The sequence below is a fragment of the Amycolatopsis lurida genome (genome assembly GCF_900105055.1).
GTDB lineage: Bacteria > Actinomycetota > Actinomycetes > Mycobacteriales > Pseudonocardiaceae > Amycolatopsis > Amycolatopsis lurida.
On sequence record NZ_FNTA01000004.1, the window covers coordinates 2,654,217 to 2,768,370 of the forward strand.

At 67.6% G+C, this 114,154-nt stretch carries 105 protein-coding genes, 2 tRNA genes, 3 rRNA genes, 1 other RNA gene and 2 pseudogenes (2 of these 113 only partly in view); 40 read left to right on the top strand and 73 right to left on the bottom strand.

Translation table 11 applies throughout. The annotated features are described in order from the left end of the window. A protein-coding gene (locus BLW75_RS17250) for an inositol monophosphatase family protein (protein WP_034317786.1) crosses the window boundary here: on the bottom strand, positions 1-422 show its 5' portion. Its footprint begins 367 nt before the window's first position; 422 of the gene's 789 nt are visible here — the first part of the coding sequence; its start codon is at positions 420-422; its stop codon lies off the left edge, out of view. 18 nt (positions 423-440) lie between these two features. On the opposite strand from BLW75_RS17250, the gene BLW75_RS17255 reads away from it, so the two are divergent. After that, entirely contained in the window at positions 441-1,136 is a 696-nt protein-coding gene (locus tag BLW75_RS17255) for a creatininase family protein (RefSeq protein ID WP_034317783.1), read from the top strand. On the opposite strand, the pseudogene ribA reads toward BLW75_RS17255, so the two are convergent. The 6 genes and pseudogenes from ribA to BLW75_RS17285 form a co-directional block, all read right to left on the bottom strand. After that, a pseudogene (ribA, locus tag BLW75_RS17260) lies at positions 1,092-1,676 on the bottom strand (GTP cyclohydrolase II); the annotation flags it as partial. The gene BLW75_RS17255 and the pseudogene ribA overlap by 45 nt on opposite strands. Continuing rightward, positions 1,570-2,682 carry a lysylphosphatidylglycerol synthase transmembrane domain-containing protein gene (locus BLW75_RS17265; RefSeq protein WP_241783879.1) on the bottom strand — a complete coding sequence of 371 codons (1,113 nt, stop codon included), beginning with the start codon at positions 2,680-2,682 and terminating at the stop codon, positions 1,570-1,572. The pseudogene ribA and the gene BLW75_RS17265, both read right to left, overlap by 107 nt. Beyond that, positions 2,679-3,497, bottom strand: a complete 819-nt coding sequence (locus BLW75_RS17270; RefSeq protein ID WP_034317777.1) for a class I SAM-dependent methyltransferase — start codon at positions 3,495-3,497, stop codon at positions 2,679-2,681. The genes BLW75_RS17265 and BLW75_RS17270 overlap by 4 nt, the downstream gene beginning before the upstream one ends. Next, positions 3,494-4,561: a glycosyltransferase family 4 protein gene (locus BLW75_RS17275; RefSeq protein WP_034317773.1), complete on the bottom strand. Its 1,068-nt coding sequence runs from the start codon at positions 4,559-4,561 to the stop codon at positions 3,494-3,496. Before BLW75_RS17275 ends, BLW75_RS17270 begins: the two co-directional genes overlap by 4 nt. Beyond that, on the bottom strand, positions 4,558-4,956 hold the full coding sequence (locus BLW75_RS17280; protein WP_034317770.1) for a 6-pyruvoyl trahydropterin synthase family protein: 399 nt from the start codon (positions 4,954-4,956) through the stop codon (positions 4,558-4,560). Before BLW75_RS17280 ends, BLW75_RS17275 begins: the two co-directional genes overlap by 4 nt. 21 nt (positions 4,957-4,977) lie before the next feature. Further along, positions 4,978-5,958, bottom strand: a complete 981-nt coding sequence (locus BLW75_RS17285; protein WP_034317767.1) for a zinc-dependent alcohol dehydrogenase — start codon at positions 5,956-5,958, stop codon at positions 4,978-4,980. A 60-nt stretch (positions 5,959-6,018) separates the two neighbouring features. Between BLW75_RS17285 and BLW75_RS17290 the strand changes: the two genes are divergently transcribed. Continuing rightward, positions 6,019-6,714 (top strand): CDP-alcohol phosphatidyltransferase family protein, encoded by a 696-nt coding sequence (locus BLW75_RS17290; protein ID WP_034317764.1) that lies wholly within the window; start codon positions 6,019-6,021, stop codon positions 6,712-6,714. Here the strand turns inward: BLW75_RS17290 and BLW75_RS17295 are convergent, their stop codons facing one another. The 4 genes from BLW75_RS17295 to BLW75_RS17310 form a co-directional block, all read right to left on the bottom strand. Further along, complete coding sequence (locus BLW75_RS17295; RefSeq protein WP_034317761.1) at positions 6,715-7,077, bottom strand: tautomerase family protein; 363 nt, start codon at positions 7,075-7,077, stop codon at positions 6,715-6,717. Between the two features lies 1 nt (position 7,078). After that, positions 7,079-7,642, bottom strand: a complete 564-nt coding sequence (locus BLW75_RS17300; protein ID WP_034317758.1) for a TetR/AcrR family transcriptional regulator — start codon at positions 7,640-7,642, stop codon at positions 7,079-7,081. A 613-nt stretch (positions 7,643-8,255) separates the two neighbouring features. After that, positions 8,256-8,837 carry an Rv1733c family protein gene (locus BLW75_RS17305; RefSeq protein WP_034317754.1) on the bottom strand — a complete coding sequence of 194 codons (582 nt, stop codon included), beginning with the start codon at positions 8,835-8,837 and terminating at the stop codon, positions 8,256-8,258. Positions 8,838-8,946: 109 nt separating this feature from the next. Then, positions 8,947-11,523 carry a sensor domain-containing protein gene (locus tag BLW75_RS17310; RefSeq protein ID WP_034317751.1) on the bottom strand — a complete coding sequence of 859 codons (2,577 nt, stop codon included), beginning with the start codon at positions 11,521-11,523 and terminating at the stop codon, positions 8,947-8,949. A gap of 134 nt (positions 11,524-11,657) precedes the next feature. Between BLW75_RS17310 and BLW75_RS17315 the strand changes: the two genes are divergently transcribed. From BLW75_RS17315 to BLW75_RS17325, 3 genes are all read left to right on the top strand, one after another. After that, the gene (locus tag BLW75_RS17315) at positions 11,658-12,809 is read left to right on the top strand and encodes a beta-ketoacyl synthase N-terminal-like domain-containing protein (RefSeq protein ID WP_034317748.1); all 1,152 of its coding nucleotides are present in this window, start codon (positions 11,658-11,660) and stop codon (positions 12,807-12,809) included. An 81-nt stretch (positions 12,810-12,890) separates the two neighbouring features. Next, positions 12,891-13,556: a DUF998 domain-containing protein gene (locus tag BLW75_RS17320; RefSeq protein WP_034317745.1), complete on the top strand. Its 666-nt coding sequence runs from the start codon at positions 12,891-12,893 to the stop codon at positions 13,554-13,556. A 55-nt stretch (positions 13,557-13,611) separates the two neighbouring features. Then, a complete protein-coding gene (locus tag BLW75_RS17325; protein ID WP_034317741.1) occupies positions 13,612-14,238 on the top strand; it encodes an AAA family ATPase in 627 nt (208 codons plus the stop codon). 134 nt (positions 14,239-14,372) lie between these two features. Here the strand turns inward: BLW75_RS17325 and BLW75_RS17330 are convergent, their stop codons facing one another. The 5 genes from BLW75_RS17330 to BLW75_RS42845 form a co-directional block, all read right to left on the bottom strand. After that, positions 14,373-15,527 (bottom strand): 4-hydroxybenzoate 3-monooxygenase, encoded by a 1,155-nt coding sequence (locus BLW75_RS17330; RefSeq protein WP_034317738.1) that lies wholly within the window; start codon positions 15,525-15,527, stop codon positions 14,373-14,375. Between the two features lie 70 nt (positions 15,528-15,597). Then, on the bottom strand, positions 15,598-16,545 hold the full coding sequence (gene ligD, locus BLW75_RS17335; protein ID WP_034317735.1) for a non-homologous end-joining DNA ligase: 948 nt from the start codon (positions 16,543-16,545) through the stop codon (positions 15,598-15,600). Between the two features lie 71 nt (positions 16,546-16,616). Further along, positions 16,617-17,132 carry a lytic polysaccharide monooxygenase auxiliary activity family 9 protein gene (locus tag BLW75_RS17340; protein ID WP_034317732.1) on the bottom strand — a complete coding sequence of 172 codons (516 nt, stop codon included), beginning with the start codon at positions 17,130-17,132 and terminating at the stop codon, positions 16,617-16,619. 211 nt (positions 17,133-17,343) lie between these two features. Then, positions 17,344-19,950 carry a CHAT domain-containing protein gene (locus BLW75_RS17345; RefSeq protein WP_395766753.1) on the bottom strand — a complete coding sequence of 869 codons (2,607 nt, stop codon included), beginning with the start codon at positions 19,948-19,950 and terminating at the stop codon, positions 17,344-17,346. Positions 19,951-20,037: 87 nt separating this feature from the next. Then, positions 20,038-20,211 (bottom strand): hypothetical protein, encoded by a 174-nt coding sequence (locus BLW75_RS42845; RefSeq protein WP_158005403.1) that lies wholly within the window; start codon positions 20,209-20,211, stop codon positions 20,038-20,040. Positions 20,212-20,579: 368 nt separating this feature from the next. Between BLW75_RS42845 and BLW75_RS17350 the strand changes: the two genes are divergently transcribed. Further along, positions 20,580-21,212 (top strand): hypothetical protein, encoded by a 633-nt coding sequence (locus BLW75_RS17350; RefSeq protein ID WP_034317729.1) that lies wholly within the window; start codon positions 20,580-20,582, stop codon positions 21,210-21,212. Between the two features lie 37 nt (positions 21,213-21,249). Continuing rightward, positions 21,250-21,552: a hypothetical protein gene (locus tag BLW75_RS17355; protein ID WP_244175785.1), complete on the top strand. Its 303-nt coding sequence runs from the start codon at positions 21,250-21,252 to the stop codon at positions 21,550-21,552. Positions 21,553-21,610: 58 nt separating this feature from the next. Here BLW75_RS17355 and BLW75_RS17360 read toward each other — a convergent pair whose 3' ends face one another. After that, the gene (locus BLW75_RS17360; RefSeq protein ID WP_034317723.1) at positions 21,611-22,069 is read right to left on the bottom strand and encodes a membrane protein; all 459 of its coding nucleotides are present in this window, start codon (positions 22,067-22,069) and stop codon (positions 21,611-21,613) included. A gap of 156 nt (positions 22,070-22,225) precedes the next feature. Here BLW75_RS17360 and BLW75_RS17365 point away from each other — a divergent pair, with 156 nt between their 5' ends. Together BLW75_RS17365 and BLW75_RS17370 are read left to right on the top strand one after the other, a co-directional pair. Further along, positions 22,226-23,122 (top strand): ABC transporter ATP-binding protein, encoded by an 897-nt coding sequence (locus tag BLW75_RS17365; protein WP_034317720.1) that lies wholly within the window; start codon positions 22,226-22,228, stop codon positions 23,120-23,122. Beyond that, a complete protein-coding gene (locus BLW75_RS17370) occupies positions 23,112-23,936 on the top strand; it encodes an ABC transporter permease (protein WP_034317717.1) in 825 nt (274 codons plus the stop codon). Before BLW75_RS17365 ends, BLW75_RS17370 begins: the two co-directional genes overlap by 11 nt. Positions 23,937-23,996: 60 nt before the next feature. Here the strand turns inward: BLW75_RS17370 and BLW75_RS17375 are convergent, their stop codons facing one another. From BLW75_RS17375 to BLW75_RS17385, 3 genes are all read right to left on the bottom strand, one after another. After that, entirely contained in the window at positions 23,997-24,854 is an 858-nt protein-coding gene (locus BLW75_RS17375) for an oxidoreductase (protein WP_034317715.1), read from the bottom strand. An 86-nt stretch (positions 24,855-24,940) separates the two neighbouring features. Continuing rightward, complete coding sequence (locus BLW75_RS17380; RefSeq protein ID WP_091597783.1) at positions 24,941-25,624, bottom strand: TetR/AcrR family transcriptional regulator; 684 nt, start codon at positions 25,622-25,624, stop codon at positions 24,941-24,943. A 20-nt stretch (positions 25,625-25,644) separates the two neighbouring features. After that, positions 25,645-26,058 (bottom strand): PGPGW domain-containing protein, encoded by a 414-nt coding sequence (locus tag BLW75_RS17385; RefSeq protein WP_034317710.1) that lies wholly within the window; start codon positions 26,056-26,058, stop codon positions 25,645-25,647. Positions 26,059-26,202: 144 nt separating this feature from the next. On the opposite strand from BLW75_RS17385, the gene BLW75_RS17390 reads away from it, so the two are divergent. Beyond that, on the top strand, positions 26,203-26,544 hold the full coding sequence (locus tag BLW75_RS17390; protein WP_034317708.1) for a YciI family protein: 342 nt from the start codon (positions 26,203-26,205) through the stop codon (positions 26,542-26,544). A gap of 101 nt (positions 26,545-26,645) precedes the next feature. Here BLW75_RS17390 and BLW75_RS17395 read toward each other — a convergent pair whose 3' ends face one another. Both BLW75_RS17395 and BLW75_RS17400 read right to left on the bottom strand, forming a co-directional pair. Further along, complete coding sequence (locus tag BLW75_RS17395) at positions 26,646-27,230, bottom strand: FMN reductase (protein ID WP_034317706.1); 585 nt, start codon at positions 27,228-27,230, stop codon at positions 26,646-26,648. After that, on the bottom strand, positions 27,227-28,300 hold the full coding sequence (locus tag BLW75_RS17400; protein WP_034317703.1) for an LLM class flavin-dependent oxidoreductase: 1,074 nt from the start codon (positions 28,298-28,300) through the stop codon (positions 27,227-27,229). Before BLW75_RS17400 ends, BLW75_RS17395 begins: the two co-directional genes overlap by 4 nt. 135 nt (positions 28,301-28,435) lie before the next feature. On the opposite strand from BLW75_RS17400, the gene BLW75_RS17405 reads away from it, so the two are divergent. Beyond that, the gene (locus BLW75_RS17405; protein ID WP_034317700.1) at positions 28,436-29,860 is read left to right on the top strand and encodes a glycoside hydrolase family 76 protein; all 1,425 of its coding nucleotides are present in this window, start codon (positions 28,436-28,438) and stop codon (positions 29,858-29,860) included. Here BLW75_RS17405 and BLW75_RS17410 read toward each other — a convergent pair. Then, positions 29,844-30,785 carry a hypothetical protein gene (locus tag BLW75_RS17410; RefSeq protein ID WP_091597786.1) on the bottom strand — a complete coding sequence of 314 codons (942 nt, stop codon included), beginning with the start codon at positions 30,783-30,785 and terminating at the stop codon, positions 29,844-29,846. The two genes, BLW75_RS17405 and BLW75_RS17410, sit on opposite strands and share 17 nt — an antisense overlap. Before the next feature lie 230 nt (positions 30,786-31,015). On the opposite strand from BLW75_RS17410, the gene BLW75_RS17415 reads away from it, so the two are divergent. Further along, positions 31,016-33,067, top strand: a complete 2,052-nt coding sequence (locus tag BLW75_RS17415; RefSeq protein ID WP_034317695.1) for a DNA gyrase/topoisomerase IV subunit B — start codon at positions 31,016-31,018, stop codon at positions 33,065-33,067. A gap of 29 nt (positions 33,068-33,096) precedes the next feature. After that, a complete protein-coding gene (locus BLW75_RS17420) occupies positions 33,097-35,583 on the top strand; it encodes a DNA gyrase/topoisomerase IV subunit A (protein ID WP_034317691.1) in 2,487 nt (828 codons plus the stop codon). A gap of 325 nt (positions 35,584-35,908) precedes the next feature. On the opposite strand, the gene BLW75_RS17425 is transcribed toward BLW75_RS17420, so the two are convergent. From BLW75_RS17425 to BLW75_RS17445, 5 genes are read right to left on the bottom strand one after another with little or no spacing between them, the layout of a single operon-like run. Continuing rightward, positions 35,909-37,129, bottom strand: coding sequence for an acyl-CoA dehydrogenase family protein (locus BLW75_RS17425; protein WP_034322062.1), 1,221 nt, complete (start codon positions 37,127-37,129; stop codon positions 35,909-35,911). After that, on the bottom strand, positions 37,126-37,995 hold the full coding sequence (locus BLW75_RS17430) for an SDR family oxidoreductase (RefSeq protein ID WP_034322065.1): 870 nt from the start codon (positions 37,993-37,995) through the stop codon (positions 37,126-37,128). The genes BLW75_RS17425 and BLW75_RS17430 overlap by 4 nt, the downstream gene beginning before the upstream one ends. 11 nt (positions 37,996-38,006) lie before the next feature. Further along, positions 38,007-38,849 carry a MaoC/PaaZ C-terminal domain-containing protein gene (locus tag BLW75_RS17435; protein ID WP_034322067.1) on the bottom strand — a complete coding sequence of 281 codons (843 nt, stop codon included), beginning with the start codon at positions 38,847-38,849 and terminating at the stop codon, positions 38,007-38,009. Then, the gene (locus BLW75_RS17440) at positions 38,846-39,277 is read right to left on the bottom strand and encodes a type II toxin-antitoxin system Rv0910 family toxin (protein ID WP_034322070.1); all 432 of its coding nucleotides are present in this window, start codon (positions 39,275-39,277) and stop codon (positions 38,846-38,848) included. The genes BLW75_RS17435 and BLW75_RS17440 overlap by 4 nt, the downstream gene beginning before the upstream one ends. 17 nt (positions 39,278-39,294) lie before the next feature. Beyond that, positions 39,295-40,488, bottom strand: coding sequence for a thiolase C-terminal domain-containing protein (locus BLW75_RS17445; protein ID WP_198935836.1), 1,194 nt, complete (start codon positions 40,486-40,488; stop codon positions 39,295-39,297). A 116-nt stretch (positions 40,489-40,604) separates the two neighbouring features. Between BLW75_RS17445 and BLW75_RS17450 the strand changes: the two genes are divergently transcribed. After that, a complete protein-coding gene (locus tag BLW75_RS17450) occupies positions 40,605-41,312 on the top strand; it encodes an RraA family protein (protein ID WP_034322073.1) in 708 nt (235 codons plus the stop codon). Positions 41,313-41,384: 72 nt separating this feature from the next. Here BLW75_RS17450 and BLW75_RS17455 read toward each other — a convergent pair whose 3' ends face one another. Beyond that, positions 41,385-42,200: a ThuA domain-containing protein gene (locus tag BLW75_RS17455; RefSeq protein ID WP_034322076.1), complete on the bottom strand. Its 816-nt coding sequence runs from the start codon at positions 42,198-42,200 to the stop codon at positions 41,385-41,387. 124 nt (positions 42,201-42,324) lie between these two features. On the opposite strand from BLW75_RS17455, the gene BLW75_RS17460 reads away from it, so the two are divergent. After that, entirely contained in the window at positions 42,325-43,209 is an 885-nt protein-coding gene (locus BLW75_RS17460; protein ID WP_034322079.1) for a LysR family transcriptional regulator, read from the top strand. 117 nt (positions 43,210-43,326) lie between these two features. Here the strand turns inward: BLW75_RS17460 and BLW75_RS17465 are convergent, their stop codons facing one another. Then, positions 43,327-44,121 carry a DsbA family protein gene (locus tag BLW75_RS17465; RefSeq protein ID WP_034322083.1) on the bottom strand — a complete coding sequence of 265 codons (795 nt, stop codon included), beginning with the start codon at positions 44,119-44,121 and terminating at the stop codon, positions 43,327-43,329. A 2-nt stretch (positions 44,122-44,123) separates the two neighbouring features. Beyond that, on the bottom strand, positions 44,124-44,612 hold the full coding sequence (locus BLW75_RS17470; protein ID WP_034322086.1) for a MauE/DoxX family redox-associated membrane protein: 489 nt from the start codon (positions 44,610-44,612) through the stop codon (positions 44,124-44,126). Positions 44,613-44,703: 91 nt separating this feature from the next. Between BLW75_RS17470 and BLW75_RS17475 the strand changes: the two genes are divergently transcribed. Continuing rightward, positions 44,704-45,531, top strand: a complete 828-nt coding sequence (locus BLW75_RS17475) for a glutamate ABC transporter substrate-binding protein (RefSeq protein WP_034322089.1) — start codon at positions 44,704-44,706, stop codon at positions 45,529-45,531. Beyond that, entirely contained in the window at positions 45,528-47,921 is a 2,394-nt protein-coding gene (hrpB, locus tag BLW75_RS17480; protein ID WP_034322092.1) for an ATP-dependent helicase HrpB, read from the top strand. Before BLW75_RS17475 ends, hrpB begins: the two co-directional genes overlap by 4 nt. Here the strand turns inward: hrpB and BLW75_RS17485 are convergent. Next, positions 47,906-48,694: an ion transporter gene (locus BLW75_RS17485; protein WP_034322094.1), complete on the bottom strand. Its 789-nt coding sequence runs from the start codon at positions 48,692-48,694 to the stop codon at positions 47,906-47,908. The two genes, hrpB and BLW75_RS17485, sit on opposite strands and share 16 nt — an antisense overlap. Positions 48,695-48,829: 135 nt before the next feature. Between BLW75_RS17485 and BLW75_RS17490 the strand changes: the two genes are divergently transcribed. From BLW75_RS17490 to BLW75_RS17500, 3 genes are read left to right on the top strand one after another with little or no spacing between them, the layout of a single operon-like run. Continuing rightward, positions 48,830-49,747 carry an ATP-binding cassette domain-containing protein gene (locus BLW75_RS17490; RefSeq protein WP_034322096.1) on the top strand — a complete coding sequence of 306 codons (918 nt, stop codon included), beginning with the start codon at positions 48,830-48,832 and terminating at the stop codon, positions 49,745-49,747. Next, complete coding sequence (locus BLW75_RS17495) at positions 49,744-50,778, top strand: alpha/beta hydrolase family protein (protein ID WP_034322098.1); 1,035 nt, start codon at positions 49,744-49,746, stop codon at positions 50,776-50,778. Before BLW75_RS17490 ends, BLW75_RS17495 begins: the two co-directional genes overlap by 4 nt. Then, a complete protein-coding gene (locus tag BLW75_RS17500) occupies positions 50,775-51,521 on the top strand; it encodes an ABC transporter integral membrane protein (protein WP_034322234.1) in 747 nt (248 codons plus the stop codon). Before BLW75_RS17495 ends, BLW75_RS17500 begins: the two co-directional genes overlap by 4 nt. 68 nt (positions 51,522-51,589) lie before the next feature. Here the strand turns inward: BLW75_RS17500 and BLW75_RS17505 are convergent, their stop codons facing one another. After that, entirely contained in the window at positions 51,590-52,135 is a 546-nt protein-coding gene (locus BLW75_RS17505) for a TetR/AcrR family transcriptional regulator (RefSeq protein WP_034322101.1), read from the bottom strand. 43 nt (positions 52,136-52,178) lie between these two features. Between BLW75_RS17505 and BLW75_RS17510 the strand changes: the two genes are divergently transcribed. Further along, complete coding sequence (locus BLW75_RS17510; RefSeq protein ID WP_034322102.1) at positions 52,179-53,300, top strand: FAD-dependent monooxygenase; 1,122 nt, start codon at positions 52,179-52,181, stop codon at positions 53,298-53,300. Here the strand turns inward: BLW75_RS17510 and BLW75_RS17515 are convergent. Together BLW75_RS17515 and BLW75_RS17520 are read right to left on the bottom strand one after the other, a co-directional pair. Next, entirely contained in the window at positions 53,245-53,919 is a 675-nt protein-coding gene (locus tag BLW75_RS17515) for a response regulator transcription factor (RefSeq protein WP_034322103.1), read from the bottom strand. The two genes, BLW75_RS17510 and BLW75_RS17515, sit on opposite strands and share 56 nt — an antisense overlap. Then, a complete protein-coding gene (locus BLW75_RS17520; protein ID WP_034322106.1) occupies positions 53,894-55,498 on the bottom strand; it encodes a histidine kinase in 1,605 nt (534 codons plus the stop codon). The genes BLW75_RS17515 and BLW75_RS17520 overlap by 26 nt, the downstream gene beginning before the upstream one ends. 115 nt (positions 55,499-55,613) lie before the next feature. Between BLW75_RS17520 and BLW75_RS17525 the strand changes: the two genes are divergently transcribed. Continuing rightward, positions 55,614-55,823, top strand: coding sequence for a hypothetical protein (locus BLW75_RS17525; protein WP_034322109.1), 210 nt, complete (start codon positions 55,614-55,616; stop codon positions 55,821-55,823). Further along, positions 55,820-56,578: a hypothetical protein gene (locus BLW75_RS17530; protein ID WP_034322111.1), complete on the top strand. Its 759-nt coding sequence runs from the start codon at positions 55,820-55,822 to the stop codon at positions 56,576-56,578. Before BLW75_RS17525 ends, BLW75_RS17530 begins: the two co-directional genes overlap by 4 nt. A gap of 27 nt (positions 56,579-56,605) precedes the next feature. Here the strand turns inward: BLW75_RS17530 and hutI are convergent, their stop codons facing one another. Genes hutI through hutH form a run of 5 tightly spaced genes read right to left on the bottom strand, consistent with a single transcriptional unit; the run spans position 56,606 to position 63,437 of the window. Continuing rightward, a complete protein-coding gene (gene hutI / locus BLW75_RS17535; RefSeq protein WP_034322113.1) occupies positions 56,606-57,772 on the bottom strand; it encodes an imidazolonepropionase in 1,167 nt (388 codons plus the stop codon). Further along, positions 57,760-59,064 carry a formimidoylglutamate deiminase gene (locus BLW75_RS17540; protein ID WP_034322116.1) on the bottom strand — a complete coding sequence of 435 codons (1,305 nt, stop codon included), beginning with the start codon at positions 59,062-59,064 and terminating at the stop codon, positions 57,760-57,762. Before BLW75_RS17540 ends, hutI begins: the two co-directional genes overlap by 13 nt. Next, positions 59,061-60,257, bottom strand: a complete 1,197-nt coding sequence (locus tag BLW75_RS17545; RefSeq protein WP_034322118.1) for an allantoate amidohydrolase — start codon at positions 60,255-60,257, stop codon at positions 59,061-59,063. The genes BLW75_RS17540 and BLW75_RS17545 overlap by 4 nt, the downstream gene beginning before the upstream one ends. Then, positions 60,254-61,906 (bottom strand): urocanate hydratase, encoded by a 1,653-nt coding sequence (hutU, locus tag BLW75_RS17550; RefSeq protein WP_034322121.1) that lies wholly within the window; start codon positions 61,904-61,906, stop codon positions 60,254-60,256. The genes BLW75_RS17545 and hutU overlap by 4 nt, the downstream gene beginning before the upstream one ends. 4 nt (positions 61,907-61,910) lie before the next feature. Continuing rightward, complete coding sequence (gene hutH, locus BLW75_RS17555) at positions 61,911-63,437, bottom strand: histidine ammonia-lyase (RefSeq protein ID WP_034322124.1); 1,527 nt, start codon at positions 63,435-63,437, stop codon at positions 61,911-61,913. 171 nt (positions 63,438-63,608) lie between these two features. Between hutH and BLW75_RS17560 the strand changes: the two genes are divergently transcribed. Then, positions 63,609-64,394 carry an IclR family transcriptional regulator gene (locus tag BLW75_RS17560; protein WP_034322128.1) on the top strand — a complete coding sequence of 262 codons (786 nt, stop codon included), beginning with the start codon at positions 63,609-63,611 and terminating at the stop codon, positions 64,392-64,394. On the opposite strand, the gene BLW75_RS42325 is transcribed toward BLW75_RS17560, so the two are convergent. The 3 genes and pseudogenes from BLW75_RS42325 to ssrA form a co-directional block, all read right to left on the bottom strand. Then, on the bottom strand, positions 64,382-64,597 hold the full coding sequence (locus BLW75_RS42325; protein ID WP_143055333.1) for a hypothetical protein: 216 nt from the start codon (positions 64,595-64,597) through the stop codon (positions 64,382-64,384). The two genes, BLW75_RS17560 and BLW75_RS42325, sit on opposite strands and share 13 nt — an antisense overlap. Before the next feature lie 135 nt (positions 64,598-64,732). After that, positions 64,733-65,425 (bottom strand): annotated as a pseudogene (locus BLW75_RS17565) (alpha/beta fold hydrolase); the annotation flags it as partial. A 111-nt stretch (positions 65,426-65,536) separates the two neighbouring features. After that, positions 65,537-65,909, bottom strand: a transfer-messenger RNA (tmRNA) gene (ssrA, locus tag BLW75_RS17570). Between the two features lie 155 nt (positions 65,910-66,064). On the opposite strand from ssrA, the gene BLW75_RS17575 reads away from it, so the two are divergent. From BLW75_RS17575 to BLW75_RS17595, 5 genes are all read left to right on the top strand, one after another. Beyond that, entirely contained in the window at positions 66,065-66,742 is a 678-nt protein-coding gene (locus BLW75_RS17575) for a sensor domain-containing protein (RefSeq protein WP_034322131.1), read from the top strand. Further along, entirely contained in the window at positions 66,739-67,878 is a 1,140-nt protein-coding gene (locus BLW75_RS17580) for a sensor histidine kinase (RefSeq protein ID WP_034322133.1), read from the top strand. Before BLW75_RS17575 ends, BLW75_RS17580 begins: the two co-directional genes overlap by 4 nt. A gap of 52 nt (positions 67,879-67,930) precedes the next feature. Continuing rightward, positions 67,931-68,572, top strand: a complete 642-nt coding sequence (locus BLW75_RS17585) for a response regulator transcription factor (protein WP_034322135.1) — start codon at positions 67,931-67,933, stop codon at positions 68,570-68,572. An 82-nt stretch (positions 68,573-68,654) separates the two neighbouring features. After that, positions 68,655-68,888: a hypothetical protein gene (locus BLW75_RS17590; protein ID WP_034322139.1), complete on the top strand. Its 234-nt coding sequence runs from the start codon at positions 68,655-68,657 to the stop codon at positions 68,886-68,888. A 93-nt stretch (positions 68,889-68,981) separates the two neighbouring features. Next, on the top strand, positions 68,982-70,307 hold the full coding sequence (locus BLW75_RS17595) for an acyltransferase family protein (RefSeq protein ID WP_034322142.1): 1,326 nt from the start codon (positions 68,982-68,984) through the stop codon (positions 70,305-70,307). On the opposite strand, the gene BLW75_RS17600 is transcribed toward BLW75_RS17595, so the two are convergent. The 8 genes from BLW75_RS17600 to BLW75_RS17635 form a co-directional block, all read right to left on the bottom strand. Then, a complete protein-coding gene (locus BLW75_RS17600) occupies positions 70,297-71,193 on the bottom strand; it encodes an amidohydrolase family protein (protein WP_034322145.1) in 897 nt (298 codons plus the stop codon). The two genes, BLW75_RS17595 and BLW75_RS17600, sit on opposite strands and share 11 nt — an antisense overlap. Next, on the bottom strand, positions 71,190-71,672 hold the full coding sequence (gene smpB, locus BLW75_RS17605) for an SsrA-binding protein SmpB (protein ID WP_034322147.1): 483 nt from the start codon (positions 71,670-71,672) through the stop codon (positions 71,190-71,192). Before smpB ends, BLW75_RS17600 begins: the two co-directional genes overlap by 4 nt. A gap of 51 nt (positions 71,673-71,723) precedes the next feature. Beyond that, positions 71,724-72,617, bottom strand: a complete 894-nt coding sequence (gene ftsX / locus BLW75_RS17610) for a permease-like cell division protein FtsX (RefSeq protein WP_034322150.1) — start codon at positions 72,615-72,617, stop codon at positions 71,724-71,726. Between the two features lie 51 nt (positions 72,618-72,668). Then, on the bottom strand, positions 72,669-73,358 hold the full coding sequence (ftsE, locus tag BLW75_RS17615) for a cell division ATP-binding protein FtsE (RefSeq protein WP_005168409.1): 690 nt from the start codon (positions 73,356-73,358) through the stop codon (positions 72,669-72,671). A 135-nt stretch (positions 73,359-73,493) separates the two neighbouring features. Then, positions 73,494-74,597 (bottom strand): peptide chain release factor 2, encoded by a 1,104-nt coding sequence (gene prfB / locus BLW75_RS17620; RefSeq protein ID WP_034322242.1) that lies wholly within the window; start codon positions 74,595-74,597, stop codon positions 73,494-73,496. A 66-nt stretch (positions 74,598-74,663) separates the two neighbouring features. Next, a complete protein-coding gene (locus BLW75_RS17625) occupies positions 74,664-75,164 on the bottom strand; it encodes a PadR family transcriptional regulator (protein WP_034322153.1) in 501 nt (166 codons plus the stop codon). A gap of 272 nt (positions 75,165-75,436) precedes the next feature. Continuing rightward, positions 75,437-75,510: transfer RNA gene (locus tag BLW75_RS17630), tRNA-Met, on the bottom strand. Positions 75,511-75,593: 83 nt separating this feature from the next. Further along, positions 75,594-76,187 carry a TetR/AcrR family transcriptional regulator C-terminal domain-containing protein gene (locus tag BLW75_RS17635; RefSeq protein ID WP_034322157.1) on the bottom strand — a complete coding sequence of 198 codons (594 nt, stop codon included), beginning with the start codon at positions 76,185-76,187 and terminating at the stop codon, positions 75,594-75,596. A 93-nt stretch (positions 76,188-76,280) separates the two neighbouring features. Between BLW75_RS17635 and BLW75_RS17640 the strand changes: the two genes are divergently transcribed. After that, positions 76,281-77,738 (top strand): FAD-dependent monooxygenase, encoded by a 1,458-nt coding sequence (locus BLW75_RS17640; RefSeq protein ID WP_034322159.1) that lies wholly within the window; start codon positions 76,281-76,283, stop codon positions 77,736-77,738. A gap of 164 nt (positions 77,739-77,902) precedes the next feature. Here the strand turns inward: BLW75_RS17640 and BLW75_RS17645 are convergent. Continuing rightward, positions 77,903-77,976, bottom strand: a tRNA-Met gene (locus BLW75_RS17645). Positions 77,977-78,043: 67 nt separating this feature from the next. Then, a complete protein-coding gene (locus BLW75_RS17650; protein WP_034322163.1) occupies positions 78,044-81,040 on the bottom strand; it encodes a UPF0182 family protein in 2,997 nt (998 codons plus the stop codon). Positions 81,041-81,196: 156 nt separating this feature from the next. Here BLW75_RS17650 and BLW75_RS17655 point away from each other — a divergent pair, with 156 nt between their 5' ends. Next, a complete protein-coding gene (locus BLW75_RS17655) occupies positions 81,197-81,745 on the top strand; it encodes a PPA1309 family protein (RefSeq protein WP_034322165.1) in 549 nt (182 codons plus the stop codon). Positions 81,746-81,874: 129 nt separating this feature from the next. Here the strand turns inward: BLW75_RS17655 and BLW75_RS17660 are convergent, their stop codons facing one another. Continuing rightward, a complete protein-coding gene (locus BLW75_RS17660; protein ID WP_198935839.1) occupies positions 81,875-82,879 on the bottom strand; it encodes a YlbL family protein in 1,005 nt (334 codons plus the stop codon). A 203-nt stretch (positions 82,880-83,082) separates the two neighbouring features. Between BLW75_RS17660 and BLW75_RS17665 the strand changes: the two genes are divergently transcribed. Continuing rightward, positions 83,083-84,432: a zinc-dependent metalloprotease gene (locus BLW75_RS17665; RefSeq protein ID WP_034322171.1), complete on the top strand. Its 1,350-nt coding sequence runs from the start codon at positions 83,083-83,085 to the stop codon at positions 84,430-84,432. A 6-nt stretch (positions 84,433-84,438) separates the two neighbouring features. Here the strand turns inward: BLW75_RS17665 and BLW75_RS17670 are convergent, their stop codons facing one another. Further along, on the bottom strand, positions 84,439-85,002 hold the full coding sequence (locus tag BLW75_RS17670) for a M48 metallopeptidase family protein (RefSeq protein WP_034322173.1): 564 nt from the start codon (positions 85,000-85,002) through the stop codon (positions 84,439-84,441). Positions 85,003-85,165: 163 nt separating this feature from the next. Between BLW75_RS17670 and BLW75_RS17675 the strand changes: the two genes are divergently transcribed. The 3 genes from BLW75_RS17675 to BLW75_RS17685 all read left to right on the top strand — a co-directional run bounded on the left by BLW75_RS17675 (position 85,166) and on the right by BLW75_RS17685 (position 88,672). Then, positions 85,166-86,200, top strand: a complete 1,035-nt coding sequence (locus BLW75_RS17675; RefSeq protein ID WP_034322176.1) for a hypothetical protein — start codon at positions 85,166-85,168, stop codon at positions 86,198-86,200. Between the two features lie 77 nt (positions 86,201-86,277). Then, positions 86,278-87,618 (top strand): ABC1 kinase family protein, encoded by a 1,341-nt coding sequence (locus BLW75_RS17680; RefSeq protein ID WP_034322180.1) that lies wholly within the window; start codon positions 86,278-86,280, stop codon positions 87,616-87,618. 142 nt (positions 87,619-87,760) lie between these two features. Beyond that, positions 87,761-88,672, top strand: coding sequence for a hypothetical protein (locus tag BLW75_RS17685; protein WP_034322183.1), 912 nt, complete (start codon positions 87,761-87,763; stop codon positions 88,670-88,672). 2 nt (positions 88,673-88,674) lie between these two features. Here BLW75_RS17685 and BLW75_RS17690 read toward each other — a convergent pair whose 3' ends face one another. From BLW75_RS17690 to BLW75_RS17715, 6 genes are all read right to left on the bottom strand, one after another. Continuing rightward, entirely contained in the window at positions 88,675-88,854 is a 180-nt protein-coding gene (locus BLW75_RS17690) for a hypothetical protein (RefSeq protein ID WP_034322186.1), read from the bottom strand. Then, positions 88,851-89,720, bottom strand: coding sequence for a class I SAM-dependent methyltransferase (locus BLW75_RS17695; RefSeq protein WP_034322189.1), 870 nt, complete (start codon positions 89,718-89,720; stop codon positions 88,851-88,853). The genes BLW75_RS17690 and BLW75_RS17695 overlap by 4 nt, the downstream gene beginning before the upstream one ends. Positions 89,721-89,824: 104 nt before the next feature. Continuing rightward, positions 89,825-90,076, bottom strand: coding sequence for a hypothetical protein (locus tag BLW75_RS17700; RefSeq protein WP_034322193.1), 252 nt, complete (start codon positions 90,074-90,076; stop codon positions 89,825-89,827). Continuing rightward, positions 90,073-90,456, bottom strand: coding sequence for a WhiB family transcriptional regulator (locus BLW75_RS17705; protein WP_034322195.1), 384 nt, complete (start codon positions 90,454-90,456; stop codon positions 90,073-90,075). Before BLW75_RS17705 ends, BLW75_RS17700 begins: the two co-directional genes overlap by 4 nt. Before the next feature lie 167 nt (positions 90,457-90,623). Continuing rightward, a complete protein-coding gene (locus BLW75_RS17710) occupies positions 90,624-90,890 on the bottom strand; it encodes a hypothetical protein (RefSeq protein ID WP_034322197.1) in 267 nt (88 codons plus the stop codon). Between the two features lie 216 nt (positions 90,891-91,106). Beyond that, the gene (locus BLW75_RS17715) at positions 91,107-93,194 is read right to left on the bottom strand and encodes an ATP-dependent DNA helicase UvrD2 (RefSeq protein WP_034322200.1); all 2,088 of its coding nucleotides are present in this window, start codon (positions 93,192-93,194) and stop codon (positions 91,107-91,109) included. Positions 93,195-93,257: 63 nt separating this feature from the next. On the opposite strand from BLW75_RS17715, the gene BLW75_RS17720 reads away from it, so the two are divergent. Both BLW75_RS17720 and BLW75_RS43605 read left to right on the top strand, forming a co-directional pair. Beyond that, positions 93,258-93,986, top strand: a complete 729-nt coding sequence (locus BLW75_RS17720) for a DUF4191 domain-containing protein (protein WP_034322204.1) — start codon at positions 93,258-93,260, stop codon at positions 93,984-93,986. Positions 93,987-94,535: 549 nt separating this feature from the next. Continuing rightward, positions 94,536-95,045, top strand: a complete 510-nt coding sequence (locus BLW75_RS43605; protein ID WP_241784053.1) for a hypothetical protein — start codon at positions 94,536-94,538, stop codon at positions 95,043-95,045. A gap of 63 nt (positions 95,046-95,108) precedes the next feature. Here BLW75_RS43605 and BLW75_RS17730 read toward each other — a convergent pair whose 3' ends face one another. Then, on the bottom strand, positions 95,109-95,594 hold the full coding sequence (locus tag BLW75_RS17730) for an RDD family protein (protein ID WP_198935837.1): 486 nt from the start codon (positions 95,592-95,594) through the stop codon (positions 95,109-95,111). A gap of 172 nt (positions 95,595-95,766) precedes the next feature. Between BLW75_RS17730 and glnA (BLW75_RS17735) the strand changes: the two genes are divergently transcribed. After that, positions 95,767-97,191, top strand: coding sequence for a type I glutamate--ammonia ligase (gene glnA / locus BLW75_RS17735; RefSeq protein WP_007033879.1), 1,425 nt, complete (start codon positions 95,767-95,769; stop codon positions 97,189-97,191). A gap of 90 nt (positions 97,192-97,281) precedes the next feature. Here the strand turns inward: glnA (BLW75_RS17735) and BLW75_RS17740 are convergent, their stop codons facing one another. The 5 genes from BLW75_RS17740 to BLW75_RS17760 form a co-directional block, all read right to left on the bottom strand. Continuing rightward, complete coding sequence (locus BLW75_RS17740; protein WP_020633826.1) at positions 97,282-97,716, bottom strand: acyl-CoA thioesterase; 435 nt, start codon at positions 97,714-97,716, stop codon at positions 97,282-97,284. Positions 97,717-97,843: 127 nt separating this feature from the next. After that, positions 97,844-100,816 (bottom strand): bifunctional [glutamine synthetase] adenylyltransferase/[glutamine synthetase]-adenylyl-L-tyrosine phosphorylase, encoded by a 2,973-nt coding sequence (locus tag BLW75_RS17745; RefSeq protein ID WP_034322216.1) that lies wholly within the window; start codon positions 100,814-100,816, stop codon positions 97,844-97,846. Positions 100,817-100,922: 106 nt separating this feature from the next. Beyond that, complete coding sequence (locus tag BLW75_RS17750; protein WP_034322219.1) at positions 100,923-102,053, bottom strand: inorganic phosphate transporter; 1,131 nt, start codon at positions 102,051-102,053, stop codon at positions 100,923-100,925. A 93-nt stretch (positions 102,054-102,146) separates the two neighbouring features. Further along, positions 102,147-102,902 (bottom strand): type 1 glutamine amidotransferase, encoded by a 756-nt coding sequence (locus BLW75_RS17755; RefSeq protein ID WP_034322222.1) that lies wholly within the window; start codon positions 102,900-102,902, stop codon positions 102,147-102,149. A gap of 83 nt (positions 102,903-102,985) precedes the next feature. Further along, entirely contained in the window at positions 102,986-103,438 is a 453-nt protein-coding gene (locus BLW75_RS17760; RefSeq protein WP_034322225.1) for a rhodanese-like domain-containing protein, read from the bottom strand. A gap of 107 nt (positions 103,439-103,545) precedes the next feature. On the opposite strand from BLW75_RS17760, the gene BLW75_RS17765 reads away from it, so the two are divergent. Next, positions 103,546-103,992, top strand: a complete 447-nt coding sequence (locus tag BLW75_RS17765; RefSeq protein ID WP_034322228.1) for an Lrp/AsnC family transcriptional regulator — start codon at positions 103,546-103,548, stop codon at positions 103,990-103,992. A 120-nt stretch (positions 103,993-104,112) separates the two neighbouring features. Here the strand turns inward: BLW75_RS17765 and rrf are convergent. The 6 genes from rrf to BLW75_RS17795 form a co-directional block, all read right to left on the bottom strand. Then, positions 104,113-104,229 (bottom strand): 5S ribosomal RNA (gene rrf / locus BLW75_RS17770). Positions 104,230-104,313: 84 nt separating this feature from the next. After that, positions 104,314-107,450, bottom strand: a 23S ribosomal RNA gene (locus BLW75_RS17775). A 317-nt stretch (positions 107,451-107,767) separates the two neighbouring features. Continuing rightward, positions 107,768-109,284, bottom strand: a 16S ribosomal RNA gene (locus BLW75_RS17780). The 16S, 23S and 5S rRNA genes sit together here, the layout of an rRNA operon. A gap of 398 nt (positions 109,285-109,682) precedes the next feature. After that, entirely contained in the window at positions 109,683-111,245 is a 1,563-nt protein-coding gene (locus BLW75_RS17785) for an amidase (protein ID WP_034324813.1), read from the bottom strand. A gap of 14 nt (positions 111,246-111,259) precedes the next feature. Next, a complete protein-coding gene (gene glnA / locus BLW75_RS17790; protein WP_034324811.1) occupies positions 111,260-112,603 on the bottom strand; it encodes a type I glutamate--ammonia ligase in 1,344 nt (447 codons plus the stop codon). A 68-nt stretch (positions 112,604-112,671) separates the two neighbouring features. Beyond that, complete coding sequence (locus BLW75_RS17795) at positions 112,672-113,937, bottom strand: MFS transporter (RefSeq protein WP_034324808.1); 1,266 nt, start codon at positions 113,935-113,937, stop codon at positions 112,672-112,674. A gap of 90 nt (positions 113,938-114,027) precedes the next feature. Between BLW75_RS17795 and BLW75_RS17800 the strand changes: the two genes are divergently transcribed. Further along, positions 114,028-114,154: the beginning of an LppX_LprAFG lipoprotein gene (locus BLW75_RS17800; protein ID WP_034324806.1), read on the top strand. Its footprint extends 542 nt past the window's final position; 127 of the gene's 669 nt are visible here — the first part of the coding sequence; it begins with the start codon at positions 114,028-114,030; its stop codon lies beyond the right edge, outside the window.

The following is a 114,154-nucleotide window of genomic DNA, read 5'->3' on the forward strand; positions in this document are numbered from 1 at the left end:
TTCGACGCCTCAAGACGCTCTTCACCCGCGTACGCGCCTTGCCCTTCGGCAGCGGTGTAAGTGACGTCGAGGAACGGCAGGGAGATCGCCGCGACCGTGCTCTTGAGACCGTCGACGAGCCCGAGCGAAACACCGCACAGCGGGATGCCGCGCGCGAAATTCGCCGTGCCGTCGACCGGGTCGAGCGCCCACCAGAGGTCCTTGTCACCCTCGTGCCCGCGTTCCTCGCCGAGGATGCCGATTTCCGGCGTCTCACGGGCGAGGAATGCGCGGAGGGCGTCCTCGACGGCGAGGTCGACGTCGGTCACCATGTCGCGATCACCTTTGGCGGCAACGGAAAACGACGTCATCGAGCGGATGATCCCGGTCGCCTTGGCGACGGCCTCGCGGGCCACGGACAACAATGCGGCGTGGTCGGTCATATGGGTACCGTAGCCGGAATGGACCTGTTCCCGACGGCCACGACGGCCGACGAAAGCGCCCGCGGCGCCGAGGTCGCGGTGCTGCCCGTCGGCAGTTTCGAGCAGCACGGAGCGCACCTCCCGCTCGCCACCGACGCCCTGATCGCGACGACGATCGCCGGCGCCCTCGCCGCGGCGTACCCGGTGCTGCGACTCCCGCCGATCACGATCGGCTGTTCGCACGAACACGCGGACTGGGCGGGCACCGTCAGTATTTCGGCCGCGACCCTGTACGCCGTCGTGAACGACGTCGCGGCCTCCCTGCGCCGTTCCGGTGTATCGAAACTGGTGCTGGTCAACGCGCACGGCGGCAACTACGTCCTGTCCAACGTGGTCCAGGAGTCGACGTCGCCGATGGCGCTCTTCCCCGGTGTCGAAGGCTGGCAGGCGGCGCACGACGCGGCCGGGCTGGAGACTTCGCTGGACAGCGACATGCACGCCGGGGAGCTGGAGACCTCTCTTCTGCTGCACGCACACCCCACGCTGGTCCGGCCCGGTTTCCCCGAGGCGGATCACCTCGCCGACGACAGGCGGCACCTGCTCACGGTGGGCCTGCGCCCGTATTCGGAATCCGGCGTGGTCGGGCGCCCTTCGCTGGCGACGGCGGAGAAGGGACGGCTGGTGCTGGAGTCACTGGTGGAGAGCTTCGGGGACACTCTGGCCGCTCTCGGCTGACTCGATCAGGTCCAGATGGGGCAGGAAATGGTGCATCCGCTCCTGTTTCGTCCGCAGGTACCGCAGGTTCTCGTCGTTCGGCGTGACCAGCAGCGGCACCCGCTCGCTGATCCGCACCCCGTGTTGTTTCAGCTGGTCGACCTTCGCCGGGTTGTTGGACAGCAACCGCACCGACCGCACCCCGAGATCGGTCAGGATCTCCGCCGCGGCGCGGTAGTCGCGCGCGTCCACCGGCAGGCCCAGCGCGATGTTCGCCTCGACGGTGTCGAGCCCTTCGTCCTGTAGCCGCATCGCCTTCAGCTTCGCGAGCAGGCCGATCCCGCGTCCTTCGTGGCCTTGGGCGTACACAAGGACTCCGGCCCCCTCTTCGACGATCGCTTGCAGCGCGGCGGCCAGCTGGTCGCCGCATTCGCAGTGCATCGAGCTGAAGACGTCACCGGTGAGGCACTCCGAATGGACCCGCGCCAGCGTGCCGGAGGTCGCGACGTCGCCGTGCACCAGCGCCATCTGTTCGGTGCCGTCGGCGTCCAGATACCCATACGCGCGGAAGACGCCGTACCGGGTGGGCAGTCTGGTCTCCACGACCCTCTCGACGGTCATCGGGTTTCTCCTCTGTTCGGTGACTCCTGACGGAACGCACGAGCAGGACGCCCGCACCGGGAAGGCTGGAGAAGAGCGCGAGCACACCGTAGACGACGGCAACGGTGACGCCCTGCGCCGAACCGAGCCCCGCCGCGCCGAACAGCAGCGCGCAAACCCCTTCGCGCGGACCCCAGCCGCCGATGTTCAGCGGCAGGCCCATCGCGAGCAGGGCGAGGATCATCAACGGCAGCAGATCGCCGACCGGCTCGGTGACCCCGGCCGCGCGCGCGGCGACGACGAACAGCGCGAGATGCCCGGCCAGGGTGGCGGCCGAAAGCAGGCTCACGCCGGGCCAGGTCTCCTTGGTCAGCAGACCGAGCCGGACGTCGGCGAGGGTGACGGCGAAGCCGCGGCGCCATTTCGATCCACTGTGGATCCACCGCTTCCCTGCCGTCATCCCGGTGACGATCAGCGTGAGGGCGAGTGCGACGACCCCGATCCCGGCGCCCGTGACGACTCCGCCGATCGGCGGCGGCACCACGGAAGGCACGCTCAGCACGACGGCGACCGAAGCGCCGATGACGGCGATCTGCCCGGCCGTGCGCTCCAGCACCACCGCGCGGACGCCACGCGGGACGTCACCGGTTTCGCGGCCATGGTGCACGGCCCGGTTGACGTCGCCGAGGACTCCCGCGGGCAGGACACCGTTGAGGAACAAAGCGCGGTAGTACTCGCCGACGGCGCTCGGCAGCGACAACCGCAGGCTGAGCCGCCGCGCGACCAGGCACCAGCGCCAGGCGCTGAAAACCGTGGTGGCGAAACCGATCCCGAGCGCGGCGGCGATCCCGCCCGCGTCGACCTCGCGCAGCCCGGCCAGGAACGCGCCCGTGCCCAGTTGCCACACGAGTACCCCGAGGATGCCGAGCGCGCCGAGGATCCGAAGCCACGGCCAGAACCGTTTCACGCAGGCACCACCAGGAGGTCTTCGTGCTGGATCACCGCGTCCAGCTCGCCCGCCGCGCACTGCGCGAGCCGCCACCGCAGGTAGGCGTCCCCGTCCGGCGCCAGCTCCGGCCGCTGCTCGCAGGCGGCGCCGACCCAGCCGGTGAGCCATTCCGCGGTCAGCGCGGCCTGATCGGTCCCGAGCCGCCATGGGCTGGGAGCACGCCGCACGGTGGCGCCGAGCCGTTCGAAGACGCCGAAGGCGACGTCCACCGCGTCCGGTCCGAGCAGCCACCGGCCGTCGGTCACGCGGCGCTGGTGCGCGTTGAAGGCGTCGGAGATCTCGATGTCGAATTCGTCCTTCGGCGACAACACGACGCGGCCCGAAACGCTCAGCGTGAACAGGACCGCGCAGCCCGCTTCGACACAGGCCTCCGCCAGCCGGGACATCTCCTCGGCGGTGAGCAGGTCGAGCAGCGCCGATGCCGCCACGAGCGAGGTTCCGGCGAGGTCCTCCGCACGCAACTCGGTGACGTCACGCTGTTCGGTGACGACGGTGACCTCGCTTCCGTCCAAGGCGTGTTTCGGACGGCTGGTACGCGCCAGTGCGTGAGTGAGCAGGTCGGTGTCGCGGTCGTGCAGGATCCAGCGCTGGCGGCCGGGCAGCCGCAGCGCCAGCCAGCGGCCGAGCGAACCGGTGCCACAACCGAGATCCCGGATGACGACCTCGTCCCGCCCGCGCAGGAACGCGCGCACCGGTTCGATCAGCTCGGTCGCGCGAGCGGCCGCGTCGGCGTCCTCACGCAACTGAAGCCAGCTGGGGGCGTACTTGGTCATGCCGCCGTCCTTTCGCTCAGCAGTACGGCGGCGACACCGCGGGCCGTCTCGTCCCAGCCGGTCAGCGTCTCGCGGCGAAGACGGGCGGAGGCGCGAAGCCGGTCACGCAGTTCAGGTTCGGTGAGCCAGCGGCGAAGGGCCGCGGCCAGCGCGTGGACGTCCTCACCGGGAACGAGCATCCCGGGCACACTGCCGTCGGAGGCCTGGCCGAGAGTGTCCGGCAGTGCGTCGACGGCGGTCGTCAGCACGGGAATGCCGTGTGCCAGCGCCTCGGTGACGACCATCCCGTAGGTCTCCGCGCGCGACGGCAGCACGAGAAGGTCTGCGGCCGCGTACGTCGCTTCGAGCGCTTCGCCGGACCGCGGGCCGGCGAGCGTGAAGCGATCGCCGAGCGTGTGTCGCCGCAGGCGTTCGACGTAGCGCGTCTCGCGGGGGATGGCGCCGACGCACTCACAGGTCCACGGGAGTTCCTTGAGCGACTTCAACGCGTCCGCGAGCAGGCCCTGTCCCTTGCGCGGCGTCACGTTGGCGACGCAGACCAGCCGCGTCCCGTCCAGGCTCCCGGAGGCGACTTCGGCCCGGTCCACCCCGGGCGGCACCACATGCACACGGTCCGGGGCGAGATCGTGGTGCTCGATCAGCCGCCGGGCCGCCCAGTCACTGGTCACGACCACGGCCTCGACCGCGCTGAGCGTCTCCCGCTCCAGGCGGTCCAGCTCGGCGGCGAGCGATGGCGACAGCCCCGTCTCGTCGGCGAGCGGCAGATGCACCAGCACCGCGATCGACAGCCGGCGCGCGGACGGCCCGATCACGTCCGGCACTCCGCAGGCGACCAGCCCGTCGAGCAGAACGGCCGAACCGTCGGGCAGTTCGGCGAGTTTGCGCGCCAGCACGGTGCGCGCCTCGGTGTCGGGCCGCGGCCAGTTCCCGCGCACGGCGATCTCGTGGACCTCCACCCCCGCCGCGATGAGGCCGTCGCACAGCCGCCGGTCGTAGACGTTGCCGCCGCTGGGCGCGCCCACGTCGTCGATGTCGTTGGGCAGGACGACGTGGAGGCCGGTCACAGGGCACGCTCGTAACTCGCCCACGCGATGTGGGATTCGTGGAGCGAGACGGTGAGGCTTTCGAGCCCGCGCGCCCCCTCCCCGAGCGCTCCCGTGTGGACGCGGTCGGCGAGCCTGTCCGCGATGACCTTCGCGAGGAACTCGGTCGAGGTGTTGATCCCGGCGAACTCGGGCACGTCGTCCAGGTTGCGATAGTTCAGGTCGGCGAGCACCGCTTTGAGCTCTTCGGTCGCCTTGCCGATGTCGACGACGATGTTGTCGGCGTCCAGTTCGGACCGGCGGAACGTCGCGTCCACCAGGAAGGTCGCGCCGTGCAGCCGCTGCGCGGGGCCGAAGACCTCGCCTCGGAAGCTGTGGGCGACCATGACGTGGTCGCGGACGGTGATACTGAACAACGGACCTCCCGGCTCGAGCCCTTAACGCGTGTCCTCCATCTGATACCTCACACGGAGGCAGAGCGTTCCTGGTTCATTCGCGGCCAGACGCGGCAAGACGTCCGGTAGTTCGTGGAACTGACATTCCCCGCTGACCAGCACTTCGAATCCTGGATCGGCGAGAAGACGCAAAGCGAGCGCCAAGCGGTCGGCGTAGTCCCGGTTCAGGCGGCGGGACGGCGAGACCATGCCGACCTGGCTGCTGCGGATCGTCAGCCGCCGCGAATGGAAGTTCTCGCCGAGCGGGACACTGACGCGGCGGTCGCCGTACCAGCTCAGCTCGATGACCTCGCCCTCCGGCGCGAGCAGCTCCAGCGAGCGCGCGAGCCCCGCCTCGCTCGCGCTGGCGTGCACGACGAGGTCGCAGTCGCCCAGAGCGTCCTCCGGTGTCGAGAAGTCGACACCGAGTGCTTCGGCGATCTTCGCGCGCTCCGGGTCGACGTCGATCAGCTGGATCCTGGTCGCCGGGAAGCCGGCCAGCAGTTTCGCGACGCTGCTTCCCACCATCCCGGCGCCGACCACGGCGATCCGGTCGCCGAGTTTCGGCGACGCGTCCCAGACGGCGTTGACCGCGGTCTCGATCGTCCCCGCGAGGATCGCGCGCTCGGGCGGGACCTCGGGCGGCACCGGCGTCACGGCCGACACCGGGACGACGTAACGCGTCTGGTGCGGGTAGAGGCAGAAGACGACCTGCCCGACCAGGTCCTCCGGACCACGTTCGACCACGCCGACATTGAGGTATCCGTACTTCACGGGCCCCGGGAAATCGCCCTCCTGGAACGGCGCGCGCATGGCCGAACGTTGACTCGGCGGAACCTCGCCGCGGAACACGAGCGTCTCGGTGCCCCGGCTCACGCCCGTGTACAGGGTGCGGACCAGTACGTCCCCGTCGCCGACCGGAGGGAGCGAGACCGGCCTGATCTCACCGTCGCCGGAGCCACTGAACCAGAAGGCGCGTTCCATCGTGTCCTCTCATGTCGGACCCTGGAAGCGGGGTCACCGCCACCATAACGAGGAGGCCTCGTGATCAACCCCGGAGTTTTCCTGGGGGTCCTCGTCCAACTGGCGCTGCTGGGGACGCTGGACGCCGTCGCCGGGCTGGGCCCGCTGGGCTGGCTCGCCGGAGCGGCCTACGGCCTCGCCGTGGGCGGATTCCTGACCTACGGCCTGAACCGGAGCACCGCGCGCTCCCTCGGCCCGGCCGACGCCGTCACGCTCGCCCGGTCCGGACTGGTCGGCTGCGTGACCGCGCTCGTCGTCGACACCGCGGGCCGGGAGGTCGTCGCGATGGTCGTCCTCGCGTCGATCGCGCTCGCCCTGGACGCCGTCGACGGCCAGGTGGCGCGCCGCACCGGGACGGCGTCGCCGCTGGGCGCGCGGTTCGACATGGAGGTCGACGCGTATCTGATCCTGATCCTGAGCGTGGTCGTCGCGCAGTCGCTGGGCCCGTGGGTGCTCACGATCGGCGCGATGCGCTACGTCTTCGTCGTGGCGGGCAAGCTGTGGCCGTGGCTGAACTCGCCGCTCCCGCCGAGCATGGCGCGCAAGACGGTCGCGGCGGTCCAGGGCATCGTGCTGGTCGTGGCGGCGTCGACGATCCTGCCGCTCTGGGCGGGCTTCGTGGTCACGCTGGGCGCGCTGGCGCTGCTGACCTGGTCGTTCGGGCGCGACACGTGGTGGCTGCTGGAGCAGCACGCCTTCACCGCCGCGCCCGCCTGATCACGCGTACTGCGCTTCGCCGTTCCCGATCGACCAGTCGACTGGATTGTTCTCGGTGATCGTGACGAGCACGTTCCGCGGTTCGGTCCCCGCGTACTCCTCGGCGAGCTCCGCGATCCGCCGGTAGAGGGCCTTCTTCTGCGCGTCGGTCCGCCCCTGTCGCATGGTGATCGCGACGAAGACGACCCCTTCGTCGCGGTGGATCCCCAGGTAGTCGTCGTATTTCAGGGTGCTCTGGCCATTGAGGACTTGGAAGCGGTCGTCGGCGGGGATGCCGAGCGTCTCGACCATCGCGTCGTGGACCGCGTTGCCGAGGGCTTCGAGCTTGCCGGTCCCGATGGCGTCGATGCGGACGAAGGGCATGTCAGTTCTCCTTGGTGGCGAGCAGGCCGAGGGCGCCGTCGACGGCTTTCGCGAACACGTCCGGGGAGCCGGCGGCGCGAGCGAGGATGTAACCGCCCTGCAGCGTCGCGACCAGCGCGGTCGCCGTGGCGAGCGGGTCGAGCGCCTGGTCGAGTTCACCGGCCGCGCGACCCTCCTCGAGCAGCTCGGCGAGGCGGCCGGTGAGCCAGCCGAAGAACTCCTCGACCGGCTTTCGCAGCTCCGCGTCGGCCATCACGTCGGGATCCTGGGCGAGCCTGCCGACCGGGCAGCCCTTGAGCACGGCGCGCTCGCGGCGCAGGTAGACGGTGAGGCGCTCGACGGCCGAGCCGGGGCCGCTGAACTCGGCCTCCGCCCTGGCGCGCAGATCGTCGGCGCTGCGGCCGATCGCGGCGAGCGCGAGTTCGGATTTGCCCTGGAAATGGTGGTACATGCTGCCCTGGCCGGCGCCGGACCGTTCCTGGATCGCCTTCGGGCTGGTGCCGACGTAGCCGCGCTCCCACAGGAGCTCGCGCGTGCTCTCGATGAGCCTTTCCCTCTTGTCCACGCCCTGGACCGTACCTACTAGTAGGTACAGACAGCAAGCTGAGCTCCCAGGGAAGCAAGGGACCTTTGCTACCACTTTCGCCCTTATCCGCAGGTCAGCGCCCATGCCGCCGCAATTCGTCACCTAATTGCGTCCCGTCCCGCCCCCATGAACCCCAGTGACCCCCAAACCTCACACCCCACGTCCGTGAAGGCCTCCCTCCCCACCCTCGAAGGGCCTGGTTCCGAACGCCGACGGGGACAGGCGCAGGCATCGAGTGTCCGCAAGGGACACTGCCTGGCGACTGAAGACCCATTGATGCACATACGTTCGATTCCGCGGGGGGTCGTGAGTGGCAAGTGTCGTTAGAACGACCCAAAACACTCACGACCCGCTCGCGGAGACGTGCAAAACGCCCTGATCGGGCACTTTAGTCTTGATTCGGGTCTCTTATGGACAGTCAAGATCCAGGCCTCTTGACCGAGTCTGCACCTGCGAACGCCTCAGTGCCTCATGGCGGCGGCACGAAAGGAGGCCGTCGCGGGCTGCCAGATACAGGCGTCTCAATGACAACAACCTTCACGCGGACTCAGCCGAGGCGACCTACCCAAGCCATCCCAAGCGACCCAAAGCCTCAAGAACGCGAGTCCTGCCCGAACCTTTCCCACTCCCGGCCCCAGGCCGCCCGACGCGCCCGGTTCAGCAGGTGACGCGCGAGCAGATACCCCGCCGCCAGCAGCGTCACCGCCGCCAGCCACACCCCCACCCCGACGCCGATCCCCGTACTGGTCGCGTCCATCGGCAGCACCGGCGGCTCGACCACGGCGCCGGACTCGTCGAGCCACACGGTCACCGCGTCCCCGGCCGACGCACCGAGATCAGCGCTCACCACCGCTTCGTCGAAAGTCCCATCCGGCAGCGTCCACCGCGCCGCCACCGAAGCCGTCTCCGCGGAAGGCGTGCCGTCGACGCCGATACGCGCGGGCGGCGTGTCCTCGAGCAGGAACGCGGTCGTCGAGTGACGCTCGGCCGTCTCGACAGCCGAGCGTCCCATCATGGTCGCGTAGGCCTCCGAGCCCGCCGCCGCGGCCAGCGGTACACCGAGCAGCGCCGCCACGACGCCGCCGACGAGGATCGCCGCCTCGATCCGGTCCGGGATCCGCGCCAGCGGATTCCGGCCGAGATGGATCCGGCGCCACAGGAACACGAGCCACATGACGGCCTCCTTCACCGACAAGACTGCGCCGGAAAGAACCGAGGCAACAGGAGGCTTTGGTCCCGTCAGCGGCGCTCACCCGGGACCACGTCCGCGGCGGCCGCGCGGTTCATCGCACGACGTGTTCGTACGCGCACTTCAGGTCCTCGACCCGGCCCGGCGGCGCGACCAGCGGCCCTTTCGCCCAATCGCAGCCGAGTTCGTGCAGGACCTCCAGCTGCCGCGCGGTTTCCACCCCTTCGGCGACCACCACGAGGTCGACGGCGTGCGCCATCGCCATGATCCCGGCGACGATCGGCTCGGCGTCGCTCGACCTGCCGAGATCGGCCACGAACGACCGGTCGATCTCGATCACGTTCAAATCCAGGCGGCACAGCTGGGCGAGCGAGGAATACCCGGCGCCGAACCGTTCCGCGGTCACCCGCACCCCGGTCTTCCGCAGCGCGTCGACCGCGTCGGCCGCGTCTTTCAGCGCCGTCTCGTCGACGTCGAGGCTCAGGTCCTGGGGCCCCAGCCCCGCCGCTTCCAGGGTTGTCTGAACCACTTGCAGCAGCGTGGGATCGCCCAGTTGGCGGACCGAAAGACTCACATTCACATTACAGTGCACACCATGATCGGCACGCCATCGAGAGATCTCGCGGGCGGCCTTGGCGAGGACCTCCGCCCCGATGACCGTCAAAAGATCGCCGTCGTCGGAGATCTCGGCCAATTCCGCCGGATCGATCGGTCCGCGCACCGGGTGATCCCAACAGGACTTCGCCTTCACCGCGACCATGTCCCCGGTCCGCAAATCGACGACGGGTTGATAAACGGTCTCGACCAGGCCTTCGGCGACGGCGTTGCGCAGATCCTGCTCCAACGCGAAACGGTCTTGCACTCGTTTCCGCATGATCGGCGCATAGAACGCATAACGTCCCGGCCCGAATGTCTTGGCCTGATACATCGCCAAATCGGCGTCTTCCAGCAATTCGTCGGCGCTGCGCCGATCGCCCGGTTCGGCGATCACTATTCCAATACTCGTATTTATATGCAGTACGCGGCCGTGCACGGTGAGCGATTCGGCGAGCCGCCGCTGCAGGTGGTCGGCCAGTGCCCGCACCTCGGCGGCTTCGGTATAACCGGTGGTGATGACCAGGAACTCGTCCCCGCCGAGCCGTCCGACCAGGTCCGAGGGCCCGGCGGCGGTCCGCAGCCGGTCGCCGATGATGCGCAGCACCTGGTCTCCGACGGTATGACCGAGCGAATCGTTGATGATCTTGAACTTGTCGAGGTCGATGAACATCACGGTGGTCGTATGCGCCGGGTCGGCGTTCGTCCGGCGCAGGTGGTTCAGCGCCAGCGTGCGGTTCGCGAGCCTGGTCAGCGGGTCGTGGGTGGCCTCGTAGGCCAGCCGTTCGCTGATCGCCCGCCGCTCGGTGATGTCGGCGAAGGACGTCAGCACGGAGGGCACGCTCTGCCCCGGCGCCATCAGCGGACCGGAGGTCAGCGAAAGCCATCGGTGCGCGCCGTCGCGCCGCCGCACCTGCACGACCCGCCCGGTCTCGACCTTCCCGGACCGGCGCACCCGCGCGGACGGCAGATCGTCGACGGGCACCGGAACGCCCTGCTCGTCGTGCAGCCGCATCGTCCGGCTCTCCAGCCCGACCAGGGAACCCGGCGGCACCCCGGCGATGCGGTGCGCCGCGGAGTTCGCCAGCTCGATCCGCCCGCCGGGGCCGACCAGCAGCACTCCTTCGTCGAGCGTCTCGACGACGGTGGCGAATTCGGCCTCGGCCCGGCGCTGCGCGGTCTCGTCGGCGCACAGCAGCACGTAACCGTCGAACATCTCGGCCGCGGAGACCCGCACCGCCAGCGCCGTGCCGTCGGCGCTGTAATGCGTGGCCTGCACGACACCGCCCGCGGCGACGACCTGCCGCGGGCTCATCGGCGCGCCGACGACCTCGGCCACCGGAACTCCGATGACCTGGTCGAGCTCATGTCCGTAGACGGCCTCGGCCGCCGGGTTCCAGCTCGTCACCAGCCCTTCGGGGGAGGTCGCGATGATCGCGTCGCTCGCGTGCCCGACCAGTGCGGCCTGGAACCGCAGACCGGCCTCGGCCGCCTTCTGCGTGGTCAGGTCGCGCATGATCACCTGGTACGCGGGTTTGCCCTCCCACGTCGTGAGCACCGCCTGCGATTCGACGGTGACCCGTCGGCCTTGCAGGGTCCGCAGCGTCATCTCGGTCGGCTCGCTGAACGAGCCGGGCGAAACCAGCGAGCCGATCCGTGCCAGCAGCGCGTCCTGCGAGCCGGCGTCGACCAGATCCGTGATGTGCATCCCGATGATCTCGGTCGACACGTTCGCGCCCACGAAGCGCATCGTGGCCGAGTTCACGAAGACGACTTTGCCCCGCTGATGGACACAGATCCCGTAAGGGCTCGCCTCCACCATCGTGAGATATTGCGTTCCCAATGCGCCGCCGTCGGAATTTTGCTCCAAAAGGCGGTACCCCTGACCGAGAAAGGCGAGCGCGGGTTCGCCACGCTGATCCCTCTCAGTGGACAACTCGGTCAGCAGACGGACGAGCGACGCGTGCCGGTCGGGTTTTCCCACCGTGCGGGTCGCGGTGCCGTTCGCTGGCGAGGAATCCTGATCCGAGGGCCGGTGGGTGTCGGGAGTCCCACCGTCGAGATCGTCAGGATCCATCTGATCCAAACCCCCTACTCGACTGATGTAGCTTCCGATTAGATCACTAAATCGACGTAGCCGTCCTCCCCGGACAGCTGATCGGTGCGGCTATTCCACCCCAGCGTTGACTGAATGTAGTTGAAGGGAAACACGTGCGGAGCAAAACAGACATCTGCGGCATCGGCGCCGTAACCGCCTACGGCTGGGGGCGCGAATCACTCTGGGAGGGCCTGGCAGGCGGCGTCCCCTGTGCCCAATTCACCGAAGGCTTCGGGGAGACCCCGGATCAACCGGGATGGGTGGCGCACGTCCCCGAGGGCGGGCGGGCCAGGGACGGCAGCCTGCACGCGCGCGCCTTGCTCGCCGCGGCACGGGAAGCGATCGAAGACGCCGGCGCGCGGGGCTGGACGCCAGGCCGCCGGGTCGGCGTCATCTCCGGCGGCGTCCGCGAGGACCTGCGCACCTGGGACCGGCTCACCGAGATGGGCGAGCAACTCATGTACCGGCGCGAATTCATCGGCATGATGCCCTCGACGCCGATCGCCACGCTCATGTCGGAGTTCGGTTTCCACGGCCCTTCCATGGCCACATCGGCGATGTGCGCGACCGGCAGCGCCGCGGTGCTCACCGCGAAGATGTGGCTGGACGCCGACATGGCCGACGACGTGGTCGTGGTCACCACGGATCTGTCCGCGACCAGGCCGATGGTGCGCAACTTCGTGCACTGCGGGGTGGCGATCACCGATGTGCCGCCGCTCGAAGCGTGCCGTCCTTTCCAAGAGGGCACAAAGGGTTTCACCTTCTCCGAGGCCGCGGTCGCGGTGGTGCTGACCCAGCGGAAGACCGACTCGTACGCGACGTTGCGAGGCGGCGCCATGACCCACGAGGCGCACAACGCGATGGCGCTCGACCCCGATCCGTCGAACGCCATCGCGGCGGTGACCGGTGCGCTGGAGAACGCGAACGCCGCGCCGTCCGACGTCCGCTACCTGAACGCGCACGGGACCGGCACGAAACTCTGTCACCGCACGGAATCCCGGATCCTCGAAGCGGTCTTCCCCCAGGAGACCGAGATCTACTCGATCAAACCGCTGACCGGGCACAGCCAGTCGGGCAGCGCGCTGACCGAGATCGCGGCGATCTGCCTCGCGGCGGAGCGCGACCTGGTCCCGGCGCCGAAACCGGTGGCGGAAGGGCATGCGCAGCTGATGGAGGGACCGTCCCGGCCGGAAAGCGGGCTCACCGTCAAGACGTCGATCGGGATGGGCGGCTACGTCGCGGCTGTCGTGCTGGAGACCGCCTAGCGAGCAATTCGATAACACACGGTCTCATCGTCGTCACGAGCTGTCATCATGGAGCGACAAGCACTGAGCACGGAGGCGACCATGGGCCCGCGAACGGCGACCGACAACCTCGTCCACAACTACCTGTTCTTGCGGCGTGCCATAGGTTTCCTCGGGATCGGGCTGCCCTTCGTGCTGGTCTTCGGGAAGCTGCTCGTCGACGGCGGCGGCCTGCTCAACTCCATCAGCGGGTACTACTACTCGGGAATGCGGGACGTCTGGGTCGGCGTCATGTGTGCCATCGGCGTCTTCCTCTTGTCCTATCGGGGTTACGGCCGGGTCGACGACATCGCCGGGAACATCGCGGCCGTGGCCGCCGTCGGGGTGGCGCTCTTCCCCACGACTCCGGCGAACGGCGACCGTACGGACGAGATCGCCGGCCTGCTGCACCTCGGCTTCGCCGCGGTCTTCTTCCTCACCTTGGCGTTCTTCTGCATCGTGCTGTTCACCAAGTCGGACAAGGAGATCCCCGGTGCCCGCAAACCCGTCCGGAACCAGCTGTACGTCGCGTCCGGCGTGATCATGCTGGTGTGCCTGGCGTTGATCGTGCTGTGCGGGCTGGTCTTCGACGAGCTGACGAAGGATCTCTATCCGGCGCTGTGGCTGGAGTCGATCGCGATCCTCGCGTTCGGTGTCGCGTGGCTCACCAAGGGCGGGACGCTGTTGCCCGACAAGCCGGTGACGGCGGGGACCCGGGTGACCGCCTGACCTGCGCCGGTCAAGGTAAAGGAACCTTTGCCCTCGGCCGGGTCGTTGACGCCTTATGACCGATCGCATCGCATTCCGCCTCGGCCGCCGCGACCTGCTGGTGGTCGCGGGGATCCCCGGGGCCGGCAAGACCACCCTGCTGTCCCGGGCGGCGACCGGCGCCCTCCCGGTGCTCGACTCCGATCAGGTCCGCGGACGGCTGCGCGAACGGCTGCCGTCCGCGCTGCCGTACCGGTTCTACCGGCCGGTGGTCCACCTGTGGCATCGCGCGCGGGTCGTCCGGTTGGCCCTGGCCGACGGCGGTCCGGTCATCGTGCACGAGCCCTCGACCCGGGCGACGACCCGCGGGCTGCTGGCCCTGCTCGGCCGGGTGAGCCGTCGCCCGGTCCGGCTGCTGTGGCTCGACGTCACCCCGGAGGACGCCCGCGCGGGCCAAGTCGCGCGCGGGCGCGTCATCCGGCGGCACTCGTTCGCCCGCCACGTCAAGAGGGCCGAGAAGGTGCGCGGTGCCCTGCGCGACGGCTGGGTGCCGGCAGGCTGGTACAGCGCGCGGATGGTGACCCGCGAGGTCACCGGGGCGCTGCGATTCGTCTCCGAGGAGGAGCCGGGAAGAGGCCACTCAGGCGACGTCCGGCTCCTTCGCGTCGAGCGGCCCGCAACACCCGCCGTCCGCGCCGGCTAGCGGTTCCGGCTCGGGTTCGTCGGCGGGCACGGGACGGTTCGGGTGCGGATTCAGCGGCGTCCAACGGAGGCGTACCGGCATCGTCGTTCGTCCTTTCCCTCTTCACCGGAATACGGATACGACGAGCGATCGGTTCAGATACCCACGTAGTTCTCGGCGAAGAAGTCTTGATGCGCGCGGGAAGTCCGCAGGCTCTCCAGCCGCGCGTCCCGCAGGGCCCGCTGGAAGACGGCCTCGTCGTCGTATCCGGCGGGGCCGTGCAGCAGATTGATCATCCAGAGGGAGAATTCCTGCGCGCGCCAGATCCGCGGCAGGCATTCGGCGGAGTAGCGGTCGAGTGCCGTGGTGTCGCTCTCGGTGTGGGCTTCGATCAACGCGTGCGCGAGGATCTCGGCCTCCATCAAGGCGAGATTCGCGCCCTTCGCCGCTGCGGGGCTGATCAGGCTCGCCGCGTCCCCCGCGAGGAACAGGTTCCCCCGCTGGATCGTGTCCATCACCCGCGAGGCCATGTCCACGATCCGGCGCTCGACGATGGCGCCGCGTTTGAGCTCGCCGTAGCGGTCGGCCCGCATCCGCAGGTGCAGTTCGTCCCAGATCCGGTCGTCTCCCCAGTTCTCCGGATCCTCTCCCCGCGGCACTTCGAGGTAATAGCGCGTCACCGTCGGCGTCCTGGCCATATGCCCGGCGAATCCGCGTTCGTGGATCGCGTAACCGATCGCGGACATACTCGGCGGCGCCTCGGCGAGGATCGCGAGCCACGAGATGTCGTGGTCCCGCCGGAACACCCGGGCGGGCACGGATCTCAGCGAGATCCCGCGTCTGCCGTCGCAACCGGCGATGTACTTGGCACGCAAGAGAAGATCGTCGGCGATGACCGTCGCGTCCATCCCCGACACCGAGGTCACCTCGGCCCCGAACCTGATCTCCCCGCCACGGGCGAGGAATTCCGCGATCAGGTCGGCGACCAGGAACTGCTGCGGATAAACGGTGTGCACCTCACCGTTTCCGAGTTCGCCGTACTTGAGCTCGAATTCGGCCTGATCATTGCGAAAAGCACAGGTGTCGTGCCTCAGGCCTTTCTCGAGCAGCCCCGCGTCGAGCCCGTTCTCGCTGAGCACACGGACACTGTTCGCGGCGAGAAATCCCGCTCTGGCGCGGTTTTCGACATGCTCACGGCTTCGGCGCTCCAGGATCATGCAGTCGATTCCGGCGGCCCGTACCAGATTTCCCAGCACGAGCCCAGCCGGACCGGCCCCCACGATCAGTACGTCGGCATCGATCTTTCCCACGAAAGCCCCCAGTACCTTCGCCCGCCCAGTGCGGTCCAAGGTACACAAAACGCCGTGGCGTCGTGGGCGTTCAGTCCTTCTGAGCGCGCGCCCTCGCCCTGCGTTTCCCCTCGTGCATCGCCACGACGCGGGCGATCGGGATCGTGTGCCCCTGCTCGACGAGATCGGCGGGCAGGGTCTGTGGTTCCGGCATCGACTCGGCCCACGGATCCTTGTCCCCCAGGAGCCCCGGCGCCGTTTGAACGGTGAAATCGGCGGGGACGACGTTTTCGAGTTCCCCCCAGGCCACCGGGAACGACACCGTCAGCCCCGGCCGCAAGCGGGGGCTGTACGCCGCCGCGACCGTGTTCCCGCCCGCCCGGGTCGAATCGAGGAAGACCTTCCCCTCTCGGTCTTCCACGATGTACGCGGTCGTCGCGACCGCCGGGTCGACCTGTTCCGCGCGGGCGGCGAGGGCGCGGGTCGCGGCCGCGACGTCTTCGGAGCCGTGTCCCGGCGTCAGCGGGACGAAGATGTGCACCCCCTTGGAACCGCTGGTCTTCACCGCTCCGGCGAGCCCGGAGTCGGCGAGGGCCTGCCGCACCAGCATCGCGGCCTTCACGACGTGGGCGAAATCGTCCCCGGCGGGCGGGTCGAGGTCCAGCACCAGATGGGTCGGACCCGCGTCGGCGTCCACGGTCATCAAGGTCGGGTGGTATTCGACGGCGCGCTGGTTCGCGAACCACAGCAGCGTCCGGCGGTCGTCGCAGAGCGCGTACGACACCTGCCGTTTCGACGTCTCCGCCCACATCCCGTACCGCTTCACCCAGTCGGGCGTGTATTTGGGCAGGTTCTTCTGCATGAACGGGTCTTGGCCACGAAGGATGCGGATGACCGAAAGCGGCCTGTTCTCCAGAACCGGGAGAATACGGCCCGCGACGGCGTCCAGATAGTCCACCAGGTCGCGTTTGGTCGCACCCTCGAACAACGGCCGGTCGAGGTTGGTCAGCTTGACGCCGTCGCGCTCCTCATCGCTCATGAGGTGAGCGTGGCACAAAAAATCTCGTGAGTGGTAGTGACGGCCTCACTACCACTCACGAGAGTCGGTACCTAGCTGATGTTGGCGTCGATGCAGGCGTAGAACGCGTTCGCCGTGTCGTAGACGTTCCAGCGGGCGAGGATCTTGTGGCGCCCGCTCTGCTGCAGGTTCACGCTGTGGGTGACCGTGGCACCCGGCTGCGCGCCGCCGTCGTTGAAGCTGGCGACCTTGGCGCCGTCGACGAAGTACTCCCAAGTGCTCGTGCGGTGGCGAGCCGTCAGCGTCCACCGGAACGTGGTGGTACGGCCGAGGGAATGCACCTTCCAGCCCTTGCTGTCGTCGTTGAGGTCGGCGAAACGGCCGACGCCGCCGTTACAGCTCATGAGCCCCTTGGGGCCCTCGACGCTTTGCGGCTCCCATTTGATCGAGCCACAGGAAACGGTGTTCTGCGCGCACTGCGCCTGCCTGCTCGCAGGCGAGGAAACGTAACCGTGCGCGTTGGCGGTGCCTGCCGGGATCGCGACCAGGGCCGCCGGCACCATCGCCGCACCGGCCGCCAGGGTCAAAAGCCGTCGTTTGAAGCTCATGCCTACCCCTTTCCCATCTCTACACCCACCGCGGACTCGAGATTCCTGGGTCACAGCGAGCGAAATACCAATGAAGGTCGGGACACATCCGCCGAAACGCCGAGCGAGCGAATGTGGTCTAGACCATAATTGGTTCAGACGACTCGGTCAAGAGTAACCAACCGGGCACTTGGAGTCGTGAAGATCGAACAGAGGTTGTCAAGCCGGACGTTCAGCCCGCACCCAAACAGACGAACGGTCGCCGGAACGGATCAACGGCGATGGTGTCCGCCAAGGCCGTCGCCGGTCCGGCCCCTTCGGCGAGTCCGCGGTGGTAATCGTCCATCGCGGCCGCCGCGGCCTCGTCACCGACTCGGCTCAACGGCGCGATCACCGTCCGCGAACCGCTCGCGAGCAACGCGCTGGCGAAACCGAGGACCTCGTCGCCGGGCCGGATCCGGTTCAGTGCCAGTTCACAGGCCGCGAAGACGACTTGCGCCGGAGGCTGCGCGAGCCCGGCCATCTCGTGCGCGAAGAGCGCGCCGTCGGCGAGCTCCAGCCGGGAGAACAAGGCGTTCTCGGGTTCGTGCGCGCCGTGCGCGGCGATGTGCGCGAGTTTCGCGCCGTCCAGCGCGCGCAAGACGGCGGACACGGTCGCGTCGGCCCCGGCCAGCGTGTGCGCGGCCAGGTAATGCGTGGCGAGTTTGTCCAGCTCCCCTCTGGTCCCGACGAGACCGGGCCCGCGGACGAGGACGACCTTCCGCGCCCGGGGCATCGCCGCACGCTCAGCCCCCAGCCACGCCGTCGCCGACGGAGCCACGACGATCGGCCGTGCCCGCAGCGCGGGCAGTACTCCCCAAGGAACGGCGAACAACGGGCCGGTCGGCACGACGACCAGACCGCGGTCCCCGAGCAGTGCTTCGAGCGGCCGGACCAGCTGGCCGTCCAGCCGTTCCGCCTGTTTGCGCGCCGAACCGAGCACCGCCTGCACCAGCGGCGCCGGCAACCGATCCGGAGCGAGGGCGTCGAGATCGACGTTCAGCATCCGCGCGGCCTCCGCCGCCCGCTCCGCCGAACCGAGCCGCACCAGTTCGCACCGTCCGCCGACGACGACCACCGCCACCAGGTCGTCCCCCGACGACGCGAAACTCACCAGCGCGCGTTCGCCCAGCTCCTCGGCCACCTCGGCGAGCCGTGCGACCGGCCGCGGCCTGCCCCAGCGGCCCGTATGCCACCCGAGCCGATGCGCCTCGCGCAACCGCTCGGCGTGCTTGGACCGCAACGCCGCCGTCGGATGCCCGTCGTGCTGCGCCTGGTGGATCGCCTGATCGAGCCCCCGGACCTCACCGACCCGCTCGGCGAGTTCCGGATCGGCCGCCACAACAGGTTCGTACCGGTAACTTTGGGCGCGGGTCCGCTCCGTCCAGCCGAACAACCGGGCCGCGTCGGCGCGCTCCAGCACGATCTTGACGGCCAGATCCGCCAGCTCCCTGCCGTGCAACGCCGTCCCGGACACCAGCTCGATGCCGCCCATCCGATCGCGCACACGGTCGAGTTCGGTCAGCCCGGCCCGGATCTCGGTCAGCGCCCTGGTCTTGTCACCCTCGGCCACCGCGAGTTCCGCGCGGCAAAGCCTCCGCAACATCCGATGATCGACGGAGGTCAGCCGCCCCGGCCGCGGAATCCGTTCGAGCAACTCGGCGGCGCGCTGGTGTTTTCCTTTGCGCAGCTCGACCCGGACAGCCAGCATCCGCGCCAGCGCCGCCTGGTCGGCGAGGCGCGGCATCGGCATCCCGTTCGCCGCGCGCAGCGCGCGTGACGTCAAGCTCGGCGGGATCACGTTGGTGCGCAAGGCTTCCTGTACGTCGGCGCGGAGACCGACGATGGTCGCGTTGGCGACGCAGGTCTGGCAGCCCCACCGAAGCATCCTGCGGCGCGCGGACGCGGCATACGAGCGGGCGAGTTCGAGATCGTCGCTCATCAGCGCGGCGGAAGCCCGATACAGCTCCACATCGGCGAGATCACGGCTGATGCTCCGTTGCGTGCGCATCGTCGGCAGCACCTCGTCGAGGTGTCCTCCGGCTTCTTCGGCGAGCCCCGCCGTCAGCAGTGCCTGGGCTTGTGCGAGCCGCAGGAGCGGAGGCACCTTCATGTCGAGCGTGCGATAGATGTGTTCGCCCTTGGTCAAGACGCGCAGTGCCGCGGGCACGTTCCCCACCCTGAGCTCCAGCGAGCCGAGCGGCCTCATCACGTCGGCAGCCTGCGCCTTGAGATCATGCCGCTCCGCGAGCTCGATGGACCGCGTCAGGTCGTCACGCGCCTTGCGAACGTCGCCCAAACGGGTATTGGCCAGGCCGCGTGTCGCCAAAGTGCCCAGATATGGCCCCAGCAACGGAGCCGGGTCCTCGGCAGATGCCAAAGCCACGTTCTTCTGCCCGATGGACGAGTCGAAATAGGCCAGGCTCTCTTCGTTCCGGCCCGCGGCCATGAGCAGAAGAGCGTAATTATGGTCCAGCTGTCCTCCGAGTTCGGCACGCAGAAGCGGATCGGACACGGATTCGAGCAAGAGCCGAACCTCGTCGAGGCCGGCGATGCCCGCCTTGACCTCGCCTGCGGTTTCGGACGAAAGCGCCACGATGGTGCAGGTTAGGCGGATCCTGGTCGCCAGCCAGTCATCGTGGTGTTCGGGGGCGACCGGCCGAATCGAATCGAGCAGTGCCAGGCCTCGTCGGAGCAGCCGGACACCTTCGCGCTGACGGGCCGAGCACGCCGCATCGACGCCGGCTCGATGCAATTCACGAGCTTCGCGGATGACGTCAGGTTGCTTCAGCTCAATCACGGGCACCGAACTATGACAACACACTTAGTAGTCGAAAGAAGCCCGGCCGCTGAGTGGCTCCGCGACCGGGCCGGTTTCGATGCCGGATCAGGGCGTGGGCGGCGGGGTCTGCACACAGCCACCCGAGCATTCCAGCAGCTTGTCCCGGTAGTGCTCACAGTCCGGGCTGTGCTCGTGGTGCGGCAGGTCAGGCTTGGGCTGAGCCGGGTCGACCGGCTCCTCCTCGCCGATGGGGTCCTTGACGTCCGTAGGCGTCGACATTTGACGATCTCCTCCCCTGATGATCTTTCTTTGTCGTACCAGGCAGCCTCGTTACGACGGCCCCCTCCGTTCACAGGCCCTCTTCCTGCGAACGGGGCAATAGTGCCACAACGGAGCAGTGATCGGGAGCGATTACCTACACTGAGTCATCGTCGGCACCCAAAAGGGGGATGCCTGGTTAGCGAGCCTCACGATCTCCGCCGAATGGCCGCGCCACTCCTCGCGAATACGGCGAATCGAGATCATTCCACTGCGCCATCCGGCCTAAGATCCAAAACTTCTTGCGACACAAGGGTTTCCGGCTGAAAAACCGGGGGAACCCACGGCCTGTCGGGGGTTGACCGGCGAAACATCCGGAGGAGATAACGATGCCCACGTGGTTGGTCATCATCATCGTCATCGCCGCGATCCTTGTGGTGGGCGCGGCCGCTTGGTTCGTCGTCGCGGAACAGCGCAAGCGGCGATTGCGAGAGACGTTCGGGCCAGAATACGACCGTGCGGTCGAGGAGCACGAAAATCCCAGGGAAGCCGAACGTGAGCTTTCGTCGCGGGTGAAACGACATTCGGATCTCGACATCCGGCCGCTGCCGGAGACCACGAAGGACCGGTACGCCCAGGAATGGGCGCTGATCCAGGAACAGTTCGTCGACCGCCCGTCCGGCGCCGTCGTCGAAGCGGACCGGGTGCTGGTCTCCTTGATGGCTGAGCGCGGCTACCCGACCGAGGGGTACGACCAGCAACTCGCGGATCTGTCCGTCCGGCACGCGAACGCGTTGCGGCACTACCGCGCCGGACACGACACACTGGTGCGCCACAAGGAATCCGAAATGTCCACAGAGGACATGCGCGAAGCGATGAAGCACTACCGCGAAGTGTTCGAAGATCTGTTGACCGACGCCGGCGAAGGAGCGGAAAGCCATGGAAAGCAGGCCCCTGGAAACCGAGGGAACGGAACGCGTCGCGGGGACGACGGATCGGCTCGGCGAGGAACGGACCGCTGACGGGGAAACCGGGCAGGCTTTGAGCACCGAAGATCTCGTGGCCACGGAGCCCGAGCGTACCGACGAAGACGAAGCTCAGACGTTGTTCGCCGACACCGACGTCGACCGGTTCCGCGAAAGCTGGCAAGGCATCCAGACGGCCTTCGTGGACGATCCGCAGCGGGCGGTCAAGGAGGCCGACGAACTCGTCGCGGTCGTGATCCAGAACCTGGCCACGACGTTCGCGGATCACAAGAAGGAACTGGAATCCGCGTGGAGCCAGGGCGAACCGGCGACCGAAGACCTCCGGATCGCGCTGCGCCGCTACCGGTCGTTCTTCAACCAGTTGCTGAGCGCTTAGGGCGAAACCTCGTGAGTGGTAAGGACGGTTCTAACCGTCCTTACCACTCACGAGGTTTTCAGGCGCCGGTGGTCGATCCGGGCCGCACGATCATCAGCACCGTCACCACGACCCAGAGCAGATTGAACATCCCCGTGTACATCGCCACCCGCCCGGCCGTGAGCGGTTCCGACGGCGGCTCCGCGCCCAGTGCGGCGAGGATCGCGTTCTGCCCCGGCAGGACCAGCAACGCCAGCACACCGGCGGCGGCCGCGGTGAGCACGATCGACACGATCACCCACAAATCGCCGAAGACCCGCATGCTGCCCGCCGTCGCCAGGCCGAAGAACGGCACCGCGATTCCGAGGATCGCGTAGACCCGGCAGATCCGGTTGAGCGCGCGAAGCACGGACAGTCCAGAACCCGGTTCGGCGAACGCTTTGCGCGCGGCGGCGGGGAACATGCTCGCCGCGACGGTGACCGGTCCGACCGCGATGACAGCGGCGAGCACATGAAGAATCAAGAGGACTTTCGACACGCCACCGACCCTATGATCGTCGCCCCGGCCTCCGGTACCGGTGTTTTCGACAGATGTCGCAGGATTCCGGCCATGCGGCTACGTCCGCCGACGTACGCGGAGTGCCGCCCGTGAACGGATGTGGCTACGGCCTCTCCCGGGACACCATTCGGCACCATGAACCTTCCCGTGGACACAGACGAACTCACGAAACGGTACGGCGGGCAACTCGCCGTCGACCGGATGAAGCTGACCGTGCTGCCCGGCGAGATCTACGGCTTCCTCGGCCCGAACGGCGCGGGCAAGACGACCACGTTGCGGATGTTGCTGGGGCTGGTGCGGCCGACCTCCGGCAGCGTCCGGCTGTTCGGCAGGCCGCCCGGCGATCTGGACGGCGTCGGCGCGCTGATCGAATCGCCGGGCTTCTACCCGTATCTGTCCGGTTCGGACAATCTCAAGGTGCTGGCCCGGTACAGCGGAACGGATCCGCTCCGCGTCGGCGAGGTGCTCGCGATGGTCGACCTCGCCGATCGAGGCAAGGACCGGTACTCGACCTACTCGCTCGGCATGAAACAGCGGCTCGGTGTGGCGGCGGCGTTGCTGAAGGATCCGCGGCTGCTGATCCTCGACGAGCCGACCAACGGGCTCGACCCGGCCGGGATGGCCGACATGCGGGTGCTGATCCGCAGGCTCGGCGCGGAGGGGTGCACCGTGCTGCTGTCGAGCCACCTGCTGGGCGAGGTCCAGCAGATCTGTGACCGCGTCGGCGTCGTCTCGCGCGGGCGGATGGTCGCGGAGAACACGGTGGCCGAGCTGCGCGGCGGCACGGTGCTGCACATCGAGACCGAGGAGATCATGCGCGCCGCGGACCTGGTGCGGCACTGGATCGGCGCGGAAAACGTGCGCGCGAGCGGGACCGGTCTCGACCTGACCGTCGCCCCGGAACGCGCTTCGTGGCTGAACCGCGAACTCGTCACGGCGGGGATCCCGGTGCAAGAACTGCACGTCCGCGAACGGGATCTGGAACAGGTGTTCTTCGAGCTCACCGGAGAGGTGGCAGGTCATGTGGGGTAGCTGCACCGCCGAGCTGGCGAAACTCGTCCGGCGTCCGGCGAACTGGTTCATGCTGGGGATCGCGGTCGTGCTCGGCCTGACCTTCACCTATCTGCTGCCGCTCGCGGGCGCGGCGGGTTCGTCGAGCGGAGCGCCCGGTACCGACCGCGGGCTGGCCGCGACCCTTCCGGCGAATCTGGTCGGCAACTCGATCGGCGGGCTGCCGGTGTTCCTCGGGGCGATCCTGCTCGTGCTCGGGGTGCTGGCCGTGGGCACCGAATACGGCTGGGGCACCTGGAAGACCGTGCTGACACAAGGGCCTTCACGGCTGACCGTCTACAGTGGAAAGTTGTTCGCGCTGGCGGTCGCGTCCCTGACCGTCGTGCTGACGAGCTTCGCGACGGGCGCGGTCACGAGCGCGCTCATCGCCTCGTCGGAAGGCGAACCGATGAACTGGCCGTCGTCCGGCTCGTTGCTGACGGGGATCGGTGCGGGCTGGCTGATCGCGATGACCTGGGCGGCACTCGGCGCGGCTCTCGCGATCGCGATGCGCGGGGTGGCGCTGCCGATCGGGCTCGGCCTGGTGTGGCTGCTGGTGGTCCAGAACCTGCTGTTCGGGGTCGCGGCCCCGTTGGTGGAGTGGGTCGGCACGCTCCAGCTGGCGCTGCCGGGAGCCAACGCCGGTTCGCTGGCCGCGTCGCTGGGCGCTTCGGGCGCGACACCGGGGATCGGGGAACTCGTCGGTGTCTCCCAGGCGACCCTGGTCGTGGCCGGCTATCTCGTGGTCTTCGCCGGCCTGGGCGGCTGGCTGCTGCGGCGCCGGGATGTCCTCTGAACCGCGCGTGAAGGCCCCCTTCCCTCGGCTCAGCGAAGGGAAGGGGGCCTTCACGCGGGATCAGGCGAGCGCGTCGAGATCCGCGACGACGTCCGCGGGCAGCTCGAGTTTCGCGGCGGCGACGTTCTCGTGCAGGTGGAGCAACGACGACGTACCCGGGATCAGCAGGATGTTCGGCGACCGCTGGAGCAGCCACGCGAGCGCGACCTGCATCGGCGTCGCGTCGACCCGGCGGGCGCAGTCGTCGAGGACACCGGACTGGAGCGGGGTGAACCCGCCGAGCGGGAAGTACGGCACGAACGGGATGTTGATGGCCGCGAGGGCGTCGAGAAGGCCGTCGTTGGCGCGATTCGCGACGTTGTACTCGTTCTGCACGCAGACGACCGGCGCGATCGCGCGGGCTTCCTTGACCTGTTCCGCCGAGACGTGGCTCAGGCCGAGGTGCCGGATGAGACCCTGCTGCTGAAGTTCGGCGAGCACCTCGAACGGCTCCGTGATCGAGACCGGGATCGGGAAGACGCCGTGCTCCCCCGCGAGCCGCAGGTTGACGACGTCGAGCACGTCGACGCCGAGGTTGCGCAGGTTGTCGTGGACCGCGGAGGTCAGCTCCTCGCGTGAGAGCGCCGAGGGCCAGCCCTTGTCCGGAGTCCGCTTCGCGCCGACCTTCGTGACGATGTGCAGATCGTCCGGGTACGGGTGCAGCGCCTCGCGGATCAGCTCGTTAGTCGTGTGCGGACCGTAGAAGTCGCTGGTGTCGATGTGGGTGATGCCCAGCTCGACCGCCTCACGGAGGACGGCGATCGCGGCGTCGCGGTCGCTCGGCGGCCCCCAGATGCCGGGGCCGGACAGCCGCATGGCGCCGTAGCCCATCCGGCTCACGGTGAGATCGCCGAGAGTGAGGGTGCCGCCTGGGCTCATGATCGCTCCTTGTGCAAGTGGGTTCGGCTCACCTTATGCAGGCTCGCCCGTCCTGGCGCGTGCGGGAAGGGAGCAAGGGACCTTTGCTACCACTCGGGGCTCTGACCTGCGCGAACGACCAGACCCACCAGCTGGTTCGCCAGTCCTTCGGTCAGCCCGTCGACGAACATCGCGGGGCCGGCGGGCGCTCCGCGTTCGGCCATGACCGTCGCCACGGCCTCCCCTGGGTTCGCGTAGGGCCACAGCCCCGCGACGAGGATGAAGACGCTCTTCGCGAAGTGCCCGGCCGCTTCGGCGTCGAGCGGGGCATGGGCGCGGACGAGACCGGCGAGCCGTTCGGTCCGCTCACCCGCCCGGGTCTTGAACGTCCGCGCGGTCTCCACGGAGATGTTGCGTTCGAGCACGGCGGCCATCGTGCTGATCAGCTCGCACAGCAGGCGCTGCCGCGAGATCGACGTCGCGATGACGGCCGCGACACGCTCGTACGCCGGCTTCGCGCCGTCAGGAACGCTTAGTTCGGCTTCGAGTTCGTCGAGCCACGCGACCCAGACCGAGTCGAGGACCTCCAGGAAGACCGCCTCGCGGCTGTCGAAGTACCGCAGCACGTTCGACTTCGCCAAGCCCACCCGATCGCTCAGTTCTCGCAGGCTGATCCGGGAGACGGGCCGTTCGGACAGGAGTTCGCGCGCCGCACCGAGGATCGCCGCGCGCCGGGCCTCGACCTGTTCCGGCCGCCGCGCGCGCTGGAAGTCGGGGGCCACGCGCCGCACGGTACCAGACCACCCGGCTGTTATTCGGTCTTCGCGGCCCTCCTGGCCTGCACCCGCTTGTAGCTCCAGATCAGCAACGCGAACAGGATGAGCCCGGACAGGATCAGGCTCGATCCGGTGCTCCAGCCCCCGAGCGGCAGCCCCGGCACGAGTCCCCACACGACCCCCGCGGCCAGCAGACCCAGCCCCGCCAGCACCGAACCCGCGATGCGCAGCGGCGACGAAACGCTGTCCTCGGCCGCCTTCATCGCCCTGTCGCGAATCGGATCGACGTACTTCTCCACGACGGGGAACTCCGAGGCCAGCACGAGCAGACCCGCGAGCACGAGCAGCAGGCCCGGCCCGGGCAGCACGAGGAGCGCGATGCCGACCAGCAGGAGAACGCCGCCCGCGATCAGGATCAAGACCTGTTTCACGGGTTTTCCGATGCCCACCGTCTTCTCCTCGCCGTCGCCTTTCCGTCGATTGTGCCGGTCGCGGCGGGAACGCGCTGGTCCGACACGTTCGGGTCATGGCCTTGTCGGTATCGGACGAGCCCGTTCGTCGGGGATGGTGAACAGGCTCAGACAGGAGGACCGATGCGCTACATGTTGCTGATCTGCGGAAGCCCGTACCCCGGCGCGGACGAGAGCGACGAACCACTGGACGAAAAGACGCAGGCGTGGGTCGACGAGATGACCGCTCGCGGGGTCCGGCTGTCCGGCAGCAGGCTCCGGTCGGCGGCCACCGCGACCACCGTCCGGCACCGCGACGGCGAACTGCTCGTCTCGGACGGGCCGTTCGCGGAGACGAAGGAACAGATCCTCGGCTACGACCTGATCGAGTGCGCCGATCTCGACGAGGCGATCGAGATCGTGTCGAAGCATCCGGTCGCGAAGTTCGCGACCATCGAGATCCGGCCGCTCTGGCCGACCCCCTGAAGCGCGTGAAGGCCCCCTTCCCTCGGCTGAGTCGAGGGAAGGGGGCCTTCACGCGCCTTTGCCGTGCCCGACCTGCGGAAGTGGTAGCAAAGGTCCCTTGCTCACTCCCCCGCGCGCAGCAGCTGCTCGAACGGCACGAACCCGCTGTCCGGAGCCGCGGCCGTTGCCTCAGCCGACAGCCGCGCGGCGAACTCCCGCCCCGCCCGCGAAGCCCGCGTGTCGAGGTCGCCCGGAGACGCCCAGTCCGACGAAGCCGCGTACACCGCCGTCGCGACAGGCTCGGCGCGAAGGTAGGCGAAGAGCGGGCGCAGCGCGAAGTCGAGCACCAGCGAGTGCCGTTCGGTTCCGCCGGTAGCGCCGATCAGCACCGGCTTCCCGTCGAGCGCCTTCCGGTCCAGCACGTCGAAGAAGGACTTGAACAGCCCGCTGTACGACGCGGTGAACACGGGCGTCACGGCGATCAGGCCGTCCGCGGAGGTCACCGTGTCGATGGCCGTCCGCAGGGCGGGCGAAGGGAATCCGGTCAGCATGTTCTTCGTGACGTCGACGGCCAGGTCCCGCAGTTCGATCACCTCGATCCGCACGTCCGGCAGCACCGAACGCGTGGCCGCGGCGAGTTTGTCCGCGAGCAGCCGCGTCGAGGAGGGCCGGCTCAAGCCCGCGGTCACCACTGCGATCGTCGTCATGCCGAAACCTCCAACCGGGAAGCGTGAGTAGGCGCTTCGGGCACGTGCGCCGGGCGAAGCGAGTCGAGTTCCTTGCGCAGCACCGGAATCACGTGCTCGCCCAGCAGGTCGAGCTGTTCCAGCACGGTCTTCAGCGGCAGCCCGGCGTGGTCCATCAGGAACAGCTGACGCTGGTAGTCGCCGAAGTGCTCGCGGAAGGTCAGCGTCTTGTCGATCACCTCTTGCGGGCTGCCGACGGTGAGCGGCGTCTGCTCGGTGAACTCCTCCAGCGACGGCCCGTGCCCGTACACCGGCGCGTTGTCGAAGTACGGCCGGAACTCCCGCACCGCGTCCTGCGACTTCGGCCGCAGGAACACCTGGCCGCCCAGTCCGACGATGGCCTGGTCCGCTTTGCCGTGCCCGTAGTGCTCGTAGCGCTCGCGGTAGAGGCCGATCAGCGCCTGGAAGTGCTCTTTCGGCCAGAAGATGTGGTTCGCGAAGAACCCGTCGCCGTAGTAGGCGGCCTGTTCGGCGATCTCCGGGCTGCGGATCGAACCGTGCCACACGAACGGCGGAACACCGTCGAGCGGCCGCGGAGTCGAGGTGAACTCCTGCAGCGGCGTCCGGAACTTGCCCGACCAGCTGACCACGTCCTCACGCCACAACCGGTGCAGCAGGTGGTAGTTCTCGATGGCCAGCGGAATGCCCTGGCGGATGTCCTGCCCGAACCACGGGTACACCGGGCCGGTGTTGCCCCGCCCCATCATCAGGTCGACGCGGCCGTCGGCGAGATGCTGCAGCATCGCGAAGTCCTCGGCGATCTTCACCGGGTCGTTCGTGGTGATCAGCGTGGTCGAGGTGGAAAGGATGATCTTCGACGTCTGCGCGGCGATGTAGCCGAGCATCGTCGTCGGCGACGAAGGCACGAAGGGCGGGTTGTGGTGCTCGCCGGTCGCGAAGACGTCGAGGCCGACTTCCTCGGCCTTGAGCGCGATGCGCACCATCGCCTTGATCCGCTCGTACTCGCTGGGCGCCTCCCCGGTGGTCGGGTCGGTCGTCACATCGCCCACCGTGAAGATTCCGAACTGCATGACCTGCTCCCTGGGCCGGGGTTACGTTGCTTGAGCGTTCAACCTCACGCGCGCAAGAAGTATTCCAGACCATCGGCGCGAGCTGAAAGGGTGACTTGATCGGCCCGGAAAGTGACCGCCCCCACACTCGAATCCATGTGGCTCACCTCCCTGCTTGTGACAACGTTGACATTCGCTCTCACGCCGGCCACCACCACTTCCGAACCCACCGTCGCGGCGACGATCTGCGCCAAGTACTGCGACAGCCGCGACCCCGCCTTGGCCGTCGATGAGAGAAGACCCGGCACGGCATCCGTCTGGGGCCGCGGCATCACACTGCATCTCTCCGACGGCGACAACATGGGCTGGGGCGGCATCACCGACGGCGACCCCGGCGACGAGGTCTGGCTCGACCGTTCCTTCGACGGCGGCCGCACCTGGGCGGGCGACAGCCGGATCGGCGACACCAGGATCCCGTCCGGCCACCGCGGCTGGCGGACCCTGATGTTCAACGCCGACGACCCCGCCACCCACCGCTTCGGCGCGCTGCGCGCCTGCGGGAAGGCGAGCAACCGGCCGGAAATCGCCTGCACGCCGTGGTTCCGCACGACGGTCGCCGCGAACGACCGCACCGAAGCCGCCGCCACCGCGCTCATGCAGTTCTACGACAACGGCACCGGGCTGTGGCAGACCACGGGCTGGTGGAATTCGGCGAACGCGCTCACCGCGATCCTCGACTACAGCACCAGAACCGGCTCGCGGAACTACCGCTACGCCATCGCCAACACCTTCGACCGCAACCGCGGCGACAACTTCACCAACGAATACATCGACGACACCGGCTGGTGGGCGCTCGCCTGGATCCGCGCCTACGACCTGACGAAGGACCGCCGCTATCTCGACACCGCCGTCATCGCGGCGAACTACATGTACTCCTACCGCGACGGGACCTGCGGCGGCGGGCTCTGGTGGTCGACGGCGAAGACGTACAAGAACGCCGTCACCAACGAGCTGTACGTGAAAGTCGCCGCGTCACTGCACAACCGGCTCCCCGGCGACACGCTCCAGCTCGCGCGGGCACGCGAGGTCTGGGGCTGGTTCCGCGCGAGCGGCATGATCAACGGGGCCGGCCTGGTCAACGACGGCCTGAACTCCTCCTGCGCCAACAACGGGCAGGCCGTCTGGAGTTACAACCAGGGCATCGTCCTCGGCGCGCTGGTCGAACTGAACCGCGCGACCGGCGACGCCACCCTGCTCACCACCGCCCGGCGACTCGCGGACGCCTCCACCACGACGTCGCTGCTTCACTCGAACGGGATCCTCCGAGACCCGTGCGAGTCCGGTGACTGCGGCGCCGACGGGCCGTCCTTCAAGGGCGCGTACGCCAGAGGGCTCGGCGAGCTGGACCGGGTGCTGGCCGGCAGGCCGTACCGGGCTTACCTGACGCGACAGGCGAACTCGACGATCGCGAACAACCGCACGTCGCTCGATCAGCACGGCCTGCGCTGGGCCGGACCGGTCGACAAGATCGACGCCGCCCGTCAGCACAGCGCGCTGGAAATTCTCACCGCAGCTCTCTGAGCACCGGATCCGGGACGTGCAGCCAGGCGCGGACCTCGGTCTCCTTCTCGTGCACGAGCACCTGCCGGTAGCTCATCGTGTCGAGACCGGGGCCGCCCTGGTCCTGGACGTCCTCGTGGAACCGGTCCGAGACGAGCGCCACCACGGGCGCGTCGTCCGGCGCCTCGGCCAGCGCGTCGCGCAGCACGCGTGAATCGAGCAGCCGGGCGAGCAGCACCTTCGGCCGTCCTGTCACGCCGTACTCGTCGAGGGCGATCTCACCGGCGTGGATCGCCACCCGCACGCGAATCCGCAGGCCGGGCTCGGTGACGACGTTGTACCTGGTGAGTTCCGCGGTCAGCCGGGAGACGAGCGGATACACCAGGCGGAACTTCGGGAAATGCGGCGGGACCACGACGATCATGCCGTCCCCGGTATCGCGCTTCAGGCAGGCGTCCCAGGCGATCCCGCTGGCCTCGAAGGCGTTGGCCAGCACACCGAAGAGCATGCGCCGGACCTGGACGAAGACCTCGCTGCTGCGCCCGACCTGGCCGAAGCCGGCGATGTCGATCGAGAACAGCCCGCAGTGCATGCCGGACTCGACCCACGCCGTCGGCGGCGGGTAGAGGATCCTCTTCCGCAGCAGGGCGAGGTGGACACAGGCCACGGTGACATACAGGATCGTGCCGAAAAACCAGAGAAAGCCGAAGGCGATCTCCGTGTTGTCCGCGTCGCCCGCCCGCGCGAGGGCATAGAACATCAGGCAGGACACCGCGGAGTAGGCCAGGATGTACGGCCACAAAGACGCCCGGCGCAGCCGTAGGGCGGCATGTATGAGCGGCAACGGCGCGAACACGCCGAGCGACCCGACGACCGCCACGAAATACCAGAGACTCACGACGCGTTGTGCGGTCGAGACGCGTGTGGGACCGGTTCCGACGGCCACCTTCTTCCCCCTGTCACCGTGTGACACCGGGAACGATAACGCCTCATCCAGGCCTGGAGGAAGTCGCTTTCCCCAGCCGTGACCCGGCCATCGGGACGGCGTGATCCGCCACACCCGGGGCTCGGGAGGACGAAGCTGTCGGAGGGGACGGATATCCTCCAGTACGGTGTCGCGTTGAACACCACCTCCACGAGCTAGTTCGCGAGCCATGACTCCAGGAGAAGTACCCAGTGACTGCTGAGACCCTGTACGGGGCCGACGACCTGACGCATCTCGAGGGTCTGGAAGCGGTCCGCAAGCGCCCCGGGATGTACATCGGCTCCACCGACAGCCGCGGCATCAACCATCTGTTCTCCGAGGTCGTGGACAACTCGACCGACGAAGGTGTGGCGGGTCACGCCACGAAGATCGTGGTCACCCTGCACGCCGACGGCAGCGTCCAGGTCGACGACGACGGTCGCGGCATCCCCACCGGCACGCACGCCAAATCCGGTTTGTCGGGCGTCGAGCTGGTGCTGACGAGGCTGCACGCGGGCGGCAAGTTCGGCGGCTCCGGCTACAAGACCTCCGGCGGCCTGCACGGCGTCGGCGCCTCGGCGGTGAACGCGCTGTCGCACCGCTTCGACGTCACGGTGAAGCAGAACGGCAAGGTCCACCAGATGTCGTTCGCGCACGGCGTCCCCGGCGTGTTCGACGGCCCCGGCCCGAAGGCGAAGTTCACCCGCAAGTCCGGGCTGAACGTCACCGGCAAGATGAAACGCGGCGAGCGCTCGGGCACGTCGATCAGGTACTGGTACGACTCGCGCTACTTCGAGAGCGGCGCCGCGCTCGACGTCGAGGGTGTCCGCGCGAAGATGCGCAACACCGCGTTCCTCGTCCCCGGCGTCACGTACGTACTGCGCACCGCCGTCGACGACTCGATCAGCGAAGAGACCTTCCACTTCCCCAACGGCCTCGCGGACATGGTCGATTTCCTCGCCCCGGACAGCGAGAAACCCGTCTGCGGCACGCTGATCATCAACGGCGAGGGCACGTACAAGGAGAACGCGGCCGACGCCAGCGGTGTCATGCAGTCCAATGTGGTGCGTCACGCGGAGATCGAGGTCGCACTGCGCTGGGGCACCGGCTACGAGCGCACGGTGGAGTGCTTCACCAACACCATCCGCAACGTGCACGGCGGCACGCACCGCCGCGGTTTCGACCGAGCGGTACTGAAAGCCTTGCAGGACGCCATCTCCAAAACCCGCGGGCTGCTCAAGCCCAAGGAGGACATGCCGACCGTCGAGGATGTGCTCGAAGGAATGACGGCGGTCGTCCACGTCCGGCTGCCGGAGCCGCAGTTCACCTCGCAGACCAAGGACGAGCTGTCCACCGCCGGGATCACCCGCGTCATCCAGGGCGTCGTCGACAAGCACATCCGATCTTGGACCGAAGAGCGCAAGACCAAATCCGAGGCGAAGATCGTGCTGCAGAAGGTGGTCGACGCGGCACGCGTCCGGCTCACCCAGAAGCAGCAGAAGGACGCCGCCCGCCGCAAGACCGCGCTCGAAGGCGCGGCCATGCCGCCGAAACTGGTCGACTGCCGTACCACCGGTGTCGCCCGCAGTGAGCTGTTCCTCGTCGAGGGTGACAGCGCGCTCGGTTCGGCGCGGATGGCGCGCGTGTCGGAGTACCAGGCGCTGCTTCCCTTGCGCGGCAAGATCCTCAACGTCCAGAAGGCGTCGCTCGGCGACACCTTGAAGAACGCCGAGATCGCCTCGATCGTGCAGGTGCTCGGCGCGGGCAGCGGGCGCACGTTCGACCTGTCGACCATGCGCTACGGCCGGGTGATCCTGATGGCCGACGCGGACGTCGACGGTTCGCATATCCGCACGCTGCTGATCACCCTGTTCGCCAAGTACATGCGGCCGGTCATCGAGGACGGCAGGCTCTACGCCGCGATGCCGCCGTTGCACAAACTGGTCACCAAGGGCCGCAACCCGGAAACCCACTTCACCTTCACCCAGAAGGAGATGGAGACCAAGTTCGCGGAGCTGGAGCGGGCGGGCAAGCAGATCGTCACGCCGGTGCCGCGGTTCAAGGGTCTCGGCGAGATGGACGCCGACGAACTGTGGGACACCACGATGAACCCGGCCACCCGCTCGGTCCGCCGCATCACCCTCGACGACGTCGAAGCCGCGGAGAACGCGCTCGAGCTGTTGATGGGCGAGAAGGTCGAACCGCGCCGCAACTGGCTGGTCGAATCCTCCGACCGGGTCGACCGCGAAGCCATCGACGCCTGATTTCGCTGCTATTCAAGGAGCTTTGAGCAATGGCACGCCGTAAGGGCACCACCACCAAGGTCGACCCCTCCGCGTTCGACAAGCCCGGCGCGAACGTCTTCGACAACTCGCTGAAGACGGAGATCGAGGATTCGTACCTGGAGTACGCCTATTCGGTCATCCACTCGCGGGCGCTCCCGGACGCGCGGGACGGGCTGAAGCCGGTGCACCGCCGGATCATGTACTCGATGAACGAGAACGGCTACCGGCCGACGCACGCGTACGTGAAGTCGTCCCGCGTGGTCGGCGACGTGATGGGCAAGTACCACCCGCACGGGGACACGGCGATCTACGACGCCATGGTCCGGCTGGCGCAGGACTTCTCGCTCAACGTCCCGCTGGTCGACGGGCACGGCAACTTCGGCTCCCCCGACGACGGCCCGGCCGCCTCGCGGTACACCGAGGCGCGGCTGTCCCCGGAGGCGATGCTGCTGGTCGGCGAACTCGGCGAGGACACCGTCGACTTCCGGCCGAACTACGACGGCTCGCTCGAAGAGCCGTCCGTGCTGCCGGCGGCGTTCCCGAACCTGCTGGTCAACGGCACTTCCGGGATCGCGGTCGGGATGGCGACCAACATGATCCCGCACAACCTGACCGAGGTCATCGGCGCGGCGCGGTGGCTGATCAACCACCCGAACGCCACCCTCGACAAGCTGATGGAGTTCGTCCCTGGGCCCGACCTGCCGACCGGTGGTTCCCTGCTGGGCCTCGACGAGGTCCGCCGCGCGTACGAGACCGGCCGCGGCGTCGTGCGGATGCGCGCCAGCGCCGAGACCGGGCCGCTGGAGGGCAGCCGCGGCCGCCAGGCGATCACCGTCACCGAACTGCCGTACGGCGTCGGCCCGGAGAAGGTGATCGAGAAGATCACCGACGAGGTCAACAAGTCCAAGCGGCTCACCGGCATCGCCGACGTCAAGGACCTCACCGACCGCGAGAACGGCACGCGGCTGGTCATCGAATGCAAGGTCGGGGTGAACCCGCAGGCGCTGCTCGCGGATCTGTACCGGCTCACGCCGCTGGAGCAGTCGTTCGGCATCAACAATCTCGTCCTGGTGGACGGGCAGCCGCAGACGCTGGGGCTCAAGGCGCTGCTGGAGGTCTTCCTCAGCCACCGCTACGAGGTCGCCACCCGCCGCACTCGCTACCGGCGCCGCAAGCGCGAAGAGCGTCTGCACCTGGTCGACGGTCTGCTGATCGCCTTGCTCAACATCGACAAGGTGATCAAGCTGATCCGCGAGAGCGAGAACGCCGCGGCCGCGAAGGACGGCCTGATGAAGCGGTTCAAGCTCTCGGAGATCCAGGCGACCTACATCCTGGACACCCCGCTGCGGCGGCTCACGAAGTACGACCGGATCGAGCTCGAAGCCGAGCAGGACAAGCTGCGCGAGGAGATCGCCGAGCTGTCGAAGATCCTCGACGACGAGTCGGTGCTGAAGAAGGTCGTCTCGGCCGAGCTGGCCAAGATCGCCAAGGACCACCCCACCGAACGCCGCACCGCGCTGATCGACGGCGACCTCAAGGAGGTCCTCGCCGCGTCGAAGCCGTCGGGTCCGCTGGAGGTCGCGGACGATCCGTGCCAGGTGATCCTGTCGGCCACCGGGCTGGTCGCGCGGACGGCGGCGGAATCGGAGGAAGCGTCGGAAGTGCGGCGCCGCAACGGCCGGGTCAAACACGACTCGGTGTCCGCGGTGGTCCATTCGACCGCACGCGGTCAGGTGCTGCTGGTGACCAACCGTGGTCGCGCGTTCAAGACCGACGTGCTGCCGCTGCCGGTGCTGCCCGAGCAGGCGGGCACCGTCTCCCTGCGCGGCGGGATGGCCGCGAAGGAACTGGTGCCGCTGGAGAAGGGCGAGCGCGTCATCGGGCTGGCCCCGCTCGGCGAACAGGCGGCAGGCTCCCCGGGTCTCGCGCTCGGGACGAAGCACGGTGTCGTGAAGGTGTGCGCGCCAGAATGGCCGGTCCGGTCGGACGAGTTCGACGTGATCAGCCTGAAGGACGGCGACGAGGTCGTCGGCGCCACCTGGCTCACCGACGGCGAAGAGACGCTGGCTTTCCTGTCGTCCGAAGCGTCGCTGCTGCGCTACCCGGCTTCGCTCGTGCGGCCGCAGGGACTCAAGGGCGGCGGCATGGCCGGGATCACCGTGCGCGGTGAAGCGGAAGTGGTCTTCTTCGGCGCGATCCGCACCGACGACGCCGAACACGGCGAGCCGATGGTCGTCACCGCGACCGGCGCGAGTGTGAAGGTGACCCCGTTCAGCGAGTACCCGGCCAAGGGCCGCGCGACCGGCGGTGTCCGGGCGCAGCGGTTCCTCAAGGGCGAGACGCGGCTGGTCGTGGGCTGGATCGGCCCGCGTCCCGCCGGCGCCTCGCGCACCGGTGACCCGGTGGAGCTGCCCGAAGTCGACGTCCGGCGCGACGGCTCCGGCCACGCGCACCCGGGCCCGGAGGTCGTCGGCCACCTGATCGAACGGGACTAACCCCCGCACTCGCGTGATCGAAGCCGTAACTCGCGTGATCGGAGCCGGAACTCACCCACCACCTGAGTTCCGCCTCCAATCACGCGTGATACGCCCCCAATCACGCGAGTTACGCCCCCCATCACACGAGCCGTCCGCCCAATCACACGTGCCGTCCGCCCAATCACGCGAGCCGTCCGCCCAATCACGCGAGCCGTCCGCCCAATCACGCATGTCGGCCGTCCAATCACGCGAGCAGGCCCATCGGTCACCGGGCAGCCGACTCCCCACGTGGTAGCAAAGGTCCCTTGCTCCACCGCCGCCCGCGCCCACCGCATTCAGAGGACTAATTGCGAGGACCCAGCAGGCCCTTCGCGATGTGCGTCACCTGGATCTCGTTGCTGCCCGCGTAGATCATCAGTGACTTCGCGTCCCTCGCCAGCTGCTCCACCCGGTACTCCGCCATGTACCCGTTCCCGCCGAACAGCTGCACGGCCTCCATCGCCACTTCGGTGGCCGCCTCGGACGAGTACAGCTTCATCGCCGAAGCCTCGGCCAGCGTCGGCATCTTGCCCGCGCGCAGGGTCTCGATCAGCTGGAACACCATGTTCTGCACGTTGATCCGCGCGACCTCCATCTTCGCCAGCTTGAGCTGGATCAGCTGGAACCGCCCGATCTCCTGGCCCCACAGCTTCCGGTTCTTCGCGTAGTCCACACAAAGCCGGTGGCATTCGTTGATGATCCCGAGCGCCAGTGCCGCGACGCCGATCCGCTCGACGGCGAACCCGGACTTCACCTCGGCCTTGCTGTCACCGTCCCGGCCGGTCTCGGATTCGCCGAGCAGCCGGTCCCGCCCGAGCCGGACGTCGCTGAAGAACAGCTCGCCGGTCGGTGAGGACATCATGCCCATCTTCTTGAACGGTTTGCCCTGCGTGAGCCCGGGCATGCCCTTGTCCAGCACGAACGTCAGCACCTTGCGGTCCCGGACCGCGGTGTCGTCGCCGTCGTCGAGCTTCGCGTACACGACGATCGTGTCGGCGTAAGGCCCGTTGGTGATGAACGTCTTCTGTCCATTGAGGACATACTCGTCACCGTCGCGCCGCACCGACGTCTTCATGCCGCCGAAAGCGTCCGAGCCCGAGTCGGGTTCGGTGATCGCCCACGCGCCGACCTTCTCGAACGTCGCCAGCCCCGGCAGCCACCGTTCCTTCTGCGCCTGTGTGCCCTTGGTCAGGATCGTCTGCGCGGTCAGCCCGATGCTCACGCCAAGCGAGGCGACGATGCCGAGGCTGACCCCGGCCAGTTCGCTCACCGCGATGAGCGCCATCGCCTCCTGCCCACCGAACGCCAGACCGCCGCCACCGGACCCGCGCTCCTTCGACAGCAGTTTCGACACCGATTCCCGCGCGAGCGCGTCGATGCCGAAGGACGCGAACATCTTCCGGATGATGTCGTACGGCGGCAGCGTCCCGCTTTCGAGCGCGTCGAGATGCGGCCGGATCTCCTTGTCGACGAACTCCCGGATCGCGTCCCTGATCAGCAGTTCGGTCTCGGACCACTCGATCACGGCAGCCTCGCGGCGATGTCGTCGATCTCCCAGGCCGCTTCGGTTTCGATCACCTTGACGTCGTGCCAGCCCGCGAGTTCGGAGATCGCGCCGCCCTGCACCGCGAACACCTTGCCGGTGAGCGGGCATTTCTCGGTCGCGAGGTAAGCCACCAGCGGCGAGATGTTCGCCGGGGAGAACGCGTCGAACTCCCCTTCCTCGACCTCCTGCGCGAAGATCGCGCCCATACCCGGCGTCGCCAGGGTGAGCCGCGTGCGCGCGATCGGCGCGATCGCGTTGACCCGCACGCCGTAGCGTTCCAGTTCCTCGGCGGCGACCAGCGTCAGCGCGGCGATCCCCGCCTTCGCCGCGCCGTAGTTCGCCTGCCCCGCGTTCGGCAACGTGGTCCCGGACGCCGACGCGGTGTTGATCACCGAACCCGCCACCGGCTCGCCGGCCTTGCTCGCGCCCTTCCAATACGCGGCCGCGTGCCGCAGCACCGCCGCGTGCCCCTTCAAATGCACCGCGATCACGGAATCCCATTGGGACTCCTCAAGTCCGGCGATGAACGCGTCGCGCAGGATGCCCGCGTTGTTCACGACGACGTCCAGCCTGCCGAACTCGCCCACCGCCTGCGCGACCAGTTCCTCCGCGCCCGCCCAGTCGGCGACGTTGGCCGTGTTCGCCACGGCCTTCCCGCCCGCCGCGCGGATCTCGTCGACGACTTCCTGTGCGGGCCCGGTGTCGCTGCCGCTGCCGTCGTTCGCGCCGCCGAGGTCGTTGACCACGACGCTCGCGCCCTCGCGCGCGAACAGCAGCGCGTGCTCGCGGCCGATCCCGCGTCCGGCGCCGGTGATGACGGCGACCCGCCCGTCGAGTGCTCCCATGGCTTTTGCTCCTACTCCGCGAATTCCGCGAGGCCGTCTTTGATCACGACCGTTTCGCCGACGGTGGTTTCGAAGGCGTAGCTCCCGCCGCCCGCGCTCCAGATGAACGTCGTCAGGTCCTGCCCGGGCAGCACCGGTTTGGCGAACCGCACGGCGAACCGTTTCAGTCTGTCCACATCGGACCCAGCCACCTCGGTCAGCAGCGCCCACGAGGTGAACGCCATGGTGCACAGGCCGTGCGCGATGATCCCTGGCAGCCCCGAATCCTTCGCGACCTCTTCGTCGAGATGGATGGGCATGGGATCGCCCGCGGCCGGCGCGTACCGATAGGTCTGGTCGTCATCGACGTGCTGGCTGACCTTCGCCACCGGCGCCTGCGAACGCAGGGCTTCGTCGAACTTGTGCTCCGGCCCGAGTTCGCCCCGCGTCTCGCCGGTGTCGAACCCGCGCACGAACAGGGTCACGTACTGCTCGTTGACCAGGTCGCCGCCCTCGGTCCGGCATTCGAGGTGGATGGTGCCGCGCGTGCCGTTCTCCAGTCCTTCGTATCCGGTCATCCGCGCTCGCGACACGAGCTTGTCGCCGGGGCGGATCGGCCGGTGGAACCGGAATTCCTGCTCTCCGTGCACGATCCGGCCGAACAACCCGACCGGGACGACCTCGAGCGCGGGTTCCATCAGCGACTCGAACACCGGCACGATCGCGAACACGGGGCTCGCGACGTCCCCGGCGAGATGTGCCGGGATCGGGTCGTTGGTGGCCTTCGCGTACTCGATCAGCCGCTCACGGGTCACCTCGAACCTGGACTCGTCGGTCCACTTGCCGAGCCCACCGGGGTCGAACCGCTCGGTCACGAGACCAGCGCCTTGAAGTTCTCGAGCGAGGCGTCGAGGTTCTTCTTGCCGTCCTTCTCGACGGCCTTGCCGAGCGCGCCGACGATCATCTGCCCGGCGAACTCCGCGTCGATGCTGGCGAGAGAACCTTCGCCGGACGCCTCCACCGACAGCTCGAACTTGACCTTCACCCCGGCCATCCCGGTCCCGGAGATCGCCAGCTTCGACGGCGCCTCGAACTCGTCGACGGTCCAGGTGATGGTGTTCGGCATCCCCAGCATCGTGACGACCTCGGAAGCCTGGGCTCCCTTGGAGAACTCGGCCGGGACCTCGCCCTTCCACTTGGTGTGGATGGTCAGCCACTTCTCGAAGTTGTTGGGATTGGAGAACTCCGCCCACACCTTGTCGGGAGCTGCCGGGAGTTCGACGGAGGCACTGATCTTGCCCATGGTTCTTCCTTTCGGGATCAGCGCTCGGCGCGCTGGTAGGCGGTGACGACGGCGGCGCCGCCGAGTCCGATGTTGTGCTGCAATGCGGCCTGGACACCGTCGACCTGGCGTTTGTCCGCAGTTCCGCGCAGCTGCCAAGTGAGTTCGGCGCATTGCGCGAGGCCGGAGGCGCCGAGCGGGTGTCCCTTGGAGATCAGCCCGCCGGACGGGTTGACGACCCACTTGCCGCCGTAGGTGGTGTCCCCGGAGTCGACGAGCTTCCCGGCTTCCCCTTCGGCGCAGAGTCCCAGCGCTTCGTAGAGCAGGAGCTCGTTGGCGGAGAAGCAGTCGTGCAATTCGATGACCTGGAAGTCCTCCGCGCCGAGCCCGGCCTGGTCGTACACCTGGCGGGCGGCCTGGACGTTCATGTCGTAGCCGATGATGTTCTTCGCGGTACCGTCGAAGGTGCTGGCGAAGTCGGTGGTCATCGCCTGCCCGACGATCTCCACGGCCTGCGCCGCCAGCCCATGCGAGTCCACAAAGGACTCACTGGCGAGAATCGCCGCACCTGAGCCGTCCGACGTCGGTGAGCACTGGAGCTTGGTCAGCGGGTCGTAGATCATCCGCGAGTCCAGGATGTCCTGCAGCGAATAGCTTTCCTGGAACTGCGCGTACGGGTTGTTCACCGAGTGGCGGTGGTTCTTCTCCCCGATCTTGGCGAAGTGCTCGGCGGTGGTGCCGTAGGTCTTCATGTGCTCGCGGCCCGCCGCGCCGAACATCCACGGCGCGGGCGGGAAGAGCACCTCGGAGATCTCCGCGAGCGCCTGGATGTGCCTGCCCATCGGCTGCTCGCGGTCGTCGTAGGTCGAGCCGAGTGATCCAGGCTGCATCTTCTCGAAACCCAGCGCGAGCGCGCAGTCCGCGCGGCCGCCCCGGATCGCCTCCGCGGCGAGGTACAGCGCGGTCGAGCCGGTCGAGCAGTTGTTGTTGACGTTGACGACCGGAATCCCGGTCATGCCCAGTTCGTAGACCGCCCGCTGCCCCGAGGTCGACTCGCCGTAGACGTAGCCGACGTAGGCCTGCCGCACCTCGTCGAAGGAGATCCCGGCGTCTTCGAGCGCCTTGGTCCCCGACTCCTTGGCCATCTGCGGGTAATCCCAGTCCTCGCGCCGTCCGGGCTTCTCGAACTTCGTCATGCCCACGCCGACGACGTACACCTTGTTGGCCACCACGACGCTCCTTGTCGTTGCTGTTGCCACTGAAGATACAGACAGGACTGTATTTATCAACCCCTTACATACAGGTCTGCACGGATGTTACTTAGGGCACGTGTCGCTAAGGTCGGGGTATGGATCCCGAGGAGCTTCGGCAGCGGTTCTCCCTGCTGAACACCGCGCATTTGACCGACGGCTGCGTCCGCGCCGGCGTCCCGGTCCGCTGCGCGCCCGCCGGTACGCACGCGGTCGTGCCCGGCGGTCGCGTGGCCGGGCGGGTCACCCCCGCCCGGCACGTCGGCAGCGTCGACGTCTTCCTGGAGGCATACGAAACCGCGAACCCCGGCGATGTCCTCGTCGTCGACAACGGCGGCAGGCTCGACGAGAGCTGCGTCGGAGACCTCGCGGTGCTCGAAGCCGAGGCCGCCGGGCTGAGCGGCGTGGTCATCTGGGGGCTGCATCGCGACACCGCCGACATCAAGAAGATCGGATTGCCGGTGTTCAGCCTCGGCTCGATCCCGACCGGTCCGCTCTCGGTCTCCGCCCGCCCGGACGACGCGCTCGATTCGGCCGTCGTCGGCGAGTGGACGGTGACGCGGGAGGACCTCGTGTTCGGCGACGAGGACGGCGTCCTGTTCGTCCCGGCCGACCGGGTGGACGAGGTGCTGGACCGCGCCGAGGGTATCCGCGACACCGAGCGCCTCCAGGCCGACCGGATCCGCGCCGGAGAGTCCCTTCGCGAGCAAGTACGTTTCGCCGATTTCCTCGCGGAGCGCGCGAAGTCGCCTTCGCTGACGTTCCGGCAGCACCTGCGGGCGGTCGGCGGGGCCATCGAGGAGTAGCAAGGGACCTTTGCTGCCACCGGAGGCCCTGACCAGGGGAAATGCACCCCGTTCGGGCCTCCGGTGCCGAGCTTACGACGTCTTCGAGCCACCCAGCCACAGCAGACCGTCGATGACGAAGCGGTTCTGCACCTCACTGCCGAAGGTCGACGAAAGCGGCTGGTTCGTCTCGTAGTTCATCCTGTTGTGCCCGAAGTTGGCGTACAGCATCTTGTACTTGGCGTTGGTCCAGAGGATCGGGTAGTACCCGCTGTACCAGGACTGATTCGGATCGGTCCCGAGCGGGAAGCTCACCGGATCCACCGAGGCGAGGATCCGGATGTCCGGGTTCTTTCGCAGATCCCTGTTCCAGGCATACCACTCGCTCACCGACGAGGTGAAGGTCGCGGGCAGCCGCGTGATCGACGGATGCGGCCGGTTCTCCACCTTCAGCGTCGCCGTCGTCGGGCCCCAGGTGTTGGACTTGAACGCGCCCGTGCCGAGGAATCGGTTGTGGTACCAGTCCCAAGTGGACGGATCAGTGGTGAACGCCGCCACGTGGAAACCGAGGAACGCCCCACCCGCGTTCATGTAACGCTCGAAGCCCGCACGCTGCGCCGAGGTCTGCGGCAGATCGTCGAGGAACAGCACGACCTGGTACTGCGAGGGCTGCAGCGAGTTCAGCCGGTTCCAGTCGTTGGTCGCGGTGTAACCGAAGTTGTGCTGAGAAGCGGTTTTCGGGAACCACTGGTTGGCTTCCTTGACGAAACTGATGTGCGCCGGGTCGTAGGTGCCGTTGTAGAAGGCCAGCACCTGGAACGCGGGTGCCGCCTGTGCCGTCACCGGCGCCAACGCCAGTGCGAGACACGAAACGAACAGCAGAGCGAGTTGGACCGCGAATTTCCTCATACCTCACCACCCATGCCGAAGTGTGTAAATTCATATCTTGAATTAATACATGATCAAGCGCTAGACCTGCAGAAAAGTCGGTTCCCGCTGACCGGCACCGAGCCGTATCGATAACCTGGGGATTATGGAATTGCGGGACATCGAGATCTTCCTGGCGCTGGCCGACGAGCTGCATTTCGGCCGCACCGCCGAACGCCTGCACGTCTCGCAGGCTCGGGTGAGCCAGACGATCAAGCAGGTGGAACGCCGGATCGGCGCGCCGCTCTTCGCCCGCACCAGCAGGCGCGTCCGGCTCACGCCGATCGGTGAACGGCTGCGCGACGACCTCGGCCCCGCCTACCGCGCGCTGCACGACGGCATCGACCGCGCGATCGCGGCCGGACGCGGGATCGGTGGCGTGCTGCGGCTGGGTTTCGAAGCACCCGGCGTCGCCGACCTGATCGAAGACCTCCTGGACCGTTTCCGGCAGCGCTACCCGGACACGGAACTGCTCATCCGCGAGGCCGATTTCGCCGACCCGATGGCGATGCTGCGATCGGGTGAGATCGACGTGCTGGCGACCCTGCTTCCGGCCGACGAGCCGGATCTCACGACCGGACCGGTCGTGTACACCGAACCGATGGTGCTCGCGGTGTCGTCGAAACACCCTTTCGCGCGGCGGAAGTCCGTGACTCTGGACGACCTCGCCCGCGACACCGTCCTTCGCGCGGCGCATCCGCCGGAGCCGTACTGGATCGAGGAGCCTCGGCAGTGGCTGACGCCGGCAGGACACCCCGTGACCCGGGGCAAACCCTTCGCGACCTTTCAGGAACTGCTCGCCGCGATCGCCACCGGCGCCGGCATCTGCCCGCTCGCCGCGCACGCGCGGGAGTACTTCAGCCACCCGCGAATCCGCTTCGTGCCCTTCGCCGGCTCTCCCGACGTCGAGTGGGGCCTCGTCTGGCCGCGCTCCGCGGAGACGGCCCGCGTACACGCCTTCGCGACCGTCGCCGCCGCTTCGCGCCCCTGACCTGCGAAAAGGGAGCAAGGGACCTTTGCTACCACCCGGCCGCAGGCCCGACCCCGGACAGCATGAAGGCCCCCTTCCTGCGCCCATGCGCCAGGAAGGGGGCCTTCACGAAGCGAGCTAGCCGATGACCTTCTGCACCCAGTCCTGCTCCAGCTTCACGACCTGCCCGTTCGCGGTCACGGTCGGCGTGCCGAACCCGGGGCCGTTGCCGAAGTCCTGCTGCAGCGACGGGTCCGTCGAGATCTTCTTGTACGCGTCCTGGATCTCCTGGTCGTAGGCGCCGCTGTTGACCTTGATCGCGAAGGCCGGATCGGTGATGCCGACGTCCTGTCCGAGCTTGATCAGCTGCGCCTTGTCGAACCCGCGTCCGCCTTCCTCCGGCTGATCCTTGAACAGCGCGTCGTGGAAGGCGACGAACTTGCCCGCGTCGGCCGCGGCGAGCGAGGCGTTGGCGGAGTCCAGCGAGTAGCCCGGCGGGTCGGAGCGCTGGTTGAGCATCGGCAGCATGTGGTACCGGACCTGCAGGGTCCCGTTGTTCACCTGCTCCTCGATCTGTCCCTTGAACGACTCTTCGAACTGCTTGCAAACCGGGCAGAGGAAGTCGGCGTAGATGTCGACCGTCTTCTTCGCCTCGGGCTTGCCGACGACCACGGCCGCCCCCTCGCGCTTCTCGACGACACCGGGCGCCGAGGCGGTCGGCTGCGCCCCGATCACCTTGCCCTCGGTGCTGTCCTTGCTGGACGTCGTCCAGATCACGCCACCGATCACCAGCGCGGCGAGCACGACCACCGCGACGGTGATCGCGACGACCTTCTTCTTGTCGCCGCCCGCGACGCCCCTGGCCTGTGCCACCGAGCGCGACGCCGTCTGCTGCTGCTTGCGTTTCCGAGCGTTGCGCTCAGCTCCACCCACGATTATTCGTTCCCTTCAGCGATACCCACATAGTCGTCGTCGGCGGGGGCGCGAGAGTTCCCGAGCCAGCCGTCCACGGACAGCCAGGTCCGCGGCCGCACGATCAGCCAGACACCCAGTAGCGCGAACCCGAGGTCCCTGGCGATCTCCTGCGGATACTTCGTCTGATCCGCGGCGATCTGACCGCCACCGCCGAAGCAGCCACAGTCGATGCTCAGTCCGCGCGCCCAGGATTGGGCGATCGCGGCGATGAGCACCGCCAGCGTCAGCACCGACAGCACCGACACCCACCGGGTCACGAACCCGGCGAGCAGGAACAGGCCGAGCGCCAGTTCGACGAGCGGCATCCCGATCGCGACCGGGCGGACGAGCCCGTCCGGCAGGACGTCGAAAGCCTGGACCGCGATGTAGGTCTGCCCCGGATCGCTGATCTTCAGCGCTCCGGAAACCAACCAGACGGCGGCCAGTCCGAGCCGGGCGAGTGTGCCCACGGCGTCGAGTACGACTTGGGGCGGTCTACGCACGGGCCTAGGCTAACCGCCGACCCTGAGAACAGTGTGAGGCGGCGGACGGAGGCACCCGATGAGGGGACACGCCCTGCTGATGGCCTGCTTGATGCTGGTCACAGCGGCGGCCTGCGGCGAAGAGGCCGGCCCGTCGGACTCTCTCGTCACGCGCGCCGTCGCGTCCAACAAGCTCACCATCGGCATCCGCTTCGACCAGCCGGGCCTTTCCCGAAGGACGATGGACGGCCGGTACGTCGGCTTCGACGTCGACGTGGCGAAGTACGTCGCGAGCGAATTGGGCGTCGACGAGGATCACATCACCTGGCACGACAGCAGGCCGTCGTCCCGCGAGACGGACATCACCTCGGGGATCACGGATCTGATGGTGGCGACCTACTCCATCACCGAAAAACGGAAACAGGTCGTCGGTTTCGCCGGGCCGTATTTCGACACGGGCCAGGATCTGCTCGTCCGTCTCCGGTCGACCGACATCACCGGCCCCGAGAACCTCAACGGCCGCAAGCTGTGCGCCGTGGGCGGCACCACCTCCGCCGAACAGGTGCGCGACAAGTTCGCGCAGGCCGTCCAGCTCGTCGAATACCCGCGCTACCAGGACTGCGTCACGGCTCTCCTCGCCGGGCAAGTGGACGCGGTGACCACCGACGACGTCATCCTCGCCGGTTACGTGGCGCAGAATCCGGAGCTGCTGCGAGTCGTCGGCAAGCCGTTCTCGAAGGAGAAGTACGGTGTCGGCCTGCGCAAGGAAGACACCGAGGGGCGGGCGGCGGTGGCCAAGGCGATCCAGAAGATGATCTCGTCCGGCGAATGGCTCGAATCGCTGAACCGCAACATCGGCCCGTCCGGCTACCGGATCCCGCCTCCGCCACAGGTCACCGAGAAGTGACCCTTCCCGATCTGCCGGTTCGCGCCGTCCTGCCCGAACTCGAAGCCGCGCTCGACGCCCATGGCACCGCCGTACTCGTCGCGCCCCCGGGGACCGGCAAGACCACGTTGGTGCCGCTCGCGCTGGACAACGGCGAAGGCCGGGTGATCGTCGCCGAACCGAGGCGGCTGGCGGCGCGGGCCGCGGCGGCGCGGATGGCGTCCCTGCTGGGCGAACGGGTCGGCGAGACGGTCGGCTACTCGGTTCGCGGCGACCGGAAGGTGTCCTCTTCGACGCGGATCGAAGTGGTGACGTCGGGGTTGCTGGTCCGGCGGGTGCAGGGCGATCCCGAACTCGCCGGGGTGTCGACCGTCCTGCTCGACGAATGCCACGAACGCCATCTCGACGCGGATCTGCTGCTCGCGCTGCTCCTGGACGTGCGCGCCGGGCTGCGCGAAGACCTGCGCCTGCTCGCGACGTCCGCCACCGTGGCCTCCGGACGGCTGGCGGCCCTGCTCGGGGACGCGCCGGTGATCACCGCGCACGCGAGGACCTATCCGGTCGACGTCTCCTACTCCCCGCCCGCGCGCGGCGAGCGGATCGAGGCGACCGTCGCTCGCGTGATCCACAAAGCACTGTCCGAAGGGGACGGTGACGTGCTCGCCTTCCTGCCCGGCGCGGGTGAGATCGCCAGGGTGAGCGGCCTGCTCAGCGGCCTCGACGCCGACGTGCTTCCCCTGCACGGGCGGCTGTCGGCGGCACACCAGGACGACGCGCTGCGCCCGCGTGCCCGCCGCCGGGTGGTGCTCTCGACCTCGGTCGCCGAGTCCAGTCTGACCGTGCCGGGCGTGCGTGCGGTGGTGGACTGCGGACTGTCCCGCGTCCCCCGCGTCGATCACCGCCGCGGCCTGCCCGGGCTGGCGACGGTCCGCGTTTCGGCAGCGGTCGCGGAGCAGCGCGCCGGCCGTGCCGGGCGGGAGGCACCGGGACGTGCGTACCGGTGCTGGGCGGCACACGAACAGGGTTCCCTGCCCGCCTATCCCGAACCCGAGATCCGGACGGCCGAGCTGTCGCGATTCGCTTTGGAACTCGCGTGCTGGTCCACTCCGGACGGTTCCGGCCTCGCCTGGTGGGATCCGCCCGGCGAGGGCGCGCTGGCCGCCGGTCGCGCGTTGCTGACCACGCTCGGGGCGACCGCGGAAGACGGCACGGTGACCGAGCGCGGGCGGAAAATGGCCGGCCTGGGGCTGCATCCGCGGCTGGCGAGGGCGTTGCTGGACGGCGCGGCGCGGACCAACGCGCGTTCGGCGGCCGAAGTCGTCGCACTGCTGGACAGCGGCGGCACGCTGACCGACCTCGAAGCCGAACTGCGGCGGGTGCGCGGCGACGAACGCTGGAAGCGCGACGTACGAAGGCTTTCCCGGCTGGTTCCCGACGGCGGCAACGCCTCCGATCCGGCACTGGTCGTGGCGCTGGCGCACCCCGAGCGGCTCGCGCGACGGCGTTCCGCGGGCACACCGGTGTATCTGATGGCCGGTGGAACCGCTGCCGAACTGCCGCGCGGAAGCGGACTGGCCGACGTCGAATGGCTGGCGGTGGCCGAAGCGACCCGCGATCCCGGCCGCGCGCAAGGGATCATCCGGCTGGCCGCGCCCGCGGACGAAGACCTCGCCGTGCGCGCCGCACCGAATCTGATGTCCTCAGTGGACGAAGTGCGCTGGTCCTCCGGTGACGTCGTGGCGCGGTCGGTGCGGCGGCTCGGCGCGATCACACTCTCGGAGAAGCCGTTGCGTTCGCCCTCGCCGGACGCGATCCGCGCCGCGCTGCTGGACGGGTTGCGCGCCGAAGGGCTCGGCCTGCTGCGCTGGAACGAGGACGGCAAGCGGCTGCGCGAGCGACTTTCCTTCCTGCATCGCGTGCTGGGCCCGCCCTGGCCATCGGTGTCCGACACGGATCTTTTGTCTACTTTGGACAGCTGGCTCGATCTCGGCTCGGCCCGTCGCCGGTCCGACCTCGCCGCGCTGGACGCCGGCGCCGCGCTGCGCGGGCTTCTGCCTTGGCCAGAGGCGTCGCGTTTGGACGAACTGGCGCCGGACCGGCTGGAGGTACCGTCGGGTTCGCGGATCAGGGTCGACTACTCGGGCGAACAGCCCGTGCTCGCCGTCAAACTGCAGGAGACCTTCGGCTGGCTCTCGACGCCGAGACTGGCGGGCGTCCCCGTCGTACTGCACCTGCTCTCCCCCGCCGGACGGCCCGCCGCGGTCACCGCCGACTTGGAATCGTTCTGGCGCAACGGTTACGCGGCCGTGCGCGCCGATCTCCGCGGTCGTTATCCGAAGCATCCCTGGCCGGAGGACCCGCTGAACGCCGCCCCCACCCGGCGCACCTCACGAGGTCAGTCCATCAGCTGATGCTGAGGCCGAGTCGGCAACTGCGCCGCCAGCTCCTCGTCGTCCTCACGCTCGTTCAGCCCCAGCTGCACGGCGCTGCGGATCTGCTCCCGGTTCTCCCGGACCACATGTGCGAAGAACTCATCGATCCGCGGATCGGTCAGCACTTCGAGGATCACGCGCATCGCGGTGTCGATCACCGAGCGGACCACCTCGTCGTGGAACGGCAGCTTCGAAAGCCGCCCTGCCTGCCGATCGTTCTTGAGCTTCTCCGCGATGATCCCCCGCAACAGCGTCTGGTTCTCGCCGAGTGAGCGCGCGAGATTCTGCGGATAGTTGCCGGTTTCCAGTACTTTGACGACCTCGTCGAGCACCGCGATCGTGATCGGTTTCTTGATCGCGAGCACGATCGGCCGGGAAAGCCGTTCGACCAGCCGCTGCGTGAACCGCTCCCCGAACGCGCGGTCGGCGGTGCGCGCGAGCCGGACCAGCACCACGATGATCCGCAGCAGCCGGAACCCGCGCAGCGCCGGATGCGCGATGGGGATCATGCCGAGGATCTCGTACCAGTTGCGCAGCGGGAACCGCTTTTCCCAGCCGCTTCGCCGCCAGCGCCAGAGGAATTCCAGGGCGAAGATCCCGCACACCGTCGTGTCGATGACGAAGACGCGGTGCGCCGTCTCCTCCGAATGCGGGAAGAACGTCACGTAGGCGAGCAGCCCGACGGAGAACACGGCGAGTACGAGCATCACCAGGTCGAGCGGATTCACACGCCGTTGTTCGCGGGTGGTCATGGCGCCGATTCTGCCTTTCCGCGGGGACTCGTGCCGAGCGGCACCTGACGAAAGTAAGGGATGACCGATGACTTCGGGGCGATGTCCGCGGGTGTCCCCGCATCGGAGGATTCAGGGACACGAAGGAGGACGCGGATGATCACGCTTCGAGGACTCACGAAGCGCTATGGCGAGAAGACGGTGGTCGACGGGCTGACGTTCGCCGTCGAGCCGGGCAAGGTGACCGGTTTCCTCGGTCCCAACGGCGCCGGCAAGTCGACGACCATGCGGATGACGCTCGGCCTCGACGCGCCCAGCGCGGGCGAGGTCCACATCGGCGGCAAGACGTACGCGGACCTGCGTTTCCCGCTGCGCGAGGTCGGCGCGCTGCTGGAGGCCAAGGCGCTGCATCCCGGCCGGAGCGCGGGCAAGCATCTCCTGGCGATGGCGCGCAGCAACGGGAGCCCGGCGAGCCGGGTGGACGAAGTGCTCGCGACGGTGGGCCTCACCGAGGTCGCGGGCAAACGCGCCGGGACGTTTTCCCTCGGGATGGGGCAACGCCTCGGGATCGCCGGTGCCCTGCTCGGCGACCCGGGCGTGCTGATGTTCGACGAACCGGTGAACGGCCTCGACCCCGACGGCGTCCGCTGGGTACGGCAGCTGATGCGGTCGCTCGCGGAAGAGGGCCGCACGGTTTTCGTGTCGAGCCATCTGATGAGCGAGATGCAGCTGACCGCGGACCGGCTGGTCGTCATCGGCAAGGGAAAACTGCTCGCCGACGCGCCGGTCGACGAGTTCATCGCGGGCAATTCGCGGACGTCGGTCGTGGTGCGGGTGCCCGCTCCCGCCGATCTGCGCGTTCTCGAACAGCGCCTTCGGGCGCTCGGCGCGACCACGGAATCCGATCAGGACGAACTGCTCGTGCACGACCTGCCCGTCCACCTCGTCGGCGACGCGGTGCACGAACTCGGGATCCGCGTGCACGGACTGGCCGAACGGACCGCGTCACTTGAACAGGCGTACATGGAACTGACCGCGTCGTCGGTCGAATACGGAACGGGAGTCGCGGCATGAAGTCACTCATGGTCCTGGTGGCGGTGATCGCCGGCCTGCTGGGGGTGCCGGCGGCCGCGTCGGCGGCACCGGAACTGTCGCTGCCCGCCCCGGGCGGCCCGCTCCCGATCGGGCTGCGCACGCTGCACCTCACCGATCAGCGGCGAGCCGACCCTTGGGTACCGGAAAAGCGGCGCGAACTGATGGTCAACGTCTGGTACCCGGCCGTCCCGGTCGGACGCGCGCCGCTGTACATGACCAACGCCGAGTCCGCGGCGGCGGTCGCGGGGCGGAAACTCGACCTGCCCCCGGACGCGCTGAGCAAGGTGCGGGTCCACTCCCGGGAGAACGCGCCCTCGCTGCCCGGACGGCGTCCGCTGGTGGTGCTCTCACCGGGCGCGGGCAACAACCGGGTCACCCTGACCTCGGTGGCCGAACACCTTGCCGCGCAAGGCTTCGTGGTCGCCGGGATCGACCACGCCTACGAAGCTTGGGCGACGGAGTTCCCCGACGGGCTGCGCCAGTGTGTCGCTTGTGGACAACCGGGTGACCCGTGGCCCGCCGCGATCGCGAACCGTGCGGTCGACACGACGTTCGTCGTCGACACCCTGCTGAAGGACCGCCGATGGTCGATCGACGCGACGAAGATCGGGATGGCCGGTCACTCCGCCGGGGGTTCGGCGACCGCCGCCGCGATGGTCGCCGACCGGCGGATCAAGGCGGGCGTGAACGTCGACGGCCCGTTCTTCGGCACCGTCTCCCTCGACCGGCCGTTCCTGCTGCTGACCAGCCCGACCGGTGAGAAGTACTACCGGGCGTCCTGGGACGAGACCTGGCCGCGGCTCACCGGGCCGAAGAAGCAGGACCTGGTCGAGAACAGCGGCCATTCATCGGTGACCGACGCCGCGATCCTGATCGACCAGCTGGGGCTGCGCCCGCACGTCCCGCCGGCCGAGGTCGAGAACCAGTACGGATCGATCGACTCGCGGAAGGCGCTGAAGTTCTTCCGTGACGAGCTGACCGGCTTCTTCAAGCAGTGGAGCGCACGATGAACACGATCTCGTCGGAATGGACCAAGTTCTGGTCGGTCCGGTCGACCTGGTGGTGCCTGATCAGCGGGCTCGCCCTGATGCTGGCCTACTCGGCGGCTCTGGGTTTCGCGCTGCAGAACGGCAGCGACCGTCCGATGGCCCCGCACGCCGTGGTGACCGGAGCGGCGTTCTATCTCTCGCAGTTCGCCGTGGTCGCGCTGGCGACGCTGTTCATGACGAGCGAGTACGCCAGTGGCAGCATCCGCTCGACCCTGCAGTGGGTCCCGGTGCGGAACCGGGTCCTCGCGGCGAAATCGGCCGTCCTGCTGCCCGTGCTGTTCGGCTACGGCGTGCTGAACACCCTCGCCGGTGTGGCGATCTCGGCGCCGCTGATTCCCGCGCCGGACTCTTCGGTCGGCGAAGTCCTCGCGACCGCGGCGGGCATGGGCGCCTACTTCGCGCTGCTGGGCCTGCTCTGCCTCGGCCTGGGGACGGCGCTGCGCTCGACGGCGGGGACGATCGTGACGGTGTTCGTGCTGCTGGTGATGATCCCGATGTTCGCCGGCTCGCTGGGCTGGGAAGACCTCGTGAACTACTTCCCCGGCTTCGCGGGGGTCAACGCGATGGTCACGCCAGGGCAGCCGAACCCGATCTTCGGCGGCGTCGCGCCCTACGCGCCTTGGGTCGGCGTCGCGCTCTGTGCGGCTTGGGCGGCGGCCGGTCTGGTCACCGGTTCGACGGTGCTCAGGCGGCGGGACGCCTGAGGGAGAGCAAGGGACCTTTGCTACCGCTCAGGCACGCGGGCCTGCCGAGTGGTAGCAAAGGTCCCTTGCTACCCCGCCACCCCGAGCCCAGCCAAAACCTCCCGCGCCCCTCGCGTCAGCTCCTCCAGCCCCGGCGGCCGCAGCGAACCCGTCCCGGCCAGCGCGTCGAAGACCGTCCCCTCCAGCCACGCGACGAGCACCCGCGCGTGCCGCTCCGGCTCCGCCGATCCGCACCCGGCGAGCACCTCCGCGCACCGCCGCCGGATGACCAGTCCGCCCCGGTCGTAGGCCTCGCGTAGCTCCGGCCGCCGCGTCGCCTCCAAAGCGAACTCGTAGCGCGCGAGCATCCGCGTCCGCCCGTTCGTGATCGCCGCGTGGGCGAACCCGGCCACGTACTCGGCCAGCCGTCCGGGTGGCGGGTCCAGGGTGACCTCGTCGAGTTCGATCATCCGTGAGATCGCCAGCTCCAGCAGCGCCGCCCGCGTCCGCGCGTAGTACGAGGTCGAACCCGCCGGCAGCCCGGCGAACCGGTCGACGGCGCGATGCGTCAGCCCCCGCATCCCCTCGGCCGCGATGACCTCGATGGCCGCGTCCCCGATCGTCGCCTTTCGCACTCTACAAGTGTAGTAGTACTCTACAGATGTAGAGGAGGTCGACATGCGCAAAGCGATCGTGGTCGGCGGGGGAATCGGCGGACTGAGCGCCGCCATCGGGCTGCACGGCATCGGCTGGGAGGTCACCGTCCTCGAACAGGCACCGGAGCTCACCGCGGTCGGCGCGGGCATCTCCCTGTGGCCGAACGCCCTGCGTTCACTCGAGACACTGGGCGTTCGCCTCACCGGACAACAGGAGCAATCCTCCGGCGGTCTCCACGACCGCCACGGCCGCCGCATCACCCGATGGGATGCCGAGGCGTTCCGCCGTCACCACGGCCGCCCGCTCGCCGCCATCCACCGCGCGGATCTCATCGGCACGCTCCGCGAGGCCCTCCCCGACGGCTGCGTCCGCACCAGCGTGCAAGTCACCAGCCTCGACGATCTCGACGCCGACGTCATCGTCGCCGCGGACGGAATCCACAGCACGGCTCGCAAAGAACTCTGGCCGCGCCATCCCGAGCCGGTGTACAGCGGCAGCACGGCCTTCCGCGCGGTCACCACCGTCCCTCACCCGGCAGAACTCAGCACGAGCTGGGACGACGGCGCCGAGATCGGGGTCATCCCGCTGCATGACGGCCGCGTCTACTGGTGGGCGAGTTACCTCGCCGAAGCGGGAGTCCGTCACGAGGACCCCAAGTCGTATCTGCGAAACCGCTTCGGCGGCTGGCACGAACCGATTCCCGGGCTCATCGAGGCGACCGCGCCCGAGACGCTGCTCCACCACGATCTCTACCTGCTCGGCACTCCCCTGCCGACCTACGTCAAGGGCCGCGTCGCGCTACTCGGCGACGCGGCCCACGCGATGCCGCCGTTCCTCGGCCAGGGCGGCTGCCAGGCGATCGAAGACGCCGTCGTCCTCGCCGCCGCGCTCAGTACCACCGAAGACGTCGACACGGCACTGAAGAGTTACGACGAACAGCGCCGCCCGCGCAGCCAAGGTGTCGTGAAAGCCTCGGTCCAGGCCGGAAAAATCGGCCCGCAGCTGCGCAACCCGCTCGCCGTGGCCCTCCGCAACGGCGTGTTCCGGATGCTCCCCGGCGCGCTCACCGCCCGCATCGGCGCAGGCGTCAGCGGCTGGACGCCTCCGATCCCCCGCCGACCAGCCCCGCCTCGTACGCGGTGATCGCGGCCTGCACCCGGTTCCGCGCGCCGAGCCGGTTGAGGATGGTGCTGACGTAGGCCTTCACCGTTCCCTCGACCACGAACAGTTTCGCGGCGATGTCCGCATTGGACAGTCCGGAACCGAGCAACGCCAGCACTTCCTGCTCACGCGGGGTCAGTTTGCCGATCAGTGCCTTCGCCTCTTCGGCGCGAGAGACCTGATTGCCGGAGAAGCGGGCGATGACGCGCTGCGCGACCTTCGGCGAAAGGAACGCCGCGCCACCCGCGACCGCGTGGATCCCGCCGAGCAGTTCACGGGGGTCGCCGGATTTCAGCAGGAAACCGCTCGCGCCGAGGCCGAGCGCGCGTTCGATGTAGGCGTCCTCGCCGAACGTGGTCAGCATGATCACGCCCACCTCGGGCAGCAACCTTCGGATCTCCTCGGCCGCCTTGAGCCCGTCCATGACCGGCATCCGGATGTCGAGGAGCACGACGTCCGGCCTGGTCGCGCGGGCCTGCTCGACGGCGGCACGGCCGTCCTCGGCCTCCGCGACCACCTCGATCCCGGCGTCCGCGGCCAGGATCGCCGACACGCCGGCGCGGATCATCGCCTCGTCATCGGCCAGCACCACCCGGATCATCCGGGTCCCCCCTTTGCTCGTCTTCACTGATCACGTGCTTCGCCACGAGTCTCCCCTCGGCGAAGCACAGCCGGTAGGCCTCGTAGTTCAAGTTGAACACGCTGCGCTCGGTGCCGTAGTACTCGCAGGTCGCTCCGTCGGGTACCGGCGGTTCCACCGCGCGCGGCCGCGCGATCCGCTGGCCGTCGGGCAGGAGGGACGCGACCTCCGCCCGCGTCTGGCCGATCCGGATGCGGTCGTAGTCGCCGCCGGGGAGTTCGGAGCGGTACCACTGGACGAGGAACACCGCACCGCTGATCCCGACCACCAGGCCGAACAGCCCGATCGGCACGACGATCGCCTGGATCAGGCTGCGCCGCACGTCCCGGCGCGCACGCTCGAGTTCCCTGGCCGACGTCGACTGCCCCACCTCGGCGTCCATCGCCGCCTGGCTCTCGGGCGATTCCTCCGACGGTGCCGCGTCGTGCGGCAAGGTCGCGCTGACCTCGAATCCGCCGTCGTGCGGGCCCGCCCGCAGGGTTCCGCCGACCAGCCGGACCCGCTCGCGCAGGCCGATCAGCCCGCGCTTGCCCGAAGCCCGGCCAGGCAACGGCCCCGCGGGCGGCGCGGTGTTGGTGACCACGACGTCCGTCCGTCCCGCCGACCGCGTCACCCGGACGGTGACGGCCGCCCCCGGCGCGTGTTTCACCACGTTCGTGACCGATTCCTGGACCACGCGATACGCGGCGCGGTCGACCATCTGCGGTTCGCCGTCGAGCGGTGCGTCCACAGAGGACTCGATCAGCACGCCCGACGCCCTGGTGCGGTCGAGCAGTTCGTCGATGCTTTCGTGCACCGGCTCGGTCGGCGCGTCGTCCTCGCGCAGGACCCCGATGATCTCGCGCAGCCGCTCGGTCGCCGTCGCGGCGCTTTGCCGCAGCTCACCCGCGGCCTGCCGCTGCTGCTCGTCGAGGCCACCCGCGACCTCCAGCGCCGCCGCGCGTACCGCGATGAGGCTCAGCTCGTGGCCCAGCGAATCGTGCATGTCGCTGGCGATCCGGGTGCGCTCGCGCAGGCGCGCGCGGTCGGCGATGAGCCGCTGACGGCTCTCCATCTCTTCGGCGCGCCGCCAGCCGTCGCGCGCCATGTCCTCGCGCTGCCGGATGTACCTGCCCAGCAGCCAGGGCGTCACGCCCGCGAAGACCAGGACGCCGAGCAGCGCGCCCCAGGACGCGAACCCGTCCTTGCTCCACACGAGCGCCACGGGGACCGCGATCACGGAAACGACGGCGAACACGCGAAGCATCGGCTTCGCGACCGGCCGCCGGTAGCCGGCGAGGTAACCCACCGCGACGAGGACGAACCCTTCCCAGATCGGCACCCGGCCGCCGAAGCTGCCCATGACGACGAAAGCGGCGAACATCGCGATGGCGAGGGAGACGAGCGGGTACCGGCGCGACACCGCGATCGCGGCCGTGGTCGCGGTGAGCCCGAAGAGCAGTTCCCAGTGTTTCGTGCTGGATCCGGCGTCGATGACCACCCAGCCGCAGAGCCCGAGCCACAGCGCGATGTCCATGACCAGCCGTCGCCCGCGCCGCACGGGCTCCTCCGCTTCCTTCACAAGTCAGGACGCTACAAGCCGTGACGAGCGGTCCGCCATGGACGAAAGTAAAGGTCCCCTGCTTCCCCGGGTCGATGAGGCATGATGATCGACCATGGCCGAGCGCACACTCACCGGTCAGCTAGGCGGTCCTGTCCCGGCAGGCATCGAAGCGCTGGCCGACCACGAGAAGCAGGACCTCTCCGACGCGCTGCGCGACGCGCGTCACCGTCAGGCCAAGGCATTGGCCGAAGCGGGCGAAGAGGGCCTGAAGTACGTACCCGCGCTGCTGCGCGGCACCGTTCGCAAGGTGGTGGGCCTGTGACCACCGAAAACTTCGCCGCGCAGGCGGAGATCCTCAAACTCGCCCGCGTCCTCGGCACCACCCCGGAGCGGCTTTCGTATCTGGAGAAGGTGGACGCGGCCGAACTCCAGGCATTCCGCGAACAGGTGACGGACACGCTGTTCGACGCCAACCTCGCCGCCCTCGAGCGGATGGCGATGGCGAGCAAGCTCGTCCCGAGCCCGATCCTCGCGAAGATCGCCGAGAAGGTCTTCGGCCCGCTTCTGTGCGCGCGGATCGCCGGGCTGGTGGACGTCTCCCGGGGCGTCGACGTCGCGAAACGGCTGAAGCCGCCCTTCCTTGCCGACGTCGCGGCCGAGCTGGACCCGCGCCGCGCGAGCGCGATCATCGCCAGGATCCCGCTCGACACCGTCGTCGCGGTCGCCGGCGAACTGGTGCGCCGTGAGGACTGGATCACCGTCGGCCGGTTCGTCGGCCATCTTCCCGATCCGACGGTGCGCCGGGCGCTGGCCGTCATCGGCGATTCCGCGCTGATCCGGATCGCGTTCGTCCTCGACGACAAGAGCCGGATCGATCACGTCCTCGGGCTGCTCCCCGAGGCCCGGTTCCGCGGGCTCCTCCAGGTCGCGGCCGCCGACGAGGACCTGTGGGCGCCGGTGCTCGACCTGCTCACTCACCTGAGCGAAAAGCGGGTCGAGCAGTGGTCCCACCTGCTCGGTGACCTTCCGCCCGCCCTGCGTGAGCGCGTCCAGGAGACCCTCGGCCAAGCCTTTTGATCGCCGCGGGGGAGCAAGGGACCTTTGCTACCACTTTGCGGCGAAACCGCTGGTCAGCCGCCTCCCGCGCCGCCACACAGCGGCCGTCAGCGGCACCCCCGGCCGGTACGCGAGGTGCGTCGTCGAAGGCGCCTCCAGCACGTGAAGGTCAGCGCGCGCCCCAGGCCGCACGAAGCCCACATCGTCACGCCGCAACGCGCGAGCCCCGCCCGCCGTCGCCGCCCACACCGCCTCGTCGATCGTCATCCGCATCTGCAGCACCGCGGTCGTGACGCAGAACGCCATCGACGTCGTGTACGAGCTGCCCGGGTTCGCGTTACTGGCCAGCGCGACCGTCGCCCCCGCGTCCAGGAGCCGCCGCGCCGGCGCCAGCGGCTGGCGGGTCGACAGGTCGCACGCCGGCAGCAAGGTCGCGACGGTGTCCGAAGCCGCGAGAGCCTCGACGTCCGCTTCGCTCAGGTACGTGCAGTGGTCGACACTCGCCGCCCCCAGCTCGACGGCGAGCCGCACACCCGGCCCCTCCCCCAGCTGGTTCCCGTGCACCCGCAGCCCGAGCCCGCGCTCCCGCGCCGCCTTCAGCACCCGCCCGGACTGCGCCTCGTCGAACGCGCCGGTCTCGCAGAACACGTCCGCCCACCGCACGAGCGGCGCGACGGCATCGAGCATGTCACCGCATACCAAGTCCACATAGGACTCCGCGTCCGCGCCCGGCGGCACCAGATGCGCACCGAGGAACGTGACCTCGTCGGCCACCTCGGCGGCGATCCGCGCTGAGCGCGCCTCGTCTTCGACGTTGAGCCCGTATCCGGTCTTCGTTTCCAGGCAGGTCGTGCCCTGCCTCGCCGCTTCGTCGACGTGACGCCGCAGGTTCGCCGCCAACTGCTCGTCGGAGGCCGACCTCGTCGCGTCGACGGTGACCGCGATCCCCCCGGCGCTGTACGCCTTCCCCGCCATCCGCGCTTCGAACTCCGCCGTCCGGTCCCCGGCGAAGACCAGGTGCGTGTGACTGTCCACCCAGCCGGGCAGCACCGCACGGCCCTCGACGTCGACACGCTCATCCGCGTCGGGCGCGTCCGCGGCCGCGCCGACCCAGGCGATCGTTTCGCCCTCGACGACGACGGCCGCGTCGCGCAGCTTGCCCAGTTCGGCGTCGTTCGTGGTGAGCTCGCCGATTCCCGTGATCAGGACTGCCACAATGCCTCGATCTCCTTGGCCAAGACCGTTTCCGGCCGGTCGATCAGCTGATGCACGCCATCGCGGACGATCTCCCGCCCGGCGACGACGACGTCCCGGACGTCCGCTCCGGAAGCGGCGAAGACCACCCCGGACGGCTCGATCCCCGCGGTCCGCACCGAACTCAGGCCGACCGTCACCAGATCCGCGCCCGCGCCCGGAGCCAGCCTGCCGACCTCGTCCCAACCGACCGCGCCGTGATCCGTCGCCGCCGCGAGCAGTTCCTCCGCGGTGAACCGGCCGCGTTTCTCGCTGGCGAGCCGCTCGTTCAGTTCCAGCGCCCTGGTCTCCTCGAACGCGTCGACGACCGCGTTGCTGTCGCTGCCGAGCGACAATCGCACTCCCGCGTCCAGCAGCGTCCGCGCGGGGCCGATCCCGTCACCGAGATCCCGTTCGGTCGTCGGGCAGAAGCAGGCGCGGCTCTCCGCCTCGCCGAGCCATTTGATGTCACCCGGGGTCAGGTGCGTCGCGTGCACCGCGGTGAGCCGCTCGGTGAGCACTCCGTTGTCCCAGAGCAGGCCGGTCGGAGTCCAGTGATAAGCCGCCATGCACTGTTCGTTCTCGGCCCGCTGCTCGGAAAGATGGATGTGCAGCGGCCGATTCTCGGGCGTCCCGTGGTCCACTTCGGACAATTCGTCCTCGGGAACGGCGCGCACGGAATGGATCGCGCCACCCACCCGGAACGTCTCGTCCTCCCGCAGTTCGCCTGCTCGTTGCGCCCACTTCGTGGCCGTCCCATCGGAGAACCGCCGCTGGACTTCGTCGGGTTCGATGCCGATCCCACCCGCGAGATAGCACGTGTCGAGCAACGTCAGCCGGATCCCGGCGTCTTTGGCCGCTTGACGCAGCGCCTCGCCCATCGCGTTCGGTTCGGCGTAGGGCTTTCCGCCCGGCGCGTGGTGCAGATAGTGGAACTCGCCGACGCTCGTGTAGCCGGCCAGCACCATCTCCGCGTAAACCCCACGCGCCAGGCGATAGTACGAATCCGGATCCAGCCGGGACGCGAGCGAGTACATCCGCTCGCGCCACGTCCAGAAGGTTCCGCGATCGTGATGCGTGCGGCCACGCAGCGCACGGTGGAACGCGTGCGAGTGCCCGTTGGCGAACCCCGGCAAGGTGAGTCCATTGAGGACAATGCCTTCGCGAGGCGCGTTCGCCATCACCGAAGTGATCTTGCCGCCGCCGATGTCGATCCGGACGGCATCGGCGATCCCGTCCGGCAGCCAGGCACGTTCGCACCAATATGTCGTCATGTCGACAGTTTCTCCAGAACCTCCGCGAGCGCGCGGGCACCGTGGTCGACGTCCGCCGCCTCGGAGAACTCCTCCGGCGAATGGCTGATGCCGGTGGGATTGCGTACGTAGAGCATCCCGGCCGGGACGAACCCGGCGAGGATCGCGGCGTCGTGCCCGGCACCGGTCGGCAGTTCCGGCGGCCCGCCCAGCCAGGTGCCCAGGTCACGGCGCAGCGCGTCGTCGAAGATCACGTCGTCGGAGTACGACTCCCTGCTGACCTCGACACGGCACCCTTCCTGCGCGGCCGCCTCTTCGGCCAGCTTCGCGATCTCGGCGACCAGCTCGGGCGTATCCGTACCCGGCACCCGCGCGTCCAGCCAAAGGTCCACAGTGGACGCGATGACGTTGGTCCCGCCGGGGGTCGGTACGAGCCTGCCGACGGTCGCCCTCGCCTCGGTGGTCGCCTTGGCCAGCTTCCGCACGGCGAGCACGGTCTCGGCCGCCGGGATCATCGGATCACGGCGGTCGCCGATCAGCGTGGCGCCGGCATGATTTCCCTGTCCTTGGAAGGAGAATCGCCATCGGCCGTGCGCGATCACCGTGTTGCCGACGGCGACCGGCGAACCGAGATCGATCAGCCCGCGCCCCTGCTCGACGTGCAGTTCCAGGAACCGCCCGATCAATCCGAGCCGCTCGGCGTCCCGGCCGACCCGCTCGGGATCGAGGCCGGATTTCGCCGCCGCCTCGGCGAACGTGACGCCGTCCGGGTCTCGCAGGCCTCGTGCCTTGTCCGCGTCGATGGTCCCGGTCAGCAGCCGGGAGCCGAGGCACGGCACACCGAATCGGCCGCCCTCTTCCTCGGCGAAGACCACGACGGCGAACGGCTTCGCCGGGCGGAATCCCTTGGCCTGCAAGATCTCCACCGCGTCGAGCGCGCTCGCGACACCGAGCGGGCCGTCGAAGGCGCCGCCGCCCGGCACCGAGTCGAGGTGGCTCCCGGTGACGACCGCGTCCGGGCCCGGGGTGCCCCACCAGGCCCAGACGTTGCCGTTGCGGTCGGTCTCGACGCCCAGCCCCAGCCGCCCGGCGCGTTCGACGAACCACTCGCGCAGTTCGGTTTCGGCCGCGTCGAAGGCGTGGCGGGAGTAGCCGCCGCGCTTCGGGTCGCGGCCGACGTCCGAGATCTCCTCCAGCAGCGAGGACGCGGTCACTCGGCGTCCCGCATCGGCACGCGCACGCCACGCTCGTCGGCGACTTCGGCGGCACGGTCGTAGCCGGCGTCGACGTGCCGGATGACGCCCATGCCCGGGTCGTTGGTGAGCACGCGTTCGAGTTTCTGCGCCGCCAGCAAGGTTCCGTCTGCCACGCTGACCTGGCCCGCGTGGATGGAGCGGCCCATGCCGACGCCGCCGCCGTGGTGGATCGAGACCCAGCTGGCGCCCGACGAGGTGTTGACCAGCGCGTTCAGCAGCGGCCAGTCGGCGATCGCGTCGGAACCGTCGGCCATGCCCTCGGTCTCGCGGTACGGCGAGGCGACGCTGCCCGAGTCGAGGTGGTCACGGCCGATGACGACCGGCGCCTTCAGCTCACCGCTGGCCACCATCTCGTTGAACCGCAGGCCCGCGAGGTGCCGCTCGCCGTAGCCGAGCCAGCAGATCCGCGACGGAAGCCCCTGGAAGGCGACGCGCTCCCCGGCCAGCCGGATCCAGCGCGCGAGGGATTCGTTCTCCGGGAACAGTTCCAGCATCGCGCGGTCGGTCGCCGCGATGTCCTCGGGGTCACCGGACAGCGCCGCCCAGCGGAACGGGCCGTTGCCCTCGCAGAACAGCGGGCGGATGTAGGCGGGCACGAATCCCGGGAAATCGAACGCGCGCTCGCAGCCGCCGAGTTTCGCCTCGCCGCGCAGGGAGTTGCCGTAGTCGAAGACCTCGGCGCCCTTGTCGAGGAAGCCGAGCATCGCCTCGACGTGCTCCGCCATCGACTCGCGGGCGCGCTCGGTGAACTCGTCGGGCTTCTTGTCCGCGTAGTCCTGCCACTCGTCGACGCCGATACCCTTGGGCAGATAGGAAAGCGGGTCGTGCGCGGAGGTCTGGTCCGTGACGATGTCGACCTCGACACCACGGCGCAGCAGTTCGGGAAGCACCTCTGCGGCGTTGCCGACCACGCCGACGGACAGCGCGCGCTTTTCCTTCTTCGCGGCCTCCACCCGGCGGATCGCGTCGTCGAGGTCGTCGGCGACCTCGTCGAGGTAGCGGGTCTCGACGCGGCGGTGGGCGCGCTGCGGGTCGCATTCGATGACCAGCGCGACGCCGTCGTTCATGGTGACGGCCAGCGGCTGCGCGCCGCCCATGCCGCCGAGACCGGCGGTGACGGTGAGCGTGCCCTTGAGGCTGCCACCGAACCGCTTCTTCGCGACGGCGGCGAAGGTTTCGTACGTGCCCTGCAGGATTCCCTGTGTGCCGATGTAGATCCAGGACCCCGCGGTCATCTGGCCGTACATGGTCAGGCCCTGGGCTTCCAGACGGCGGAATTCGGGCCACGTCGCCCAGTCGCCGACGAGGTTGGAGTTCGCGATGAGCACGCGCGGCGCCCATTCGTGCGTGCGGAACACACCGACCGGCTTGCCCGACTGGACGAGCAGCGTCTCGTCCTGCTCCAAGCCGGTCAGCTCGCGGGTGATCGCGTCGAAGCTGGCCCAGTTGCGGGCGGCCTTGCCGGTGCCGCCGTAGACGACCAGGTCCTCCGGGCGCTCGGCGACCTCGGGGTCGAGGTTGTTGTGGAACATCCGCAGCGCGGCTTCGGTCTGCCAGTTCTTCGCGGTGAGCGTGGTGCCTCGGGCGGCACGGACCGTGCGGGTCATGGGCTCAGACCTCCAGTTTGGCCGCGGCGAGGACGGCACCCGACGCGACGAGTTCTTCGGCGGCGGCGATCTCCGGCGCCAGATGACGGTCGGGGCCGGGGCCCTCGACCTTGGTGCGGACGAGATCCCGGACCCGGCCGGTGACCGGCGACGGGACCAGGGGCGCGCGCATGTCGAGGGCGCGCGCGGCGGTGAGCAGTTCGATGGCGAGGACGGTGTTGAGGCCCTCGACGGCCTTGCGCAGCTTGCGCGCGGCGGACCAGCCCATGGAGACGTGGTCCTCCTGCATGGCGCTGCTGGGGATCGAATCGACCGACGCCGGCACCGCGAGCCGTTTGAGCTCGCTGACCACGGCCGCCTGCGTGTACTGGGCGATCATGTGGCCGGAATCGACGCCGGGGTCGAACGCGAGGAACGGCGGCAGGCCGTGCGAGCGGGCCTTGTCGAGCATCCGGTCCGTGCGGCGCTCGGCGATGCTCGCGACGTCCGCGAGCGGGATGGCCAGGAAGTCGAGCACGTACGCGACCGGCGCGCCGTGGAAGTTGCCATTCGACTCGACTCGGCCGTCGGACAGCACGACCGGGTTGTCGACCGCGGAGTGAAGCTCACGCTCGGCGACGAGTTCGGCGTGCGTGAGACTGTCCCGCGCGCCGCCGTGCACCTGGGGCGCGCAGCGGAGCGAGTACGCGTCCTGGACGCGATTGCAGTCCGGACCGCGGTGGCTCTCGACGATCTTCGAGTCCTGAAGCGCCGTCCACATGCGTTGGGCGCTGAGCGCTTGACCGGGGTGCGGACGCAGCGCCTGGAGGTCGGCCGCGAAGGCGCGGTCGGTGCCGAGGAGCGCTTCGACGCTCATCGCCGCGGTGATGTCGGCGGTGTCGAGCAGCTTGCGGAGGTCGGCCGCGGCGAGCAGGAGCATGCCGAGCATGCCGTCGGTCCCGTTCGTAAGGGCGAGACCCTCCTTCTCCGCGAGAACGACCGGCTCGATCCCAGCGTGCTTCAGCGCTACGCCGGCCGGGACGACTTCGCCGTTGTACTCGACTTCGCCCTCTCCCATCAGCGCGAGCGCGACAGCGGCGAGGGGCGCGAGGTCACCGGAGCAGCCGAGCGAGCCGTACTCGTGAACGAGCGGGGTGATCCCGGCGTTGAGCAGGGCCGCAAGCGCTTGCGCGGTCTGCGGCCGGATGCCGGTGTACCCGCTGGCGAGGGTGCGGAGACGCAGCAGCATCAGCGCGCGCACGACCTCGGTCTCCACGACCGGGCCCGCCCCCGCCGCATGCGACCGGATCAGCGACCGCTGGAGCGCGGTGCGGCTCTCGAGCGGGATGTGCCTGGTGGCGAGCGCCCCGAAGCCCGTCGAAACGCCGTACGTCGGCGTCTCGGCGTGCGCGAGGTTATCGATGTGCTGCCGCGTCGCGGCGAGGTTCTTCTCGGCCGCTTCGCTGACCGCGACGGGCGAGTGGTCACGGGCGACCGCGACGACCTGTTCGGGCCGAAGCGGTTCGGAGCCCAGAAGTACGGTTTCCGGCATAGCTCCATTGGACAACGCCATGACCGCTGGTGGGCGGCCCCAACCGCTGGTTGTGTCTGGTATCCAAGACACGCGGGGCGGGAGCAAGGGACCTTTGCTATCGCTTCTCTCGACGTTGAGACAAGTGGTAGCAAAGGTCCCTTGCTCCCCCGAAGCGAACAGGAGGTCGGCATGGGTGAGAGCAGCGAGGTCCCGGCTCTGCGACGCGGCCTCGGCATCCTTCGCGCCCTCGCCGCGCGGCCGGGCCCGGTGTCGGCGGCCGCGATCGCGCGCGAACTCGGCCTACCGCGTTCGACGACGTATCACCTGCTCGCCGAACTGGAGGACGCCGGTTTCGTGACGCACTTGCCCGCCGAGCGCCGCTACGGCCTCGGTATCGCCGCGTTCGAGCTCGGCTCGGCTTACCTGCGTCACGACCCGCTTGAGCGGCTCGCGCTCCCGCTGCTGCGCAAACTCGCCGACCGCGTCGGCCACACCGCGCATCTGGGCGTGCTTCACGGCAACGAGTCGCTCTACCTGGTCAAAGAGCGCCCCACCCGCCCGGAAACCCTGGTGACCGAGGTCGGCGTCCGGCTGCCTGGCCAGCTCACGGCCTCGGGCAGGGCGATGCTCCGCCATCTGCCGTCGCCGCACGTCCGCGCGCTCTTCCCGAACGCGTCGGCGTTCGTCCTGCGCACCGGTCGCGGCCCGCGCACCCTCGCCGAACTGCGCCGAACGCTGAACGAGGAGGGCAGGCTCGGCTGGGCGGTCGAAGACGGCCACGTCACCGAAGGATTCGCCTCGGTGGCCTGCCCGGTCTTCGACCACGGCGGCCGGCCGATGGCCGCGATCAGCGTCACCCTCCGCCACCTCTGCCCGGGAGCCGAGGGATGTGAGGAGACTTGGCCGGGCCTCGCCGAGGAGGTCCGCCTGACCGCGGCCGAACTGACCACCCGGATCGGGGGTCAGATGCGCTGAGCGTGCTTCTTCTGGACTCCCTCGAGCCCGAGCATCGCCAGCAGTTCAGCACAGTCGAGGGCATCCGAAGAGTGCCCTGCGACGGTTCGTGCGGCTCGGCCGTTCTGCAGCGTGAGGCGGACTTCTTCCTCCGCTCGCACGCCGGCCATCCGGCTCTGGTCTTCAGCGGGGTCGGGACGACTGGAATGCCTAGCCCAGGTCATCTGCCACCTTCTTCCGGCCCTCCGGCGACACGGGGTCGTTTCGAAAGAGGGCCATGGTCGGACACTCAGCATGACATCCCTCCCCGCGACAGTTCCCGGCGCGGGTGAATTGAGACAAAAACGATCTAGATTTCACTACTCTCCGTGATTCAGAAAAGACTCGAGCCGGGCATTGAACGGCGCACCCGTGTCGGGCACCAGATGCCCCATCCCTCGCACGATTTCCCGGCCCGCACCGGTCCCGTCCGCGATCGCGTCGGCGATGATCTCGTACTCCGGACGGTGGTCACCGGTGATCACGAGCATCGGGAAATCCGCTGAGGCCAACGCGTCGAGCGGCAGCTCCGCGTCTCCCGGCGGCCGCATCCCGACCAGCGCGCGGGCACCCCGCCGCAGCGTCTCCGGCACGGGATCGGGAATGGGCAGCGGCACACCGGCGAGCGGGAAGAACGCCTTGAACACTTCGCGAGGATCGTCGAGCGGCCCCTCGAGAATTCTCCGCAGTTCGGCGTCCCACGCGTCGACGACCTCGTCACCCCGGACGACCCCGGCAGCGGGTGGCTCGACCACGGTGAGCGTCCGGACCATCGCCGGCCGCCGCGCGCCGGCGAGCATCGCGACGATCGCGCCATAGGACAGCCCGACCAGATGCGCGGGCACGCCGAGCACCTGCTCCGCGAGCAACTCGGCGTCGACTTCGAAATCCTGTACGCCGTCCGGCGATTTCCCGTGCCCGGGGCGATCCGGCGCGAGCAACGTCCACCGCTCGGTCAACGGGCGCTGAGCCCGCCACGCCTCCCTGCCGCCGAGCAGCACACCGTGCACGAGTACGACACGCGGACCGGATCCCCATCGAGCACATGAAGGCGCATGCTCCCGAGCCTAGGCCGACGCAAAGAAGCGGCCCCGCCCCCTCAGGGGCAGGGCCGCTCCGTCGACCAGTGGAGGTGCCGGGAATTGAACCCGGGTCCTCTGGCGCATCACCAGGGCTTCTCCGTGCGCAGTCCGCTATGTCTCTACTTGGCCCCTTCAGTCACGCGAACAAGCTGAAGTGACGAGCCCAGCCACTGTTTGTTTCCCAACCACACCCCGTAGCCGAGTGTGGCGGTAAGCCTCCTAGCTGATGCCGGTGACCGGGTCGGAGGCGACCCCGGACCGACAGAGTTGCTCTACTGCTTAGGCAGCAAGAGCGAACTCGCGCTGGCTCTTAGGCTCGGCGCTTATTGGTTTGCGATGACGCTTACGGTGGTCTCTCGCCTGCACCGGCACGCTTCTCCTGATTCAACGACCAAAGTCGAAACCGTTCACCCCCTTGGTGGGATACAACCTGTACATCATAACTCGGACGGCAACCGGGTTATTCCCGCAGGTGGGGCTAGCCCCACCTGGGAGATGCCCGTGGGCACCATGTCAGCGAGCACGCGCGAGCGCGATGCTGGACTCCTCGCACCAGAGAGGAGCAAGACCATGAGCTCGCTAGCGGCCGAGCGGGAGCTGAGCAGGTCCGATCCGTCGTTCGGCGGCTCGCTGGTCTACCTGCTGATGAACCTGCCGATGGGCATCGTGGCGTTCGCGCTCTTGATGTCGTTCTTCTGGGTGGGCATCGGCACGGCGATCGTCTGGATAGGGCTGCCGATCCTCGCGCTGGTGATCCTGTCGGTCCGCGGCGCGGCCCGGATGGAACGCGCCAGGGTGTACGCGCTGCTCGACCGCTACATCGACCTGCCGTATCTCCCGCTGCCCGTCGCCGGCCAGTCCGTGCGCTGGAAGGCGCGGCTGAAGGACGGCTCGACCTGGCGCGACCTCGCCTACTTCTTCCTGCTCTTCCCACTCGGCATCATCGAGTTCGTCCTGGTCACGGCGTTCTGGGCGACCAGCCTCGGCCTCGCCGGCCTGCCGATCCACTACCGCTTCCTGCCCGGCGGCGAGTACCGCTTCCCGACCTGGGAAAACGCGTGGTTCACCGTCGATTCGACGGTCTCGGCGCTGCCTTGGGCGGCGCTCGGGGTGCTCTGCATCGCGCTGTCGGTAGCGTTGACGAAGGCGCTGGCCGGGATGCACGCCCGGCTGGCGACGGCGCTGCTCGGGCCGACCCACGCCCAGCGCCGCCGTCTGGAGGATTCATGGGGCGAGGTTCACGGATGACGATCGACCAGCAGGTGCCGCAGGTGGGGATTCCGCGGCCGCGACCGTTGCGGTCGATCGTCTACATGATCGTCAGCTTCGTGTTCCGGCTCCTCCAGTTCGTCCTCATCGTCACCGGCCTGGCGGTCGGCATCGCGACGGCGGTGGTGTGGATCGGTTTCCCGATCCTCATGGCCACGACCAGTTTCATTCGCTGGTCCGCCGACCGCGAGCGAGGCTGGGCGCGCACGATGCTCGAGACTCCGCTGGAGCCGGTCGAGCGTCTGCCGGTCGAAGGACTTCCGCTGGTCAAGCGCTGGCTGACCCGCTTGACCGACGCGACGACTTGGCGCGATCTCGCCTACCTGATGGCGGCGTTCCCGTTGGCCTGTCTGGAGCTTCCGATCGCGATCGCGTCGATCGTGCTGCTGCCGATGGCGATCTGGGTCACCCCGTGGCTCGGCTGGTTGCACGGAAACCTCGCGTTCTCGCTCCTCGGCCCGAACCGCACCCAGCGGCTGGAGCAGAAGGCCGAGCGGTTGCAGGCGTCGCGGGCTCGCGGTGTCGACGCCGCCGAGGCCGAACGCCGCCGCATCGAGCGCGATCTGCACGACGGCGCCCAGCAGCGCCTGGTCGCCGTCGCGATGAGCCTCGGCCGCGCGAAGTCGAAGTTCGACCAGGACCCGGACGCGGTACGCGAACTGATCGACGAGGCGCACCTCGACGCCAAGCTCGCGGTGTCGGAACTGCGCGATCTCGCCCGCGGGATCTACCCGGCCGTGCTCGGCGACCGCGGACTCGACGCCGCCTTGTCCGCGCAGGCCGCGAAATCCCCGATCCACGTCGACGTCGAGGTGGACGTCGAACCGCGGCCGCCCGCCGCGGTCGAGACGACGGCCTACTTCATCGTCGGCGAGACGCTGACGAACATCGCGAAGCACTCGGGAGCGACCGAAGCGGGTGTGAAGGTGTGGCGCACCGACTCGATGGTCATCGTCGAGATCACCGACAACGGGCACGGTGGCGCCGAAGTCCGGCCAGGTGGCGGCCTCGCCGGGCTCGCCGACCGCGCGGCCACGATCGACGGCGTGATCACCGTCGTCAGCCCGCCCGGTGGCCCGACGGTGATTCGCGCGGACCTGCCGTGCCAATGGTGACCCGCTCGTGAGTGAATAGGCTCTGCCATTCACTCACGACGCTGGGGGCAGCATGCGGGTTGTCATCGCCGAAGACGCGGTTCTGTTGCGCGCGGGGGTGATCCGCCTCCTCGCCGACGAGGGCATCGAGACCGTCGCGGCCGTGGACAACGGTGACGACCTGCTGGTCGCGGTCAAGGAGCACCGGCCGGATCTCGCGATCGTCGACGTGCGGATGCCGCCCACCTTCACCGACGAGGGCCTGCGCGCCGCTCTGGGCGCTCGCGAAGTCATCCCGGGCCTGCCGGTTCTCGTGCTTTCCCAGTACGTCGAGGAGAGCTACGCCGTCGAGCTCCTGTCCGGCGGCGCGGGCGGAGTCGGTTACCTGCTCAAGGAACGCGTCGCCGACGTCGGGGACTTCCTCGACGCGGTCAAGCGCGTCGCCGGGGGCGGCACGGCCATCGACCCGGACGTCATCGCGCAGCTGATGGCGCGGGGCCGCAAGAACCCGCTCGACGCGCTCACCGCCCGCGAATCCGAGGTGCTGGGGCTGATGGCGCAGGGACTGTCGAACACCGCGATCGCGAACTCGCTCGTCGTCTCGCACGGCGCGGTCGAGAAGCACATCGGCAACATCTTCGCCAAGCTCGGCCTCGAAGCGAGTTCGGTGGAACACCGCCGGGTCCGTGCGGTCCTGACTTACTTAGGACGCTGAAGTAGCTCTTGGTGGCGAAGCCGTCACTCACCTAACATGGGCAGACTTGTAGGTGGGTGACGCGCCGAACCGAGGAGGACCCATGACCGACAGGCCCTCCCACAGCGCCCGCTTCTTCGGCGGCCCTCTCGACGGACGCGTCCAGGAACTCGGCGACACCGAGCCCGTCGCGGGCACCGTCCTCAAACACGTCCATCTGCACGACGGGCCGAAGATCGAGACCCGCTATGAACTCGGCCTCGCCGAGGACGACTGCTGGGAGTTTCGGCTGTGCCCCGCCCCTCTCCCGGAGCCCGAGACCGACGGCGTGGGGTAGGGAAAACTCCACCTTCCGAGGGCGAAAACAGGAAGATCGATACGGCGGCCCGCACCGCTGTTTTCGCGGCCCCGAAGCACCAGGCTCTTTTCCATGCACACGAGCCAGAAACAGGGCCGGGACAGGTTCCTGGACATCGTCCGAGCGGTCGCGATCCTCGCGGTCGTCGTTCAGCACTGGGGAATGCCGGTGCTCTCGTACGCCGACGGCCGTCTCTCGACCGGCAACGCCCTCGCGACGCCCGGCTGGTGGGTCATCACCTGGCTCAGTCAGGTCATGCCTCTCGTCTTTTTCGCGGGCGGCGCGGCGAACCTGATCTCGTTGAGCCGCGCGGAAAGTTCCCGTTCCTGGCTCGCGGCCCGCCTCAAGCGGCTGATGATCCCGGTGCTGCCGCTGGTGGCGGTCTGGTTGTTCGTCCCGGACATCCTGCGTGGCATGGGCATTCCGGAGCAGCCGCTGCAGGTCGGCGGAGCGATCGCAGCGCAGCTTCTGTGGTTCCTGGCCGTGTACGTGCTCACCGTGCTGCTCACCCCGCTCCTGGCCACCGCGCATCGCCGCTGGGGCCTGAAGGTCCCGCTCGTGATGCTCGCCGCCGCGGTCCTCGTCGACGTCGCCCGCTTCAACGACCTCGGCCTGATCGGTTTCGCGAACGCGATCTTCGTCTGGATGGCCGTGCACCAGCTCGGTTTCCACTACACGCGAGGCCGTCTCGGCTCGCTGAGCCGCAACGCGGCGCTGGGGATGGCAAGTATCGGGTTCGGCATCACCGCGCTGATGGTCGCTTTCGGTCCGTATCCCGCGAGCATGATCGGCATGCCGGGCGCCCCGGTGTCGAACATGAGCCCGCCGACCGTGCTGCTGGCCTTCCTCGCGATCGGCCAGATCGGGCTCCTGCTGGCCTTCAAACCGCAGCTGAACGCCATGGCCACGCGGCCGGCTCTCGACGCCGCGCTGAAGTGGATCGGCCCGCGGTTCATGAGCGTCTACCTGTGGCACATGCCGGCGCTGATCGTCGTCTCCGGTGTCGCGGTCTACGGCCTCGGTTACGAAACCCCCGAACCGGGTTCCGTGCTGTGGCTGACGATGCTCCCGGCCTGGCTCGGCGCCTGCGGGCTGGTGCTCTTCGGTCTGCTGCGGATGTTCGCCCGGTTCGAAACGCAGAATTCCGGCCCCGCGTCGACCGCCCGCACACCTCAGCTGGTGGTGGCCGGGCTGGCGATCGCGGGCGGCCTGCTCGGGCTGGCCGCGCACGGTTTCGCCCCGCTGAGCGACGGTCTCGCCCAGGGTCCGGCGCCGTGGGTGGCGCTGGCGACGGGCGGATTCCTCCTGGCCGGCAAGCAAATCCAGGTTTCGGAGCTGGGAACGCGGTTGCTCGGCCGCGCCGTCTCGGTCACCGAGGTGGCACAGCTCAAACGCTGAGCAGTTTCGCGGGGGTGTCGTGCAGCACCGCCCGCAGGAACGGCTCTCCCAGGCGATCGTCGGCTGCCCAGCCGGCGATCGCCTGCAGCTGTGTGGCGTACGAGTACGGGATGTTGGGGAAGTCGGTGCCGAGCACGACGCGATCGGGGAACTCGGCCAGCAGATCCGTCCAGTCCCGCGGGAGCGGATTACCGCGCGAAGTGAACTCCACCCCGACCATCGTGGTGTCGAGGTACACCCGCGGATACTTCCTCGCCAGCTCGAACGCGAAGTCGATCTCCGGCATGCCGGCGTGCGCGAGCACCAGCGTCAGGCTGGGATGCCGGACCAGGATCTCCTCGAACAGCCGTAGCCCGGTGTAGGCGCCCTTCAACGGACCGTGTCCACAGTGGACGACCACCGGGACACCGGCGTCCGCCAGCGCGCCCCAGACGCCGTCCAGCAGCTCGTCACGCGGGTCGTAGGCGCCGACCTGGACGTGCGCCTTGAAACAGCGGGCGCCCGCGCGCAGCGCACCGTCCACAACGGACAGCGCGGACGGCTCCGGGTAGAAGGTGCCGGTCGGCACCGCCTCGGGGACGCGTTCCGCGAATTCCAGCGCCCACGATGTCAGCCATTCGGCCATTCCCGGCTTGTGCGGATAGACCAGCGGCGCGAACCTGCGCACGCCGAACGAGCGCAGGGTTTCGATGCGCTCTTCTTCCGGCGTGCGGTAGTGCACGGGCCAGGCCATGCCGTAGTGCTCTTCGGCCTGGTCGAAGTAGGCCCACACCTTGTCCATGACCTGCTTCGGCAGGAAGTGCAGGTGAAGGTCCACGAGCCCGTCGATGCCGAGCGCCGAGATCCAACCGGGGATCTCGGCGTCCGACGCTGGCCCGTGGATCAATCGTTGTACCGGCCCTTGAGCGCCCGGCCCATGGCCCGGCTGATGGTGCGATCCGCGTCCCGCTTGGCGATGTCCTGCCGCTTGTCGTAGGACTTCTTGCCCTTCGCCAGCGCGATCTCGACCTTGACCTTGCCGTCCTTGAAGTACATCGACAGCGGGACCAGCGAAAGACCGCTCTCCTTGGTCTTGCCGATGAGCTTCTCGATCTCCTGGCGGTGCAGCAGCAGTTTCCGGGTGCGCCGCGGCGTGTGGTTCGTCCACGTGCCCTGCACGTACTCCGGGATGTGCACGTTCCGCAGCCAGACCTCGCCGTCGTCCACCGTGGCGAACGCGTCGGCCAGCGATGCCCGTCCTTCACGCAGGCTCTTCACCTCGGTACCGACGAGCACGAGACCGGCTTCGTAGGTGTCGAGGATGGAGTAATCGTGGCGAGCCTTGCGGTTCGACACGATCACCTTGTGTCCACGTTCCTTGGGCATAGCGGCGACTCTACGTGAGTTTCTGTGTTCGGGCAGGTGGTTATCGGGCGGCTAGTGGCGCACGTACAGGCGCAGCGTCACGTAGCCGGTGATCGCCGAAATGACGATCGAGACGGCGAGCAGGATCGGCGCCACCGGGAACAGCAATTCGAGCATGCCGACCGCGGGGAACACGTCCCCGGTGAGGACCAAGTCGAGCAACAGCACCTTGGTGAGCACCAGGAACACGATGCCGATGATCGCACCGACCAGGCCGGCGACCACCGCCTCCAGGAGGAACGGCAGCTGCGTGTACCAGCGGGTCGCGCCGACCAGCCGCATGATGCCGACCTCGGTGCGCCGGGTGAACGCCGACACCTGGATGGTGTTGGCGATCAGCAGCAGCGCGGCGATGGCCATGATCAGCGCGGCACCGAAGGCGAGGTTCCGCACACCGTTGAGCGCGTTGAACACGCGGTCCAGTGCCTTCTGCTGGTCGTCGACCTTGCTGACGCCCGGTTTGCCGGTGTACTCCTGGATGATCGCCTGGCTGCGCTCGGGGTTCTTCAGCTTGACGTGCAGCGACGCGGGCAGCGCCTCCGGCCCGGTCAGCGCGAGCAGTTCCGGCTGGCTCTCGAACATCTTCTTGAACCGCTCGTAGGACTGCTCGCGGTTCTCGAAGACGACCGACTCGACGCCGTCGTTGCCCTGCAGGTCCTCGCGCAGCGCCTGGCAAGCGGACTGCGAGCAGTTCGGGTCACCCGCGCTGATGTCGTTGACCAGATAGACCGAAACCTCGACGTCGGCGAGGAAGTTGGCCTTCATCTTGTCGATCGTGCCGACGGCCAGCAGGCCGAAGCCGAGCATGGCGAGGGAGACCGCGGTGGTGAGGATCATCGCGATGGTCATCGTGACGTTCCGGCGCAAGCCGGTGACTACCTCGCTGAAGACGAAACTGGCGCGCATCGGGGTTGATGTCCCTTGGAAGTCGTGGGTTACGGAGGAGGGCGGGGCCGGTCAGCGGCCGATGCCGTAGACGCCTCGGGCGTCGTCACGGATGACCTTGCCGAGCTGGAGCTCGACGACCCTTCGCCGCATCGAGTCCACGATCGAATGGTCGTGGGTGGCCATCAGCACCGTCGTGCCGGTGCGGTTGATCCGCTCCAGCAGCAACATGATGTCCTGGCTGGTGTCGGGATCCAGGTTCCCGGTCGGCTCGTCGGCGAGCAGCACGAGCGGGCGGTTCACGAACGCGCGGGCGATCGCGACGCGCTGCTGCTCACCACCGGAGAGTTCGTTGGGGAGACGGTCGGCCTTGCCGTCGAGGCCGACGAGTTCGAGCACCTCGGGCACGACCTTGCGGATCGTGGGGCGCGGCTTGCCGATGACTTCGAGCGCGAAGGCGACGTTCTCGGCGACGGTCTTGTTCGACAGCAGACGGAAGTCCTGGAACACGCAGCCGATGGTCTGCCGCAGCCGCGGCACCCGGCGACGGGCGAGCTTGGCGACGTCGAAGTTGGAGACCATGACGCGACCCTTGCTCGGCACCTCTTCGCGCAGCAGGAGACGCAGGAAGGTCGACTTCCCGGATCCCGAGGGACCGATCAGGAAGACGAACTCGCCTTTGTCGATCTCGACCGACACCCTTTCGAGGGCGGGACGGGTCGAGGTCTTGTAGACCTTGGAAACCTCTTCGAGCCGGATCACGGTTCGGCATACTACCCATGCCCGCCGTTAAGCCCGGGTAGCCCGGTCCCGGCGGCCAAGCGAGCAAGGGACCTTTGCTCTCACTCTCTCCGGGAAAGTGACAGCAAAGGTCCCTTGCTCTCTCACGCAGGGTTGCTACGCGGCTCCGGACTGCTTGCGCCAGCGGATGCCGGCCTCCAGGAAGCCGTCGATCTCGCCGTCGAGCACGGACGACGGGTTGCCGACCTCGAACTCGGTCCGCAGGTCCTTGACCATCTGGTACGGGTGCAGCACGTAGGAGCGCATCTGGTTGCCCCAGCTGGATCCGCCGTCCTTGAGCGCGTCCATCTCGGCGCGCTCCTCCTCCTTCTTCCGCTGCAGCAGCCGCGCCTGGAGGACCTTCATCGCGGCCGCCTTGTTCTGCAGCTGCGACTTCTCGTTCTGGCACGACACGACCACGCCGGTCGGGATATGCGTGATCCGCACCGCCGAGTCCGTCGTGTTGACGCTCTGGCCACCGGGGCCGGACGAGCGGTACACGTCGACGCGGATGTCCTTCTCGGGGATGTCGACGTGGTCGACCTCCTCGACCTCGGGCATCACCTCGACGTGCGCGAAGGAGGTCTGGCGGCGGCTCTGGTTGTCGAACGGCGAGATGCGCACCAGCCGGTGGGTGCCCTGCTCGACGGAGAGCGTGCCGTAGACGTAGGGCGCCGTCACCTTGAAGGTGGCGGACTTGATGCCCGCTTCCTCGGCGTAGGAGATGTCGTAGACGTCCGTCGGGTAGTTGTGGCGCTCGGCCCACCGCAGGTACATCCGGAGCAGCATCTCGGCCCAGTCGGCCGCGTCGACGCCGCCCGCTTCGGACCGGATGGTGACCACGGCGTTGCGCGGGTCGTACTCACCCGAGAGCAGCGTGCGGACCTCGAGCCCGTCGATGTCCTTGGTGAGCGCCGTGAGCTCGGTCTCGGCCTCGGCCACGCTGGCGGAGTCGCCCTCGGCCTCGGCCAGTTCCGCGAGGATGCCCAGGTCGTCGAGCCGCTGGCGCAGCTCGGAAATGCGTCGCAGCTCACTCTGCCGATGGGACAACTGACTGGTGACCTTCTGCGCCGCTTCGGGGTCGTCCCAGAGGTTCGGGCTGGATGCCTGTTCCTCCAGCTCGGCCACCTGGGCACGCAGCGCATCCAGGTCCATCACCGACTCGATCTGCGTCAGCTTGCCGGTCAGGTCCTTCAGTGCCGCATCGAACTCATCACTCACGTCGGCCAAGGTTACGGCAAAACCCACGACCGGTTGCGGGGAACCGGCCGTGGGCACCTGTCCGGGTCAGGACTGGGGGATGGAATCCAGCAGTTTCAGTGCGGCTTTCGCCTGCGCCTGCGCGAACTCGGCGACGGCCTTGGCGTACGGGCCGTCGGCGGCCTTCGTGGCGGCCTTGGCCTCGTCGAGCTGCTGCGTGTAGCTCGCGCGGGCCGACTCGAGCAGGGCCGAGCGCTGCTTGACCGTCAGCGAACCGGCGTGCACGAGACGCAGGATCAACGGGCTGCGGAGGTGGTCAGGACCGGCTTCGGAGGTCAGCCACGTCTTGAACGCCTTCTTGCCCGCCGCGGTGATGAGGTACTGCTGGCTCGACCGCGGGCCCTGCTTGCCGAGGCGGACGAGGCCCTCCTTCGACAAGGCGGGGAGCTCCCGATACACCTGGCTGCGGGTCACGCTGAAGAAGGCGCCGAAACGCTCACCCGCCCCCGCGACCAGTTGCCCGCCCGTGGCGGGACCGTCGTGGAGAAGACCGAGCAGTGCGGCGGCTGTTGCATTCAATTCGGACACGTCCTCTACGGTCCCACTTTTCGGAACCTGTGTCCACTGTGGTCAACACATCTGTCCATTGTGGCTAGTGATATGCGCTCATTCGGCCCAACGCACTACGCCTGTCCACAATGGACCGGACACGCTACGCAACCGGCCTTCGCCACGGACAGCGGAACCCGTCCCCCGCCCCGACCAACGACGGGGAGTGATCGCCGCGCGAACCACGGAATCCCCGAAACGAAGAAGCGCGGATCTGCGATTTCCGCAGATCCGCGCTTCGTTTTCTTCAGTAGCGGGGACAGGATTTGAACCTGCGACCTCTGGGTTATGAGCCCAGCGAGCTACCGAGCTGCTCCACCCCGCGTCGTTGTGTTAATAGATTACATGGGGGCGAAACCGGCTTTCAGGCGGGTACCCCTAACTTCCCGAAGAGCCTTTGACCAGCCATTATGGCGCGACTTTGTCATCCAGCCAGCCGAAGACGCCGTTGAGCACCATGGTCAGCCCGTCGGCGAACCTGCCCTCGATGTCCTCGTCGAACACCCAGGCCGTGGGCGTGACGTCGTAACGCGGGTCTCGTTCGCCCGGAACCGGGTAAACGGCCTGCTCTTCGATGGTGAAACCGATGACGTAGCTGTAGGCGGTGAACAACGCCCGCCCAGCCAGATGCGGTTCCAGTCCCGCGTCGACGCGCGCTTGAAACGGATTGTCACCGAGAAGGCTGTCATCGGTCATGAAAGTCCCGGCGAAGACCTTCGCCCCGTCACGGTAAGCAAGCATCATCCGGCGCAACGCCCGTGACGCCAGTTCGAGCGCCTCCCGCTCCCCCGTTCCTTCGGGAACACGACCCGGCATCGCGTCCGCGTACATCCGCGTCGCTATCTCGTCGAGCAGCTCCTGCTTGTTCTTCACATGCCAGTACAGCGCGGGCGCCTTGACGCCGAGTTCCTGCGCGATCAGGCGGAGCGTCAGCCCGTTGAGCCCGACGTCGTTGAGCAGCCGAAGCCCGACGCGGACGATGTCCTGCCTGGTCAGACCCACTTTTGTCCCTCGTTCCAGCGGTAGCGCCTTGACAATTTAACGATGTTAAGGGCACGCTGGCCGCAGGTCAATTTAACGTCGTTAAGGAGTGGTATGAACAACCTGGGGAAGGACGTGATCGTGGCTGGAGCGGGGCCGACGGGGCTGATGCTGGCCCACGAACTCGCGCTCGCCGGCGTCGATGTCGCAGTCCTGGAACGGCATCACGAGCGCACAGGACTGTCGAAGGCACTGAACCTGCAACCCCGGACCGCGGAAATACTGGAGCTGCGCGGACTTTTGGACGGCGCCGAGGAGCGTTCGTTCGCGACGGTGCAGGACGGGCATTTCGCGATGATCCCCATCGGCTACGACGGCTGGGGCACCCGATTCCCTTTCCAGCTGGGGATTCCGCAAGCACAGGTCGAGGCGTACTTGGAAGAACGGCTTGCCGCACAAGGAACGAAGGTGAGCCGCGGCGCCGAAGTAATCGATTTCGGTCAGGACAAGGACTTCGTCTCTGTTCGGTACCGGACAGAGAGTGGCGAGAACCAGCTGCACGCGAAGTTCCTCGTCGGCTGCGACGGCGCACGAAGCGTTGTACGCAAAGGACTCGACGTGGACTTTCCGGGTGTGGACGGTGAAGGTTTCGGGGTCGTCGCAGACGTCCTGTTCGACAAGATCCCCGCCGGTGCGCAAAAACAGTGGCGAACGATGCGGAACGTCGGCGAGCCGACCGGCGCGACCACGTTCAAAGGCCTGATTCCGCTGGGAGAACCGGGTCTCTACCGCTTCGTTTACGGCGATCGGGCCGCGCGCCCCAAGGACATCCGGTCCGCCATCTCGCACGACGAAGTCCGGCAGGCCCTGCTCGACTCGTACGGTACGACGGCGACGGTGTCGGAAATCCGCTGGGCGTCACAGTTCTCCGACGCGGCGCGGCAGGCGGAGCACTACCGCGTCGGGCGGGTACTGCTGGCGGGCGATGCCGCGCACATCCATTTCCCGGCAGGTGGCCAGGGGCTGAACCTGGGCGTGCAGGACGCCATGAACCTGGGTTGGAAGCTCGCCGCGACCGTGCGCGGCTGGGCCGGTGACGACCTGCTCGACACCTACGAGGCCGAGCGGCACCCCGTCGGCGCACAGGTGCTGCACAACGTCGCCGCTCAGCTGGGGCTGACTCCGCGCTCTCACGAGTCACGCGCGCTTCGCGCCCTCTTCGGCGAGCTTGCGGAACTGCCCGAAGTGAGCCGGTACCTGTCGGGCATGGTTTCCGGCCTCGGGATCCGCTACACGACGCACGGGACTTCGCATCCCGCGCTTGGCTCGCGGCTCACCGACCAGGACGTCGTTACGGAGGCCGGCCCGCTGCGTCCCAGCACGCTCTTCCGCGACGGCGGCTTCGTGCTCCTGACGACCACTCAGGCCCACGTCGACGCCGCCCGGGCCCACGCCCGCTCGCCACGTCTGACCACTCAGCTGGTCACAGCGCTTCTGTGGCCGTCCACGGAAGCCGTCCTGTACCGCCCCGACGGCTATGCCTGCTGGGTCGCCCCCACCCCCACGCGGTAGCAAAGGTCCCTTGCTCCCCCCGCCACCTCGGGCACCCCCTGTACCGACCACTCGGGGGTCCAGGGGGCGGAGCCTCCCTGGCGGGGGTCGGGGGTTCGACCCCCGGGACAAATACGAAGGAGGCCCGGTCTGCGTTTTCCGCAGACACGGGCCTCCAACCTCTGTAGCGGGGACAGGATTTGAACCTGCGACCTCTGGGTTATGAGCCCAGCGAGCTACCGAGCTGCTCCACCCCGCGTCGTGACACCTACCTTACGCCTGCGTTTCGAGCAGGCGCAAAGCAGGTGCCCTTTAGGTAAGCGACGTCACCCTCCAGGCTGGCCGGAAGTCGGAGGCGCACCGGATGCCGGCGGGGCGGCCTTGGCCGACTCGTAGGCCTTGGAGGCCGCTTCGAGTGCGGCCAGGGCGGCACCCTGGTCGGCGTAGTTCCCGGATTGCTGGGCGGCGCGGAACTTGACCCAGGCGTCGTGCATGTCGCCCGCGGCCTTGTCGAGCGCCGGGTTACCGCCGGCGGGCGGCTGCGGCGTCGACGTCCCCGGTGGCGGAGGCGTCGTGGGCCCGGGGGTGCCGCCGGTCTGCGGCGGTGTGACCCCGGAGCCCGTGCCAGCGCCGAAGACCTGGTCAAGCGCTTCGTTCAGCGTCGGCGCGAACCCGATCTTGGTGCCAAAGGAGACCAGGACACGGGCCAGCTGCGGATAGCTCAGCTGGTTCCGTTGCCGGATGTACACCGGTTCCACGTAGAGGAAGCCGTTGGCGACGGGCAGTGTGATCAGGTTCCCGTAGGTGACGGTGACGTTCGGGTTGTTGAACAGCGTCCGGTCTTGAGCGACCCGTGGATCACTCTGGAATCGGTTCTGGACCTGAACGGGACCGTCCACCTGGGTGGATCCGCTGGCGCCTGTCGGCAGTCTCAGGACGCGCATCTTCCCGTAGTCCTCGGGATCCGAAGACACCGACATCCAGGCCGCCAGGTACTGCCGTTGGAGACCGGTCAGCGAACTGGTGAGCTGGAACCGCGACTTGCTGTCGCCCGGCGCGGTGGCCAGGACGTAGTAGCCGGGCTGGTTGGCGATCCCGGAGGCGGACGCGTTCACGCCGCCTTCCTGCGTCGGATCCTGCGGAACACTCCAGAATGCCTGCTGGGCGTAGAACTCCGCGGGGTTGTTGACGTGGTACTTCGACAGGAGTTCCCGCTGCACCTTGAAGAGGTCTTCGGGGTAACGGAAGTGCGACCGCAGGTCCGGCGAGATCTCACTGCTCGGCTTGACCAGCCCCGGGAAGACCTGCTTCCAGGCGTTGAGCACCGGCTCGTTGTCCTCGACGCCGTACAGGGTCACGGTGCCGTCGAACGCGTCGACGGTGGCCTTGACCGAGTTGCGGATGTAGTTGATCGAGGAGTTCGCCTGGCGGGTGGTGCCGCTGAGCGAGTCGTTGGTCGCCTGGCCGAGCTGGGTCTGCTGGGCGTACGGGAAGTTGTTCATCGTCGTGTAGCCGTCGACGATCCACTTGATCTTGCCGTCGACGACCGCCGGGTACGGGTCGCCGTCGAGCGTCAGCCACGGGGCGATCTTGGCGACACGGTCCCGCGGTTCGCGGTTGAACATGATCTTGGATCCGTCGCCGATGGCGTCGGAGAAGAGGATGTTGCGCTCTCCGTACTCGGCGGCGAAAACGAGGCGGTTGAACCAGTTGTCGATCGGCACGCCGCCGGAGCCCTTGTAGATGTAGGCACGGTCGACGGCGGTGTCGTACTCGCCGGGGGCCTGCCCCGCCTTGCCGCCGACGATCGCGTACGCGGCGTCCGTCGCGAGCTCGCCGTAGTAGATACGGGGCTCGTCCACCTTGATGCCCGGCTTGTTCGGGTCGGTCGACCCAGCGCCCGACGGGTTCTGGGTGTCGCTGGTGGTGGCGATCGGGTAACCGCCGTCGGAGTTGGCATCCTTCAGCGCGCGGTCGATCGTGTTGGCCGGCGCGGCGACGAAACCGTTTCCGTGCGTGTAGACGAGGTGCTTGTTGATCCAGTTCGTCTGGTTGCCGGTGAGGCCTTCGGTCTTGATCTCCTTGGCCGCGACGATGTAGTCCTGCGTGACCCCGTTGAGGGTGTAGCGGTCGATGTCCAGCTTGGACGGGAAGCCGTAGAAGTTCTCCCGGCCGACACGCTGGGTGAACGTGTCGCTGAGGACGTTCGGGTCGAGGAGGCGGATGTTCGGGACGGTCCCCTTGTCGGCCTTGATCTCCGCGGAGGTCGCCTCGGACTTGCCGGTGTAGTCCTTGTACTCGACGTTGGTCAGGCCGAACGCCTGGCGCGTCGCGTCCATATTGCGCTGGATCGACGCGGATTCCTTCTCGTTCGCGTTGGGCTTCACGGAGAACTGGTCGAGTACCGCGGGCCACGCGACGCCGACGAGCACGTTCGACAGGATCAGCAGCACCAGCGCGATCGCGGGCAGCTGCAGATTTCGCAGGAACGCGCCGGCGAAGAAAGCGACGGCACAGATCACCGAGATGCACAGAAGGATCAGCTTCGCGGGCAGGACCGCGTTCAAGTCGGTGTAAGTCGCACCGACGAACAACGGTAATCCCCTGTCAGACAGCAGCAGGTTGTAGCGGTCGAAGAAGTACTCGACCGCCTTCAGCAGGACGAAGATGCCGATGGTGATGGCGAGCTGGGCGCGAGTCGGGCCGGCGAGCTGGCCGCCCTTACCCGCGAGCCGGATGCCGCCGAAGATGTAGTGCGAGATCAGCGCGCCGAAGAACGCGATGACGACCGAGATGAACAGCCAGCCCAGGAGCCAGTTGTAGAACGGCAGGTCGAAGGCGTAGAAGCCGACGTCATTGCCGAATTCGGGATCGGTCTGGCCGAACGGTGTGCCGTTCAGGAACAGCTGCACGACCTGCCAATCGCTCTGCGCGGACGCGCCGGCGATGAGCCCGGCGAGCACCGGGATGCCGATGCCGAACAGGCGGATCCGGCCGACGATCGCCGACCGGTAGCGCGCGAGCGGGTCATCGTTGCCGGAGATCGGCACGAAGACCGGCCTGGACCGGTACGCGATCATCAAGCTGACCGCGAGCGACCCTCCCACCAGGAGCCCTACTGCGAAGAACAAGACCACACGAGTGATCAACACCGTGCTGAACACCGTGCGGGCGCCGACCTCGCCGAACCACAACCAGTCGACGTAGGTGTCCAGCAGTCTCGCCCCCAGCAGCAGGGCCAGAATGACGACGGCGGCGATGATCAGCAGTATCCGGCTGCGCCGGGACAGCTTCGGCAGGCTCACGGGGGGCCGAGTGGCCACTGCACACGCTCCTGGTTTGGTGAACTTTTCGCGGGGGCGCGCGTACCGCGTGCGGCCCCTGATGCTCTAACTCTACGGATGCCGTCGGAAGTTCCCGGAACCCGCCCAAACCGGACTCGGAAGGCCGCTGTCACGGCCGCCTGGAACGATGTGCCAATGGCATCGAGTGAGCAGCAGGGCGTGGCCGGCCTGGCCCGCGAAGTCGAGGAGTTCGTCGCTTCGGGAGGCTGGGATCAGCCCCCGCAGTTGTTCGCGCTGGTCCCGACCGCGGCGTTGCTGGACGAACAACCCGAACTGGCCGGGCAACTCGACGCGTCGGCCCCGCTGACGCCCGTCGCGCAGGAGGCTCTGCCCGACGGTGACCTGGGTGAAGCGCTGGCACAGATCGCGTGGCCCGATCTGGTGCTGGGCTGCGCCCTCGCACAGGAGATCATCGTGCTGCCGCCGGACGCCGAAGCCGAGCTTCCCGTCGTGCCCGAAACCGACGCCGAGCGCCTGCGTCAAGCGGCCGCCGACCACCCGCGCCGGACCGAAGCCCGCCTCGTTGCAGCGGTGCTGCGGGATGGTGCCGGTGCGTGCGTCATGCGGCTTCGCGGTGCCGGGCAGCCCTCCGAACCCGGTGACGTCCCTGTCGACGAGATCATCGAGAACCCGGAGCTGGCCCCCAACCTGCTCGAAGCACTGAAGGCAACTTTGCTGCCCTGAACTGCGGAAAGAGAGCAAGGGACCTTTGCTACCGCCGACCCGGACGCGCGGCGAGCGATAGCAAAGGTCCCTTGCTCTCTTCCGGCAGACCCACGAGGCGGTAGCAAAGGTCCCTTGCTTCCGCGACGGTCAGCAGGTGGCGGTCGGCCTTCCCACCTTGAGATTCTCGAGTTGCGCGATCGCCTCGTCCAGTGTGGACACCTTGATCAAGTTCAGCCCCTCGGGCGCGGCGGTCTTCGCCTCGGCGCAGTTGTGCGCGGGCACGAGAAAGTCGGTGGCGCCGGCCTCGCGGGCGCCGACCACCTTGAACGAGATGCCGCCGATCGCGCCGACGACGCCCTTTTCGGAGATCTCGCCCGTCCCGGCGATATGCCTGCCACCGGCGAGGTCGCCGGGCTCCATCTTGTCGACGATTGCGAGCGCGAACATCAGGCCCGCCGACGGGCCGCCGACGTCCTGCAGCGAAATCTTCACGTCGAAAGGAACGTCGGCACGGTCCACCGCGGTCAGGCCCATGAAGCCCTCCGGCCCATCGGGCCGCTGCGCGAGCGTGAGTGGCACGGTGCGTTCGGCCTGACCGTCGGATTTGAAAGTGATCTGGACGGTCTGCCCAGGCTTCGTCCCGTTCAAGGCGGCCCGCACCTCGGTCGCGTCGGTGACCGTCTTCCCGTTGACCACCAAAAGCCGGTCGCCGGGGGCGAGCACCTTATCTGCGGGACTGCCGGACACGATCGTCTTCGCGAGCACCTTCACCGGGAACTTGCGGCGCAGCGCGGCCACCTGGGCGGCGGTCTGCGAGTCCTGCAACTGCTGGATGTTCTCCTGCCGGACCTGCTCGTTGGTTTCACCCGGCTTGAAATACTCCTCGCGCGGCGCCAGCGCGTACCGGCCGCTCGCCCAGAGCCCGAGCGCGTTGAACAGCGTGATGCCGCCATCGCGCAGGGAGACCGTCGTCATCCGCAGCTCGCCGGAGGTCTGGAAGATCTCGTGCCCGTTGACCTGGATCACGGACTGCCCGGCGGCGTCCTTGCCGAGAGTGTCGTAGGTCGGCCCGGGACTGATCGCCACATACGGCACCGGGATGAAGAACCCGACCAGCGCGAAGGCGACGAACAGCGCGCCACTGACCAGCAGCGTCCAGCCGCGCCGGGTCAGCCGCCGTTCGGAGCGGTCCTGGTCACCGGCGGAGCCCGCACGGCTCCGCGCTCCTGTGGTCTCCTCCGAGGGCTCTGTCACGCGTGACAGCGTACGGTGACCGTGTTCGCTTCTCGGTGAAGGCCACGCTCATCACTCCACTTGACGAGCTGTGAAACCCGGGAGCCGCGTACGGTGGTGCCATGAGCAAACCCCCGTTCGGCTTCGGACCGCCCGATCCCGACAAACGAGGCGAGAACGAGCCGTCGGATTCCGGCGGCCAGCCCTCCGGCGCCGAGGCCTTCAATCAGCTCGGTCAGATGCTCAGCCAGCTGGGCCAGATGCTCAGCCAGGCCGGCAGCTCGACCGGGCCGGTCAACTATGACCTGGCGAAACAGATCGCGTTGCAGAACCTCAGCAGCAGCGGAAGCGCCGACGTCCAACTCGGCTTTTCGTCGTCCAGCGGCGGCGACTCGAGCACTGCCGTCCGCGACGCCGCCCACCTGGCGGAGCTGTGGCTGGACGCCGCGACGATCCTGCCCGCAGGGGCCACGACGACCGTCGCTTGGTCCGCGCGTACCTGGGTGGAGAAGACCCTGCCTACCTGGCAGCGGCTCTGTGACCCCGTCGCCCAGCAGGTCTCTGGCGCGTGGGTCCAGGCCCTGCCGGAGGAGGCCAAGCAGGCCGCGGGCCCGCTGCTCTCGATGATGGGGCAGATGGGCGGGATGGCCTTCGGCTCCCAGCTCGGTAACGCTCTCGCTCAATTGGCTTCCGAAGTGCTCACCTCCACCGAGGTCGGTCTCCCCCTCGGCCCCGCGGCCACCTCCGCGCTGCTGCCGGCGAACATCGAGAAGTTCACTGAAGGTCTCGAGCTGCCGACCAGTGAGGTGCTGGTCTTCATCGCCGCGCGCGAGGCCGCCCACCAGCGGCTGTTCGCCCATGTCCCCTGGTTGCGGCAGCGACTCCTGGCCACCGTCGAGGAGTTCGCGAGCGGTATCTCCGTCGACACTTCGGCGCTGGAGCAGCTCGCGGGCCAGATCGACCCGTCGAACCCGGCCAGTATCGAAGAGGCCATGTCCTCCGGCCTGCTCGAGCCGCAGACCTCGCCCGAGCAGAAGGCGGCGCTCAACCGCCTGGAGACCCTGCTCGCGCTGGTCGAAGGCTGGGTCGACGTCGTCGTCGCCGAGGCCATCGGCGATCGGCTTCCGGGCGCGGACGCGCTCCGGGAAACGCTGCGCCGCCGCCGGGCCACGGGTGGCCCCGCCGAGCAGACCTTCGCCACCCTGGTCGGGCTTGAGCTCCGGCCAAGGCGGATGCGGGCGGCCTCCTCGCTGTGGAAGCTGGTCGGCGACCAGCACGGCATCGAGAAGCGGGACGGTCTCTGGTCCCACCCCGACCTCATGCCGACCGCCGACGACCTTGACGAGCCGCTCGACTTCTCCGAACGCCTCGGCGATGGCGAGTCGACACTCGAAGGTATCGACCCGATCGCCGAGATCGAACGCACCGAGCGCGAGAAGAACAAGCCCAAGGGCGACGAAGAAGAGAGCTGAGGCACGTCAGTCCTCCGCCGCGATGCCCCATCCGGCGGCGGAGGACAGACCCTCCAGGAAGCCGATGGCGCGTTCGGTCTTGGGATAACGGCGAACGAGCTCCCAGAACGCCGCGTTGTGCCCTGGTTCCTTCAAGTGCGCGAGTTCATGCACGAGGACGTAGTCCAGCACCCATGCCGGCACCCGGCGCAGACGATCACTGACCCTGATCGTCGCGTCGACCGGTGTGCAGGACGCCCACCTCGTCCTCATCGGCGGGACCCAGCGAACGCTCGCGGGTATCGCCTTCCCGTCCAGATACTTCGCCGAGAGCACGGCGCAGCGTGCCAGCAGCGCCTCGTCCGAGGCTTTTGGCGGCGCGGCCTGCCGCGGGCCTTTGCGCAGCAGTTTGCGCTGCATCTCGGCAACCCAGTGCTTCTCCTCGGCCCGGGTCATCCGGGCAGGGATCAGCACGACGAGGGTGTCCTCGTCCCAGTACGCGGTGACGGTCCGGTGGCGGCGTTGGCTACGCCGTACCTCGACCTTGTGTTCGGGAGTGTCCGACGGATTCGTCGTGTCCCGGCCCCTCAATGAGGGCGTCCGTGCTTCGACCACTCGACCACGGTAAGGCCAGTCACCGACAACTCCGAGAGCCGAAAGGTCACAGCCTCCAGTTGTCCACAACGGGGCCAGCCTGTGGATAACTCGCGTTCTTTCGGGCGGGCGGCCAGTGGAGGGGTGCGATCCTGCGATCATGAACCTGCGCGAACCGGACTTGCGATCGATCATCCTGCCCGCCTTCCCCACCCTGCTTCCGGGGCTGGATGTGCTGGAACGGGGGAACGGCGAGATCCAGATCGGCCTCGACCCCGCACACGCCGTGGTGATCGCCGGCGTCGCCACCGAGGTGGCCGAAGCCCTCCGCGGGTTGGACGGGAAGCAGGCCGCGGACGACATCGTGCTCGCGCAGAGCGAACACGACGACCAGCTGCGGGACCTGATGACGGACCTGACGGCCCGAGGTCTCGTGACCGATGCGGGCCAGTCCGAACGACATCCGAGGCCGAGACCGGAGACAGGGCTCTGGTCGCTTCGCGCCCGCCACCATCAGACGGCCATGACGGCCCGTCGCGGGCGCACCGCGGTGGCGATCCACGGTGACGGCAGGCTGGCGGTGGCCATCGCGGTCCTGCTCGCCAACGGCGGAGTCGGGCACATCGACGTCCGGGCTTCGGGCACGGTTCTCGAAGGCGACCTGGGCTCGGGCTACACCGAAGCCGAAATCGGCATGCCCCGCCGGGATGCGATGGCTCAGGTCGTGCACCGCACCAGGGCGAGCACCGTGACAACGCGGCTCTACTCGGACCGACGGCCGGAACTCGCCCTGCTCACCGACGCCGTGGTACCTGCTCCCGAAGTGGTCGACGAACTCGTCCGCGACGGCGTCAACCACCTCCCGGTGCGCGTCCGGGACGGGGTCGGCATCGTGGGACCTTTGGTGGTGCCCGGCCGCAGCAGCTGCCTGCGCTGCGCCGACCTGCACCGGGCCGGTCGCGACGATTCCTGGCCGCGGGTGGCGAGCCAGCTCGTCGGCCGTGTGCAGCGAGCCGATCTCGGCTCCGTTCAGGCTTGCGCCGCGCTCGCCGCAGCACAGGCGCTCAGGCTCCTGTCCCCGAGCGATCATGCGCCGCCCGCTTGGAACGCCACGTTGGAGATCGACTTCTTCGACGGCAAGATCCGGCATCGCGACTGGCCGCCCCACACCGCATGCGGATGCGGTGCTCGGTGATACGGCAAGCGACGTAGCCCACATACACTCCCGCAACAGGCTGCGCGGGCGCGGTGAGTCAAGGCAGAATCGCGAAGGTGACCGACTCCCGCAACGCCGAGGACCGTGAAGCCGCCATCCCCCGTAACGGGGCCGCGCGAACGGCGAAGCTGGCCAGTATCCCGCTCGGCATAGCGGGGCGGGCGGTCGGCGGCTGGGGCAGGCGGCTGACCGGGCAAAGCGCCGAAGAAGTCAACGCGACGCTGTCCGCCAAGGCGGCAGAGCAGCTCTTCGAGGTCCTCGGCACGCTCAAGGGCGGCGCGATGAAGTTCGGCCAGGCGCTGAGCGTCTTCGAGGCCGCGGTGCCGGACGAGATGGCGAAGCCCTATCGCGAGGCCCTGACGAAGCTTCAGGCCGCCGCGCCGCCCATGCCCGCCCGGCAGACCCATCGGGTCCTCGCCGAGCAGTTGGGGCGCACCTGGAAGCAGCGGTTCGCGGCCTTCGACGACGAGCCCGCCGCGTCCGCGAGCATCGGCCAGGTCCACCGCGCGACCTGGCACGACGGCCGCGAAGTCGCTGTCAAAGTGCAATATCCCGGAGCCGACGACGCCTTGCGGAGCGACCTCCGGCAGCTCCAGCGTTTCAGCAGGTTGTTCCAGGCGTTCGTGCCGGGGACCGAAGTGAAGCCGCTCCTGGCGGAACTCGCCGAGCGGATGAACGAGGAACTCGATTACCAGGCCGAAGCGCAGAACCAGCGTGCCTTCGTCAAGGCGTTCGAAGGTGTCTCCGGGTTCCTGATCCCCCGCGTGGTCGCCAGCGCGCCGAAGGTCGTCGTCACCGAGTGGGCCACCGGAACCCCGTTGTCGAAGATCATCGCCAGTGGCGACAAGGAGACACGAGACCGCGCCGGCCGCCTGCTCACCGAGTTCCACTACTCGTCGCCGGAACGAGCCCGGCTCCTGCATTCGGACCCGCATCCCGGCAACTTCATGCTGACCGCCGACGGCAGGCTGTGCGTCATCGACTTCGGCGGGGTGTCCCGGCTGCCCGAGGGGATCCCTCAGCACCTCGGCGAGATGACCAGGCTGGCGCTCGACGGCGAATCCGCGAAACTGATGCAGCTGCTCAGGGAATCCGGCTTCATCCGGGGCGACGCGGATCTGCGGGCCGATGACGTGCTCGCCTACCTGGCGCCGTTCACCGAACCGCTGGCGGGCGACACGTTCCACTTCACCCGTCGCTGGATGCAGCGACAGGCGGGCCGGGTCGGCGACACGCGCGGCCGGGATTTCCGGATCGGCCGCTCCCTCAACCTGCCGCCCGAGTACCTGATGATCCACCGGGTGACCGCCGGATCGACCGGCATTCTCTGTCAGCTCGACGCCGAGATCCCCGCCCGCGCGATCGTCGAACGGTGGCAGCCGGGCTTCGCGGCCTGAGAAGTTATCCACAGGGAGCGGGGCGACAGAGCCGAAAACGGGGCAGCTCGGGCGAGTTGTCCACAAGTTCGCGGAAGTGGTTCCACCCGGTCGGCCCAGCGGTCATCCTCGATTCATGACCACTACACGAAGCGCCCGACTCATGGCGCTCAGTAACACCAGCGAATCCGGGATCGTCACCAGCCGCGAGCTGCGGAGGGCGGGCGTCACCGCGCGCTACGCCGCGAAGCTCTGCGGCCCGGGCGGTCCTTGGCGAAGGCTGATGCCGGGCGTGATCCTGTTGCGCGACACCGTGCCCACCCGGCTTCAGCTGCTGCAAGCCGCTGTCGCACGGTTCGGGCCGGAGGTCGTGGTGACAGGTGCCGACGCGCTACGCGCACGAGGTGTCGGCTGCCCGTTGACACGAGAGGTCCATCTCCTGGTCCCCGACTATCGGCGCGTGCCGGCGGAACCTGGCATGTTGCCGCGAAGAACCACCCGGATGCCGCCTCCGACCACGATCGACGGTGTTCCGTTCGCCCCACCGGCCCGGGCAGCGCTCGATCTCGCCCGGCTGGAGCTCGACCCAACGCGAATCGACGAGCTGATCTCGCTGCCGCTGTATTGGGGTCTGTGCACACTCGATGAACTCGTCGAGGAGCTCGATTCCGGTAACCGGCGAGGTTCGGCCGCGGTGCGCGCGGCACTGCGACGGGTCGATCCCGAAGAGACGTACGCGCATGGGCTGGCGAAGAAGGTCCTCAGCGGCTGCCCGCTGCCCGCGCCGTCGTGGAACACGACGCTCTGCGACAGGCGAGGGCGCCCCATCGGTACCGCCGACGCCTGGTGGGACGACATCGGCATGGCGTGGCAATTCCGGGCGCCGAAAGAGGGCGCCGCGAATTTCCACCCGCTGGCACTGACCGCGACCGGGACCGTACTGGTGCGCTGCACCATCGACCAGCTGAAGAAGGTTCCGCTGGAAGTCGCGGCAGAACTCGTCAGGGCGTTCGGCGAAGCGACACGGACGCCGAGGCCGAAGGTCCGCACGATCGGCCGGATCGACGCCGCCTGAGCTCACCAGTACTCGTCCGGCAGCTTTCCTTCGATATCGCGGGTGTGGCGGCGAGCGCAGGTGGGACACATCCAGCGCACGACGTTCTTCTCGCGGGTGGAAACCCAGGCGAGTGTCTGCGCGGGTTCCTCGTCGCCACCGCGGATCCGGCCGCACAACGAGCAAGTGGCCTGGCCGTTCACGATTTTCGTCCACAATGGATGGTCTTCGCCCCTTGCAGGAACAGGTCGCCGCGAGTGCCCAGGAAGGCAGGGTTCGCCGGATCCACGAGCGCGGCCGCGGTCTCGTGGTCGTCACCGTCGAGGCGATCGCCCGCGACCTCCGTCAGCCAGCTCACCCGCTCGATGACGAACTCGCGAAGCAGTTCCGGGCCCGGTGCCGGGTGGTAGATGAGCACCCCGAAAGAGTCGACGTCGGCGAGGTCGGCTCGCTGCAGCGCGATGTTCCAGCCGTAGGGCATGGAAACGGAGCCGGGGATTCCTGCCCGCATCTCGGCGAACCACTCGCCGCGGGCGGCGAGGAGCCTCTCCTCGAGCCCGGGACGGCCGATGCCGAGCTCCCAGGGGAGACAGTTGAAGTCCAGGCCGCCCTCGGAGATGGCGACCAGTCCGCCGGGGCGGGCGAGCCGGGCGAGGGTATCGATGGCCGCCTGCTGGTCGGGCAAATGGTGGACCACTCGGGAAGCCCAGACCAGGTCGGCGGCAGGGAGCTTGGCCGGCAATCCGTCGTCGGCCACGTCGGCATGGACCGTCTCGACGACGGCCCTCTCCCCTGCGGCCGCGCTGACGACTCCGTGCGCTTCGGCGAGCAGATGTTCGGTCGCGTCGACCAGCACGATCTTGGCGCCGATGGAAGTGAGCTCCTCGGCGAAGAGCACGCTCATCCCGCCCGCGCCGCAGCCGACGTCGAGGATGGTCGGCGCGTCCGGCATGCCCTCGAGCAGCCGCCGAGCCGCCGCCCGCATCGGCTCGGCGTCGAGCGCCTCGGCCATGCGAAGCGAGCGAAGCCGATCAGACCAATCGATGTCGTCATGCGTGTGTACGGCCATACCCCCAGTGAACACCACCCCGAGCCGCATCACGTCCTAAAAGGGAGCGGGGGACCTTTGCTGTCGCGCCGCGATAGCAAAGGTCCCCCGCTCCCCTTGAGTGGTCAGGCCTGGAAGCGCTCGGCTCGCCGAGTCGCCCAGCGGGCGACCTTGGTCCACCTGCGCGCGGCGCGTGGGCCGCTCCGAGCCCGCTGCGCGCGGACTCCCTCCTCGAGGTCTCGTATTCGGGCCCTGGACAGTTCTTCATAAAGCAACATTTCGCTGGTCTCCTCGACCTTGATCTCGTTCAATTCGGTCGGCGCGTGAGTTCCCGTCAGCGCCTCGTAATCCCTGGTGGTGATGAGTTCGACGGTCATGCCGCTGCGCTCCGCTCGACCTTGCGCGCGACGGAGCGAGCCTCCGCGGCGGGCTCGACGACCGGGTTCTTCCGGGGGCGGCCACGGGGCCGCTTCCGCGCGACGACAACGCCACGCTCGAAGATTTCGCCACCCCAGACGCCCCACGGCTCACGCCGCGAAAGAGCGCCCGCGAGGCAGGCGGAACGGACCGGGCAGTCCGCGCAGAACGCCTTCGCCCGCTCGAGCTCTGCCGGCGACTCGGCGAACCACAGGTCCGCGTCGCCCGAACGGCAGGGAAGCATCGACTCGGGCGAGTCGATGGCGTCGAGCAGGTCGACGACGCCTGCGTCGGCGAAGGGCAGGGCCTCCCCCGGCGCGAAAGCTATGGCCGATGACATAAGTGCACTCCTCTGTGCCGTAACGGATTTCGTACTCACGGTGGAACTGGACAACGCTGAACCCCAATTAGGTTGTGCAGCCAACTTGTTTGTGCAGCAAAAAACACGAAGGCCGCGGATCCGGTAACCGGTTCCGCGGCCTTCGTGAGCCTCTGATCCTGACTAGGTCAGGAACTTCGCTCCCGTTGGGACAACGGAACACGGAACTGCTTGATGACCGGCAGATCGACGCCACCGTTCAGGTACGCCCCACCGAAGGCGGCAGCGTGCGCGAAGGTCTCGTCGGCGGTAACCCAGCGCCGGTTGAGACGCTGAGTGCCGCGGGCGGCAAGGATGCTCACGGGCATGAAGGTGCCCTGGCGCTGTGCCTGCGGGACTTCCGCGACGCAAGACAGACGGGTGCCAGGGTTCGTGAGCTTCATGTTGATCCTCATTTCACTGACACCACCTTTCTCTGTCGCGCGCGAGCCGCCCTGCGGTCTACGCTGTGTTGTAGAAGTTCTTCCCCAGACCAGGCGCTTCCCGCCCGGTACCTGCAGGTTATTGCCACCGGCCGCACCGGGGCAACTTATTTTCCAGAAAATCCGTCGAAGTTGCGAAGATCGGCTCTGAGCAGCAGGTTCGCCGCGCGGATCACGCCTGGAACGCGGTCAAGTCTCCACTGAGGCCCGCACGACGTCGAGAACCTCCGCTCCGAAGCGCTCGAGCTTCGTCGCGCCGATCCCGGAGATGGCACACAACGCCGTGTCATCGGTTGGCCGCTGCTCGGCGATGGCGACGAGCGTCGCGTCCGTGAAAACGACGAAGGCCGGCACCTTGAGCTCCCGCGAGCGCTCCCCTCGCCAGGACTTCAGCTTCTCGAGCAGCTGCTCGTCCACGTTGGACGGGCACCGGGAACACCGACCGAGCTTGATGTCGAGTGTCTCCAGCAGCGGTCCGCCGCACACGCGGCACCGAGCCTTGTTGCCAGCCTGCTTCGGCTGCTGCGATCGAGCGACCCTCGCCGCCGGGTGATCTTCAGGGATGAGGCCGTAGAGGAACCTGCTACGTCGCCGATTACGGCGGTTTCCCGACGTCCTGGCCAAGGCCCACGACAGCGAGAGATGCACTCGTGCTCGCGTGACGCCGACATAGAAGAGGCGGCGCTCTTCCTCAATGGCCGCGTCGTCGCCGTCGGCATGGAGGATCGGCATGGTCCCCTCGGCGAGTCCCACGAGGAACACGGCGTCCCATTCGAGACCTTTCGCCGCGTGAAGCGAGGCCAGGGTGATGCCCTCCACCGTTGGTGGATGCTGCGCTGTCGCCCGCTGTTCGAGCTCCGCCACGAATCGAGGGAGATCCGCATCTTCCACAGTGGAAGCCAGTTCCTCGGCCAGCTCGACGATCGAGAGAAGCGCGTCCCATCGTTCTTTCGCCGCGCCTCCGGCAGGAGGCTGGTCGGTGAGCCCCACCTTCGCAAGGACGGAGCGAACGCGGGTCACCAGCTCGCCGGTGTAGGCGTCGGTCGACGCCATCCGCAGCGCGGACATGGCCTGCCGGACCTCGGCCCTGGCGAAGAACCGCTCGCCGCCGCGGACCAGGTACGGGATGCCCATCTCCGCCAGAGCCTGCTCGTAGGCTTCAGACTGGGCGTTGACGCGGTAAAGCACCGCGATCTCGCTGGCCGCCACCCCGCTGTCGAGCAGATCGCGGATTCTGCGCGCGACAGCCGCGGCCTCGGCGGTCTCGTCGTCATACTCGGCGAACCTCGGGACCGGCCCGGAAGGACGCTGGCCGATCAGCTTCAACCTCGACCCCGCGGGACGGCCGCGCGCGGCACCGATCACTTGATTGGCGAGAGCCACGACCTCCGGAGTCGACCGATAGTCCCGCTCGAGTCTCACGACCGTCGCCTCGGGGAACCGCCGAGTGAACTCCAGGAGCGGCCGGGGAGAAGCGCCACCGAACGAATAGATGGTCTGGTTGGCGTCGCCGACGACGGTCAAGTCGTCACGGCCGCCGAGCCAGGCGTCGAGCAGCCGCTGCTGCAGCGGGGTGACGTCCTGATACTCGTCGACGACGAAGCAGCGATAGCGCTCGCGGAACTCCTGGGCCACCACCGTGTGTTCCTCGAGGACGGCCGTGGTGTGCAGGAGCAGGTCGTCGAAGTCGAGGACCTGCGCGGCGTTCTTGACCTTCTCGTAGTTGCGGTAAACCTCCGCGACCTGCGAGGCGGGCGCCGGTGTGTCCCGCTGTGTCCGTGCGGCCACTGCCGGATAGTCGTCCGGCGATACCAAAGAGGCCTTGCTCCACTCGATCTCACTGGCGAGGTCACGCAGCAGTTCCGTCTCGGTGCCGAGACCGGCCCTGTTGGCGGCTTGGCTGATGTAGCGGAACTTGTTCTCGAGCAGCTCCCACGGCCGGTCCCCGACGACCTGAGGCCAGAAATACCGCAGCTGACGACGGGCGGCGGCGTGGAATGTGAGCGCCTGGGCGGCGTCCACACCCAGCCCTCGGAGACGCGTGCGCATCTCGCCCGCGGCGCGGGTCGTGAAAGTGACGGCGAGGACCTGACCAGCGGCGACGTGGCCGGAACGGACCAGGTGGGCGATGCGGTGTGTGATCGTCCGGGTCTTGCCTGTCCCCGCTCCCGCGAGGACGCAGACCGGCCCCCTCGGCGCGCAGGCGGCGGCACGTTGCTCGGGATCGAGCCCATCGAGCAGGCCTGGACGACTCTTCGGGGACGATGCGCTAACCACGTCCCGATCCTCGCAGAGGGCCCGACGGGATCGGCGCAGGGCACGCGGCCGTATCCTGGTCACATGGCGGGAAAGCAGGACAAGGAAGCAGCGAAGCTGGCCAAGAAGGAGAAGCGTGCCGCGAGCAAGGCTCGCCGCGGGCAGATCTTCGAGGCCTTCAAGATGCAGCGCAAGGAAGACAAAGCGCTCATCCCCTGGATGGTCGGATCGCTCCTGGTCATCACCGGTGTGGTGTTCGGCATCGGGTTCATCTTCGACGTCCACTGGGTAGTGCTGCCGCTGGGCATCCTGCTCGGCGCGCTCGCCGCTGTGATCATCTTCGGCAGGCGGGTCCAGAAGACCGTGTACTCGAAGGCCGACGGCCAGCCGGGTGCCGCGGCGTGGGCGCTTGAGAACATGCGGGGCCGTTGGAAGGTGACGCCGACCGTGGCGGCCACCACTCAGCTCGACGCCGTGCACCGAGTGCTCGGTGGTCCCGGTGTCGTGCTCGTCGCCGAGGGTGCGCCGCACCGCGTGAAGGCCCTGCTCGCGCAGGAGAAGAAGCGTGTGTCCCGGCTGATCGGTGAGACTCCGATCTACAACGTGATCATCGGCAACGAAGACCAGCAGATACCGCTGAAGAAGCTGCAGAGCCACCTGATGAAGCTGCCGCGCAACCTGAAGCCCGCCCAGGTCGACGCGTTGGAAGCGAAGCTCGCCGCACTCGGCAGCCGCGGTGCCGCCATGCCCAAGGGCCCGATGCCCGCCGGCGCGAAGATGCGCAACGTCCAGCGCACCATCCGTCGCCGCTGACAGAACGAGGATCAGGGGTCCTTTGCTACCGCACGCGGCGGTAGCAAAGGACCCCTGATGCGTCTCCGGACAAGAACTGTCGGTGGGTGGTCGCATGATCACTGTGTGGACCGAACCTCGAGCGCCCGGCAGAAGGCGCTGGCAGCGATGTTCCCGGACGGCGTGGTCGCCCGGGCGAAACTTGTCGCCCTCGGGCACTCCCATTCCTCGATCTCGCGCCGTTGCCGCGAAGGCGGCCCGTGGCGCCGTCCGATACCCGGTGTCATCCTCCTGACCAGTGCCCCACCGACCAAGCACCAGCTTTTGAAGGTCGCACTGACTCACGCGGGCCCGGAGGCGATGCTCACCGGAGTACAAGCCGCCAGGTTGTACGGCGTCCGAAGACTCCCGCCAGAAAGACGGGCACACACCCTGATCCCTCACCGGAGCAAGGTCGCCACCTGGGGCTTCGCCGTCGTAGAACGAACGATCCACCTGCCGGAACCAGTGGAGATCGACGGGCTGCCTGTCGCTCCTCTGGCCCGAGCCCTGATCGACGCGGCTCGGCGCATGGACGAACTGCAGGCGGTGCGGGCGATGATCCACGATGCCGTCCATCGCGGACTCTGCACCCCCGAGGAACTTCGAACCGAGTTGGCCCAGGCCAGCACGATCGGCTCGGCGCTCCCTCGAATAGTCGTTAACGCTCTCCAGGACGGCGTCGACTCCGCCGTCGAGCAGTGGCTGGAGTCTGCAGTCGAGCGCAGCGGTTTGCCGAAACCCGTGTGGAAAGCAGAGCTAAGGACTCCGGACGGAGTGGTTATCGGGAGCGCCGATGCGTGGTGGCCGCAGGTCGGCGTCGCGCTGCAGGTCCGCTACGACGAGGTCGCTCTCGAACCGGACAAGGTGCCCGAGATGCCAGCCCTGTCCGCTCCAGGCCTCATCGTCGTCCAGGTGAGTCCGGCACAGCTGCGTGACGAGCCACTGGTGGTGATCCAAGACCTGCGAGCAGCCCACCGCCGCGCCCGACAACGACCCCCTCCAGATCTCGGGAGCGTCCCTGCGGCGCCGGCTGCCTGACGACCGCCGGTCCGGCAACCCGATCCCGCCGGGGAGAGCAAAGGTCCCCTGCTCTCCCTGAGGTCACCGCATGCGGATTACCACGGTTCCGGTCAGCCGGTCGAGCCAGCTTCGCCCGTCGATATTACGGATCGCGGCCGGAATGATCACGAAGGTCAGCGCGCCCCGCACGACGGCACGCCATATCCCGACCATTTGCGCACCGTCGAGCCTGGCGACGCGAATTCCGACTACTGCCATACCAGGAGTGAACCCGAAGAAGGCGGCGGGAATGACCGTGATCGCCGCCCAGACGCCGACCGACCAGAGATTGAAGGTCTGCATGACCGCCGGATCCTGAAGGCTGGGGGTCACAAAGAGGGTGGTGACCAGCGAGGCGAGAACCAGGTCGATGAGCAGGCCGAGAAGGCGAGCGCCGCCGCCCGCTACCGAGCCGACACCCGATTGGGGCAAGCCGAGTCGCTCACCACGCCACCGCTGCGTACCCTCGCCACCGGCCGTCGTCTCATCGCCGGCTCCGGGCAGCCATTCTCCGGTCCATCTCGCCACCCATCCAGGGTATGCCGGTGGCGCTGGCCACATTCGCCCTGGTCGACTACCCGATATCGCCGCCCCGTTAACACCGGCGAAACATACGGGTGACGGTCGGGCAACACCGCGCTCTTAGCGTGAGCCGAAGAGAGTACTGCCGCCGGCAACGAACGAGAAGGAGTCACCGAGGGTGCCCACTACTCCAGACGACATTCAGCGCCTAATCGCCGACGAGAACGTAGAGGTCGTCGACGTCAGGTTCTGCGACCTGCCCGGCGTTATGCAGCACTTCACCGTTCCGGCGAAGGCGTTCAACGAAGAAGCCTACGAAGAAGGCCTGGCCTTCGACGGCTCCTCGGTGCGTGGTTTCCAGTCGATCCACGAATCCGACATGCTGCTCCTCCCGGACCCCGAGACGGCTCGTATCGACCCGTTCCGCAAGGCGAAGACGCTCTCGCTGAACTTCTTCGTGCACGACCCGTTCACCCGCGAGGCGTACAGCCGCGACCCGCGCAACATCGCGCGCAAGGCCGAGCAGTACATCTCCGAGTACGGCGTCGCGGACAACGTGTTCTTCGGCCCCGAGGCCGAGTTCTACATCTTCGACTCGATCCGGTTCGACTCGGCCGAGCACGCTTCGTTCCACGAGATCGACTCCGTCGAGGGCTGGTGGAACACCGGTGCCGACGTGCCGGGCGGCAACCAGGGTTACAAGACGAAGTTCAAGGGCGGCTACTTCCCCGTCCCGCCGGTCGACCACTTCGCCGACCTGCGCGACGAGATCGTTCGTAACCTGCAGGGCTCCGGTTTCGAGATCGAGCGCGCGCACCACGAGGTGGGCACCGCCGGCCAGACCGAGATCAACTACAAGTTCAACACGCTGCTGCACGCCGCGGACGACCTGCAGCTGTTCAAGTACATCGTGAAGAACACCGTGTTCGCCGCCGGCAAGACCGCGACCTTCATGCCGAAGCCGCTCGCCGGCGACAACGGCTCGGGCATGCACTGCCACCAGTCGCTGTGGAAGGACGGCACGCCGCTGTTCCACGACGAGTCGGGGTACGCGGGCCTGTCCGATACCGCCCGCCACTACATCGGCGGCCTGCTCAAGCACGCCCCGAGCCTGCTGGCCTTCACCAACCCGACCGTCAACTCGTACCACCGGCTCGTGCCGGGCTTCGAGGCCCCGGTCAGCCTGGTGTACTCGCAGCGGAACCGGTCGGCCTGTGTCCGTATCCCCATCACGGGCAACAACCCGAAGGCCAAGCGCGCCGAGTTCCGGTGCCCGGACTCGTCCGGCAACCCGTATCTCGCGTTCTCGGCGATGATGATGGCCGGTCTCGACGGCATCAAGAACAAGATCGAGCCGCCGGAGCCCATCGACAAGGACCTCTACGAGCTTCCGCCGGAGGAGGCCCAGAACGTCAAACTCGTCCCGGGCGACCTCGGCGCGGTTCTCGACACGCTGGAAGCCGACCACGACTACCTGCTCGAGGGTGGCGTGTTCACTCCCGACGTGATCGAAACGTGGATCTCCTACAAGCGTGAGAACGAGATCGACCCGCTGCGGCTGCGTCCCCACCCGTACGAGTTCTCGCTGTACTACGACGTGTGATCGTGCGGTAGGAAACACCAAGAGCACGCCGGTGGTGAGGTGCGGAAGCGCCCTCACCACCGGCGTTTCTTATTGGGCCAGGTAGTACGGCTACTCCGAAGTGGAAAGAACCTTCAGGTCGACGCCCGCTCGCTCGATACGGCCACGCGGATCGTCCACCAGTTTGCGTCGCTCGAGATCCATCAACCCCAGCGTGCACGTGATCTCAGCGGAGAGGGTGCCGTCGACCTTGTAGATGTTCGAGTCCATGTGGAAGGTCTTGCCGGTGCCGAACTTGGCGTCGCAGGTCACGTCGACGACATCGCCGGCCCGAAGCTCGCGTCGAAACACGATGTGGGATTCGAGCAGCACGAAGGCAAGATTCGCATCGCGCATGCCCGAGTTGAGGCCACCTGCGAGCTCCATCAACTCGAGCCTGGAGACCTCGCCGTATGAGTGGTAGACGGCGTGGTTGAGATGGCCGAGGGTGTCCAGCTCGTAATGGCGCACCTTGATCCGGGTGCGAAATGGCTCGCGCACAGTCACCGGTCCACTGTAAGCGCCACTTACCGTCCGCGACGCGGAGTGTGAGCAAGGGACCTTTGCTGCCGTATCCCCAGCCTGGGCAAGCGACAGCAAAGGTCCCTTGCTCCCTATCCGCAGGTCAGAGCGGTCAGTCCTGATAGAAGAGAGTCTCCACGACCGCATGGGCACGTCGCGTCGTCCGCCGATAAGCGTCGAGGAACTCACCTGGATCGTCATCGGCCGAGTAGCCGAGCACTCGCGCGACAGCGGCGAGGTCACGACCGGAGCTGGGAATCTCGTCGACTGCCTTACCGCGGACCAGCATCCCGGCATTACGGACGCGCGTCGCCAGCAACCAGGCCTCAGTCAGGGACTCGATCTCGGCAGGCTCGGCGAGCCCCGCCTCCGCCGCGGCCTTCAGCGCCTCGATCGTCGAGGTGGTCCGGAGCCCCTCGACCTCGTGCCCGTGACGCAGTTGCATGAGCTGGACGGTCCATTCGACGTCGGCGAGTCCTCCACGGCCGAGTTTCGTGTGCCGGGTCGGGTCGGCGCCCTTGGGCATCCGTTCCGTTTCCACGCGCGCCTTGATTCGCCTGATCTCCCGCACGCGGACCGGGTCGAGGCCCGCCTCCGGATAGCGAATGGGGTCGATCATCTCGATGAACCGCGCACCGAGGTCGTCGTCACCGGCGATGAACCGAGCACGGAGCAGTGCCTGGGATTCCCAGGCCTCCGCCCACCGCCCGTAATAGCTACGGTAGGACTCGAGGGTTCGCACCAACGGCCCGCTCCGCCCCTCAGGACGAAGATCGGCATCTACGATCAGTGCCGGATCCGGGCTAGGGGCACCGAGGATCTTCCGGACCGTCTCGGCGACAGAAGAAGCGAACTTCGCTGCTTCGGAGTCCGACACGCCCTCGGCGGGCTCGCACACAAAGAGAACGTCTGCGTCGGATCCGTAGCCCAGTTCGGCCCCGCCCAACCGGCCCATACCGATGACGGCGATCTTCGCGGGAGTCTGGCCGAGCTCGGCCTGACGCTGGCGAAAAGCAGCTGCTAGTGCACCTTGAAGCACGGCGCCCCACACGCTGGACAGTGCCTCGCAGACGGCTGGGACATCGAGCAACCCCAGCAAATCCGCCGACGCGATCCGGAGCATCTCGTGCCGGCGCAACGATCTCGCGGCCGCGACCGCGGCATTCAACCCCGGCTGACGCCGCACAGTGGCGCGCAGCGACGTCGCTACCTCCGCCGGAGTACGGCCGGACAACCTCGCTGGGTCACCGAACAACTGCAGCACTTCCGGCGCTCGGGCCAACAGGTCGGGAACCAGACGTGACGTGCCGAGCAGAAATGCGAGCCGCTCGACGACGGCACCCTCGTCCCGAAGAACCCTGAGATACCAAGGCGTTTCTTCGAGTGCTTCCGAGACCTTCCGATAGGACAGGAGGCCACGGTCCGGGTCTGGAGTATCGGCGAGAAGGTCCAACAAGACCGGCAGCAGAGCTTGCTGGATGGCCGCCCGGCGGGACATTCCCGCGGTCAGCGCCTTGATGTGCTGCAGGGCCCCGTCCGGCGCGGCATAGCCGAGTGCGGCGAGGCGGCTCTCGGCTTGTTTCGTAGTCAGCCGTAGTGCTTCGGTCGGCACATTCGCGACCGATTGCAGCAGGGGGCGGTAGAAGAGCTTTTCGTGAAGCCGTCGGATGCTTTGCAGGTGACGGCGAAACTCCGCCACCAACACGTCCCCTTCACTTCTGCCCCGGGCCGGCCGCACGCCGCTCGCTCTCGCGATCGTTCGCAGCTCGCTCACGTCCGAAGCCGCAGGGAACAAGTGCGTACGCCGTAGTCGGCGAAGCTGAAGCCGGTGCTCGATGGTCCGGAGGAACTCATAGGACGATGCAAGCTCCGCAGCGTCCTTGCGGCCGACATACCCGCCATCCCCCAGCGCAGCGAGTGCGTCCATCGTGGACGGGGAACGCAGCTCGGCGTCGATCCGGCCGTGGACCAGTTGCAGCAACTGGACGGCGAACTCGACGTCACGAAGGCCGCCGCGCCCCAGCTTGAGCTCACGTTCGGCATGCGCGGACGGCACATGGCCCTCGACGCGGCGCCGCATCTTCTGTACCTCGGGAACGAAATTCTCCCGATCGGCCGCTGCCCACACCTTCGGTGCGACCATCTCCGCGTACTGACGCCCGAGCTCTGCATCGCCTGCGACAGGCCGCGCCTTGAGCAAGGCCTGAAACTCCCAGGTCTTGGCCCACTTCTGATAGTAGGCGGCGTGGCCGTCGAGGGTTCTGACCAACGCGCCCGCCTTGCCCTCCGGGCGCAACGCCGCATCGACCTCGAAACATGCTTTGCCGACCACGCGCATCATCGTGCTGGCCAGCCGCGTGGAGACTGAAAGGTCTCCATCTCCGACGAAGATGACATCCACGTCGCTCACATAGTTCAGCTCTCGACCACCGCATTTGCCCATCGCGATCACGGCCAGGAGTCCTTCGGCGCCGGCGCCCACCTCGGCCTCCGCGACCAGCAGCCCGACCTGCAGCGCGGCCTCGGCCAGCATCGTGAGCTGGGCCCCGATCTCGGCATAGGGCGGCTGGCGGAGGCCAGGTTCGACGAGATGCCCGAGGTCGGCCGCAGCGATTCCGAGCAGAAGTTCGCGGTAGCCGGTGCGAAGTGCCTGCTCCGACTCGAGGCCTGTAAGCAGCTCTCCGTCCGGTCGCAAATGATCGAGCAGACTGCTCACATACTGATCCGGGGCAATGTTCTTCTCGCCCTGGAGGGTCTTCCAGCAGTCGGTGTTCGCGACCAGGAAATCCGCGAGCGCGCTCGAAGTGCCCAGAACGCCGAGCAACCGGCCGCGGAAGGTGCGGTTGGTACGGAGCGCCTGGTCGAGCTCATTCCAGGCACCAGGGTCGGCTTCCCTGATCCGGTCCAGTCCGCTCAGCGCGAGATCGGGATCCGCAGCACGGGAAAGTGCCGACATCACATCGGCGGCGGAGCCGTCCGGGCCGGATTCGGTCCACCAACCGGCAGCACGCAGCTGCCCGTCGGCACGGGGGTCGGTGAAGCCGTATCTCGCCACGGAAGCGGTCGGCCTGGCGCGCTCAACCATCGGCCTCCACCGTAGTCGCCCTTACGCCCGAGGCCAGACGGACGCGCAAGGGAGCAAGGGACCTTTGCTACCGCGTTGGGAGCGGTAGCAAAGGTCCCTTGCTCTCCTAAGCAGCGATCTTGCCGACTTCCTGTTCAGGAACGGTCGGAGTGGGACTGGCGAAGCTACTCGCGTTGACCGGGCTCCGCCGTGAAAGGAGGTAGATCCCGATGCCGATCGCCAGGCCCGCGACACCAACGGCGATCGTGCCCACCGTGCCTGTCGAGGTCACGAGACCGGCCGCGGCGCCGACGATGGCAGCGGCGGGAAGTGTGAACAGCCAGGCTGTCACCATGCGGCCGGCTGTGCGCCAGCGAACCGGTGATTCGTTTCGGCCTACCCCGGAGCCGACGATGCCGCCGGAGCAGACGTGGGTCGTCGAAAGCGGAAAGCCGAAATTCGTCGAGGCGAGAATGACGGCCGCCGAGCTGGTCTGCGCGGCGAAGCCCTGCGGGCCATCGATATCCGTCAGGCCTTTGCCCAGTGTGAAGGTGATACGCCAGCCGCCCAGGTACGTGCCGAGCGCGAGCGCCAGCGCCGCGCTGACGATCACCCAGAGTGGCGGCCCCGCCCCGGCGGGGAGAGTTCCGGCGGTGATCATCGTCAGCGTGATGACGCCCATGGTCTTCTGCGCGTCGTTCGTGCCGTGGGCAAGCGAGACCAGTGAGGCCGAGATGATCTGGCCGACCCGGAAGCCGGCGGTGCGGCCGCGGCGGACGAAGATCCGGTAGACGAAATACGTCACGATCATCGCGACGAGACCGGCCAGGACCGGCGACAGCGCCGCCGGGACCAGCACCTTCTCGACGATCTTTCCGAAATGGACGGAGTCCGTTCCGGCCGATACCCACGTGGCACCGATCAGCCCGCCGAACAGCGCGTGGGACGAGCTGGACGGTAGTCCGACGAACCAGGTGATCAGGTTCCACACGATCGCCCCGACCAGGCCGCCGAACACGATCGCCGGCCCGATCTTGGAGTCGTCGACCAGTCCATTGGAGATGGTCTTGGCCACCTCGACCGACAGGAAGGCTCCGACCAGGTTCAGGACCGCGGAGATCGTCACTGCGACCTTCGGACGCAACGCACCGGTGGCGATCGACGTCGCCATCGAGTTGGCCGTGTCGTGGAACCCGTTCGTGAAATCGAAAATTAGGGCCGTGGCGACGACGAGCACGACCAACACTGAGGGCTCCACCCCGACCTCCGAACCCTTCGAAATTCCCTTCGCAAGGTACCTGACGGCATGACCCGAGTGTTAATAACCCATACGCATTTGAGACATAGGCCGTTAAGCCATCGGCAATGTACGTTGACGGTCCGCAGCCGGGGCGAGGTCACCGGACACCAGACGGACGAAGCGATGGGCGAACGGCCGCCAGGTTTCGGTGATGTCGGCATGCACCCGAGCGAGGTTTTCCGGGGTCAGTGCGTCCGGCCGGGTGAGTTCTGCCATTTCCGGTGACTGCCGCGCCCAGTCAAGGACCACATCCGGCGTCGTCTCGATGTGGAACTGGACACCGTAGGCACAACGGTCGAATCGGAAGGCCTGGTGGGCGTATCGCGGCGAGGAAGCGAGAAGCTCGGCGCCCGGGGGAAGCCGGGTGATCGCGTCGTTGTGGAACTGCAGGACATCCTGCATGAGTGGCAAGTCCGCGAAGAGCGGGTCGGTCCAAGCAGCGTCCTTCTTGGACACAAGGCCTGGGCCGACCTCAGGCCCTTGATCACCTGTCGCGACGCTGCCGCCCAACGCCACCGCCAGGAGCTGGCCGCCGAGGCAAATCGCGAGTGTCGGGATGCGCGCACCTGCGGCCTTCGAAAGAAGTTTCCGCACGTCCGCCAGCCACGGATGATCGCCGTCGTCGTTGGCACCCATCCCGCCGCCGAGGCATACGACGCCCGCGTACCCATCAAGATCGGCGGGGAGCTTCTGATCGGGCAGCAACCGGATGTCGAGCTCGGCTCCCGCCTCGGTGAGCCAGTCACCGAGAGGGCCGATCGGGTCTGAGGCGTCCGGCTGAATGACGAGCAACTTGGGAGCGGTCACTTCACCAGCCTACGACCGCCGGGAGAGCAGGGGACCTTTGCTACCGCTCGGGGCTCGGTAGCAAAGGTCCCCTGCCTCTCCGGTCAACAGGCGCAGCGGGGAGCGGGCCTCGAGGCGATAGCGGGTACCGAGGCGTCCCGGTCGACGGGATAGCCGGCGGCTTGCCAGGCGGTGATGCCACCGGAGAGGCGCTTGACCTTGAAGCCGAGCTCCGCGAGCTTCAACGCCCCCTTGGTCGCGGCGTTGCAGTGAATGCTCTCGCAGTAGCAGACGTAGACGAGTTCGCGGTCCAGGCCGCTGACCGACTCGGCGGTCATCTCCCGATAGGGGAGGTTGATCGCGCCCGAGATGCGAGCCGACGCGAAGGCTTCAGGGGCCCGGCTTTCGACGACCATGTACCCGTGCCGAGCGCCAGAGGCGAGGTCCCGGGCCAGGTCGTCCGGGTCGACTTCGAGGGCGAGCTCGGCGCGCAGGTGCGCGGCCGCGGTCGCGCTATCCAAGGTCGGAAACATGAGTACGCGGGGTTCGGTCGTCATGCCTTAATCCTGCTGGCCGGTGATCGTCAACAACATCGGATAGTCCAGGTCTTGCCAGCGGCTAGCCTGGAGTTTCCTGGTGGGCACGCCGATCAACCTGGAGTTCTGTGGACCTCGACGATCTCGACTGGCAGCTACTCGAACTGCTCCAGTCCGACGGCCGGCTGACCTTCTCGGAACTCGGTCGGCGGGTGTCGCTGTCCGCGCCCGCGGTGACCGAGCGGGTTCGCCGGCTCGAGGAGAGAGGGATCATCACCGGATACTCGGCCAACGTCGACGTGGCGAAGCTCGGGTTACCGATCGAGGCGATGGTGCGGGCGAAGGTACGCAGTTTGGACACGGCCCGCTTCCGCGAAACCATCCTTCCGCTCCCCCAGGTTCTCGACGCCGATCACGTCACGGGTGACGAATGCTGGCTGGTGCGAGTCGCCTGTCGGAGCACTGCGGAGTTGGAGGAGCTCGTAGAGCGGATGCAGCGCTATGGGGAGACGACGACTTCTCTCGTCTTCTCGTCGCCTGTTCGGCGGCGCGCGGTCGGCCAGCAGAGCTGCTGAGCGACCTGCGGGGAGCAAGGGACCTTTGCTACCGCTTGGCGAGCGCGGACATGTAGAAAGGGTCCAGGCCCCGGGAGAACTCGCGGTTCTCGACCGGGGCCTGGACCCTTTTTAATGTTAGTCCGGCGGTGTCCTACTCTCCCACAACCCTTCGGTTGCAGTACCATCGGCGCTGTCAGGCTTAGCTTCCGGGTTCGGAATGGGACCGGGCGTTTCCCTGACGCTATAACCACCGAAACACTATGAAACAACACTCCCCACCGAATACTGCCGGTGGTCGTGTGGTGTTTCAGAGCTGTAGAGTGGATGCGTAACATCTTCGTGGGCAAGTCCTCGGCCTATTAGTACCAGTCAACTCGACAACACATTACTGTGCTTCCATTTCTGGCCTATCAACCCAATGGTCTGTTGGGGGCCTTAACCCACAAAGGGGTGGGATACCTCATCTTGGAACAGGCTTCCCGCTTAGATGCCTTCAGCGGTTATCCCTTCCGAACGTGGCCAACCAGCCATGCCACTGGCGTGACAACTGGCATACCAGAGGTTCGTCCGTCCCGGTCCTCTCGTACTAGGGACAGCCTTCCTCAAGTATCCTACGCGCGCGGCGGATAGGGACCGAACTGTCTCACGACGTTCTAAACCCAGCTCGCGTGCCGCTTTAATGGGCGAACAGCCCAACCCTTGGGACCTACTCCGGCCCCAGGATGCGACGAGCCGACATCGAGGTGCCAAACCATGCCGTCGATATGGACTCTTGGGCAAGATCAGCCTGTTATCCCCGGGGTACCTTTTATCCGTTGAGCGACACCCCTTCCACCAGGTGGTGCCGGATCACTAGTCCCGACTTTCGTCCCTGCTCGACATGTCTGTCTCACAGTCAAGCTCCCTTGTGCACTTGCACTCAACACCTGATTGCCAACCAGGCTGAGGGAACCTTTGGGCGCCTCCGTTACTCTTTAGGAGGCAACCGCCCCAGTTAAACTACCCATCAGGCACTGTCCCTGAACCAGATCATGGTCCGAGGTTCAGATTCCCAATCCGACCAGAGTGGTATTTCAACAACGACTCCACCAACACTAGCGTGCCAGCTTCACAGTCTCCCACCTATCCTACACAAGCCGAACCGAAAACCAATACCAAACTATAGTAAAGGTCCCGGGGTCTTTCCGTCCTGCCGCGCGTAACGAGCATCTTTACTCGTAGTGCAATTTCGCCGGGCCTGTGGTTGAGACAGCCGGAAAGTCGTTACGCCATTCGTGCAGGTCGGAACTTACCCGACAAGGAATTTCGCTACCTTAGGATGGTTATAGTTACCACCGCCGTTTACTGGCGCTTAAATTCTCAGCTTCACCCCGAAAGGTTAACCGGTCCTCTTAACGTTCCAGCACCGGGCAGGCGTCAGTCCATATACATCGTCTTGCGACTTCGCATGGACCTGTGTTTTTAGTAAACAGTCGCTTTCCGCTGGTCTCTGCGGCCACCCACCCCTAGTCCGCAAGGGACTTCAGAGTGTTTGGCCCCCCTTCTCCCGAAGTTACGGGGGCATTTTGCCGAGTTCCTTAACCACAGTTCACCCGATCGCCTTAGTATTCTCTACCTGACCACCTGTGTTGGTTTGGGGTACGGGCCGTGCACGCACTCGCTAGAGGCTTTTCTCGGCAGCATAGGATCACTCTACTTCGCCTCAATCGGCTACGCATCACGTCTCAACCTTCATGAGCGGCGGATTTGCCTACCACTCGGTCTACACGCTTACACCAGTACTACCACTCACTGGCGGAGCTACCTTCCTGCGTCACCCCATCACTCGACTACTACGGAATCAGATCCCACGCTCCACAACCAATCTCCACCCCGAAGGGTCTCGACTGGCGCTTTGGGTGGTTAGTATCAACCGCCTCATCCTGGGCGCACGTGCTCGGGTACGGGAATATCAACCCGTTATCCATCGACTACGCCTGTCGGCCTCGCCTTAGGTCCCGACTTACCCTGGGCGGATTAGCCTGGCCCAGGAACCCTTGGTCATCCGGCGGCAGAGTTTCTCACTCTGCATTCGCTACTCATGCCTGCATTCTCACTCCCACACCCTCCACGACTGGCTTCCGCCGCCGCTTCCCTGGATGCAGGACGCTCCCCTACCCATCCGTGCGACTAGACATCTCTTCAAGAGAGACGCCGATCTATATGCACGAATGACACAGCTTCGGCGGTGTGCTTAAGCCCCGCTACATTGTCGGCGCAGGACCACTTGACCAGTGAGCTATTACGCACTCTTTCAAGGGTGGCTGCTTCTAAGCCAACCTCCTGGTTGTCTGGGCAATCCCACATCCTTTCCCACTGAGCACACACTTGGGGGCCTTAGCTGGTGTTCTGGGCTGTTTCCCTCTCGACGACGAAGCTTATCCCCCGCCGTCTCACTGCCACACTCTCACACCACGGTATTCGGAGTTTGGTTGATTTCGGTAACCCGGTAAGGCCCCTAGACCATCCAGTAGCTCTACCCCCGTGGAGAAACATGTGACGCTGCACCTAAATGCATTTCGGGGAGAACCAGCTATCACGGAGTTTGATTGGCCTTTCACCCCTACCCACAGCTCATCCCCTCAGTTTTCAACCTAAGTGGGTTCGGCCCTCCACGTCGTCTTACCGACGCTTCAGCCTGGCCATGGGTAGATCACTCCGCTTCGGGTCTAGACCACGCGACTCAGACGCCCTATTCAGACTCGCTTTCGCTACGGCTACCCCACACGGGTTAACCTCGCCACGCAGCACTAACTCGCAGGCTCATTCTTCAAAAGGCACGCCATCACCTCAACATCACAAGGATGTGCTCGGGCTCTGACGGCTTGTAGGCACACGGTTTCAGGTACTCTTTCACTCCCCTCCCGGGGTACTTTTCATCTTTCCCTCACGGTACTAGTCCGCTATCGGTCTTCAGGAAGTATTTAGGCTTACCGGGTGGTCCCGGCAGATTCACAGCAAATTCCACGAGCTCGCTGCTACTCGGGAACACCAAACAAACGATCCACAACGTGTTTTCGCGTACGGGACTCTCACCCACTCCGGTCGCCCATCCCAAGACGTTCCACTAACACGCGTAACCGCTCCGAGGACTGTCAGATCCTCGACGCTGGGTCCCACAACACCACACACACAACGCCTGACAGCTTGACATGTGCATGGTTTAGCCTCTTCCGCTTTCGCTCGCCACTACTCACGGAATCACGGTTGTTTTCTCTTCCTACGGGTACTGAGATGTTTCACTTCCCCGCGTTCCCTCCACACACCCTATATATTCAGATGCGGGTAACACCACATAACTGGTGCTGGGTTTCCCCATTCGGAAATCCTCGGATCACAGCTCGGTTGACAGCTCCCCGAGGCATATCGCAGCCTCCCACGTCCTTCATCGGCTCCTGAAGCCAAGACATCCACCATGTGCCCTTAACAACTTGACCACAAAGATGCTCGCATCCACTCTACAGTTCTCAAACACCACACCAGAAACAAACGTCCCGGGGCGTAAGCCCCTCGGCGTGTTGCCTCAGGACCCAACAGCGTGCTTGTGAACAATTCTTCCGACCTCCCAGGAGCACCCATTCCACGCACCGAAGTGCAGTACTAGAGCGTCCCGGCAAAAGCCGGCCGAACCCTAACCAGTATTTCCACAATTCCTTGAGCAACCAGTGCCAACACACGGTCGGTGCTGAAACCCTGGCCACTCCACCAACCGTTGGTCCGGGTATCCCGGCGGGGTGGATGTGTTGCTCCTTAGAAAGGAGGTGATCCAGCCGCACCTTCCGGTACGGCTACCTTGTTACGACTTCGTCCCAATCGCCAGTCCCACCTTCGACCACTCCCCCCCTTACGGGTTGGGCCATGGGCTTCGGGTGTTACCGACTTTCATGACGTGACGGGCGGTGTGTACAAGGCCCGGGAACGTATTCACCGCAGCGTTGCTGATCTGCGATTACTAGCGACTCCGACTTCACGCAGTCGAGTTGCAGACTGCGATCCGAACTGAGACCGGCTTTAAGGGATTCGCTCCACCTCGCGGTATCGCAGCCCTCTGTACCAGCCATTGTAGCATGTGTGAAGCCCTGGACATAAGGGGCATGATGACTTGACGTCATCCCCACCTTCCTCCGAGTTGACCCCGGCAGTCTCCCACGAGTCCCCGCCATAACGCGCTGGCAACGTAGGATAAGGGTTGCGCTCGTTGCGGGACTTAACCCAACATCTCACGACACGAGCTGACGACAGCCATGCACCACCTGTACACCAACCACAAGGGAAGCCCTATCTCTAGGGATGTCTGGCGCATGTCAAGCCCAGGTAAGGTTCTTCGCGTTGCATCGAATTAATCCACATGCTCCGCCGCTTGTGCGGGCCCCCGTCAATTCCTTTGAGTTTTAGCCTTGCGGCCGTACTCCCCAGGCGGGGCGCTTAATGCGTTAGCTACGGCACGGACAACGTGGATGTCGCCCACACCTAGCGCCCAACGTTTACAGCGTGGACTACCAGGGTATCTAATCCTGTTCGCTCCCCACGCTTTCGCTCCTCAGCGTCAGTATCGGCCCAGAGACCCGCCTTCGCCACCGGTGTTCCTCCTGATATCTGCGCATTTCACCGCTACACCAGGAATTCCAGTCTCCCCTACCGAACTCAAGTCTGCCCGTATCGCCCGCACGCTCCACGTTAAGCGTGGAGTTTTCACGAACGACGCGACAAACCGCCTACGAGCTCTTTACGCCCAATAATTCCGGACAACGCTCGCACCCTACGTATTACCGCGGCTGCTGGCACGTAGTTAGCCGGTGCTTCTTATCCAGGTACCGTCACTTGCGCTTCGTCCCTGGCGAAAGAGGTTTACAACCCGAAGGCCGTCATCCCTCACGCGGCGTCGCTGCATCAGGCTTGCGCCCATTGTGCAATATTCCCCACTGCTGCCTCCCGTAGGAGTCTGGGCCGTGTCTCAGTCCCAGTGTGGCCGGTCACCCTCTCAGGCCGGCTACCCGTCGTCGCCTTGGTAGGCCATTACCCCACCAACAAGCTGATAGGCCGCGGGCTCATCCTGTACCGCCGGAGCTTTCCACCACCAACCATGCGATCAGTAGTCGTATCCGGTATTAGACCCAGTTTCCCAGGCTTATCCCAAAGTACAGGGCAGATTGCCCACGTGTTACTCACCCGTTCGCCACTAATCCACCCCGAAAGGCTTCATCGTTCGACTTGCATGTGTTAAGCACGCCGCCAGCGTTCGTCCTGAGCCAGGATCAAACTCTCCAACAATGTCAAATTTGATCGAGGCAAAATATTCTTGCTCTCAAAGGAACCTCACACGAGGTTCAAATACATAAGCTCTACTGGCTTAGTTCACTAGCACACTGTTGAGTTCTCAAGCAACACGCTTTGTTTCAAAGCGATATTCACAAGCTTTTTGGTCGAGCATGCCGAGTCCTACACTGTTAGCCGTAGGGGGTCGGCGGCCGCTCGTGGGCCGACGCTGGACATTACCTGGTCCGGTTCGCGGTGTCAACCCGCTCGGCCCTGGTTCCTTGCCTCGGGGCTTTCGGCCCCGGCGGCCCGGTGTTCCTGGCGACGAAGAGAAGATTACATGCCCCGGAACCCCCTGAAAACAGGGGGGTCACTTAACGACATCGCCGCAGGTCAGCCGGTGTGGACCACCCTCATCCGACGGTCTTCAGGTAGCGCGGCGGTTTACGGGCGGGCGCGACGCGTTCGAAGTCGGCCGCGTAGGCGAGCACCCGGGCGTCCGTCCACTGCCCCGCCATGAACGAAACACCGACCGGGAGCTCGCCGACGAACGCGGCCGGCACGGTCACCGCGGGGTAGCCCGAGACGGCGGCCGGCGTCGACGACGGGATCACGTCGTTGTCGCCGGTCTTGCAGTCGGTCTTCCAGGCGGGCGGGTTCGTGGGCGCGGCGATCGCGTCGAGGCGGTACTTCGCGAGGGTCTCGTCGATCGAGCGTTTCGCCAGATCGGTGAGCTCGCGGCGCAGTGCCTGGTAGCCGGGGTCGGACGGGCCGGGCGCGGCGAGCGCCTGCTCGAAAAGTTCCTGTCCGGCGAAGCAGGTCTGCTCCAGCGGGTCGGACCGGTTGTAGGCGATGAGCGCGGCGAGGTCGCGCGGACCTTCCGGACGCGTGGCCAGGTAGCGATCGATGTCCCGGTGGAACTCGGTGAGCAGCGCCGGGAACTCCAGTTCACCGAGCCTCGCCTGATACGGCGGCGTCACCTCGACGACCTCGGCACCGGCCTTGACCAGCGAGTTCCTGGTCTTCGTCATCACCGCGTCGACGTCCGGGCCGAGGACCGGCAGGCGCCAGAGACCGATCCGGGAACCCTTCAGCACACCGGGCCGGAGGTACGCGGCGTAGTCGGTCGGCTGATTCGGCGGATACGCACCGGTGGCCGGGTCGCTCGGGTCGCGGCCCTGGAGCGCGGACAGGGTCAGCGCGACGTCGACGACGTGCCTGGCCATCGGGCCGGCGGTGTCCTGCTCGGCCGAGATCGGCACCACGCCGGTGCGGCTGACCAGGCCGAGGCTCGGTTTGTGCCCCACGGTCGCGGTCATCCCGGCCGGGCAGACGATCGAGCCATCGGTCTCACTGCCGATCGCGACCTGGGCGAGTGACGCGGCGACACCCGCGGCGGATCCGGCGGACGACCCGCAAGGGTTGCGATCGAGCACGTACGGGTTGTTCGTCTGCCCGCCGACGCCCGACCACCCGGAAGTGGGTTTCGCGGCGCGGAAGTTCGCCCATTCCGACAGGTTCGCCTTGCCGAGGACGACCGCGCCCGCGTCACGCAGACGGCGGATCAGGGTCGCGTCCTTCGCGGGCTTGCTGCGCAGCGCGCGCGAGCCCGCCGTCGTCTGCATGGAGCGGGTGTCGACGTTGTCCTTCACCAGGACGGGGATGCCGTCCAACGGTCCGCGGGTCTTGCCGGCGCGACGCCGGGCGTCGCTCTCCGCGGCTTGCGCGATCGCGGCGGGATCGACCGCGATGACCGCGTTCAGCTTGCGGTCGACCTTGTGGATGCGGTCGAGATAGGCCGAGGTCAGGCCGACCGCGGTCAGCCGTCCGGCGGACATCCGGGCCTGGAGCGCGGGGATGTCGGCGGAGTCGAGATCGAGTGGCTTCCCGGCGGCGGACGCCGCCGGCGCGGCACTCGCCGCGATGGCCGCGGCGACCAATGTCGTCAGAACTCGGAACACCGGTCGCCGCACCATCAGGTCTCCTTCGTCTAGAGAACCGGAAGCAGGGTCCGCAGCTCGTACGGGGTCACCGCGCTGCGGTAGTTATCCCATTCAACACGTTTGTTACGCAGGAAGAAGTCGTAAACGTGCTCTCCGAGCGCTTCGGGCAGAAGTTCCGATTTCTCCATCTCCGACAGCGCCTCCCCGAGGTTCTGCGGGAGCTGGGCATACCCGGCCGCGCGGCGCTCGGCGTCCGAGAGCTGCCAGATGTTGTCCTCGGCGGGAGGCGGGAGCTCGTAGCCCTTCTCGATGCCCTTGAGACCGGCGGCCAGGATCACCGAGTACGCCAGGTAGGGGTTGCACGCAGAGTCGAGCGTGCGGATCTCCACGCGGCGTGACGACGCCTTGCCCGGCGAGTACATCGGCACCCGGACCAGCGCGGAGCGGTTGGCGCGGCCCCACGAAACGGTCGTCGGGGCCTCACTGCCGCTGATCAGCCGCTTGTAGGAGTTCACCCATTGGTTGGTGACCGCCGAGATCTCCTTCGCGTGGTGCAGCAGCCCCGCCACGAACGCTTTACCCGTCGCCGACAACTCGTACGGGTCCTCCGCGTCGTAGAAGGCGTTGCGATCACCCTCGAACAGGCTCACGTGGGTGTGCATCCCTGAGCCCGGCTGATCGGTGAACGGCTTCGGCATGAACGTCGCGCGGACGCCCTGCGTGAGCGCGACCTCCTTGACGACGTAGCGGAAGGTCATCACGTTGTCGGCCATGGTCAGCGCGTCGGCGTACCGGAGGTCGATCTCCTGCTGACCGGGCGCGCCCTCGTGGTGGCTGAACTCGACGGAGATACCCATCGCCTCGAGCGTCTCGATGGCGTGCCGTCGGAAGTGCGTCGCCGTGGCGTGGCTGGCCTGATCGAAGTAGCCGCCGTTGTCAGCGGGCTCGGGCTCACTGCCGTCGTCCGGCAGGCTGGCGAGCAGGAAGAACTCGATTTCGGGGTGGACGTAGCAGGTGAAGCCCGCTTCGCCCGCCTTGGAAAGCTGCCTGCGCAAGACGTGCCTGGGGTCCGCCCAGGACGGGGAGCCGTCCGGCATCGCGATGTCGCAGAACATGCGCGCCGAGTACGGGCCGCCGTCCGGGGTCTCCCACGGGAGGACCTGGAACGTGGCCGGGTCGGGCTTCGCGACCATGTCGGACTCGTAGACCCGCGCGAATCCTTCGATGGCCGATCCGTCGAAGCCGATCCCCTCGCTGAAGGCGCCCTCGAGTTCGGCGGGCGCCACCGCGACGGACTTGAGAAACCCCAGCACATCCGTGAACCAGAGCCTGACGAAACGGATGTCGCGCTCTTCCAAGGTACGGAGCACGAACTCCTGCTGGCGATCCATGGCCGCACCCTAACGAGAACGTGTTAACGACATGTTTCGCGACGCGCCGATCGACCGGAAGTGGTGGATCACCCGACGAGCGCCGGTTCGGGTCTGGCCGCCTTGGTGATCGCCAGCGAAGCGACCGAAGCGACCACGGCGAGGCTCGCCGCGATGTACCAAGCGAGCGCGTAGCTGCCCGATGAATCGCGGATCGCGCCCGCGCCGAAGGCCGCGAGACCGGCCCCGAGCTGGTGACTGGCGAAGACCCAGCCGAAGACGATCGGCCCGGCGGCGCCGTATTGCCGGACACAGAGCGCGACCGTGGGCGGAACCGTCGCCACCCAGTCGAGGCCGTAGAAGATGATGAACGCCCACATGCTCGGTTCCACCGTTCCGCTCAACAGTTGAGGGAGCAGGGCGAGCGAAACGCCGCGAAGGGCGTAGTAGACGCCGAGAAGGATCCGCGGATCGACGCGGTCGGTGAGCCAGCCGGAGGCGATCGTGCCGACGACGTCGAAGATCCCGACGAGGGCAAGCAGTCCGGCGGCCGTCGTCTGTGGCATGCCGTGGTCGTGCGCCGCGGGCACGAAGTGGGTGCTGACCAGGCCGTTCGTCGTGGCGCCGCAGATCGCGAAGCCGACGGCGAGCAGCCAGAACGTCCTCGTGCGCGCTGCCGAGCCGAGCACCGAGAGCGCGCGGCGCACGGAACCACCCGTGCGGGCGACAGGGGCGACTTCACCGGGCTCCGCGCCGTAAGCGGTCATTCCGACGTCGGACGGGTGATCGCGGACCACCAGGAGAACCACGGGCACGACCGCCAGTGCGGCGATGGCGATGACGAGCGACGCCGTCCGCCAGCCTTCGTCGACGGCCAGGTTCGCCACGATCGGGAGGAAGATGAGCTGGCCGGTGGCGCCCGCCGCGGTGAGGACCCCGGTGACGACGCCGCGGCTGCGGACGAACCAGCGGGCGGCGACCGTCGCGGCGAAACTCATCGCCATCGAGCCGGTGCCGACGCCGACCAGGACGCCCCAGCAGAGGATGAGCTGCCAGCTCGCGTCCATGAACACCGTGCCGCCCGCGCCGATCGCGACGACGAACAACGCAGTCGAGGCGACGCGCCGCATGCCGAAGCGCTCCATGAGAGCTGCGGCGAAAGGCGAGAAGAGGCCGTAAAGGACGAGGTTCACGGAGACGGCCGACGCGATCGTCGCGCGCGACCAGCCGAATTCGTTGTGAAGCGGGTCGATGAGCACGCCGGGAGCCGCGCGGAAACCGGCGGCGGCGAGCAGGGCGATGAATGCGGCGGCGGCGACGAACCACGCGCGGTGGAGCCGGTTCTGAGGTTGCACGGATACAGCCTCATCGGCGGCGGCTCGCGGCGAAAGCGGCCGGAAGGACACTGTGCGAAAGATTCGGGCCAAGGCCATAGGCTCTTGGCCATGCGCTGCCGTCACCTCGTGCCGGCGCTGCTGCTCACGATCGGGCTCATCGGCGGCTGCGCGGGGTCTCCCCCGTTGCCGCCTGCCGAGGAATACGTGAGCGCGGCGGCCGACTCCCTCGTCTCGT

Bases quoted from the DNA above. Each gene is read 5' to 3' on its own strand.
- BLW75_RS17585 (WP_034322135.1), top strand. From the start codon at position 67,931: ATGCGGGTTGTCATCGCCGAAGACGCGGTTCTGTTGCGCGCGGGGGTG.
- BLW75_RS17475 (WP_034322089.1), top strand. From the start codon at position 44,704: ATGAGGGGACACGCCCTGCTGATGGCCTGCTTGATGCTGGTCACAGCG.
- hutH (WP_034322124.1), bottom strand. From the start codon at position 63,437: ATGCCGGAAACCGTACTTCTGGGCTCCGAACCGCTTCGGCCCGAACAG.
- BLW75_RS17450 (WP_034322073.1), top strand. From the start codon at position 40,605: ATGGATCCCGAGGAGCTTCGGCAGCGGTTCTCCCTGCTGAACACCGCG.
- BLW75_RS17485 (WP_034322094.1), bottom strand. From the start codon at position 48,694: ATGACCACCCGCGAACAACGGCGTGTGAATCCGCTCGACCTGGTGATG.
- BLW75_RS17405 (WP_034317700.1), top strand. From the start codon at position 28,436: ATGTGGCTCACCTCCCTGCTTGTGACAACGTTGACATTCGCTCTCACG.
- BLW75_RS17685 (WP_034322183.1), top strand. From the start codon at position 87,761: ATGGCGCTCAGTAACACCAGCGAATCCGGGATCGTCACCAGCCGCGAG.
- BLW75_RS17515 (WP_034322103.1), bottom strand. From the start codon at position 53,919: ATGATCCGGGTGGTGCTGGCCGATGACGAGGCGATGATCCGCGCCGGC.
- BLW75_RS17285 (WP_034317767.1), bottom strand. From the start codon at position 5,958: ATGGAACGCGCCTTCTGGTTCAGTGGCTCCGGCGACGGTGAGATCAGG.
- BLW75_RS42845 (WP_158005403.1), bottom strand. From the start codon at position 20,211: ATGTCGACGCCTACGGACGTCAAGGACCCCATCGGCGAGGAGGAGCCG.
- smpB (WP_034322147.1), bottom strand. From the start codon at position 71,672: ATGCCCAAGGAACGTGGACACAAGGTGATCGTGTCGAACCGCAAGGCT.
- BLW75_RS17745 (WP_034322216.1), bottom strand. From the start codon at position 100,816: ATGGTTGAGCGCGCCAGGCCGACCGCTTCCGTGGCGAGATACGGCTTC.
- BLW75_RS17720 (WP_034322204.1), top strand. From the start codon at position 93,258: ATGGCGGGAAAGCAGGACAAGGAAGCAGCGAAGCTGGCCAAGAAGGAG.
- BLW75_RS17665 (WP_034322171.1), top strand. From the start codon at position 83,083: ATGAGCAAACCCCCGTTCGGCTTCGGACCGCCCGATCCCGACAAACGA.
- BLW75_RS17590 (WP_034322139.1), top strand. From the start codon at position 68,655: ATGACCGACAGGCCCTCCCACAGCGCCCGCTTCTTCGGCGGCCCTCTC.
- ftsX (WP_034322150.1), bottom strand. From the start codon at position 72,617: ATGCGCGCCAGTTTCGTCTTCAGCGAGGTAGTCACCGGCTTGCGCCGG.
- BLW75_RS17695 (WP_034322189.1), bottom strand. From the start codon at position 89,720: ATGGCCGTACACACGCATGACGACATCGATTGGTCTGATCGGCTTCGC.
- BLW75_RS17785 (WP_034324813.1), bottom strand. From the start codon at position 111,245: ATGGTGCGGCGACCGGTGTTCCGAGTTCTGACGACATTGGTCGCCGCG.
- BLW75_RS17560 (WP_034322128.1), top strand. From the start codon at position 63,609: ATGGGTGAGAGCAGCGAGGTCCCGGCTCTGCGACGCGGCCTCGGCATC.
- BLW75_RS17305 (WP_034317754.1), bottom strand. From the start codon at position 8,837: ATGTGGCTCGTGTTCCTGTGGCGCCGGATCCATCTCGGCCGGAATCCG.
- BLW75_RS17490 (WP_034322096.1), top strand. From the start codon at position 48,830: ATGATCACGCTTCGAGGACTCACGAAGCGCTATGGCGAGAAGACGGTG.
- BLW75_RS17430 (WP_034322065.1), bottom strand. From the start codon at position 37,995: ATGGGAGCACTCGACGGGCGGGTCGCCGTCATCACCGGCGCCGGACGC.
- BLW75_RS17440 (WP_034322070.1), bottom strand. From the start codon at position 39,277: ATGGGCAAGATCAGTGCCTCCGTCGAACTCCCGGCAGCTCCCGACAAG.
- BLW75_RS17455 (WP_034322076.1), bottom strand. From the start codon at position 42,200: ATGAGGAAATTCGCGGTCCAACTCGCTCTGCTGTTCGTTTCGTGTCTC.
- BLW75_RS17500 (WP_034322234.1), top strand. From the start codon at position 50,775: ATGAACACGATCTCGTCGGAATGGACCAAGTTCTGGTCGGTCCGGTCG.
- BLW75_RS17340 (WP_034317732.1), bottom strand. From the start codon at position 17,132: ATGAGCTTCAAACGACGGCTTTTGACCCTGGCGGCCGGTGCGGCGATG.
- BLW75_RS17540 (WP_034322116.1), bottom strand. From the start codon at position 59,064: ATGACGACATATTGGTGCGAACGTGCCTGGCTGCCGGACGGGATCGCC.
- BLW75_RS17395 (WP_034317706.1), bottom strand. From the start codon at position 27,230: ATGACGACGATCGCAGTGGTGACCGCGGGCTTGAGCCGGCCCTCCTCG.
- BLW75_RS17710 (WP_034322197.1), bottom strand. From the start codon at position 90,890: ATGAGGATCAACATGAAGCTCACGAACCCTGGCACCCGTCTGTCTTGC.
- BLW75_RS17295 (WP_034317761.1), bottom strand. From the start codon at position 7,077: ATGCCCTTCGTCCGCATCGACGCCATCGGGACCGGCAAGCTCGAAGCC.
- BLW75_RS17310 (WP_034317751.1), bottom strand. From the start codon at position 11,523: ATGGATCCTGACGATCTCGACGGTGGGACTCCCGACACCCACCGGCCC.
- BLW75_RS17525 (WP_034322109.1), top strand. From the start codon at position 55,614: ATGGCCGAGCGCACACTCACCGGTCAGCTAGGCGGTCCTGTCCCGGCA.
- BLW75_RS17595 (WP_034322142.1), top strand. From the start codon at position 68,982: ATGCACACGAGCCAGAAACAGGGCCGGGACAGGTTCCTGGACATCGTC.
- BLW75_RS17400 (WP_034317703.1), bottom strand. From the start codon at position 28,300: ATGCAGTTCGGAATCTTCACGGTGGGCGATGTGACGACCGACCCGACC.
- BLW75_RS43605 (WP_241784053.1), top strand. From the start codon at position 94,536: ATGGACGAACTGCAGGCGGTGCGGGCGATGATCCACGATGCCGTCCAT.
- BLW75_RS17320 (WP_034317745.1), top strand. From the start codon at position 12,891: ATGGGCCCGCGAACGGCGACCGACAACCTCGTCCACAACTACCTGTTC.
- BLW75_RS17420 (WP_034317691.1), top strand. From the start codon at position 33,097: ATGGCACGCCGTAAGGGCACCACCACCAAGGTCGACCCCTCCGCGTTC.
- BLW75_RS17365 (WP_034317720.1), top strand. From the start codon at position 22,226: ATGAACCTTCCCGTGGACACAGACGAACTCACGAAACGGTACGGCGGG.
- BLW75_RS17325 (WP_034317741.1), top strand. From the start codon at position 13,612: ATGACCGATCGCATCGCATTCCGCCTCGGCCGCCGCGACCTGCTGGTG.
- BLW75_RS17495 (WP_034322098.1), top strand. From the start codon at position 49,744: ATGAAGTCACTCATGGTCCTGGTGGCGGTGATCGCCGGCCTGCTGGGG.
- glnA (WP_034324811.1), bottom strand. From the start codon at position 112,603: ATGGATCGCCAGCAGGAGTTCGTGCTCCGTACCTTGGAAGAGCGCGAC.
- BLW75_RS17510 (WP_034322102.1), top strand. From the start codon at position 52,179: ATGCGCAAAGCGATCGTGGTCGGCGGGGGAATCGGCGGACTGAGCGCC.
- BLW75_RS17760 (WP_034322225.1), bottom strand. From the start codon at position 103,438: ATGACGACCGAACCCCGCGTACTCATGTTTCCGACCTTGGATAGCGCG.
- BLW75_RS17580 (WP_034322133.1), top strand. From the start codon at position 66,739: ATGACGATCGACCAGCAGGTGCCGCAGGTGGGGATTCCGCGGCCGCGA.
- BLW75_RS17705 (WP_034322195.1), bottom strand. From the start codon at position 90,456: ATGTCATCGGCCATAGCTTTCGCGCCGGGGGAGGCCCTGCCCTTCGCC.
- hutU (WP_034322121.1), bottom strand. From the start codon at position 61,906: ATGACCCGCACGGTCCGTGCCGCCCGAGGCACCACGCTCACCGCGAAG.
- BLW75_RS17575 (WP_034322131.1), top strand. From the start codon at position 66,065: ATGAGCTCGCTAGCGGCCGAGCGGGAGCTGAGCAGGTCCGATCCGTCG.
- BLW75_RS17270 (WP_034317777.1), bottom strand. From the start codon at position 3,497: ATGACCAAGTACGCCCCCAGCTGGCTTCAGTTGCGTGAGGACGCCGAC.
- BLW75_RS42325 (WP_143055333.1), bottom strand. From the start codon at position 64,597: ATGACCTGGGCTAGGCATTCCAGTCGTCCCGACCCCGCTGAAGACCAG.
- BLW75_RS17640 (WP_034322159.1), top strand. From the start codon at position 76,281: ATGAACAACCTGGGGAAGGACGTGATCGTGGCTGGAGCGGGGCCGACG.
- BLW75_RS17655 (WP_034322165.1), top strand. From the start codon at position 81,197: ATGGCATCGAGTGAGCAGCAGGGCGTGGCCGGCCTGGCCCGCGAAGTC.
- BLW75_RS17370 (WP_034317717.1), top strand. From the start codon at position 23,112: ATGTGGGGTAGCTGCACCGCCGAGCTGGCGAAACTCGTCCGGCGTCCG.
- BLW75_RS17390 (WP_034317708.1), top strand. From the start codon at position 26,203: ATGCGCTACATGTTGCTGATCTGCGGAAGCCCGTACCCCGGCGCGGAC.
- BLW75_RS17350 (WP_034317729.1), top strand. From the start codon at position 20,580: ATGCCCACGTGGTTGGTCATCATCATCGTCATCGCCGCGATCCTTGTG.
- BLW75_RS17255 (WP_034317783.1), top strand. From the start codon at position 441: ATGGACCTGTTCCCGACGGCCACGACGGCCGACGAAAGCGCCCGCGGC.
- BLW75_RS17460 (WP_034322079.1), top strand. From the start codon at position 42,325: ATGGAATTGCGGGACATCGAGATCTTCCTGGCGCTGGCCGACGAGCTG.
- ligD (WP_034317735.1), bottom strand. From the start codon at position 16,545: ATGAGCGATGAGGAGCGCGACGGCGTCAAGCTGACCAACCTCGACCGG.
- BLW75_RS17675 (WP_034322176.1), top strand. From the start codon at position 85,166: ATGAACCTGCGCGAACCGGACTTGCGATCGATCATCCTGCCCGCCTTC.
- BLW75_RS17375 (WP_034317715.1), bottom strand. From the start codon at position 24,854: ATGAGCCCAGGCGGCACCCTCACTCTCGGCGATCTCACCGTGAGCCGG.
- BLW75_RS17700 (WP_034322193.1), bottom strand. From the start codon at position 90,076: ATGACCGTCGAACTCATCACCACCAGGGATTACGAGGCGCTGACGGGA.